At 65.3% G+C, this 84392-nt stretch carries 96 protein-coding genes and 1 pseudogene (1 of these 97 cut by a window edge); 44 read left to right on the top strand and 53 right to left on the bottom strand.

Features of this window, described 5'->3' with window-relative positions:
- A partial coding sequence (locus ACE3TQ_RS05635; RefSeq protein ID WP_374580985.1) for an RNA polymerase sigma factor region1.1 domain-containing protein occupies nucleotides 1–1921 on the bottom strand: 1921 nt, incomplete at its 3' end.
- 340 nt (nucleotides 1922–2261) lie between these two features.
- Here ACE3TQ_RS05635 and ACE3TQ_RS05630 point away from each other — a divergent pair.
- Together ACE3TQ_RS05630 and ACE3TQ_RS05625 are read left to right on the top strand one after the other, a co-directional pair.
- A complete protein-coding gene (locus ACE3TQ_RS05630; RefSeq protein ID WP_374580983.1) occupies nucleotides 2262–2741 on the top strand; it encodes a ProQ/FINO family protein in 480 nt (159 codons plus the stop codon).
- The gene (locus tag ACE3TQ_RS05625; protein ID WP_374580982.1) at nucleotides 2741–3397 is read left to right on the top strand and encodes a 3'-5' exonuclease; all 657 of its coding nucleotides are present in this window, start codon (nucleotides 2741–2743) and stop codon (nucleotides 3395–3397) included. The genes ACE3TQ_RS05630 and ACE3TQ_RS05625 overlap by 1 nt, the downstream gene beginning before the upstream one ends.
- On the opposite strand, the gene ACE3TQ_RS05620 is transcribed toward ACE3TQ_RS05625, so the two are convergent.
- Complete coding sequence (locus ACE3TQ_RS05620; RefSeq protein ID WP_374580981.1) at nucleotides 3345–4772, bottom strand: PLP-dependent aminotransferase family protein; 1428 nt, start codon at nucleotides 4770–4772, stop codon at nucleotides 3345–3347. The genes ACE3TQ_RS05625 and ACE3TQ_RS05620 overlap by 53 nt on opposite strands.
- A gap of 91 nt (nucleotides 4773–4863) precedes the next feature.
- Here ACE3TQ_RS05620 and ACE3TQ_RS05615 point away from each other — a divergent pair, with 91 nt between their 5' ends.
- Together ACE3TQ_RS05615 and ACE3TQ_RS05610 are read left to right on the top strand one after the other, a co-directional pair.
- Entirely contained in the window at nucleotides 4864–5571 is a 708-nt protein-coding gene (locus tag ACE3TQ_RS05615; RefSeq protein WP_374580980.1) for a cytochrome c, read from the top strand.
- A complete protein-coding gene (locus ACE3TQ_RS05610) occupies nucleotides 5568–6851 on the top strand; it encodes a cytochrome c (protein ID WP_374580979.1) in 1284 nt (427 codons plus the stop codon). The genes ACE3TQ_RS05615 and ACE3TQ_RS05610 overlap by 4 nt, the downstream gene beginning before the upstream one ends.
- A gap of 108 nt (nucleotides 6852–6959) precedes the next feature.
- Here the strand turns inward: ACE3TQ_RS05610 and ACE3TQ_RS05605 are convergent, their stop codons facing one another.
- Both ACE3TQ_RS05605 and ACE3TQ_RS05600 read right to left on the bottom strand, forming a co-directional pair.
- Entirely contained in the window at nucleotides 6960–8069 is a 1110-nt protein-coding gene (locus tag ACE3TQ_RS05605; RefSeq protein ID WP_374580978.1) for a type IV pilus twitching motility protein PilT, read from the bottom strand.
- Nucleotides 8070–8147: 78 nt separating this feature from the next.
- Nucleotides 8148–8783 carry an SAM-dependent methyltransferase gene (locus ACE3TQ_RS05600; protein WP_374580977.1) on the bottom strand — a complete coding sequence of 212 codons (636 nt, stop codon included), beginning with the start codon at nucleotides 8781–8783 and terminating at the stop codon, nucleotides 8148–8150.
- 147 nt (nucleotides 8784–8930) lie between these two features.
- Here ACE3TQ_RS05600 and ACE3TQ_RS05595 point away from each other — a divergent pair, with 147 nt between their 5' ends.
- Complete coding sequence (locus ACE3TQ_RS05595; protein WP_374580976.1) at nucleotides 8931–9704, top strand: head GIN domain-containing protein; 774 nt, start codon at nucleotides 8931–8933, stop codon at nucleotides 9702–9704.
- A 27-nt stretch (nucleotides 9705–9731) separates the two neighbouring features.
- Here ACE3TQ_RS05595 and ACE3TQ_RS05590 read toward each other — a convergent pair whose 3' ends face one another.
- The 5 genes from ACE3TQ_RS05590 to purU all read right to left on the bottom strand — a co-directional run bounded on the left by ACE3TQ_RS05590 (nucleotide 9732) and on the right by purU (nucleotide 13530).
- Nucleotides 9732–10790 carry an Rpn family recombination-promoting nuclease/putative transposase gene (locus ACE3TQ_RS05590; RefSeq protein ID WP_374580975.1) on the bottom strand — a complete coding sequence of 353 codons (1059 nt, stop codon included), beginning with the start codon at nucleotides 10788–10790 and terminating at the stop codon, nucleotides 9732–9734.
- Nucleotides 10791–10883: 93 nt separating this feature from the next.
- Nucleotides 10884–11333: a copper chaperone PCu(A)C gene (locus tag ACE3TQ_RS05585; RefSeq protein WP_374580974.1), complete on the bottom strand. Its 450-nt coding sequence runs from the start codon at nucleotides 11331–11333 to the stop codon at nucleotides 10884–10886.
- A 36-nt stretch (nucleotides 11334–11369) separates the two neighbouring features.
- The gene (locus ACE3TQ_RS05580) at nucleotides 11370–12116 is read right to left on the bottom strand and encodes a M48 family metalloprotease (protein WP_374580973.1); all 747 of its coding nucleotides are present in this window, start codon (nucleotides 12114–12116) and stop codon (nucleotides 11370–11372) included.
- Between the two features lies 1 nt (nucleotide 12117).
- Complete coding sequence (locus ACE3TQ_RS05575; RefSeq protein WP_374580972.1) at nucleotides 12118–12654, bottom strand: YaeQ family protein; 537 nt, start codon at nucleotides 12652–12654, stop codon at nucleotides 12118–12120.
- 6 nt (nucleotides 12655–12660) lie between these two features.
- The gene (gene purU, locus ACE3TQ_RS05570) at nucleotides 12661–13530 is read right to left on the bottom strand and encodes a formyltetrahydrofolate deformylase (RefSeq protein ID WP_374580971.1); all 870 of its coding nucleotides are present in this window, start codon (nucleotides 13528–13530) and stop codon (nucleotides 12661–12663) included.
- Between the two features lie 103 nt (nucleotides 13531–13633).
- Here purU and ACE3TQ_RS05565 point away from each other — a divergent pair, with 103 nt between their 5' ends.
- The 3 genes from ACE3TQ_RS05565 (at nucleotide 13634) to ACE3TQ_RS05555 (ending at nucleotide 15664) form a co-directional block, all read left to right on the top strand.
- Entirely contained in the window at nucleotides 13634–14644 is a 1011-nt protein-coding gene (locus tag ACE3TQ_RS05565; RefSeq protein WP_374580970.1) for an NADP-dependent oxidoreductase, read from the top strand.
- Nucleotides 14645–14696: 52 nt separating this feature from the next.
- Nucleotides 14697–15242, top strand: coding sequence for a hemerythrin domain-containing protein (locus ACE3TQ_RS05560; protein WP_374580969.1), 546 nt, complete (start codon nucleotides 14697–14699; stop codon nucleotides 15240–15242).
- A 119-nt stretch (nucleotides 15243–15361) separates the two neighbouring features.
- Nucleotides 15362–15664, top strand: a complete 303-nt coding sequence (locus ACE3TQ_RS05555; RefSeq protein WP_374580968.1) for a KGG domain-containing protein — start codon at nucleotides 15362–15364, stop codon at nucleotides 15662–15664.
- A gap of 13 nt (nucleotides 15665–15677) precedes the next feature.
- Here the strand turns inward: ACE3TQ_RS05555 and ACE3TQ_RS05550 are convergent, their stop codons facing one another.
- The 7 genes from ACE3TQ_RS05550 to ACE3TQ_RS05520 form a co-directional block, all read right to left on the bottom strand.
- Complete coding sequence (locus ACE3TQ_RS05550) at nucleotides 15678–16478, bottom strand: TOBE domain-containing protein (RefSeq protein ID WP_374580967.1); 801 nt, start codon at nucleotides 16476–16478, stop codon at nucleotides 15678–15680.
- Complete coding sequence (locus tag ACE3TQ_RS05545; protein ID WP_374580966.1) at nucleotides 16475–17152, bottom strand: ATP-binding cassette domain-containing protein; 678 nt, start codon at nucleotides 17150–17152, stop codon at nucleotides 16475–16477. The genes ACE3TQ_RS05550 and ACE3TQ_RS05545 overlap by 4 nt, the downstream gene beginning before the upstream one ends.
- Complete coding sequence (modB, locus tag ACE3TQ_RS05540; RefSeq protein WP_374580965.1) at nucleotides 17149–17823, bottom strand: molybdate ABC transporter permease subunit; 675 nt, start codon at nucleotides 17821–17823, stop codon at nucleotides 17149–17151. The genes ACE3TQ_RS05545 and modB overlap by 4 nt, the downstream gene beginning before the upstream one ends.
- 16 nt (nucleotides 17824–17839) lie before the next feature.
- A complete protein-coding gene (gene modA, locus ACE3TQ_RS05535; protein ID WP_374580964.1) occupies nucleotides 17840–18577 on the bottom strand; it encodes a molybdate ABC transporter substrate-binding protein in 738 nt (245 codons plus the stop codon).
- A gap of 77 nt (nucleotides 18578–18654) precedes the next feature.
- The gene (locus tag ACE3TQ_RS05530; protein ID WP_374580963.1) at nucleotides 18655–19731 is read right to left on the bottom strand and encodes a Kelch repeat-containing protein; all 1077 of its coding nucleotides are present in this window, start codon (nucleotides 19729–19731) and stop codon (nucleotides 18655–18657) included.
- Between the two features lies 1 nt (nucleotide 19732).
- Nucleotides 19733–19948, bottom strand: a complete 216-nt coding sequence (locus ACE3TQ_RS05525) for a hypothetical protein (protein WP_374580962.1) — start codon at nucleotides 19946–19948, stop codon at nucleotides 19733–19735.
- Nucleotides 19949–20827, bottom strand: a complete 879-nt coding sequence (locus tag ACE3TQ_RS05520; protein ID WP_374580961.1) for an endonuclease — start codon at nucleotides 20825–20827, stop codon at nucleotides 19949–19951. It abuts the gene before it with no gap.
- 26 nt (nucleotides 20828–20853) lie between these two features.
- Here ACE3TQ_RS05520 and ACE3TQ_RS05515 point away from each other — a divergent pair, with 26 nt between their 5' ends.
- Nucleotides 20854–21354, top strand: coding sequence for a YgjP-like metallopeptidase domain-containing protein (locus tag ACE3TQ_RS05515; protein ID WP_374580960.1), 501 nt, complete (start codon nucleotides 20854–20856; stop codon nucleotides 21352–21354).
- Here ACE3TQ_RS05515 and ACE3TQ_RS05510 read toward each other — a convergent pair.
- From ACE3TQ_RS05510 to ACE3TQ_RS05495, 4 genes are read right to left on the bottom strand one after another with little or no spacing between them, the layout of a single operon-like run.
- Nucleotides 21307–21684, bottom strand: coding sequence for a hypothetical protein (locus ACE3TQ_RS05510; protein ID WP_374580959.1), 378 nt, complete (start codon nucleotides 21682–21684; stop codon nucleotides 21307–21309). The genes ACE3TQ_RS05515 and ACE3TQ_RS05510 overlap by 48 nt on opposite strands.
- A complete protein-coding gene (locus ACE3TQ_RS05505; RefSeq protein WP_374580958.1) occupies nucleotides 21681–22214 on the bottom strand; it encodes a TIGR00730 family Rossman fold protein in 534 nt (177 codons plus the stop codon). The genes ACE3TQ_RS05510 and ACE3TQ_RS05505 overlap by 4 nt, the downstream gene beginning before the upstream one ends.
- On the bottom strand, nucleotides 22211–22876 hold the full coding sequence (locus ACE3TQ_RS05500) for a TetR/AcrR family transcriptional regulator (RefSeq protein ID WP_161025081.1): 666 nt from the start codon (nucleotides 22874–22876) through the stop codon (nucleotides 22211–22213). The genes ACE3TQ_RS05505 and ACE3TQ_RS05500 overlap by 4 nt, the downstream gene beginning before the upstream one ends.
- 60 nt (nucleotides 22877–22936) lie before the next feature.
- Nucleotides 22937–23284, bottom strand: a complete 348-nt coding sequence (locus ACE3TQ_RS05495) for a phasin family protein (protein WP_374580957.1) — start codon at nucleotides 23282–23284, stop codon at nucleotides 22937–22939.
- An 84-nt stretch (nucleotides 23285–23368) separates the two neighbouring features.
- Here ACE3TQ_RS05495 and ACE3TQ_RS05490 point away from each other — a divergent pair, with 84 nt between their 5' ends.
- Nucleotides 23369–25222 (top strand): SagB family peptide dehydrogenase, encoded by a 1854-nt coding sequence (locus tag ACE3TQ_RS05490; RefSeq protein ID WP_374580956.1) that lies wholly within the window; start codon nucleotides 23369–23371, stop codon nucleotides 25220–25222.
- Here ACE3TQ_RS05490 and ACE3TQ_RS05485 read toward each other — a convergent pair.
- From ACE3TQ_RS05485 to ACE3TQ_RS05460, 6 genes and pseudogenes are all read right to left on the bottom strand, one after another.
- Nucleotides 25219–28839 (bottom strand): EAL domain-containing protein, encoded by a 3621-nt coding sequence (locus ACE3TQ_RS05485; protein WP_374580955.1) that lies wholly within the window; start codon nucleotides 28837–28839, stop codon nucleotides 25219–25221. The two genes, ACE3TQ_RS05490 and ACE3TQ_RS05485, sit on opposite strands and share 4 nt — an antisense overlap.
- 35 nt (nucleotides 28840–28874) lie before the next feature.
- Nucleotides 28875–29228 carry a hypothetical protein gene (locus tag ACE3TQ_RS05480; RefSeq protein ID WP_374580954.1) on the bottom strand — a complete coding sequence of 118 codons (354 nt, stop codon included), beginning with the start codon at nucleotides 29226–29228 and terminating at the stop codon, nucleotides 28875–28877.
- Nucleotides 29229–29382: 154 nt separating this feature from the next.
- The gene (locus ACE3TQ_RS05475) at nucleotides 29383–30258 is read right to left on the bottom strand and encodes an esterase/lipase family protein (RefSeq protein WP_374580953.1); all 876 of its coding nucleotides are present in this window, start codon (nucleotides 30256–30258) and stop codon (nucleotides 29383–29385) included.
- Between the two features lie 23 nt (nucleotides 30259–30281).
- Nucleotides 30282–31889, bottom strand: a complete 1608-nt coding sequence (locus tag ACE3TQ_RS05470; RefSeq protein WP_374580952.1) for a GMC family oxidoreductase N-terminal domain-containing protein — start codon at nucleotides 31887–31889, stop codon at nucleotides 30282–30284.
- On the bottom strand, nucleotides 31886–32383 hold the full coding sequence (locus ACE3TQ_RS05465; RefSeq protein ID WP_374580951.1) for a hypothetical protein: 498 nt from the start codon (nucleotides 32381–32383) through the stop codon (nucleotides 31886–31888). The genes ACE3TQ_RS05470 and ACE3TQ_RS05465 overlap by 4 nt, the downstream gene beginning before the upstream one ends.
- A gap of 167 nt (nucleotides 32384–32550) precedes the next feature.
- A pseudogene (locus tag ACE3TQ_RS05460) lies at nucleotides 32551–33297 on the bottom strand (RNA methyltransferase); the annotation flags it as partial.
- A gap of 152 nt (nucleotides 33298–33449) precedes the next feature.
- On the opposite strand from ACE3TQ_RS05460, the gene ACE3TQ_RS05455 reads away from it, so the two are divergent.
- The 7 genes from ACE3TQ_RS05455 to ACE3TQ_RS05425 all read left to right on the top strand — a co-directional run bounded on the left by ACE3TQ_RS05455 (nucleotide 33450) and on the right by ACE3TQ_RS05425 (nucleotide 39349).
- Entirely contained in the window at nucleotides 33450–34232 is a 783-nt protein-coding gene (locus ACE3TQ_RS05455; RefSeq protein WP_374580988.1) for an inositol monophosphatase family protein, read from the top strand.
- Nucleotides 34233–34385: 153 nt separating this feature from the next.
- Nucleotides 34386–35789, top strand: coding sequence for a DEAD/DEAH box helicase (locus tag ACE3TQ_RS05450; protein ID WP_374580950.1), 1404 nt, complete (start codon nucleotides 34386–34388; stop codon nucleotides 35787–35789).
- 110 nt (nucleotides 35790–35899) lie between these two features.
- Entirely contained in the window at nucleotides 35900–36682 is a 783-nt protein-coding gene (gene otnI, locus ACE3TQ_RS05445) for a 2-oxo-tetronate isomerase (RefSeq protein WP_374580948.1), read from the top strand.
- A 71-nt stretch (nucleotides 36683–36753) separates the two neighbouring features.
- The gene (locus tag ACE3TQ_RS05440) at nucleotides 36754–37539 is read left to right on the top strand and encodes a hypothetical protein (protein ID WP_374580947.1); all 786 of its coding nucleotides are present in this window, start codon (nucleotides 36754–36756) and stop codon (nucleotides 37537–37539) included.
- Nucleotides 37536–38000 carry a hypothetical protein gene (locus ACE3TQ_RS05435; protein WP_374580945.1) on the top strand — a complete coding sequence of 155 codons (465 nt, stop codon included), beginning with the start codon at nucleotides 37536–37538 and terminating at the stop codon, nucleotides 37998–38000. The genes ACE3TQ_RS05440 and ACE3TQ_RS05435 overlap by 4 nt, the downstream gene beginning before the upstream one ends.
- A 54-nt stretch (nucleotides 38001–38054) precedes the next feature.
- Nucleotides 38055–38432 carry a TraR/DksA family transcriptional regulator gene (locus tag ACE3TQ_RS05430; RefSeq protein WP_374580944.1) on the top strand — a complete coding sequence of 126 codons (378 nt, stop codon included), beginning with the start codon at nucleotides 38055–38057 and terminating at the stop codon, nucleotides 38430–38432.
- A gap of 17 nt (nucleotides 38433–38449) precedes the next feature.
- A complete protein-coding gene (locus ACE3TQ_RS05425) occupies nucleotides 38450–39349 on the top strand; it encodes a universal stress protein (RefSeq protein WP_374580943.1) in 900 nt (299 codons plus the stop codon).
- Between the two features lie 8 nt (nucleotides 39350–39357).
- Here ACE3TQ_RS05425 and ACE3TQ_RS05420 read toward each other — a convergent pair whose 3' ends face one another.
- Both ACE3TQ_RS05420 and ACE3TQ_RS05415 read right to left on the bottom strand, forming a co-directional pair.
- A complete protein-coding gene (locus ACE3TQ_RS05420; protein ID WP_374580942.1) occupies nucleotides 39358–39717 on the bottom strand; it encodes a hypothetical protein in 360 nt (119 codons plus the stop codon).
- A gap of 179 nt (nucleotides 39718–39896) precedes the next feature.
- Nucleotides 39897–40427 carry a hypothetical protein gene (locus tag ACE3TQ_RS05415; RefSeq protein WP_374580941.1) on the bottom strand — a complete coding sequence of 177 codons (531 nt, stop codon included), beginning with the start codon at nucleotides 40425–40427 and terminating at the stop codon, nucleotides 39897–39899.
- 124 nt (nucleotides 40428–40551) lie between these two features.
- On the opposite strand from ACE3TQ_RS05415, the gene ACE3TQ_RS05410 reads away from it, so the two are divergent.
- The gene (locus tag ACE3TQ_RS05410) at nucleotides 40552–41898 is read left to right on the top strand and encodes an ATP-binding protein (RefSeq protein WP_374580940.1); all 1347 of its coding nucleotides are present in this window, start codon (nucleotides 40552–40554) and stop codon (nucleotides 41896–41898) included.
- Nucleotides 41895–43154, top strand: coding sequence for an HD domain-containing phosphohydrolase (locus ACE3TQ_RS05405; protein WP_374580939.1), 1260 nt, complete (start codon nucleotides 41895–41897; stop codon nucleotides 43152–43154). Before ACE3TQ_RS05410 ends, ACE3TQ_RS05405 begins: the two co-directional genes overlap by 4 nt.
- Here the strand turns inward: ACE3TQ_RS05405 and ACE3TQ_RS05400 are convergent.
- The 3 genes from ACE3TQ_RS05400 to ACE3TQ_RS05390 all read right to left on the bottom strand — a co-directional run bounded on the left by ACE3TQ_RS05400 (nucleotide 43117) and on the right by ACE3TQ_RS05390 (nucleotide 45944).
- Nucleotides 43117–44310, bottom strand: a complete 1194-nt coding sequence (locus ACE3TQ_RS05400; protein WP_374580938.1) for an ATP-binding protein — start codon at nucleotides 44308–44310, stop codon at nucleotides 43117–43119. The genes ACE3TQ_RS05405 and ACE3TQ_RS05400 overlap by 38 nt on opposite strands.
- 6 nt (nucleotides 44311–44316) lie before the next feature.
- Nucleotides 44317–45213, bottom strand: coding sequence for a zinc-dependent peptidase (locus ACE3TQ_RS05395; protein WP_374580937.1), 897 nt, complete (start codon nucleotides 45211–45213; stop codon nucleotides 44317–44319).
- A 95-nt stretch (nucleotides 45214–45308) separates the two neighbouring features.
- Nucleotides 45309–45944: a winged helix-turn-helix domain-containing protein gene (locus ACE3TQ_RS05390; RefSeq protein WP_374580936.1), complete on the bottom strand. Its 636-nt coding sequence runs from the start codon at nucleotides 45942–45944 to the stop codon at nucleotides 45309–45311.
- A gap of 216 nt (nucleotides 45945–46160) precedes the next feature.
- Between ACE3TQ_RS05390 and ACE3TQ_RS05385 the strand changes: the two genes are divergently transcribed.
- The 3 genes from ACE3TQ_RS05385 to ACE3TQ_RS05375 all read left to right on the top strand — a co-directional run bounded on the left by ACE3TQ_RS05385 (nucleotide 46161) and on the right by ACE3TQ_RS05375 (nucleotide 48724).
- Nucleotides 46161–46418 (top strand): hypothetical protein, encoded by a 258-nt coding sequence (locus ACE3TQ_RS05385; RefSeq protein ID WP_374580935.1) that lies wholly within the window; start codon nucleotides 46161–46163, stop codon nucleotides 46416–46418.
- Between the two features lie 241 nt (nucleotides 46419–46659).
- Nucleotides 46660–47706 (top strand): OmpA family protein, encoded by a 1047-nt coding sequence (locus ACE3TQ_RS05380; RefSeq protein WP_374580934.1) that lies wholly within the window; start codon nucleotides 46660–46662, stop codon nucleotides 47704–47706.
- 97 nt (nucleotides 47707–47803) lie between these two features.
- Nucleotides 47804–48724 carry a YihY/virulence factor BrkB family protein gene (locus tag ACE3TQ_RS05375; RefSeq protein ID WP_374580933.1) on the top strand — a complete coding sequence of 307 codons (921 nt, stop codon included), beginning with the start codon at nucleotides 47804–47806 and terminating at the stop codon, nucleotides 48722–48724.
- On the opposite strand, the gene ACE3TQ_RS05370 is transcribed toward ACE3TQ_RS05375, so the two are convergent.
- Nucleotides 48663–49733 carry an AI-2E family transporter gene (locus tag ACE3TQ_RS05370; protein ID WP_374580932.1) on the bottom strand — a complete coding sequence of 357 codons (1071 nt, stop codon included), beginning with the start codon at nucleotides 49731–49733 and terminating at the stop codon, nucleotides 48663–48665. The genes ACE3TQ_RS05375 and ACE3TQ_RS05370 overlap by 62 nt on opposite strands.
- Before the next feature lie 21 nt (nucleotides 49734–49754).
- A complete protein-coding gene (locus ACE3TQ_RS05365) occupies nucleotides 49755–50066 on the bottom strand; it encodes a BON domain-containing protein (RefSeq protein WP_374580931.1) in 312 nt (103 codons plus the stop codon).
- Nucleotides 50067–50222: 156 nt separating this feature from the next.
- Between ACE3TQ_RS05365 and ACE3TQ_RS05360 the strand changes: the two genes are divergently transcribed.
- The 4 genes from ACE3TQ_RS05360 (at nucleotide 50223) to ACE3TQ_RS05345 (ending at nucleotide 51898) form a co-directional block, all read left to right on the top strand.
- Nucleotides 50223–50672 carry a glycine zipper 2TM domain-containing protein gene (locus ACE3TQ_RS05360; protein ID WP_374580930.1) on the top strand — a complete coding sequence of 150 codons (450 nt, stop codon included), beginning with the start codon at nucleotides 50223–50225 and terminating at the stop codon, nucleotides 50670–50672.
- Between the two features lie 12 nt (nucleotides 50673–50684).
- A complete protein-coding gene (locus tag ACE3TQ_RS05355; RefSeq protein ID WP_374580929.1) occupies nucleotides 50685–50837 on the top strand; it encodes a DUF3309 family protein in 153 nt (50 codons plus the stop codon).
- Nucleotides 50838–50853: 16 nt separating this feature from the next.
- The gene (locus ACE3TQ_RS05350; protein WP_374580928.1) at nucleotides 50854–51204 is read left to right on the top strand and encodes a hypothetical protein; all 351 of its coding nucleotides are present in this window, start codon (nucleotides 50854–50856) and stop codon (nucleotides 51202–51204) included.
- Between the two features lie 193 nt (nucleotides 51205–51397).
- Nucleotides 51398–51898, top strand: coding sequence for a Crp/Fnr family transcriptional regulator (locus ACE3TQ_RS05345; protein WP_374580927.1), 501 nt, complete (start codon nucleotides 51398–51400; stop codon nucleotides 51896–51898).
- Between the two features lie 8 nt (nucleotides 51899–51906).
- Here the strand turns inward: ACE3TQ_RS05345 and ACE3TQ_RS05340 are convergent, their stop codons facing one another.
- From ACE3TQ_RS05340 to ACE3TQ_RS05315, 6 genes are read right to left on the bottom strand one after another with little or no spacing between them, the layout of a single operon-like run.
- The gene (locus ACE3TQ_RS05340; protein ID WP_374580926.1) at nucleotides 51907–52275 is read right to left on the bottom strand and encodes a hypothetical protein; all 369 of its coding nucleotides are present in this window, start codon (nucleotides 52273–52275) and stop codon (nucleotides 51907–51909) included.
- 10 nt (nucleotides 52276–52285) lie between these two features.
- Complete coding sequence (locus ACE3TQ_RS05335) at nucleotides 52286–52672, bottom strand: phage holin family protein (protein ID WP_374580925.1); 387 nt, start codon at nucleotides 52670–52672, stop codon at nucleotides 52286–52288.
- The gene (locus ACE3TQ_RS05330; RefSeq protein WP_374580924.1) at nucleotides 52672–52974 is read right to left on the bottom strand and encodes a YqjD family protein; all 303 of its coding nucleotides are present in this window, start codon (nucleotides 52972–52974) and stop codon (nucleotides 52672–52674) included. The genes ACE3TQ_RS05335 and ACE3TQ_RS05330 overlap by 1 nt, the downstream gene beginning before the upstream one ends.
- 38 nt (nucleotides 52975–53012) lie before the next feature.
- The gene (locus tag ACE3TQ_RS05325) at nucleotides 53013–53519 is read right to left on the bottom strand and encodes a bacterioferritin (protein WP_374580923.1); all 507 of its coding nucleotides are present in this window, start codon (nucleotides 53517–53519) and stop codon (nucleotides 53013–53015) included.
- A 15-nt stretch (nucleotides 53520–53534) separates the two neighbouring features.
- Nucleotides 53535–54449 carry an OmpA family protein gene (locus ACE3TQ_RS05320; RefSeq protein WP_374580922.1) on the bottom strand — a complete coding sequence of 305 codons (915 nt, stop codon included), beginning with the start codon at nucleotides 54447–54449 and terminating at the stop codon, nucleotides 53535–53537.
- A 13-nt stretch (nucleotides 54450–54462) separates the two neighbouring features.
- Nucleotides 54463–54855, bottom strand: a complete 393-nt coding sequence (locus ACE3TQ_RS05315) for a DUF4398 domain-containing protein (protein WP_374580920.1) — start codon at nucleotides 54853–54855, stop codon at nucleotides 54463–54465.
- A gap of 109 nt (nucleotides 54856–54964) precedes the next feature.
- Here ACE3TQ_RS05315 and ACE3TQ_RS05310 point away from each other — a divergent pair, with 109 nt between their 5' ends.
- Nucleotides 54965–56980, top strand: a complete 2016-nt coding sequence (locus tag ACE3TQ_RS05310; protein WP_374580919.1) for an AsmA family protein — start codon at nucleotides 54965–54967, stop codon at nucleotides 56978–56980.
- Between the two features lie 86 nt (nucleotides 56981–57066).
- On the top strand, nucleotides 57067–57288 hold the full coding sequence (locus tag ACE3TQ_RS05305) for a glycine zipper 2TM domain-containing protein (protein ID WP_374580918.1): 222 nt from the start codon (nucleotides 57067–57069) through the stop codon (nucleotides 57286–57288).
- Here the strand turns inward: ACE3TQ_RS05305 and ACE3TQ_RS05300 are convergent.
- A complete protein-coding gene (locus ACE3TQ_RS05300) occupies nucleotides 57285–58004 on the bottom strand; it encodes a Crp/Fnr family transcriptional regulator (protein WP_374580917.1) in 720 nt (239 codons plus the stop codon). The genes ACE3TQ_RS05305 and ACE3TQ_RS05300 overlap by 4 nt on opposite strands.
- 128 nt (nucleotides 58005–58132) lie before the next feature.
- On the opposite strand from ACE3TQ_RS05300, the gene ACE3TQ_RS05295 reads away from it, so the two are divergent.
- The 4 genes from ACE3TQ_RS05295 to ACE3TQ_RS05280 all read left to right on the top strand — a co-directional run bounded on the left by ACE3TQ_RS05295 (nucleotide 58133) and on the right by ACE3TQ_RS05280 (nucleotide 60416).
- The gene (locus ACE3TQ_RS05295) at nucleotides 58133–58828 is read left to right on the top strand and encodes a glycine zipper 2TM domain-containing protein (protein ID WP_374580916.1); all 696 of its coding nucleotides are present in this window, start codon (nucleotides 58133–58135) and stop codon (nucleotides 58826–58828) included.
- 78 nt (nucleotides 58829–58906) lie between these two features.
- The gene (locus tag ACE3TQ_RS05290; RefSeq protein ID WP_161025044.1) at nucleotides 58907–59053 is read left to right on the top strand and encodes a lmo0937 family membrane protein; all 147 of its coding nucleotides are present in this window, start codon (nucleotides 58907–58909) and stop codon (nucleotides 59051–59053) included.
- A gap of 94 nt (nucleotides 59054–59147) precedes the next feature.
- Nucleotides 59148–59813: an OmpA family protein gene (locus ACE3TQ_RS05285; RefSeq protein ID WP_374580914.1), complete on the top strand. Its 666-nt coding sequence runs from the start codon at nucleotides 59148–59150 to the stop codon at nucleotides 59811–59813.
- 9 nt (nucleotides 59814–59822) lie between these two features.
- The gene (locus ACE3TQ_RS05280; RefSeq protein WP_374580913.1) at nucleotides 59823–60416 is read left to right on the top strand and encodes a DUF3617 domain-containing protein; all 594 of its coding nucleotides are present in this window, start codon (nucleotides 59823–59825) and stop codon (nucleotides 60414–60416) included.
- Here the strand turns inward: ACE3TQ_RS05280 and ACE3TQ_RS05275 are convergent.
- Together ACE3TQ_RS05275 and ACE3TQ_RS05270 are read right to left on the bottom strand one after the other, a co-directional pair.
- Nucleotides 60397–61236, bottom strand: coding sequence for a branched-chain amino acid aminotransferase (locus tag ACE3TQ_RS05275; protein ID WP_374580912.1), 840 nt, complete (start codon nucleotides 61234–61236; stop codon nucleotides 60397–60399). The two genes, ACE3TQ_RS05280 and ACE3TQ_RS05275, sit on opposite strands and share 20 nt — an antisense overlap.
- A 41-nt stretch (nucleotides 61237–61277) precedes the next feature.
- Entirely contained in the window at nucleotides 61278–62039 is a 762-nt protein-coding gene (locus tag ACE3TQ_RS05270; RefSeq protein ID WP_374580911.1) for a porin, read from the bottom strand.
- 67 nt (nucleotides 62040–62106) lie between these two features.
- Here ACE3TQ_RS05270 and ACE3TQ_RS05265 point away from each other — a divergent pair, with 67 nt between their 5' ends.
- The 3 genes from ACE3TQ_RS05265 to ACE3TQ_RS05255 all read left to right on the top strand — a co-directional run bounded on the left by ACE3TQ_RS05265 (nucleotide 62107) and on the right by ACE3TQ_RS05255 (nucleotide 65521).
- Nucleotides 62107–63384: an acetyl-CoA hydrolase/transferase family protein gene (locus ACE3TQ_RS05265; protein ID WP_374580910.1), complete on the top strand. Its 1278-nt coding sequence runs from the start codon at nucleotides 62107–62109 to the stop codon at nucleotides 63382–63384.
- A gap of 65 nt (nucleotides 63385–63449) precedes the next feature.
- Nucleotides 63450–64853 carry a cardiolipin synthase gene (gene cls / locus ACE3TQ_RS05260; protein ID WP_374580909.1) on the top strand — a complete coding sequence of 468 codons (1404 nt, stop codon included), beginning with the start codon at nucleotides 63450–63452 and terminating at the stop codon, nucleotides 64851–64853.
- 53 nt (nucleotides 64854–64906) lie between these two features.
- A complete protein-coding gene (locus ACE3TQ_RS05255) occupies nucleotides 64907–65521 on the top strand; it encodes a hypothetical protein (protein WP_374580908.1) in 615 nt (204 codons plus the stop codon).
- On the opposite strand, the gene ACE3TQ_RS05250 is transcribed toward ACE3TQ_RS05255, so the two are convergent.
- Genes ACE3TQ_RS05250 through ACE3TQ_RS05240 form a run of 3 tightly spaced genes read right to left on the bottom strand, consistent with a single transcriptional unit; the run spans nucleotide 65518 to nucleotide 67894 of the window.
- On the bottom strand, nucleotides 65518–66327 hold the full coding sequence (locus ACE3TQ_RS05250; RefSeq protein WP_374580987.1) for a metallophosphoesterase: 810 nt from the start codon (nucleotides 66325–66327) through the stop codon (nucleotides 65518–65520). The two genes, ACE3TQ_RS05255 and ACE3TQ_RS05250, sit on opposite strands and share 4 nt — an antisense overlap.
- A complete protein-coding gene (locus ACE3TQ_RS05245) occupies nucleotides 66327–67229 on the bottom strand; it encodes a diacylglycerol kinase family protein (protein ID WP_374580907.1) in 903 nt (300 codons plus the stop codon). Before ACE3TQ_RS05245 ends, ACE3TQ_RS05250 begins: the two co-directional genes overlap by 1 nt.
- The gene (locus ACE3TQ_RS05240) at nucleotides 67226–67894 is read right to left on the bottom strand and encodes a phosphatase PAP2 family protein (protein ID WP_374580906.1); all 669 of its coding nucleotides are present in this window, start codon (nucleotides 67892–67894) and stop codon (nucleotides 67226–67228) included. Before ACE3TQ_RS05240 ends, ACE3TQ_RS05245 begins: the two co-directional genes overlap by 4 nt.
- A gap of 120 nt (nucleotides 67895–68014) precedes the next feature.
- Here ACE3TQ_RS05240 and ACE3TQ_RS05235 point away from each other — a divergent pair, with 120 nt between their 5' ends.
- Nucleotides 68015–68242: a hypothetical protein gene (locus tag ACE3TQ_RS05235; protein ID WP_342117486.1), complete on the top strand. Its 228-nt coding sequence runs from the start codon at nucleotides 68015–68017 to the stop codon at nucleotides 68240–68242.
- Here ACE3TQ_RS05235 and ACE3TQ_RS05230 read toward each other — a convergent pair.
- Nucleotides 68239–69135, bottom strand: a complete 897-nt coding sequence (locus ACE3TQ_RS05230) for a LysR family transcriptional regulator (RefSeq protein WP_374580905.1) — start codon at nucleotides 69133–69135, stop codon at nucleotides 68239–68241. The two genes, ACE3TQ_RS05235 and ACE3TQ_RS05230, sit on opposite strands and share 4 nt — an antisense overlap.
- Before the next feature lie 103 nt (nucleotides 69136–69238).
- On the opposite strand from ACE3TQ_RS05230, the gene ACE3TQ_RS05225 reads away from it, so the two are divergent.
- Nucleotides 69239–70255, top strand: coding sequence for a zinc-binding alcohol dehydrogenase family protein (locus ACE3TQ_RS05225; protein WP_374580903.1), 1017 nt, complete (start codon nucleotides 69239–69241; stop codon nucleotides 70253–70255).
- On the opposite strand, the gene ACE3TQ_RS05220 is transcribed toward ACE3TQ_RS05225, so the two are convergent.
- The 3 genes from ACE3TQ_RS05220 to ACE3TQ_RS05210 all read right to left on the bottom strand — a co-directional run bounded on the left by ACE3TQ_RS05220 (nucleotide 70252) and on the right by ACE3TQ_RS05210 (nucleotide 72566).
- Nucleotides 70252–70818 (bottom strand): hypothetical protein, encoded by a 567-nt coding sequence (locus tag ACE3TQ_RS05220; protein WP_374580902.1) that lies wholly within the window; start codon nucleotides 70816–70818, stop codon nucleotides 70252–70254. The genes ACE3TQ_RS05225 and ACE3TQ_RS05220 overlap by 4 nt on opposite strands.
- A 113-nt stretch (nucleotides 70819–70931) precedes the next feature.
- Nucleotides 70932–71615: a hypothetical protein gene (locus tag ACE3TQ_RS05215; protein ID WP_374580901.1), complete on the bottom strand. Its 684-nt coding sequence runs from the start codon at nucleotides 71613–71615 to the stop codon at nucleotides 70932–70934.
- Between the two features lie 54 nt (nucleotides 71616–71669).
- Nucleotides 71670–72566 carry a ribose-phosphate pyrophosphokinase gene (locus ACE3TQ_RS05210; protein WP_374580900.1) on the bottom strand — a complete coding sequence of 299 codons (897 nt, stop codon included), beginning with the start codon at nucleotides 72564–72566 and terminating at the stop codon, nucleotides 71670–71672.
- 142 nt (nucleotides 72567–72708) lie between these two features.
- On the opposite strand from ACE3TQ_RS05210, the gene ACE3TQ_RS05205 reads away from it, so the two are divergent.
- Nucleotides 72709–73509 carry an alpha/beta fold hydrolase gene (locus ACE3TQ_RS05205; RefSeq protein ID WP_374580899.1) on the top strand — a complete coding sequence of 267 codons (801 nt, stop codon included), beginning with the start codon at nucleotides 72709–72711 and terminating at the stop codon, nucleotides 73507–73509.
- Nucleotides 73510–73546: 37 nt separating this feature from the next.
- Nucleotides 73547–74098: a DUF6624 domain-containing protein gene (locus ACE3TQ_RS05200; RefSeq protein WP_374580898.1), complete on the top strand. Its 552-nt coding sequence runs from the start codon at nucleotides 73547–73549 to the stop codon at nucleotides 74096–74098.
- Here the strand turns inward: ACE3TQ_RS05200 and ACE3TQ_RS05195 are convergent.
- The 3 genes from ACE3TQ_RS05195 to ACE3TQ_RS05185 all read right to left on the bottom strand — a co-directional run bounded on the left by ACE3TQ_RS05195 (nucleotide 74067) and on the right by ACE3TQ_RS05185 (nucleotide 79114).
- Nucleotides 74067–75371, bottom strand: coding sequence for an MFS transporter (locus ACE3TQ_RS05195; protein WP_374580897.1), 1305 nt, complete (start codon nucleotides 75369–75371; stop codon nucleotides 74067–74069). The two genes, ACE3TQ_RS05200 and ACE3TQ_RS05195, sit on opposite strands and share 32 nt — an antisense overlap.
- Nucleotides 75368–76669 carry a GH1 family beta-glucosidase gene (locus ACE3TQ_RS05190; protein ID WP_374580896.1) on the bottom strand — a complete coding sequence of 434 codons (1302 nt, stop codon included), beginning with the start codon at nucleotides 76667–76669 and terminating at the stop codon, nucleotides 75368–75370. The genes ACE3TQ_RS05195 and ACE3TQ_RS05190 overlap by 4 nt, the downstream gene beginning before the upstream one ends.
- Nucleotides 76670–76744: 75 nt before the next feature.
- Nucleotides 76745–79114 carry a TonB-dependent receptor gene (locus ACE3TQ_RS05185; RefSeq protein WP_374580895.1) on the bottom strand — a complete coding sequence of 790 codons (2370 nt, stop codon included), beginning with the start codon at nucleotides 79112–79114 and terminating at the stop codon, nucleotides 76745–76747.
- Nucleotides 79115–79319: 205 nt separating this feature from the next.
- Between ACE3TQ_RS05185 and ACE3TQ_RS05180 the strand changes: the two genes are divergently transcribed.
- Complete coding sequence (locus ACE3TQ_RS05180; RefSeq protein WP_374580894.1) at nucleotides 79320–80321, top strand: LacI family DNA-binding transcriptional regulator; 1002 nt, start codon at nucleotides 79320–79322, stop codon at nucleotides 80319–80321.
- Between the two features lie 80 nt (nucleotides 80322–80401).
- Here ACE3TQ_RS05180 and ACE3TQ_RS05175 read toward each other — a convergent pair whose 3' ends face one another.
- A complete protein-coding gene (locus ACE3TQ_RS05175) occupies nucleotides 80402–81286 on the bottom strand; it encodes a LysR family transcriptional regulator (protein ID WP_374580893.1) in 885 nt (294 codons plus the stop codon).
- 115 nt (nucleotides 81287–81401) lie between these two features.
- Here ACE3TQ_RS05175 and ACE3TQ_RS05170 point away from each other — a divergent pair, with 115 nt between their 5' ends.
- The 4 genes from ACE3TQ_RS05170 to ACE3TQ_RS05155 all read left to right on the top strand — a co-directional run.
- Nucleotides 81402–83009 (top strand): methyl-accepting chemotaxis protein, encoded by a 1608-nt coding sequence (locus ACE3TQ_RS05170; protein WP_374580892.1) that lies wholly within the window; start codon nucleotides 81402–81404, stop codon nucleotides 83007–83009.
- A 102-nt stretch (nucleotides 83010–83111) separates the two neighbouring features.
- Nucleotides 83112–83615 (top strand): TspO/MBR family protein, encoded by a 504-nt coding sequence (locus tag ACE3TQ_RS05165; RefSeq protein WP_374580891.1) that lies wholly within the window; start codon nucleotides 83112–83114, stop codon nucleotides 83613–83615.
- Between the two features lie 41 nt (nucleotides 83616–83656).
- On the top strand, nucleotides 83657–84364 hold the full coding sequence (gene folE, locus ACE3TQ_RS05160) for a GTP cyclohydrolase I (protein ID WP_374580890.1): 708 nt from the start codon (nucleotides 83657–83659) through the stop codon (nucleotides 84362–84364).
- Nucleotides 84365–84387: 23 nt separating this feature from the next.
- Nucleotides 84388–84392, top strand: partial view of a BLUF domain-containing protein gene (locus ACE3TQ_RS05155; RefSeq protein WP_374580889.1) — the 5' end (the start) only. Its footprint extends 421 nt past the window's final position; the window shows 5 of its 426 coding nt (coding positions 1–5); the start codon lies at nucleotides 84388–84390; the stop codon falls past the right edge of the window.

Here is an 84392-nt window from a genome sequence, read left to right as displayed (position 1 = left end):
CGTAGGTCGAGAACTTGTAGCCGCGGCGGTATTCGAACTTGTCGACCGCCTTCAGCAGGCCGATATTGCCTTCCTGGATCAGGTCCAGGAACTGCAGGCCGCGGTTGATGTACTTCTTGGCGATCGAGATCACCAGACGCAGGTTGGCCACGGTCATTTCGCGCTTGGCGGTGCGGGCGCGCTTCTCGCCGGCTGCCATCTGCTTGTTGATCTTGCGCAGGTCGGCCAGCGGCAGCGCCACGCGCTCCTGCAGGTCGATCATCTTGTTCTGCAGCTCTTTGATGGCGGGCACGTTACGGCCCAGCACCGCGGAGTACGGGTAGCCGGCGTTGACTTCGCCATCCACCCAGTCCAGGTTGGTTTCGTTGCCCGGGAAGACCTTGATGAAGTGCGCGCGCGGCATGCCGCAGCGGTTCACGCACAGCTCCAGCACGGCGCGCTCGATCGAACGCACCTGCTCCATCTGGCCGCGCAGGGTGTCGCACAGCTTTTCCACCACCTTGGCGGTGAAGCGGATGCCCAGCAGCTCGTTGGAGATGATGTCCTGCGCCTTCTGGTAGGCGGCATTGCCGTAGGCGGCCTTGCGCATCTTGTCGAACTGCGAAGAGATCAGGGCGAACTTGGCCAGCGCGTCTTCCTTCAGCTGTGCCAGCTGTTCGGTCGAGTAGCCGGCGGCGCCGCCATTGACGTCGCCATCTTCCTCTTCTTCCTCTTCCTCCAGCTCGTCTTCCTCGTCGTCTTCGTCGGAAGCGGCGGCGGTCTTGGCTGGCGCCAGGGCCGGTGCGTCTTCGTTCAGGTCGACGAAGCCGTCCACCACGTCGTCCACCTTCATCTCGTCCTTCTCGATCTTCTCGGCCAGGGCCAGGATCTCGGAGATGGTGGTCGGGCAGGCGGAAATCGCCTGGATCATGTCGCGCAGGCCGCCTTCGATACGCTTGGCGATTTCGATCTCGCCTTCGCGCGTCAGCAGCGCCACGGCGCCCATTTCACGCATGTACATGCGGACCGGATCGGTGGTACGGCCAAAGTCGGAGTCGACGGTCGACAGCGCGGTGGCGGCTGCGGCTTCCACTTCGTCGTCGCTGGCGGCGGTCGGCACGTTATCGGACAGCAGCAGCGCTTCCGCATCCGGCGCGCGCTCGTACACGGCGATGCCCATGTCGTTGAAGGTGGCGATGATGCCTTCGATCGCTTCCGGATCGACGATGTTTTCCGGCAGGTGGTCGTTGATCTCGGCGTAGGTCAGGTAACCGCGGTCCTTGCCCAGATTAATCAGGTTCTTGAACTGGGTGCGGCGCTTTTCCAGCTCCTCCGCATTGGCGCCGTCGTTCATGCCGAAGGCGTCCAGGCCCTTGGCCTTGCGCTCACGCGCCTTGGACGCGGCCTTCAGTTCGGCGCGTTCCACGGCGTTCAGTGCCGCCACTTCGTCGTTTTCCGGTGTGAATTCGCTTGGCTTGCGGCCGCGGCGGCCCGGCACCTTCACCTGCGGCAGCAGGTAGCCGGAGGTGTCGATCGAGGCCAGCACGGCGGCGTCGCGCACCTCGGTCACGGCGGCGGGGCCGGTGGTCACGGTGACCGGCGCCACTTCGGCAGCAGCTTTCGGCTTGCGGCCGCGCTTGACCGGCGCGGCCGGCGCTTCTTCCGCCACCACGGCCAGCGATACCGGCTTGGCTTCAGCAGTCTTGCGGGCGCGGGTCTTCACCACCGGTTCGGCCGGCGCGGCTTCCACCGGGGCTTCCACCACCGGCACGGCGGCCAGGCGCGAACGGGTTTTCTTTACAACCGTGACTTTGCCTGCTTCCTCTTGAGCGTTGTCAATCACATAGGAAAGGCTGGTTTTCGGCACGGCCAGCGGTGCGCTGGTGGTGGAGGAACCAGTGGATTTCTTGGCGGACAACGTCAGGGTCTTAGGTTTCGTCATTCAATATCTCTCTGCGCGCTCCCGGTGGGGCGCTTCTCGATGGCTCGGGTTCAGGGATGATCCGGAAAAGAAAAAGCCCGCTGTAACGGGCCCGCTTCCGTGGATTCAGTGCGAGGAGAGGGCACATGCCCTGGAACTGGACTTCACAGGGCGGCATGGCCCCGGCCGAAAACTCTTTGCAAAACTGAATACGCACCGTCCTGCATTTGGTGCGTCGATCATTATACAAGCTTTTGAGCCCGGCCGCACGTGCTAAATCGATATCAAAACAACATCATGACAGGAAAGACAATGCGTCGCAGGGGCTCCTCATGGTATGCTGGCGGCTCTTGCTTAACCTATGAAGTCGATGAACACTAGCCTCACCCCACAGCAGCCGGCCGAAGAAGCGGCCGCCGCCGCGCCAGCAGCCCCGGGCTCCGCACGCGCCCTGCTCAAGCAATTGCAGCAACAGTATGCACCGTTCCGCGACAGCCTGCCGCTGTCGATCGGTATCGACAAGCAGCTGATCGCCGCCCAGCCGGAAATCAACCGCAAGCTGATGCGCGCCGCCCTGGGCATCCACACCTCCTCGCAGCGCTACCTGCGCGCCATGGAGAAGGCCACCGTGCGCTACAACCTGGACGGCAGCACCGGCGTCGAAGTGACCGACGAACACCGCAAACACGCCAAGGAAACCCTGGCCGAACGCCACAAGAAGGAAATGGAACGCCGCAAGGCTGAACGCGCCGCCGAGCGCGAAGCCGCAGCCGCCGAAGAAGCGACCCGCCGCCGCGCGGAAAAGCTGCAAGCGCTGACCGCCAAGTTCTCCAAGAAGTAATGCACGACGAGGCGCCAGGAGCCGTCCCCGAGTTGCCGCCGTACGAGGGCATCCGGCTGGCCGACGTGCGCCTCGTGAAAACCGCCGCCGAAGCGGAGGCCGCCCGCGCGGCCTTGCTGGCGGCGGATGCCATCGGCTTCGACACCGAATCCAAACCCACCTTCGTCAAGGGCGAAAGCTCGGACGGCCCGCACCTGATCCAGTTTGCGGATGACCGCCAGGCCTGGCTATTCCAGGTCGGCGCCGGCTTTGCGCATACAGAGGTAGTCAAGGCCATCCTGGAATCGGACCTGACCTTGAAGGTCGGTTTCGGCCTGTCGGACGACGTCAAGCGCGTGCGCAGCAAGCTTGGCATCGAACCGCTGAAAGTGGTCGACCTGGGCGTGGTGCTGCGCGTGCCGGGCCAGAAGAACGACCTGGGCGCCAAGAGCGCAGTCGCCAAGTATTTCGGCCAGACCCTGGCCAAGTCCAAGAAAATCTCCACCACCAACTGGGCCGCGCCGCGCCTGAACGCCAAGCAGATCCTGTACGCGGCCGACGATGCGCAGGTGGCCCTGCGCGTGTACCGCCACTGGATCGGCCTGGGCAATGTGCTGCCGCCGATCAAGCCGCCGAAGAAGCCGCGCACGCCGCGTGCGCCAGCGCCCCCAGCGTAGCGATGGCAGCGGCCAGCCGCTCGTCCCATGCATGGCCGTAGTTCAGGCGGATGCAGTTCCGGAAAGCCCGCTTGGCGCTGAACATCGGTCCCGGCGCAATGCTGATGCCGTGCGCCAGCGCCTGCCGGTGCAGCTGCAGCGCATCGACTGCTTCCGGCAGCACCACCCATAGGAAATAGCCGCCCTGCGGCTGCGTCACCCGCGTGCCAGGCGGGAAGTGCTGGCCGATGGCCGCCAGCATCTGCCGCTGCTGCCCGGCCAGCGCGCCGCGCAGCTGGCGCAGGTGGCGCTCATAGCCGCCCTGCCCCAGGTATTCGGCCAGCGCCAGCTGCGACGGCATGGCCGCCGCCAGGCTGGTGGTCAGCTTCAGCCGCTCCACCTGGCGCGCAAAGCGCCCCGCCGCCGCCCAGCCGACGCGGAAGCCCGGCGCCAGGCATTTGGAGAACGAGCTGCAGTGCATGACCAGGCCCTTGCTGTCGAAACGCTTGGCCAGCGCCGGCCGCTGCGCGCCGAAATACAGCTCGCCATATACGTCATCCTCGACCAGCGGCACCTCGTGCACCGCCAGCAGCTCCACCAGGGCCTGTTTCTTCTGCGGCGGCATCAGGCTGCCGAGCGGATTCTGGAAGCTGGTCATCAGCCAGCAGGCGCGCGGCTGGTGCTGCTCGATAGCCGCCGCCAGGGCATCGAGGTCGATGCCGTCGCGCGGATGCGTCGCCACCTCCACCGCCTTCAAACCGATGCGCTCCAGCGCCTGCAAGGCCGCGTAAAAGCTGGGCGACTCCACCAGCACCGTGTCGCCGGGCCGTGCCACGGCCTGCAGGCACAGGTTGAGCGCCTCCAGCGCGCCGTTGGTGATCACGATATCGTCGGGCGACACCTGCACCCCGTCCAGCTGGTAGCGCAGCGCGATCTGGCGCCGCAGTTCCGCATTCCCCGGCGGCAGGTCGGCCACCGTGCTCCACGGATCGATGCGGCGCATACTGGCGGTCACGGCGCGCCCCAGCTTATCGAGCGGGAACAGCAAGGGGCTGGGGAAGGCCGATCCGAACGGCACGTTGCCCGGGGCGCGGCTGGCCTCCAGCACCTGGAATACCAGCTCGCTGACATCGACCAGGGTGGACGCCGCATCCGGCCGCGACACTTCCGGCTCCGGCGCCGCCTGGCGCCGCGCAGCCACGTAGTAACCCGAACGCGGGCGCGACTCGATCAGGCCGCGCGCCTCCAGCTGGTAATAGGCCTGGAACACGGTGGACGGGCTGACGCCGCGCCGTTCCTGCTGCTGGCGCACCGACGGCAGCTTTTCGCCGGGGCGCAGCACCCCATCCGCCATCAACCCCGCCAGTTCATCGGCCAGCGCCTCATACAGCTTCAAACTGATACCCTCTTTCCGCGGCTATTCTGAGCCTGTTATTCTGCGCCTCGCAGGCGTATCCTTGATGCATCACAAGAAAAACGGATTCATCATGCGCATTCTCTCATGCATTGCAGTCCTCGCCGCCCTTGTGGCCGCCCTGCCCGCGCGCGCCGCGCCGGCCCGGCTGCCGGACACCATGGATCAGCGCGTGGCCGCCTGCCTCGCCTGCCACAAGGCCAATGAACAGGGCGACGCCTTCTTCCCGCGCATCGCCGGCAAGCCCGCCACCTACCTGTACAACCAGCTGTTGAACTTCAAGCAGGGCCGCCGCCACTACCCGATGATGACGTATATGGTGGAACAGCTGCCGGACGCCTACCTGCGCGAGATCGCCCAGTACTTCTCCGAACAGCACGCCCCCTACTCGCCGCCGGCCGCCAGCAGCGCCACGCCGCAGATGATCGAACGCGGCCGCGTGCTGGTGCACCAGGGCGACCCGGCGCGCAAAGTGCCCGCCTGCGTCGCCTGCCACGGCGACGCCATGACCGGCGTCGCCCCCGCCATTCCCGGCCTGATCGGCCTGCCGCGCGACTACATCAACGCCCAGTTCGGGGCCTGGCGCAACCAGAAGCGCAAGGCGCATGCCCCGGACTGCATGGCCGATGTCGCCAACCGCCTGAGCGAAGCCGACGTGGCCGCCGTCTCCGGCTGGCTGGCCGCGCAGCCAGCCGACCCGAATGCCCGCCCAGCGTCCGCGCTGCCCAAGCCGCTGCCCATGGAATGCGGCGGCCTCCCCACCCACAAGAACGAAAAATGAAGCGCAATACGAAAATCGCCATTGCCGTTCCCCTGCTGTTGCTGGTCGCAGCGGTCGGCTTCATCTGGCCCAAACACGATACGGGCCCGGCGCCCAGCGCCGCCGCGCAGAACCTGCCGCTCGCAGAAAAGATCGCACGCGGCGCCTACCTCGCCAAGGCGGCCGACTGCATGGCCTGCCACACCACGCGCGACGGCGCCGCCTACGCCGGCGGGCGTGCCCTGCAAACGCCGTTTGGCAGCGTGATCTCGCCCAATATCACGCCCGACCAGGAAACCGGCATCGGCAACTGGAGCGCGACCGACTTCTGGAACGCCCTGCACAACGGCAAAGCCAGGGATGGCCGCCTGCTGTACCCAGCCTTCCCGTACACGAACTACACCGCCATCACGCGCGACGACTCGGACGCGATGTATGCCTACTTCCAGACCATCACCCCGGTGCGGCAGGCCAACCGCCCGCACGAACTGCGCTTCCCGTACAACCAGCAAGCCATGCTGGCGGTCTGGCGCGCGCTCTACTTCAAGCCTGCCGTCTACACGCCCGACAACAGCAAATCCGCCGAATGGAACCGCGGCGCCTACCTGGTGCAAGGGCCCGGCCACTGCATTGCCTGCCACAGCGAACGCAATGCCCTGGGCGCCAGCGACAAGAGCCTGTCCGGCGGCCTGATACCCGTGCTGGGCTGGTACGCCCCCTCGCTCACCTCCGACCGCGAGGCCGGCCTGGGCGACTGGGAAGTGAAAGACATTACCGACCTGCTGAAAACCGGCATCTCGCAGCGCGCCACCGTTTTCGGCCCGATGGCCGAAGTGGTGCGCGAAAGCCTGCAGCACCTGAGCGATGAAGACGCGCGCGCCATGGCCGTGTACCTGAAATCGCTGCCGAACGAAGCCGGCAAGCGCGAACCATACGAGCGCTCAAAGGAACCGGAAGCGCTCGCCTTCCTCGCCGCCGGCGAAAAGATCTACCGCAAGCAATGCATGGACTGCCACGGCGCGCAAGGCGAAGGCATCCCACCGCACTACCCGCCGCTGGCCGGTAACCGCGCGTTGACGATGGATGAAGCGGTGAATCCGATCCGCATCGTGCTGAACGGCGGTTTCGCCCCCGGCACCGCCGGCAACCCGCGCCCCTACGGCATGCCGCCTTACAGCCACGCCCTGAACGACGTCGAAGTGGCCCAGGTCGTCTCCTACCTGCGTTCCGCCTGGGGCAACAACGCCCCGCCGGTCGACAGCACCGCCGTCAACCGCTACCGCAACGTCCCGCTGGAGTAGCGCGCAAAAAAAATGGGGACAAAAAAATGGGGACGTACCCTATTTTCCGCTGCGCGGAAAAATGGGGTACGTCCCCATTTTTTTGTCCCCATTTTTTTTGTCCCTGGCTTACATATCGGCGAAGCCGAGGCGGTCGGTGGTGGCGTGGCGCGCGTCTTCGAGGCTGACTTTCTTCTCGGCCAGCAGCTTGCGCAGGCATTCGTTCATGGTGTGGCAGCCAGGCGCGGCCTTGTGTTCCATCATGTTGCGCAGCTCGGCCACGCTGCCGCTTTCGATCACGGCGGCGACTTCGGGATTGACGGTCAGGCTTTCGGTGGCGAGGTAGTAGCGGTCGCCATCCAGTGCCGGCATCAGGGCCTGGCACAGCACGCCGCGCAGGGCATGCGCCAGGGCCTGGCGCTGCGGTTCGGTGTTGCCCAGCAGGCGGATCATCTTTTGCAGGCCGAGTTCGGTCGAGCGCGCATGCAGCGAGGCCAGCACCAGCGGGCCGGACTCGGCCAGAGCCAGCGCCTCATGCGCGGTTTCGGCGTCGCGGATCTCGCCGATCACGATCACGTCGGGGCGCTCGCGCAGCGCATCCTTGGCGCCGAGGTCGAACGATTCGACGTCGCCGTCATAGCCTACTTCGCGCTGGGTGATCACGCACTTGCGCTGCGGGATCAGGGTCTCCACCGGGTCTTCAATGGTGATGATGTGGCCGGAGCGGTTCTTGTTGATCTCGTCCAGCATGGAGGCGATGGTGGTCGACTTGCCCTGGCAGGTGTCGCCGATGATCAGCAGCAGGCCGCTCGACAGCTGGGCGAACTTTTCCTCGGCCGGACGCAGGCCCAGGCTCGACAGTGCTAGCGGTTCCTTCGGGAAGCGGCGGATCACGCAGCCCAGGCGCTTCTTGCCCTGGAACGAAAAGCAGTTGGCGCGGATGCGGGCGGTGTGCAGGTCGATGGCGCGGTCGAAGGCGCGGTCCTGGATGCGTTCGCGCCAGTTCGGCTCCACCACTTCAAAGAACTCTTCCAGTTCCTCGCGCGTGATCGGGGAATCGGTCACCGCCACTAGGCCCTTGGGCTGGCGCAGCAGCAAGGGGCTGTTCTGGTGGATCAGGATGTCGGAGAAAACCAGTTTGGAGTTCAGCAGGTGCAGGATTTGCTCGACGAGGGTGCCGAACACCGGGTGGTCTTCGTTCTCGATGTAGGAAAGGGTGCGAATTTGCGAGTGTTCCATGTGCCTGTGCTCTCCGGAAAGGTTCGCACGATTCTATTGCATTTGCCTTATGGAAGGTAAGTGGCTTAAGTACAACATTTATTTCGGATACTCAAAACCGGTGCGGATGTCATAGGGGAAGCTGCGGCCGCGTTCGGTCACCGTCAGGCGCTGCGGCGGCTCGTCGCCGGCCAGGGCGCGCGACTTGACGTGCAAGCCCTCGCCTTCGCGCATCAGCTTGTCGGACCGCTCATACACATTCGGACAACCCGTTTCCGCAATCAGCGCCTGCACGATAGCAATCTTCCATGCTTCCACTGCGGCCGACTGGAACTGGCACACCAGGTAGCCCTCTTTGCCGCCATAGCTGTGGACCAGCAGGCCGGACAGGCCGTCTTCATCGCCCAGCACGATCGGCACCAACGCATCCGGACGCGCCGCCTGCAGCACGTGGCTGCGGCGGGCGATAGCGGCACGCACGCGGCGTTTCACCATGGCGTGGTCGACTGGTTCGTCCTCGCGCAGGGTCCAGACGCGGGCGGCGATTTGCGATTTGGCATTGTAGGCAGCGCGCGCCAGGAATTTGCGGGAGGAGCTGACAACGGTGGCAGTGGCGCCCGGCTTGTTCTTTTCGGCGGGACGTCCGTCGACCCGTTCGATGGCGGACAGGTAAATATACGGGTCGCCGGCAAGGATGGAGGCTTCCTTGCCCTGTTTGATGATGATGGTAAGCATGGGCGAAATGATACAGGAGCGCCGCCCTGTCCCCGGGAAATGCATTCTATTCCCGGCTGCCAGCACCCTGTCGCATGGCGCAGGCGCCCGCCTGCCGGCTGGGATACGATCCAACCATCGAACAATGCATACCCGAGGAGAAACACGATGAAAATGTCTGCTGCAGTGCGCAATGCCCTGGTCGCCGCTTCCGTCTTTGCGGCCGTTGCCGCCCCGGTCACCCTGGTGTCGGCCTCGCCGCTGGGCTGGTTCGCCGGGGAACGCGTGCAGGGCAATGGCAATATTGCCAAGCAGGCGCGCGACGTGAGCAATTTCAGTGGCCTGGGCCTGGGCTTGCCGGGCAGCGTCGAGGTCCGCATGGGCAGCACCGAAAGCGTGACCATCGAGTCGGATGACAACATCCTGCCCCTGATTGAAACCGTGGTGGAGGACGGCACCCTGAAAATCCGCCCTGCCCGCCGCAACTTGCATCTCGACACGCGCAACCTGAAGGTGGTGGTCACTGCAAAGAAGATGGAGCGCATCTCGGTCGGCGGCTCGGGCTCCGTGGATGCCGAAGGGATTCGCGGCGGCAAGCTGTCGTTCGATGTCGGCGGCTCCGGCTCCATGAATTTGCGCGATATCGAAGGCGAGTCCGTGACGGTCTCCCTCGGCGGCAGCGGCAACCTGAAAGCCAGCGGCTCGACCGACAAGCTGAAGGTTTCGATCGGCGGTTCCGGCAAAGTCAGCACCGGCCAGCTGGCCACCAAGGATGTGGTGGTCAGCATCGGCGGCTCGGGCCAGGCGGTGGTGTGGGCCAAGCAGTCGCTGACTGTCAGCGTCGCCGGCTCGGGCGACGTGCGCTACTACGGCGAGCCGCAAGTGACCAAGAGCCTGATGGGTTCCGGCAGCGTCAAGCGTCTGGCGGGCGCCCCCAACTGACCGCAGGCGGCCCGTGGCAGCGACGCGTCATGGGCTTCCCTCTGCCAGCACGGCCGATATCGATTCGCCTGCGATCAGACGCGGCACCCAGCTCTCCAGTTGGGCCAGATCGGCGCTGGCAACTTTCGCTGCGAGGTGGCTTGGCAGGGCTTGCTTCTCGCACGCTTTGCCAAGTACATGGCGCAATGCTTCAAGCCGCCCCTCCTGCAGCCCTTCCTGACGCCCTTCCTGACGCCCTTCCCACCGCCCCTCCTGCCGCCCCTCCTGCCGCCCCTCCTGCCGCCCTTCTTGCCGGCCTTCCAGGTTCCCCTCTCGCTTGGCCTCAGCTCTTGCGGCCATAAACCTGATACATTCCGAGTCGCGCAAAGCCGAATCGATGATGTTGTTATAGTACTGCCACAAAGCCTCCTCGTCCTCCTCGGTCAGCTCGCGCGGCCGTGACTTCCGTTTCTGTTGCACCTTCATGATTTCCCCCTTGCCTGAGTCGAAGAGCTGCAGCCGCTCGTCTGCAACCCGGTTTATCTCGCGCCGCAATCCTTCGCTTGCCCTGGGCCATCCGAGCAGTGCCACCTGCGCCGACATCACGGCGTGAAGACTCTCGGCGCGCACCAGGCGGATCACATCAGCAATTACCGACTCGCCGGCAAACGCCTCATCGACCAGGAAGAACACTTGCTCTTCCTCCAGCGGCTTGGCCCACCAGGCCTGGCTCGCCCTGGCACGCGGCCATTTGCGGCGGCCTGAATAGACTACGACCGGCAGCAAGGTGAAAAGTTCCGTGCTTTTGTGCCGGGCATGCAAATCCTGCGACAGCAAGCCCGCATAGACCTGCACGCGTGGCAGCATTTGCCGGTCTACGGTGGATTGGAATTCGAGCAATAAATAGAACAGCGCGTCGCCACAGAAGATGCGCCACACCATATCAGCCGTGCGTTGCCGTGCCGAACTGCTGACAAAGCTGCAGTTCAGGCGCTCGAAGCCGCTGGCGCTCGCGGCCGGGCAACCCGGCACCAGCTCAAGCAGCGCGCGGACCAGCTCCGGAAAGCTGAACAGGCGCTTCAGGGCGGCGTCGTGTTGGTTGGGCATGCTTCGATTGTAGGAAGCTGCCGGGACAAGGCTTTGGGCTAGCGCAAAAGAATACGCCCCGGCTGGCGGGGCGCTTGCGCTGAAGGCGGGGGATCACTGCAATTTCGGCGGCGTGTACGACAGCGGTTTGACCGGCACCTGCACCGTCACCGTTTCGCGTTTCTTGTCCTTCTTCTCGAACACCAGGGTCATGGGTACGGTTTCCCCGGCTTTCATCTGGCGCTTCAAGTCCATCATCATGATGTGGTAGCCGCCAGAAGCCAGGGGCACAGTCTTGCCCGCCGGCAGGTCGATATAATCCACCGCCGACATCATCATGCGGTCGCCCTGCATCGACATCTGGTGGATTTCAACGATGCCCGCCGCTGGCGTGCTCACCTCAACCAGCCGCGCGTCCTGCGCCGACTGCAGCCGCATGAAGGCCCCCGTCGCCTGGCCAGCCGGCACGGTGGCCCGGATCCATGGTTCACGCACGCTGATTTGCGCCGCTGCCGATGCTGCAATGGCAAACAGCATGGCCGCCGCAAAAAACTGCTTTTTCATATTCCACCTCAATCGAATGCAGGCGGAAATTATAGCTTAGCGCCCTGCTTCCAGCGCAGCCGCCTGCTGGTTTGCCGCGCGCGTCCGCATGGCCGGCGAAGGATGGTAGAGGCTACGGAAATTCGGCGACTGGCTGTTGCGTTCCAGCTTGCGGAAAAAGCGCGCCAGTTCGGCCGGCTTCCAGCCGGCGCGCGCCGCCAGCCGCATGCCTTCGCGGTCGGCTTCTTCCTCCTGTACAAAGTTGAACTGCGCCAGCTTGCGCATCAAGCCATAGTCGTGGTCGATGGCATGCTCCAGTTCCGCATACGGGCGCGCGGCCCGATGCGGCTCCAGGCGCAGGGCTTCCTCTGCTTCGCGCAGGTTATGCAGCAGGACCACATGCGCCATTTCATGCGCCAGCAGCATGGCCAGTTCCGCATCGTTCAGCACCAGCCGCTCCACGAACGCGGCGCCGACCAGCAGCTTGCCGCCCGCCATGGCAAAAGCGTTTTCCGTCTCGTCGGACGTGGTGTGCAGCTCCCACTGCCAGCCGGCGGTCTCCGGATAGTCGCGCTTGGCCTGCTCGACCAGGGTGCGGGCAATGGCCGCCACGCGCGCCGCGAAGCGGGGATTGTCATCCAGGCGGTGGCCGGCGCGCAGTTCGGCCAGGTGTTCCTCATACAGCTTTGCGGCGCCCGCCATGACCTGGGCCTGCGTCACCTGCGGCTCCCCTTGCGCCAGCGCCGCCCCGCCCAGCATGAGCAGCAAGGCGGCAATGGCAGCGCGGGCAGCCGGGGCGCGCATATCAGGCCTTCCAGACCTCGCGCGGGATTTCCACGGTGGTTTCGCCGTCGGTCAGCCAGATCTGGCCATCCTGGATGGTGCATTGCAGCTGCATCGAGCGCTGCGCCATCTTTTCCAGCTGGGCGCTGGCTTCCGCGTCGATGTTCACCACGCTCACGTTCTTGGCGCGATCGATCTTGCTGGCCAGCTGCTTCCACCAGACATGCGAAGCGGAGCTGTAGGAGTACACCATCACTTTTTCCGAGCGGCCGGCCGCCTTCAGCAGGCGGCGCTCGTCCGGCTGGCCGACTTCGATCCAGAGCTGGATCGCGCCGGTCAGGTCCATCTGCCACAGGTCGGGTTCTTCGGTATCGGAGATGCCTTTGGCGTTCACCAGCGCCTCGTCGGCGTGGATGGCGAAGGCCACGATGCGGATCATCAGGCGTTCATCGGTCTCGGACGGATGGCGCGCCAGGGTCAGCGAATGGGTTGCGTAGTAGTTGCGGTCCATGTCCGCGATGGACAGTTCCGCCTTGTAGATCGTCGATTTAAGAGCCATTACTTATTACTTGAAAATTACAGTACGGTCGCCGTTCAGCAAAATGCGGTGTTCGACAAACCATTTGACCGCGCGCGCCAGCACCACGCATTCCACGTCGCGCCCGATCGCAGTCAGTGCGTCCGAATCCATGGCGTGGTCCACGCGTTCCACGTCCTGCTCGATGATCGGGCCTTCATCCAGGTCGCCGGTCACGAAGTGGGCGGTAGCGCCGATCAGCTTCACGCCGCGCTTGTGGGCCTGCGCATACGGCTTGGCGCCCTTGAAGCTGGGCAGGAAGGAATGGTGGATATTGATCGCCTTCCCTTTCAGGCGCTCGCACATCGAGGGCGACAGGATCTGCATGTAACGCGCCAGCACCACCAGGTCCACCTTGTGCGTTTCCATCAGCTCGGCCACGCGCGCTTCCTGCGCCAGCTTGGCCGATTCGGGCGCGCCGGTCGCCAGCGGCAGGTGGTGGAACGGAATATTATAGCTGGCCGCCAGCTGGTAGAAGTCCATGTGGTTGGAGACGATGGCCGGGATCTCGACCGGCAGCAGCCCGCTCTTGTAGCGGAACAGCAGGTCGTTCAGGCAATGGCCGATCTTGGACACCATCAGCATCACGCGCGGCTTGGCGTGCGCATCGTGCAGCGCCCACTCCATGCCGAGGGCTGCGGCCACGCCGGCGAAGTCATCGCGCAGCATGGCATCGCTGACGGCCGCGTCTTCGCGCGCAAAATGCACGCGCATGAAGAAGCGTTGCGTTTCCGCGTCACCAAACTGGGCGGAATCGATGATGTTGCACCCATGCTCGGCCAGGAATCCGGATACGCGATGGACAATGCCGCGCTGGTCGTGGCAGGAGAGCGTGAGGATGTATTCTGGGTGGATCATGGCATGGTCAGTTCATGGATGGGTCAATATTGTCGCATGAACATTGCCACCTCCGGCAAAATACGGAATAGAATGACCGTACTATTTTACAAAAGGAGACAGTATGGAGAATACCCAGTTCCGCCTGGCCGCCCGCCCGGTCGGCATGACCAAGGACAGCGACTGGCAAGTCACGCGCGAAACCGTGCGCGAACTGGCCGACGGTGAAGTGCTGGTCAAGACCCACTACCTGTCGCTCGACCCCGCCATGCGCGGCTGGATGAACGAAGGCAAGTCCTACATCCGCCCGGTGGCGATCGGCGAAGTGATGCGCGCCGGCGGCCTGGGCGAAGTGGTGGCCTCGAAATCGCCGCGCTTTGCCGTGGGCGACCAGGTGGCCGGCGGCCTGGGCGTGCAGCAGTACTGGATCGGCGCCGCCGACGACCGCAGCGCCGCCCTGGTTAAGATCGACACCCGCCTGGCGCCCGCCACCACCTGGCTCAACACCCTCGGCATGCCCGGCATGACGGCCTACTTCGGCCTGCTCGAAGTGGGCCAGCCCAAGGCCGGGGAAACCGTGGTGGTATCGGGCGCGGCCGGCGCCGTGGGCCAGACCGTGGGCCAGGTCGCCAGGCAGCTGGGCTGCCGCGTGGTCGGCATAGCCGGCGGCAAGGAGAAGTGCGACTTCGTCGTCAATGAGCTGGGCTTCGACGCCTGCATCGACTACAAGGGCGGCGACGTGCGGGCCGGCCTGAAGGAACACTGCCCAAATGGCGTTGACGTATACTTTGATAACGTTGGTGGCGACATCCTCGATATCGTGCTCACGCGCATTAACCTGAAAGCCCGCATCGTCGTGTGTGGCGCAATTTCCCAATACAACAACACGACGCCGGTCAAGGGGCCGGCCAACTACCTGGCCCTGCTGGTCAACCGCGCACGCATGGAGGGCATGGTGGTGTTTGATTACGCCGACCGCTACCACGTAGCCGTTGCCGCGCTCGGCAAATGGCTGCAGGAAGGCAAGATCAAGAGCCGGGAAGATGTGGTGCGCGGCATCGAAAACTTCCCGCAGGCGCTGAACATGCTGTTCGAAGGCAAGAACTTCGGCAAGCTGGTGCTGCAAGTGGCCTGATCCCTTCCCCTGCGGCTCCTTGGCGCGGCCTAACCGATGCAAAGGAGCCAGCATGAGCCAGCAAAGCAACAGCGCCACGGACAACGATGCCGTGGCGCTCCTCACCTCTGACCACGACAAGGTCAAAAGCCTGTTCCGCGAGTTCGAACAGTGCGACGCTTCCCACCAGGGCCTGAAACACGACCTGGCGCAGCAAATCTGCATGGACCTGACCATCCACGCCACCATCGAAGAAGAAATTTTCTATCCCGCCGTGAGCGCCGAAACGGGCATGCGCGAGGAAGTCGACGAAGCGCTGGAGGAACATGCCAGCATCAAGGAGCTGGTGGCCCTGATCCGCGGCATGGCCAGCGGCGACAGCGAACTCGATGGCACGGTGCAGAAGCTGAAGGAAAGCGTGGAACACCATGTCACCGAGGAAGAACAGGAACTCTTCCCCGCCGTGCGCGATAGCGATGCCGACCTGGTGGAACTGCGCGAACAGCTGCAGGACCGCAAGGAAGAACTCGAACACGATTTCGGCGCCGCCCCGGTGCGCGGCAATAATACCGCCGAAGCGGAAGGCGAGCGTTCCGCCACCGGCCAGGCCGGTTCCTGAAACAAACGAAAAAAAGTTTGAACTTTAGCGCCACCCTCCCCTCCAAGCCCTAGAAGCAGCCACGGCGCTGCTTCCAGCCCGGGCCTGCGCCCGGTTCATGGGCACTTTGAGGGAGGTGGATGATGGCAACGCACGACGAACAGGCAAGGACCGGCGCCAGCAAGCGCGGCTTCGCGGCGATGGATAAAGAGACCCAGCGCATGATCGCCAGCAAAGGCGGCCAGGCCGCCCACCAGAAAGGCACGGCGCACGAATTCACACCGGAAGAAGCGCGCCGCGCCGGCCAGAAAGGCGGCGAGGTCGTCAGCCGCAACCGCGAACATATGGCGGAAATCGGGCGCAAGGGCGGCGAAAGCCGGCAAACGGCGCGCAATGGCAACCGGCAAGGCGCCAAGCCGGACGGCGAGCCCAACCCCGGCTAACGGTCCGGCACGCCTAGTCAGGCACGCCGATGATCACGCTGGAGGCTTTGAACAGGGCTGTCGCTTCCATGCCCACCTCCAGCTCCAGCGCCTGTTCGCTGTCGCGCGTGACGGTGGCGGCAACGGTGCCGCCACCGGGCAGGGCAATGCTCACTTCGGAGTTGACGGCGCCCGGCTGCACGCGGCACACCGTGCCGCGCAACTGGTTGCGGGCGGACAGTTTGCTGCCCTGCCCGGTTGCCAGGATGATCGACGAAGCCTTGACCAGCGCAAACGCGGCACTGCCTTCGCGCAAGCCCAGCGCTTCGCTGCTCTCCTGCGTGATGATGGCCACGATTTCCTGCCCGCCGACAATACGCAGCAGGATTTCATCATTGACCGCACCGCGCCTGATGGCCGTCACGGTGCCGGAGAACTGGTTGCGCGCACTGGTCTTCATTTTCATCGTCTGCAACAGGAGAAAGTCGTCGGCCAGCCCCTGCGCCTGCCGGCTCAGGTGCTGCATGAACACATTGTGTTCGTATTCAATGCGGCGGAAATTCGCCACCAGCCGGGCGCCGCGCTGCGTCAGCCGGGTGCCGCCGCCGCCCTTGCCGCCGGCTGAACGCTCCAGCAGCGGCTCGCCGGCCAGGTTGTTCATGGTGTCGATCGCATCCCAGGCCGCCTTGTAGCTCATGCCGATCGCCTTGGCACCCTGCGTGATCGACCCGTGTGATGCGATGCTGGCCAGCAGCGCCACCCGCTGCTGGCCGCCAAAGTCCTGGCCATCGAGCGTGATCCGCACCTCGCCCCGCAGCCCGACTTCCTTGCTCATGGCCCGCCCTCCCCGGCCACGCGGCCGTCCGCCATCGTCAATACCTGGCCGCCGAAGGTGGCGGCATCGTCCGGGTCATGCGTGATCAGCAGCATCGGGATATCGAGCCGGCGCTGCAGCGCGTCGAGCTCGCCGCGCATGCGCACCCGCAGCGCCGGATCGAGCGCCGCGAAAGGCTCGTCCAGCAGCAGCGCCGCCGGCTCGCACACGATGGCGCGCGCCAGCGCCACCCTTTGCCGCTGGCCGCCCGACAGCTCGGCCGGGCGCTGGTGCGCCACCTCGGACAGGCCGAACGCCTCCAGCCAGTAGCGCACCGCCGCCGGCTCGCCGCGCGGCGCCGGGTTGAGCCAGCCGCGCCGCAGGCCGAAGCCGATGTTCTGCCGTACATTCAGGTGCGGGAATAAGGCATAGTCCTGGAACAGGTAGCCGACGCGCCGCTGCCGTGCCGGCACATCGATGCCGGTGCCGCTGTCGAACAGGCGCCGGCCATCGAGCTCGATCAGGCCGCTGTCCGGGCGCGACAGGCCGGCAATTGCCTTCAGCATCTGGCTCTTGCCCGCGCCGGAAGCGCCGTAGATCACCACGCGCTTGCTGGCCGTTTCGAACCGCGCATCGAGCTCGAAAGTGCGCTGGCCGGCGCGCAAGGTTTTGCGGATGGCGACGCGGATCGTCATGCCGCCCCCTGCGCACGGTTCGGCGCCAGCCGGTTGGCCGCCACCAGCACTGCGATGCAGGTGAGCGAGGTCACCAGCACCAGCAGGTTGGCCGTGTCGTCCTGCCCGGCCTGCACCGCCTCGTACACGGCGATCGACAGGGTCTGGGTCTTGCCCGGTATGCTGCCGGCCACCATCAGGGTTGCGCCGAATTCCCCCATGGAACGGGCAAAGGCCAGCAAAGTGCCGGCCAGCACGCCGCGCCAGGCCAGCGGCAGGCTGACGCGTAAAAACACCCCGAACGGCGGCACGCCCAACACGCGCGCCGCCTGCTCCAGCTGCACGTCGACCGCCTCGAAGGCCGAGCGCGCGCCTTTCAGTACCAGCGGGAAGGCCACCACCGCCGCCGCGACGACGGCGCCTTGCCAGGTGAAAATCAGGTTGATGCCGAAATTGTGCTGCAGCCAGTGCCCGATCGGCCCATTGCGCCCGATCAGCACCAGCAGGTAATAACCGAGCACGGTCGGTGGCATCACCATCGGCAGGGTCAGCAAGGCATCAAGCAGCTCGCGCCCGGGAAAGCGCTTGCGCGCCAGCAGGTAGCCCAAGCCCAGGCCCAGCACCAGGTCGATCAGCGTGGCCCACAACGCCACCTTCAGCGACAGGCCAAGCGCAACGAGCGCAGCATCCATCTACGACCGCCCTTCCTTACTGCTTGCCAAAGCCATGGCGCGCCAGGATCGCCTGGCCGCTGGCCGACAAGATGAACTCTGCGAAGCCGCGCGCCCCGGCCGCGTTGGGTGCCTCCTTCAGCACCGCCAGCGGGTAGGTGATCGGCGTTGCGGTCGGCACCGCCAGCACCGCGCGCACCTTGCCGGCCTGCGAGGCGACGTCGGTCTGGTACACCAGGCCCGCCTCCACCTCGCCGCGCGCAATGTAATCGAGCGCCTGGCGCACGTTGGTGGCGAATACGAACTTCGGCTCCAGCGCCTGCCACTGCCCCGCCTTCTCCAGCGCCGACCGGGCGTAGCGGCCAGCCGGCACGCTGGCCGGATTGCCGGTGGCCAGGCGCTGCACGCCAGGCTGGCCCAGGTCGGCCAGGGTGCGCCATTGCAGGCTGCTGGCTGCGGGCACCGCCACCACCAGGCGGTTGCTGGCGAAATCACGCCGGGTGCCCGGCGCCACATGGGCCTGGGCCTTGTCCATCGCTTCCTGGTCGGCGGAGGCAAACACGTCGACCGGGGCGCCTTTGGCGATTTGCGCCACCAGCGCATCGGACGCGCCAAAGTTCAGCAGGACCTTATGTCCCGGATGGGCCACTTCGTAGGCTGCCGCCGCCTCGCGGAAGGCATTGTTCAGGCTGGCCGCCGCCGAAACCGTAATGTCGGCGGCCGCCACCTGCCCGGCCGCGCACAGCGACAGCCATGCGGCGGTGATACGTTTCATCAGCAACCCTTTCCATTAGCGCAATATACTCGATTATATAGCGCAATGCCGGGCCGCTGTCTACGGTGGTCGAGCAGTCAGGGGGCCGCGCCCTGCCGGCGCACGATCCAGGCCTTGGCCGTGGGTGTGATGCCCTGGTCGTAGCCGCCCAGCACCAGCACCTCCCCCGACGGCAGCGCGGTGGTGGTGCCGAACTGCCAGGCCGCGCCAAGCGAACCGCTGGCGCGCTCGAAATGGCGCGCGCCGGGGCGCCATATTTCCACGTCGCCGGCGCCACCAGCGATCATCACCGCGCCGTCCGCCAGCACCACGGCCGAGGACGGGATCTTGTAGCGCGGCGATTGCAACCGCGGCCCGGGCGCAAAGCTATTGGTCCCGGGGTCGAAAATGTCGGTGCTGGCCAATAATTGCCGCTCATCGTCCCCGGCCGAACCGCCGATGACCAGCACACGGCCATCGCGCAGCGCCACCGCCGCATGCTTGTAGCGCGGGCTCGCCATCGCGCCAACCGCCGTGAATTTGCCGCTGCGCGGATCGTACACTTCGGCAGAAGCGGTAGCGCGCCCCTTGGCCTGCAAGCCGCCGGTCAGCAGCACACGGCCGTCGGCCAGGCGCACGGAGGCATGGTTGGTGCGCGGCAGCGTCATGCCGGCAGCGGGCGTAAAGCGCTGCGTCGCCACGTCGTAGAATTCCGCGCTGGCCACCGGCTGGTTCAGGCCGGACGCGCCGCCCGCCACCAGGATGCGGCCATCATCCAGCGCCAGCACGGCCGCGTCCAGGCGCGGCACCCGCATCGGCGGGCCGGCCACGAAGGCCGCTGCGCGCGCGTCGAAGATCTCGGTCGAAGCCGTGGCGCCGCGCCCGGTCCAGCCGCCCACCACCAGCAGGCCGCCGCCAGGCAAGGCCGCCGTGGCATGGCTGACGCGCGCCGTGCGCATGGGCGGCGCAGGACGGAAACGGCGTTGCGCGATATCGTAGAACTCATTCGATGACTGCAGGGCGTCGCAGCTGTTGGCCGAGCAGCCGCCGATCACCAGCAGCCGCCCATCGCCGACGAAGGCCGCCTGGTGCACGGCGCGCGCGCTCGCCATCGGCTGTATCGGCTCCACCACCCACTGCGCGGCCAGAGCGGCCAGCACCGCGGCGGCGGCCATGTCAGGCTACCCGGCTGACGTCGGGATGGCTGGGGCGCGCATCCTCGTGGAACAGGTCGCCGAGGTACAGCGCCAGGTCGCCCTCCTCGACATCGGGCGGGATCACGAAATCGGCCGCGCGGCGCTTGCCGTCCGAACCAGGGTAAAACGCGGCCCATTGGCTGCCGCGGCGTTCGATATGAACGCGCGTGCCGAACACATTGAACTTGATCGCCATTCACAGCTCCTCGATGCGTAGGGCGCCCGACGCCAGCGGGCGCACGAGAATATTGTACACATCGATATCGAAGCGGGGCTGGGCGGCCGCGCGCGCCTTTCCGCCGCGCGGCGCCTTACCCGCGGCTGCCGCCACACCAAGGTAGCACCAGCCATCGACCATGGCGCGCTGGCGCAAGCCGGCGGATTCCTCGACGATAGCCACCGGCCCGGGAAAGGGCCACGGCGTCACGCGCAAAGGCTCCAGCGCCAGCCGCACCCGCGCCGCATGGTCGGCGGCCGTTTCCTCGCCGGTGCATGCGCCCTGGCAGCGCGCCACCTGGCGTGCAAAGCATGGCCGGCCCGGCATCCCCTTCTCCAGCCCGCTGGCCACCGTGCACAGGCCGCGCGCATGCACCACGTCGCGCAGGGTTTCGATAGCGGCCTTGCGGCTGCCGAACAGGCCGAACAGCTGCAGCGCGCGCGCAAAATCCAGCTCGCGTGCGAAGACGATCTGCGGCACCTCGCCGGCCATGCTGATGGCGCACATTTCGCGCTGGCGGCGCAGCTTCTGGTTGAAGACCGGCTGGTGGCGCTTCACCAGTTCCGCCTCGCGCAGCAAGGCGCAGATCTCGCCGCCGGTGCGTTCGAAATCGATGCTGGCCGTGCGCGCCAGCATCTGCATCTCCTCCGCCGTGCGCATATGCGACAGCACCCGCGCGCGGATGTTCACGCTCTTGCCGATGTACAGCGGCGTGCCGGCGCCGTCGCGGAAGAAGTAAACGCCCGGCAGCGAAGGCAAGGCATCGATGCATTCTCGGGGGATGTGGGCGGGATAGCTGAAGTTCAATGCGGGGTCGCTGACCACCAGCAGTCCCACCGAATTGACGTGGGTGCGCATAGCCTCATGATACCATTCGCCCCGCCATGAAATACCTCAGCGCTTACTCAGAACAGACACTATCGCAAGTCCGCCAGGTGATGGAACAGGGACGCCTCGGCGAGGTGCTGGCGAAACGTTATCCAAAAGCCCACGATATCCGCACCGACCGTGCGCTGTACGACTACGTCCAGGAGTTGCGCGCCGAGCACCTGCGCAATGCGGCGCCGATCGATAAAGTGGCCTACGACAGCAAGATCCACGTGATCAACCACGCGCTCGGCCTGCATACCTCGGTCTCGCGCGTCCAGGGCGGCAAGCTGAAGGCCAAGCACGAAATCCGCGTCGCCACCATGTTCAAGGAAGTGCCGCTGGAGTTCCTGCGCATGATCGCGGTGCACGAACTGGCCCACGTCAAGGAAAAGCAGCACGACAAGGCCTTCTACAAGCTATGCACCTACATGGAACCGAACTACCACCAGTACGAGTTCGACCTGCGCCTATACCTCACCCACCTCGACACCCCAGGCGGCGAGAAGCTCTGGTAGCCGGCGCTTCAGCAGCCGGGCAGCCAGCTGCATCTGCACGCCGTACACGATCAGCGCCGCCAGTCCACCCATGCCGGGGTGCAGGCCGTAATACATCGCCACATAGAGCATGGCCGCCAAGAGCGCCACGGCGCTCAGCACGTACACGGGTTTGCGCATCGCATCGCGCATGGCCACATTGACGGCATGGTGGGCCTGCGGCAGCGGCAGCCGGTCCAGTGCCGGGAACCAGCGGCGCCAGAGCGGCATGAGCAGCGCCCGGTGCGCAAGGCGTTTGGGGCGCTGCGCGCGGGCCGCCGCCAACTGCTCGTCGGCGTTTGGCCCGCTCATTTCAGGCGCTCCACCAGCGCGGCCGGATCGGCCTCGACCCGCACCAGCGCGGCGTGCTGCGGCTTGATGAAGCCTTCGTCGCGGGCATGGTCGATGAAGCCGACCAGCTTGTCGTAGAAGCCGTCCACGTTCAGCAGGCCGACCGGCTTGTTGTGGATGCCAAGCTGCGACCAGGTCAGCATCTCGAACAGTTCTTCCAGCGTGCCCATGCCGCCCGGCATGGCGATAAAGCCGTCCGCCAGCTGCGCCATCATGGCTTTGCGCTCGTGCATGTCCTTGACGATGAACTGGCGCGTCAGGCCGGTGTGGCCCACTTCGCGCTCCACCAGTGCGGTCGGAATTACGCCGGTCACTTCGCCGCCCAGGCGCAGCACTTCGTCGGCGATCACGCCCATCAGGCCCACGTTGCCGCCGCCGTACACCAGCGACAGGTTCTGTTTCACCAGTGCCGCAGCCAGGGCGCGCGCCTGCTCGGCATAGCACGGGGAGACGCCGGCATTGGCGCCGCAATACACGCAAATCGATTTCATTTGAGTTTCTTCAGGTATTCTTCGGACAGTTTCTGGAACAGCAGGCTGGTTTCGCCGCGCAGGTAAGGGCCGACCTGGGACAGGACCTGGTAGCAGCCGCGCGCCAGCGCATCGGCCATCGACTGCTGCTCGGAGTATTTGCGCGGGTTGCGCACGTACTCATAGGACAGCCAGTAGGTCGCCACCACCACCATGTTGACCGACATGGCATCGATCGCCATGTCATGCGCTTCCAGCGAACCTTCGCTGCGCAGGTCCAGGCACAGGTTGCGCGCCACCTTGATCTTGTGCGCCAGCAGTTCCTTGAACTCCAGTTCCAGCTTGCGGTTGCGCGACAGCAGGTCGTTCAGGTCGCGGTAGAAGAAGCGGTAGCGCCAGATCAGCTCAAACATCAGGTGCAGGTACAGCCACACGTCCTCGATATTCGAGCGCCGTCCGCTCGGCACCTGCAGCATGCGCTCCGCCTCGGCCTTGAACTGGACAAAGATGGAGTTGACGATGTCGTCCTTGTTCCGGAAATGGTAATAGAGGTTCCCCGGGGAGATATTCATCTCCTCGGCAATAACAGTGGTCGTGATATTGGGCTCGCCGAACTCGTTGAACAAGCGCAGCGAGAGTTCCAGGATGCGTTCGCGGGTTCGTCTTGGCGCTTTTTGTAGCATAAAAGGGGAAGCTCTATTGATTCCCCTGCAAGGATATCACTATTAGAAGTTTTCCAGAAGTTACGCTTTTTTCGCTGTGGCCTTTTTGACGGGCTTTTTCGCCGCCGCTTGCAATTCCTCCACCTGGCGGCTCAATTGCTCGACGCGCTCGATCAGGGCGTTGATGTCCTGCCGCATCGGCACACCGATCGCGTGCAGGGCCCGCGTCACACGCTCCTCAAACACTTTTTCCAGGGTGTCGACTGTTTCGCGCACGTGGCCGGCGCGGTCGCCCTCCACCGCCCGGGCGCGCTTTTGCAGGTCGGTGAAAGCGCCCAGGCCGGCTTTCCAGATTTCCTGCGCCGAGTCGCGGACTGCCTTGGTTAGCCGTTCTTCGCTTTCCTCAAACGATTTGCTCTTCTTACCCATGGCGGCGGCTCCGGTAATTGTCTGAATAGCATTGTACGGCGCACACTCTAGAACCGGGCTTCTAATGCGTTCTACAATGGCCGCATGGGGCCGAAAATCCTGTGGGTGCTGCTGCCGTTGGCGGTGTATGCCGCCCTGCTCGCGCTGGCCTGGCGCGGCAAGGCGCCGTCACGCCTGGCCCTGAACGTGCACAGCAGCCTGCTCTTGATGGCCTACCTGCTCACCACGGCCGGCCTGGGCCTGTTCTGGGTCGCCAGCCAGCAGCTGCCGGTGTTCGACTGGCATTACCTGTTCGGCTACGCCACCTTGCTGCTGCTGTCGCTGCACCTGTTCTTCAACCTGCCCACCGCCCTGCGCTGGCTGCGCCAGCGGCGCCCCGCCGCAGCCGCGCCGCAAGGCCCAGGGCCATGGCGCCCGAGCGCCCGGCTGGCCGCCGTGGCCGGCGCCCTGGCACTGGCGTTTGCCCTCGGTGCGCACTGGGGCGGACGCGGCGCCGGGCCGGCAGGGCCCGGACCGGCGGCCGGGCCGCTGGACGGCGTGCAGACCGTACTGCAGTACCATGCCGCTTCCAGCTCCTCGCGCAGCGCCGTGTTCGGGCACGCGCCGCCGGTCGACTGGGGCAGCCAGCCGGCACCGTTCAAGTCGTATCCGGCCCTGCCCCAGATCGCCCTGCCGCGCGCGGCGCCCGCCATCGATGGCGCCCGCTCGCTGGGCGCAATGCTGCGCGCCCCGGCCGCGGCGCGCGGCCAGGCGCCGCTTGACCTGGCGGCGCTCGGCCAGCTGCTGCACCTGACAGCGGGCATCACCGCCCGGCGCGGCGGCCTGGCCTTGCGCGCCGCGCCGTCTTCGGGCGCCCTGTTCCCCGCCGAACTCTATTTGCAGGTGCGCCGCGTGGATGGCCTGCAGCCGGGCCTGTACCACTTCAATGCCGATGCGCACCGCCTGGCGCGCCTGGGCGACCTGCCCGCCAGCGCCGGCCAGGAAGCGCCTGACCTGCTGCTGGTGGTGGGCGCCGTATTCCAGCGCACCGGCTACAAATACCGCAACCGCGCCTACCGCTATGTCGCGGCCGACCTCGGCCACCTGCTGGAGAACGCCCGGCTGGCAGCGCACTACGTCGGTGCGCACGCCGCGCTGCCCCTGCTCTTCGATGAAATGGCGCTGGCGCGGATGTTCGGGCTGGATGGCAGGCAGGAGGGTGTCATCGCCGTGGTCGCAGTCAATGGCCAGGCTGGCGGCGCCGCCAGCAGCGCAGCGCCGAGCGCCGCCGCCTCGGCGCTTGACCTCGGGGTGACAGGCGCCGTCCACGAAGCCACTTCCCTGGCCCCGCAGCCCGCGCTGCAACCCGGCGCACGGCCGCCGGCCGATGCCGGCGCGATAGTGGCGCTGCCGCCCGGCGCACCGGCGGCCATGGACCTGGCGCGCGCCATCCTTGAGCGCCGCAGCCAGCGCCGTTTCACGACGCAGCCGCTGCCGCTGCCCGCGCTGGCCGCCATGCTCCAGGACATGGCGCAAGCGCCCCTGCTGTCCGGTGCGCTGCAGGCCGACCTGGTGGTCAACCGGGTGGAAGGCATCCGTCCCGGCATCTACCGCTACCTGCCCGCCCGCCACGCCCTGCAAACCGTGGCGCTGGGCGACTTCGCCGCGCAGGCCCGCAATGCGGCCCTGGACCAGGACGTGATCGGCGATGCCGCCGTCGTGCTGCTGCTATCGGCCGACAGCGGACAAGCGCTGCGCCATGGCGCGCGCGGCTACCGCATGGCCTTCCTGGAGGCCGGCCTGATGGGGGAACGCTGGCTGCTGGGCGCCGTGGCGCGCGGCCTGGGCGCCTGCCCGGTCGGCGCCTTCTACGACGAGGAGGCCGCGCAGTTGGTCAAAGCCCCGGCCGGGCGCTGGGTGCTGCATTTCGCCGCCCTGGGCCGGACCGCGCCCGATTAGTGCAGCTGCGGCGCGCGCAGCTGCGAATGCAGGCGGAAGCCCTCGCGGATATTCTCGCGCAGCACCGCACCCTTCCACGGCTTGGTGTAGAAGCGGTCAATCGCGCCATGGTTGATGGCGGCCATGATCGGCGTCAGGTCGGCGTAAGCCGAGAGCATGATGCGGAACGTATCGGGCGCCAGGTTCTTGACCCGCTCCATGAATTCGGTTCCCGTCATCATTGGCATGCACTGGTCGCACAGGATCACCTGCACCCGGTGCCGCGCCAGCACATCGAAGCCCTCCGCCGCCGTCTGCGCGGTCAGGATGCGGTAGCCGTCCTGCGCCAGGAAGTCGCTCAGCACGTCGAGCATGAACGCGTCGTCGTCGACGATCAGCAAGGTTTGCTGATCCAGGATGTTCTCATCGGTCGGGGCCTGCAGGTGCCGCCCTTCGCGCAGCATCTGCACGAAATCCGGCTCCTGCAAGGGACGGCTGAAGTAATACCCCTGCATCTCGTCGCAGTCGTGGCGCCGCAGGTAGGACAGCTGGGCATCCTTCTCCACCCCTTCCGCAATCACCTTCAGTTTCAGGCTGTGCGCCATATTGATAATGGCCAGCACAATGGCCGCATCGTCCGGGTTGCTGGTCACCTCGCGCACGAAGGCGATATCGATCTTCAGCTTGTCGATCGGGAAGCGCTTCAGGTAGGCCAGCGAGGAATAGCCGGTGCCGAAATCGTCGATCGAAATCTTCACCCCCAGCGCCTTCAGGTTCTGCAGCACCGTGATGGTTTCCTCCGCATTCGACATCAGCGAGCTTTCGGTCAGCTCCAGCTCCAGCAGCTCGGGCGCGATATCGTTCTCCTTGATGGCGCGCATCACCTCCTCTTCCAGGCCGCCGACGAAGAACTGGATGCCGGACACGTTGACCGACAAATGCACCGCCCCCACCCCGCTCTTGCCCCATTCGGCGATCTTGCGGCAAGACTCCTGCAGCACCCAGGTGCCAACGCGCACGATCAAGCCGGTTTCCTCAAGCAGCGGGATGAACAGCGCCGGCGACACCATGCCGTGCCCCGGCCGGTTCCAGCGCAGCAGCACTTCGGCGCCGCTGATGCGGCCGGTGGCGATGTGCACCTTGGGCTGGTAGAACAGCACGAATTCATTATTGTCGATGGCGCGCCGCAGCGCGTTTTCCATATCCAGGCGCGCCAGCGATTGCGCATTCATCTCCGCCGTGAAGAAGCGGAAGGCGTCGCGCCCCGCCTCCTTGGCGCGGTACATCGCCGTATCGGCGTACTGGATCAGGGTGTCCGGATCGCTGCCATCCTCCGGAAAGACCGAAATGCCGATGCTGGCGGTCACGGTCACCTCGTGCCCCTTCAGGTCGAAGGGCTGGCGCATCGCCTCGCGGATCTTGTCCACCACCGCAATGGCGTTCTGCGCCCCTTCCGGCAGCATCAGGATGGCGGCAAACTCGTCGCCGCCGAAGCGGCCGATGGTATCGCGCACGCGCAGGCATTCCACCAGGCGGCTGGAGAACTGGCGCAGCAGCTCGTCGCCAATGGTATGGCCCAGCGTATCGTTGATGTTCTTGAAGCGGTCCATGTCGAGGAACAGCACCGCCAGCGCCCAGCCATGTTCGGCCGCCTGCTTGAGCGACAGGGTCAGCGAGTCGTAGAACTGGCTGCGGTTGGGCAGCCCGGTCAGGGTGTCGAAGTGGGCCAGCTTGAGCAGGCGCCGCTCGGCCTCCTTGCGCTCCGTGATGTCGCGCGCCACCGCCACCAGGATCCAGTTCTGGCCCGAACGCAGCGTGCGGCGCTGCACCTCCACCGACAGCGGCGCGCCATCCTTGCATTCGAGCAGCAGCTCCGCCATCGCCCCGCTCTGGTCGCCCGCCAGCAGCTTGTCGTACAGATCCTGCAACGGCTGCAGGGCGGCATCCGGCGCGCGCTCCGGCCCCACTTTCAGGAAATCCTCGCGCGAGAAGCCCAGCATGCGGCAGGCGGTCACGTTGACGTCGATGAAGCAGCTGTTGGCGCGGTCGACCAGGAAGATGGCGTCCGCCGTCGCATCCATGGCGAGGCGGAAGCGGCGCAAGTCCTCGTCCAGGCGGATGCGCGCATTCATGTCCAGCTGCAGCTGGGCGTGGTGACGCCGGATCTCCTCATACAGCAGCAGGTTCTCGTAAGCGACCGAGATCTGCGCCGCCACCGTCACCGCCACCCGTTCGTCCACTTCGTTGAATTCGTCGGAACCCAGTTTATCCACCAGGTACAGCCAGCCGTGCACCCGCTCGCGCGACGCGATCGGCACGCCAAGGAAGGAGTGGATCGGCGGATGCGCGGCCGGCAGCCCGATTTCGCGCGGGTCGCCGCCCAGGCGGCTCATGCGCACCGGCTGGCGCTGTTTCAGCAGGCTGTCCAGGATGCCGGCGCGCGGCTGGGACGCTACCACCTGCGCCTGCTCGCCCACGCCGCACGAGGCGAAAAAGCTCGCTTCCTGCGCTTCCTGTTCCAGCACGCCGATGCAGGCAAAGCGCGAGACGCAAATGTTCTGCGCCACCCGCACGCCGATTTCCACCAGCGCCTGCGCATCGCGCTCGGCGCCCAGTTCAATCCCCAGCTCGATCAGCGCCGTCAGGCGCAGGCTCACGGCCTGCAGGCTGGAGAGGGAGCGCGACAGGCGCTCGGTCATCTGGTTCAGGTGTTCCGGCTCGGTCTCCTGTGCTTCGCCGTTGTTGGCGATGCGGGTGATCAGCTGGCTGCTCGACTCCACTTCGTCGATGTACTTGGCCACCTTGTGCTCGATGTCGAACAGCCTGCCCTGGCTGGGCGGCTCGGGGGCGAAGGCCGGCAGCACCTCGTCCTGGGCCTGCATGCCCAGCGCCTGGTGCACTGTTTTCAGGATCACGTCGGGATCGGACGGTTTGGGCAGCACCCAGCGCACACCGCACGCCTCGGCCACCGCCATCGCCTCGCGCTCGCGGTAGGTGGCGGTGTAAAAGATGATCGGCACCTGCGCCAGCTCGGGCTTGCTGCGGATGCGGTTGACGAATTCGTAGCCATCCATGTTCGGCATCAGGATATCCGAGATCACCAGGTCCGGCTTCTCGCTCTCCATCACCTTCAAGCCCTCGATGCCGCTGGAGGCTTCCAGCAGGCGGTGGCCGCTGTAGCCGAGAAGCGTCATCAAGAACTCCCGGTTAAGCACATGGTCGTCGACGATCAGGATCGTCGCGATGTCGTTCTCGTTACGGGGCGACATCTCCCCCGGCAAAAAAGACTCGATCTGGGCCACAAAGGTATCGGGTTCGATCGGTTTGCCGATATAGCCGTCGAAGCCGGCGGCCAGCAGCTTTTCGCGGTCGCCGACCATGGCCAGCGCGGTCACCGCCAGCGTCGGGATGTCTTTCAGGGCCGGCTCCTGCTTCAGCTGCGCCACCACGCCATAGCCATCGAGCTTGGGCAGGTGGACATCGCAGATGATCAGGTCGGGCACCTCGCGCCGCGCCGCCGCCACGCCCTCCTCGCCGTTGTGGGCGAGCAGCGGCTGGTAGCCAAACGCGCGGAGCAGGTACACCATCAGCTCCATATTGGTAGGGTTGTCTTCGATAATCAGGATGCGTGCTGACATTGGTACTCCTGTCGCTGTGTCGCCTCTAGTATCCGCTATTCCACGGGCAGTGACAGCACAAAAATGCTGCCGCCGCCAGGATTGTCGAAACAGCGTTTCAGTCCGTTCTGTACCGCGGCCACCACCGGCTGGCACGCCAGGCCAGCACGCCCCGGGGCGGTATTGATCGCGCCGCGCTCGGTGGACTTCAGCGCGCCACGCGCACGGTTCATCGGGAAGTGCCGCCGCACCGTGCCGTTCGGCCGCGCCCCTTGTGCGCCTGGCATGGTGCTGCGGCGCGCTTTAGCCTGGGGTTCGGTGCGGTCCTGGCGCCGGCCGCTATCGGCCGCGCCGCCTGGCCGCAGGCTGGCCGGCTCGTGGACATTCGCCACCAGGATTGCGTCCGGCATGGATTCGAGCAGGCTGCCGAAGCACGCTATGGCGTCCGGGGCTCCCGCGTGATCTGTCTTGCTGCAGTCTGTCGCCATCGTCCTGCTTTCTGAATGAAACTCACTGAATTTCACATCCCGTGCAGCAGCGCTTCTTGCTTAGCCTCAAGACAGTCTAAGTGATCGCCATAATCTCCGCAAGAATGTGCTTGGCGATATCGGGATGGCGGCCCAGGGCGACATGGCCGATGCCGTGCAGCGCGATGTTGCGCGCGCCGGGCAAATGGCAGGAATCCTGGGGCGCGATGATGTTGTCGTGGTAGGAGTAAATGGAAGTGAACAGGCTGCGCTGCCCGCGGTCGTCCGCATCGAGCTGCGCCAGCCATTCCGCGTCGCGCCGCATCTGGCGCGCATTGTCGCCCAGGCCCATATGCGCCAGGTCTGTGCCATGGTGCGGCGTGCCGAGCGTGATGATGCGCGCCACGCGCGCCGCCCCGAAACGGCGCAGCCAGGCGCGCGCCACCAGGCCGCCCATGCTGTGCGCCACGATCACCAGCCTGGCGCTGCCGCTGGCCGCCAGCAGCGCCTGCACCGCCTGCTCCAGCTGCAGCGCATAGTCTTCGATATCGCCAAACACCGGCTCCAGGTCCACCGTGGCGTGGCTGAAGCCCTGCGCCTCCAGCTGCCGTGCCAGGTGCACCCAGAAACCGCCATTGGCGCCATAGCCGTGCACCAGCAGCACCGGCAGGCCGCGCGGTGCACTGGCCAGGTGCAGGCGCGGCTGGTGGCGCAGCATATGCCATGAGGTCACCGCCATGGTCGACCTGAACTCGTTAAAGAACAGTTGCAAACGCTGCAGCCAGCCCAGTTGCGCCTCCGCCGGCACCGGCCGCGCCGCCATGCGGAAGTTATTGGCGGAGATGGCCATGCGTACCAACAGTACAACGCCTGCCGCCAGCAGCAGGGCCACATCGGCCGGCACCAGGCGCGCCAGCAGCCAGGCAAGCGCGCCAGCAACGGTCACTTGCAAAGCCATTACAAGTAACAGCATGCGCTTAACCACTGGTCATCCCCTCAGGTTTTGCCGCCCAGGCGTTGCGCCAGGCCGCTCGCCAGCCTGGCCGTGATGCCGTAAATCGACAGCTGCGGGTTGGCGCCGATGGAAGTCGGGAACAGCGAACCGTCGTGCACCGACAGGTTGCTGATGCCGCGATATCGCCCGTCCGGCGCCACCACGCCGGTCACCGCGTCGCCGCTCATGGCGCAGCCGCCCATCACGTGCGCCGAGACCACGCGCGTCAGCAGCTTTTGCATCGGCAGCGCGGCAATGGCTTGCTGCGCCTCGCGCCAATCCTTGTAGGGCTGGTCCACCAGCTCGTGCACCGGGCGCACGCCCTCGGCGCCGGCGGCGAACTGGATTTCGGCCATGGTCAGCAGCGCGCGCCGCGCGCCATCCCAGAAGTACGGCGTGAGCGGGTAGTCGAGGCGCGGCGAACCGTCGCCATGCACGGTCACGCGGCCGCCCTCCGATTCGGCATGGAAGCCGTCGCGCAGCAGCGCCAGCATGCCCTGGATGTGGGCAAAGCGCCCCATCAGGCTGGCGTGCGCCGGACCGAAGGCCGACACCGTGGTGCCAGCCAGGACCGGATGCAGCGGCCCCACTTCCAGCTTGTAGCCCATCGGCCCATCGACCGCCTGCGTGTGCAGGAAATGGTCCGAATACACCGTCTGCGGCGCGCCGCTGAACGCCTCCACCGGCTGCGCGTAGGCGCCGATCGACAGCACCACCGGGTGCAGGAAGGTGCGCCGGCCCAGCACCTGGTAAGGATCGGGGGCGCCGGACCGCAGCAGCAGCGCCGGCGAATTGATGGCGCCGCCCGCCACCACGAAGTGGCGCGCTTTCAGCGTCAGGCGGCGGCCGCTCGCCTCCAGGCCGTCGGTCGTCAGCGCCGCGCACTCCAGCGCCGTGGCCTGGCCGCCGGCCAAGGTAAAGCGTTCGGCGCGCGCCCGCGTCAGCAGCACGGCGCCCTTTTCCAGCGCGGCGGGGATGGTGGTGACCAGCATCGATTGCTTGGCATTGGTCGGGCAGCCCATGCCGCAGTAGCCGAGGTTCCAGCAGCCGTTGACGTTGCGCCGGATCAGGGCCGTCGAAATGCCCAGCTTCTGCGCGCCGCGCCGCAGCAAGTCGTTGTTTTCGTTGGGCGGGGTCGGCCAGTCACTGATGTGCAGGCGCTCCTCCATTTTCTGGAACCAGGGCGCCAGCGCCTCCACGCTGTAATCCTTCAAGCCGTATCGGGACTGCCACCATGCCAGCGTATCGGGCGGGGTGCGGAAGCTGGAGGTCCAGTTCACCGTGGTCGAGCCGCCGACAGTGCGGCCCTGCAGGATGTTAATGGCCTTGTCGGCCGTCTTGCGCGCTGCCGAATCCTGGTACAGGGCGGGATAGGCATCGGCCTCGCGCATCTTGAAATCCTTCGACGATTTCAGCGCGCCCTCCTCCACCATCAGCACTTTCAGGCCGGCATTGGCCAGAATTTCCGCCGTCACGCCGCCGCCCGCGCCGGTGCCGACGATCACCACGTCGGCATCGAAGCTGCGGTCCTGCTGCAGGGTGGACGCATCGATGACTTGCCAGCCGGCCGCGATGCCAGCCTGGATCGGATCTGGAATCGGGCTGCTCATGCGCTCAGCTCCTTCATCGGACCGTTATAGCCGGTTCCCACCCAGGTGGCAGGATCGGCATACCAGCCGCCCAGCACCAGGTCATGCAGGCCATGGTAAGCCGTCTGCAGCATTTCGGTGCGGTGCGTGCGCCAGTTTTGCAGGAAAGCCGCCACCTGTGCCGGCGACGCCTCCTGCCAGGCCGGCACGCCCGCCAGCAGGCGCCGCGTAGGCGCCATGGCCAGCAAGCCGAACAGGTCGCTGATTTCCTTCTGCATGGACAGCGGCAACGCCGCGATCGCCGCCGCCACCCGCTCGATCCCCGCCGCCAGCGCCGGCGGCGCCGGCTGCAGGCCGGTAATGGCCGGTATCAGCGCCGCCAGCATGAGGCGGCCCTGCTCATCCAGCCCGAAGCGCTGCAGTGGCGCCGGCCGGAAATGCCGATAAGCCGCCCCGCCCGCCGCCAGCGCCAGGCCGCCCAGCAGCCCCGCCTTCAAAAAAGTCCTGCGTTGCATCGTGTCTCCCCTCATTTGTCCACTTCGGGGTCAGGAACAAAGGTGGACATTTGTCCACCTTTGTTCCTGACCCCGAAGTGGACATTTGGTTGGTTTAAGGTGGTTTCTAAGGTTGGCGCCGGGCTGCGGCTAGAGCGAAAGCGCGAATCCTTGCGGCTGGGCGGGGCCTTGGCCGTCATCTGGCGCGCGATGCCGCGCAGGATGTTGACTTCTTCCGTCTCCAGCCCGGCACGCGCAAACATGCGCTTCAGGCGCGGCATCAGCTTGCGCGGGTTGTTGGCGTCGAGGAAGCCGATCTCGACCAGCGCCTGCTCCAGGTGCTGGTACATGCCTTCCACCGCCGCCGCACTGGCCGCCTCGCCGTGGAAGCCGACCGGGCTGGCGGCGCGCTGGCCGTCCAGCGCCGCCATGCGGCATTCGTACACCAGCACCTGCGCCGCCTGCGCCAGGTTGAGCGAGGAGTAGTCGGGGTTGGCCGGGATGTTCACCAGCACATTGCATGGCTCCACAATCTCATTGGGCAGGCCGAAGCGCTCGTTGCCAAAGATCAGCGCGGCGTGCAGTTCGCCGCCCGCCACCAGCTGCCCGGCGAATTCGCGCGGCGTCACCACCGGCGGCGAGAACTCGCGCAGGCGTGCCGACACGGCTGCCGTGAAGTTGATGCCTTCCAGTGCCTCCGCCATCGAACCGACCACGCGCGCGCCGGCCAGGATGTCCTGCGCGCCGGAGGCGAAGGCCACCGCCTCCTCGTGTTCGCAGGCGCCCTCAAAGCGCGGGTTGACCAGCACCAGGTCGGAAAAACCCATGGTTTTCATGGCGCGCGCCACCGAGCCGATATTGCCCGGGCGACTGGTCTCGACCAGCACGATGCGCAGGCGGTGGAAGGCGGAGGATGCGGATTCGGTCTGCTTCATTTATAATCGCGGGATTCTGCGTTGGGCGTGCATTTTACTCCGCCGGCACAACGCGCCGCTCTTTTTCAATCTTGTCATCATTTCCGCTGCCGGATGCGCGAAGCGTTTCCGTGGGCGGCAATGGCTATTTTACGGAAGCTAGTATGCACCCAATGCTGAATACGGCCATCAAGGCCGCGCGCCGTGGCGCCGCTGTGATCAACCGCGCCTCCTTCGACCTGGACCGCGTCAACGTAACTGAAAAGCAACATAACGATTTCGTCACCGACGTCGACCAGGCCGCGGAACAGGCCATCATCGAAGTGCTGCTGAAGGCCTACCCCGACCATGCCATCTATGCCGAAGAATCGGGCATCACCGGCACCGTAAATGACGAGAGCGAATACGTGTGGATCATCGATCCACTGGACGGCACCACCAACTTCATGCACGGCTTCCCACAGTACGCCATCTCCATCGCCCTGCAGCAAAAAGGCGTGGTGACCCAGGCCGTGGTGTACGACCCGGTACACAACGACCTGTTCACCGCCACCAAGGGCGCCGGCGCCTACCTGAACGAGAAGCGCATCCGCGTCAACAAGCTGGACCGCATCAGCGGCGCTCTGCTGGCGTCCGGCTACAAGCCAGGCTCGCCGGCTGCGATCGCCGAATTCGCCAAGATGTTCACCATCATGGCCGAGCGCTCGCACGGCATCCGCCGCGCCGGCTCCGCCGCCCTGGACCTGGCCTACGTTGCCTGCGGCCGCCTGGACGGCTACTACGAAAAAAACCTGAAGCCGTGGGACATCGCGGCCGGCGCCCTGCTGGTGACCGAAGCGGGCGGCATCGCCGGCGAATTCAACGGTGAATCGAACTACATGAACACCGGCCACATCATCGCCGGCTCGCCGAAAATCTTCGGCCAAATGGTTGGCCTGTTGGCAGAGTTTGCATAAAGTTAAGCCCAGATTCACTACAAAAGAGGCCCTGCGGGGCCTTTTTTATTGTTGCTGTGCGTCAAGGCACAAAACTTTACTGCTATACTTCCGCTAGCGCCGAGGTTTCCGTACGGCAATAATTTTCATAAAATTTACAGAATAATCACATCTATGTCTTTTTCCGATCTCGGCCTGTCTGATGCCATCGTGCGCGCGGTAGCCGAAACCGGCTATACAGCCCCTACTCCGATCCAAAGCCAGGCCATTCCCGCCGTGTTGAATGGCGGCGACCTGCTGGCCGGCGCCCAGACCGGCACCGGCAAGACGGCCGGCTTCACCCTGCCTGTGCTGCACCGCCTGTCGACCGACGCCGTGGGCAGCAAGCTGGCCAACAATACCGCCCCGCGCGCCATCCGCGCCCTGGTGCTGACCCCGACCCGCGAACTGGCGGCCCAGGTGGAAGAAAGCGTCAAGACTTACGGCAAGCACACCAAGCTCAATTCGGCCGTGATCTTTGGCGGCGTCAGCATCAACCCGCAGATCAAGCTGCTCAAGCACGGCGTCGACATCCTGGTCGCCACCCCGGGCCGACTGCTGGACCACATGCAGCAAGGCACGGTCAACCTGGACAAGATTGAAATCCTGGTGCTGGACGAAGCCGACCGCATGCTCGACATGGGCTTCATCCGCGACATCCGCAAAGTGCTGGCAGCCCTGCCGCCCAAGCGCCAGAACCTGCTGTTCTCGGCCACCTTCTCGGACGAGATCAAGGCCCTGGCCGACGGCCTGCTGGACAACCCGAAAACCATCGAAGTGGCGCGCCGCAATTCGACGGTGGAAATCATTTCGCAAAAAATCCACCCGGTCGACCGCGACAAGAAGCACCCAATGCTGTCGCACCTGATCCGCAGCAACAACTGGACCCAGGTACTGGTCTTCACCCGCACCAAGCACGGCGCCAACAAGCTGGTCGAACAGCTGGGCAAGGATGGCGTGAAAGCCATGGCCATCCACGGCAACAAGAGCCAGACCGCGCGCACCCGCGCCCTGGCCGAGTTCAAGGACGGCACCCTGCAATGCCTGGTGGCGACCGACATCGCCGCGCGCGGCATCGACATCGACCAGCTGCCGCACGTGGTCAACTACGATCTGCCCAATGTGCCGGAAGACTACGTGCACCGCATTGGCCGCACCGGCCGCGCCGGCGCCAAGGGCGAAGCCGTGTCGCTGGTATGCGTCGACGAGCACATCATGCTGCGCGATATTGAACGCCTGATCAAGCAGACCCTGCCGCGTGAAGTGATCCCCGGTTTCGAGCCGGACCCGAACGCCAAGCCGCAGCCGATCCAGCTGCGCAGCGGCGTCGGCCGCCACCAGAACCGCCCACCGCGCCAGGGCGCCGGCGGCGGCAATGGCAACGGCGGCGGCAACCGCAGCCAGAACGGCCAGGGCAAGCCACGCGTCGCCGCCAACGGCAACCGCGACGGCGCCCCGCGCGGCGCCGCCCCATCCGGCATCCGCCGCGACGCCCGCCCGGGCGGCAACGCCAACGCCCCCCGCCAGCGCACCCGCTAAGCAACCATGTCCACCCTGGGGTCAGGAACAAAAGTGGACATTTCTTGCTGCTGCGAAAAAAATGTCCACTTTCTTTCCTGACCCCGGGGTGGACATTTATACTTGGCGGCATGCCTAGATTCGCTGCCAACCTGTCGATGCTGTTTACCGAGGCGCCGTTTATCGAGCGCTTCGGCTTGGCGCGGGCGGCCGGTTTCCTGGGCGTGGAATTCCTCTTTCCTTATGCGTTTGATGCGGATGACATCCGGGAGCGCTTGCAGCGCCACCAGTTGCAACTGGTGCTGCATAACCTGCCGCCGGGCGACTGGCAGGCCGGTGAGCGCGGCATGGCCTGCGATCCGCGCCGCTTCGAGGAGTTCCAGGACAGCGTGGGCCTGGGCCTGGAGTATGCGCGCGAACTCGGTACGCCGCGCGTGCATTGCATGGCCGGCATCGTGCCGGGCGGCCTGGCGCCGGAACGGGCGCGCGAGGCCTATGTGCGCGCCCTGCAGTATGCGGCCGACCAGTTCGCCCCGCTCGGGGTCGAGGTGCTGGTGGAGCCGATCAACCATTTCGACATGCCGGGCTACTTCCTGAACCATAGCCGCCAGGCGCTGGACATCCTGGCCGAGGCGGCCCGCCCCAACCTGTTCCTGCAGTACGACATCTACCATATGCAGCGCATGGAGGGCGAACTGGCCAACACCCTGCGCGCCTGCCTGCCCCATATCCGCCACCTGCAACTGGCCGATACGCCGGGCCGGCACGAGCCGGGCACCGGGGAAATCAATTATCCCTTCCTGTTCCGCCTGCTCGACGAACTCGGGTATGAAGGCTGGATCGGCTGCGAATACCACCCGCGCACGCGCACCGACGCCAGCCTGGGCTGGCTGGCGCCCTACCTTCCCGCCTGATCTTTGCGTTGGCGCAAACGCGCCGGCCGCGCCATGGCGCAAGATGGTCCTTGCCGCCCGAGGAGACCATCATGAAACGCTACCTGTGCTTACTGTTGTGCCTGCTGCTGGCCGCCTGCGCCAGCAATCCGCGCCTGAAGGAAGTGCGCTCCCTGGCCGATGATGCGCCGAAACTGGCGGCCTTCAGCGACCTGAGCCAGCGCTTCCGCGACACTTACCAGCGCGAACAACCCTACCTGGGCAGCGCCGCGGCCCAGCGTGAAGAAGTGATCGACCGCAAGCGGCGCGATGCCTACCCCGACTTCATTGCCCTGCACAGCGCCGCCAGCATCTACCTGCGCGCGCTGGGCGCCCTGGCCGGCGGCGATGCCTTCGAGTACGGCGACCAGGTCAAGCAGCTGGCCGAGGGCATCAAGGCCTGGCCGGAAACCGGCCTGAGCGACCGCCATGTGAATGCCTATTCCGGCCTGGTGCGCCTGCTGCTGCGCGCCAGCATGGGGCGCAGCCAGGACCAGGCGGTGCAAGCCATGCTGCGCGAGGGCTATGAGCCGCTGCAGGGCACGCTGGACGCCATGCACACCTTGCTGCGCTACTTCAACAAGAACCACGATAACGAGCAGCGCATCGTGCTTGGCATGCTGGAGGTGGAAATCCCCTACGCCGATGCGCCGCGCGACCGCCTGCTGGCGGCGCTGGCGCGCGCCCACCAGCAGGAAAAGGTGCGCGAATACCGCCTGCTCGGCCTGCGCCACACCCTGGCCGCCCAGCATATCGACGCCATGCGCGAGCGCCACGCCGCCCTCTACCAGGGCCTCGATCCCCAACCGTCCGCCACCTTGCAAGGAGCCCAACCATGAGCCTGACCGCCACCCTGCCGCATGACCTGGAGCGCCTGGCCGACAGCCTGTCGGCCAGCGCCGATGAACTGCACGCACGCATCATGCGCGGCATCCGCCAGCAGCAGCGGCTGGTCGGCAACAATGGCCTGGGCGGCGCCAGCCCGCTCACGCACGGCGCGGCACAGGCCCTGTTTGAAAACGAGGTGGCGCTGCGCCAGCAAGCCAACAGCCTGTATGTGGACGCGGCCAGCCATACGCTGGAGGGCATGGGGGTCACGCTGGAGGAACTGCTGCGCCTGGCGGCCGAGGCGCGCGCCACCATCCGCCGCATCGAGCGCGTCAAGGAGCTGGCCGGCATCAGCGCCGACCTGCTGGCGGTGGCGGCGGCCATCGCGGCGGCGCGCCCGGAAAACCTGGTGGCGCCGCTGGAGAGCCTGAAAAAGCAACTGGCCGCACGCCAGCCACACGGGAGTGCGTAAATGCCGTAGCAGGCATACAATGGTCTTCCGAACAATGACTTCGTGGAGACCGTCATGGGCCTGTCGCGCGAACAGCTTGCATCTTTGCAAGCCGCACTGGAGCAACGCAAACTCACGTTGCTGCAGCAGCTGGCCGGCCGCATGGACGGCGAGCTGGCGCGCGTGCCGGCGGTGGAGGAAATCGAAACCTCGCCGGCTGACAGCGCCAGCAACCGCACCCTGAACCAGCTCGAGCTGGAGGCCGACGAGCACAAGCAGGCCCAGCTCAGCAGTGTGCGGCACGCCCTGGCCAAGATCGACGACGGCAGCTACGGCTTGTGCGATAACTGCGGCAATGAAATCCCCTTCTCCCGCCTGAATGCCCGCCCGGAAGCCCCGCTGTGCATCGCCTGCCAGACCCGGCTGGAGAAAGCGACGGCCGCCCTGCGCTGAGGCGCCAAGGAGGCACTATGGCTTACAAGACTATCCTCGTGCATGTCGATGAAGCGCCGCACAGCGCGGCGCGCATCCTGCTGGCGGGGGAACTGGCGTTGCAGGAAGGCGCGCACGTGATCGGCGTGGCCACCACCGGCATCTCGCGCTTCCTGTACCAGAACGAAACGGTGGACGAGGACGATCCCCACCTGGCGCGCCACCTCGACATCCTGCGCGCGCGCGCCGCCCGCGCCCTGGCCGAATTCGCGCCGCGCCTGCAGGCCATGGGCGTGCAATCGTTCGAGCAGCGCGTGCTGGACGATGAGGCCAGTGCCGGTCTGAGCCTGATGGCGCGGCACGCCGACCTGGTCATTCTCGGCCAGCTCGACCCGCGCCAGCGCGGCCCCGACGTGCCGGCCGACGTGCTGGCGGCCAGCGGCAAGCCGGTCATCGTGCTGCCGCTGGCGGCCCGCACCTCGGCCACCATCGCCGTCACGCGCGACGGCGTGGCCAGCAGCGGCGGGCCGGCGCCGGCGCGCCACATCCTGGCGGCCTGGAACGCCAGCCGCGAAGCCGGGCGCGCGCTGCAGGACGCCCTGCCCCTGCTGCGCCGCGCCGACAGCGTGACGCTGGCCATCATCGATGCCGCGGCGCGGCCCGGCGTCTTTGGCGATCCGCCCGGGGCCGATATCGTGGCCTGGCTGGAGCGCCATGGCGTGCATGCCACGGTGGCGCTGGGCCAGGGCGAACGCCAGGGCCTGCTCAAGCGCGGCGGCGACGTCGGCAGCCAGCTCCTGGCGCTGGCGGCCGAGCGCGATTGCGATTTGCTGGTGATGGGGGCTTACGGCCATTCGCGCCTGCGCGAGACGCTGGTGGGTGGCGTCACGCGCAGCGTGCTGGACAGCACGACGCTGCCGCTATTGATGTCGCACTAGGCGTCGCCTCAATCGTCCGACATCCAGGCCTGGTTGCGGATCTTGGCCACCTGGCGTTGCGCCAGCCACTTCCAGATCTGCAGCGCATCTTCCTGCTTGCAGCTCATATGGCGCGGCGAGGCGAGCGCGATCTCGCAGTCGCGGTCCGACCATTCCTCATAGCGCACGGCGCCGTCCTGGCCGACTTCGACCTGGTACATCAGGCCGTCGTCATAGCCGAACTTCAAGGTCGCGCTGCCCGGCAAGCCATCGGGTGCATGGATCTTGCCGCCGTAGACATCCGCCAGTGCCGCCACCAGTTGGGCTTCGGTCGGCGCCGAAATATCGCGGCGGTCTGGCCGCGAGAGTACTACCCATGCCTGTGTCATTGACGCTCTCCCCCTCAAAACAAAGCGATCGCTTCTTGTGGCAGATGATGTACTGGACGGCGCGCCGTGGTCATGATCCACGTCTAGTCGGACGCATGTTTGCTGCTTTTATTGTAGCAACTATCATAGCGGAAATTACTTTTCGCAAAAGGGGCGTTTGCATTCCGCAACAGGCAGGCTTACACGTATTGTGGCACTGACAAGGGATTGAAATCCTTCCAGTCGCCGCCCTCGATCGTCCCCTCGGCGCGCTCGACCTGCTGCGCGCCATGCCGGCGCATCAGCTCGATGGCGCGCGCGGCGTCCTCGCCGTCCGCCGCCACGGCCACCAGCATGCCGGCCTGGCGCGGCGGCGGCCCCGATTCATCCTTTTCCTTCAACTCGGAAAAACTGTACAGCGAACCGACGTGGGCCCCGACCAGGCCGCCCAGCACCGGCCCCACCGGCCCGGTCAGCGGAATGGTGGCCGCCCCCAGCGCGGCGCCGACCGCGGCACCGGTGACTTCACCCTTGGCCAGGCCTTCCGGCGTATCCTGCGCCCCGGGCGACGCGATGCGGTCGCCGCCGGTCGGGATCACGGCATGCTGCCCGGGCGGGTTGGCGTAAAAGGTGGTGACAGTGTCGGCGGCAAAGCCGGCCGCCTGCAGCGCGTCGCACATGCGCGCGCATTCGTCCTGCGTCTGGAAATGTCCGGCAATGATGTTGGCCATGGCGTTCTCCTCAAAAGCACCAGCCTGCCCAAGCTGCCGCCTGGCGACAGTTAAATGCCGCACACGCACGATTTTCCTTTCCAGCCGTATAATCGATTGGCCCGCAAACAGATGCCACTTTGACATGAGTAGCTTCTACAATGAAAGGACGGTCGAGCAAGCCGCCGTGGCCCTGTCGGAGCTGCTGGACGGGCACCCTGTCGCCACTTTCGTCATCGACTGCGGCCATGTCATCACCCACTGGAACAAGGCGTGCGAGCACCTGCTGGGCTGGAGCACGCAGGAAATGGTGGGCACGCGCCAGCACTGGCGCGCCTTTTACCCGCGCCCGCGCGCCCTGCTGGCCGACCTGATCGTGGATGCCGTCGATCCCGCCACCGACCGCCATTTCCGCGACAAGTACCAGGCCTCCACCCTGATCGACGGCGCCTACGAGGAGGAAGACTTCTTCCCCAATATCGGCGCCGCCGGCCACTGGCTGCAGTTGACGGCGGCGCCGCTGCGCGGCCGCGACGGCCGCCTGGTGGGGGCGATCCAGAGCCTGCGCGACGTGACCGAGCGGCGCGTGGCGGAGAACGCGCTGCGCCAGGCGCACGACCGGCTGGAACAGACCGTGCGCCAGCGCACGGCCCAGCTCACGCGCACCCAGCAGCAGCTGGTGCAGGCCGACAAGCTGGCCTCCATCGGCCAGCTGGCAGCCGGCGTGGCGCACGAAATCAACAACCCGATCGGCTATATCTTTTCCAACTTCGGCACCCTGCAAGGCTACCTCGACAGCCTGTTCGCCATGCTCGACGCCTACCAGCAGGCCGAAGCCGCGCTGGCCGACCCGGCGCTGGCGGCGCGCCTGCGTGCCCTGCGCGAGCAGGTGGAACTCGACTTCCTGCGGCAGGACATCCCCACCCTGATGCAGGAGTCGAAGGAAGGCATCGTGCGCGTGCGCCATATCGTGCAGGACCTGAAGGACTTCTCGCGCGTCGACAGCGCGCAGGAATGGGTCTGGGCCGACCTGCGCCAGGGCCTCGACTCCACCCTGAACATCGTCGCCAACGAAATCAAGTACAAGGCCGAGGTGGTGCGCGCCTATGCCGAGATTCCCGACATCGAATGCCTGCCGCTGCAGATCAACCAGGTGGCGATGAACCTGCTGGTCAACGCGGCGCACGCCATCGGCCCGATGCGCGGCCGCATCGAGCTGCGCACCGGCTGCGACGGCGAGCATGTCTGGTTCAGCGTGGGCGACAACGGCTGCGGCATCGCGCCGGAACACCTGGACCGCATCTTCGACCCCTTCTTCACCACCAAGGAAGTCGGCAAGGGCACCGGCCTCGGGCTCTCACTGTCCTACGGCATCGTGCAAAAGCACCAGGGCCGCATCGACGTCGAATCCGCGCTCGGCCGGGGCACGACATTCCGCGTCACGCTGCCGCGGCGCCGCCCCGCCCATGAGGAAAAGGAAGCCAAGCCATGATGACCATCCTGTGCGTCGACGACGAACCGAACATCCTGTCCGCCCTGCGCCGCCTGCTGCGCGGCAAGGGCTACCAGGTGCTGACCGCCGACAGCGGCGCCGAGGGCCTGCAACTGCTGGCGCAGCAGCCGGTGGACCTGGTGATTTCCGACATGCGCATGCCGGAAATGGATGGCGCGCGCTTCCTGGCCCAGGTGCGCGAGCGCTGGCCCGGCACCGTGCGCCTGCTGCTGACCGGCTATTCCGACGTGCAGTCGATCCAGGACGCCATCAACTGCGGCGAGATCTACCGCTACATCACCAAGCCGTGGGACGACAGCGACCTGCTGCTGATCGTGCGCCACGCGCTGGAACGGCATGCGCTGGAACAGGAGAAGCTGCGCCTGGAAGCGCTCACGCGCCAGCAGAACGAGGAACTGCGGCGCCTGAACGCCAGCCTGGAACAGAAGGTCGAGGAGCGCACGCGCCAGCTCAAGGCCAACTTCCTGACCACCATCAAGATCCTCTCCAGCATCGCGGAAATGCGCGGCAGCAGCGTGCCCGGCCATGCGCGCCAGGTGGCGGAGCTGGCGCGCCGCATCGCCGTCCAGCTCCAGCTCGAGCCGCAGGAGGTGCAGGACGTCTTCATCGCCGCCCTGCTGCACGACCTGGGCCGCATCGGCTTTTCCGACGAGGCGCTGCGCACGCCGGTCACCGCGCTGCAAGGCGAGGCGCTGGCGCAGTACCGCAAGCATCCGCTGCACGCCGAGCACCTGCTGATGCCGCTGGCCGACCTGGCCGGCACCGCCGCCATCGTGCGCCACCAGCTGGAGCGCTTCGACGGCCAGGGCTTCCCCGACCGCCAGCTGGGGTTCGCCATCCCGATCGGCGCCCGCATCCTGGCGCTGGCGGCCGACTACTACAACCTGCAGCAGGGCGCCCTGGTGCAGCGCCACCTGCGGCCGGAGGAAGCCAAGTCGCTGCTGCTGGACGGCGCCGGCAAGCGCTACGACCCGGCGGTGGTGCAAGCCTTCCGCCAGGTGGTCGATGGCGGCGTGCGCGGCGCGGCCGAGGCGCACGACCTGGAGCTGCTGTCGGGCGAACTGGTGCCGGGCATGGCGCTGTCGCGCGACGTGGTCAGCCGCGATGGCCTGATGCTGCTGGCGGCCGACCATGTGCTCGATGCGCGCATGATCCGCCAGCTGCAGGACTTCGAGAAGAAAAGCGGCAGCCGGCTGCCTATTTTTGTACAGCGTGCACGGGCAAGTGCAGCGTGAAGGCCGAGCCCTTGCCCGGCTCGGAAATCACGGCGATGCGGCCGCCGTGCCGGTGCACGATGCCGTACGCCAGGTAGAGCCCTAGCCCGGTGCCGCTGCCCACCGGCTTGGTGGTGAAGAAGGGATCGAAGATGCGCCCCAGGTGCTGCGGCGCGATGCCGGCGCCATTGTCCTGGATGCGCACCCACACGCCGTCGCGGTCGGTACCGGTAATGACGCGGATGATGCCCTGCTCCTCGATCGCCTGCGCCGCATTGAGCAGGATATGGCGCAGGGCCTGGTTCAGCTGCGCCGGCTGGCACTGCAGCGGCGGCAGCTGGCCGTAATGCTTTTCCACGCGCGCCTTGAAGCGCAGCTGGCCGGCCAGCGCATCGAGGGTGCTGTCCAGCCCCTCATGCAGGTCGGCCGCCTGCTGCCACTGGCTGTCGCCGCTGGCCGACACATCCTTCAGCGCCTGCACGATATCGCGCACGCGGCGCAAGCCGTCCATCGACTCGCGCAGCAGGGCCGCCGTGTCCTCCTTCAGGAAGGCGAGGTCGGCCTGCGCCATCTGCTCGGCGCTGGCAGTGCGCTCGACCAGTTCGAACAGGGTGTCGGCATAGCTTTTCAGGGTGCCGAGGTTGGAGGTGACGAAGCCGACCGGATTGTTGATCTCATGCGCCACGCCGGCCGCCAGCTGGCCGACCGAGGCCATGTTCTGCGCCTGCAGCAGGCGCTCTTCCATCCGCTTGCGGTCGGTGATGTCCGTCAGCGCGCCGATCACTTCCAGCGGCGCGCCCTGCCCGTCGCGGATCAGGCGCAGCTGGTCATGCATCCACAGGTAGCGCCCGTCGGCGGCGCGGAAGCGGTACTCGTAGGTGCGTTCGCCGACGCTGAAAATCTGCGCCAGGCTGGAGAAGATATGCGGGGCGTCGTCCGGATGGATGTGGTCGAACCAGAAGTTGGGATCGGCCAGCATCTCCTCCGGCCGGTAGCCCAGTACGTTGAGCGCGTTGGCGCTGACGAAGGTCATCTTGAAGTCGCCGCTCGGCACCGTGCTGTAGATGATGGCCGGCGTATTGTCGACGAGGTACTTCAGGCGCTGCAGCGGATCGGCCGGCTCGCTGGGGCGGGCCGGCGTATCGCTGGTGATGAAATCGAAGTCCTCGAATTCCATCGCCGCTTACCAGTCGGCCCAGGCGTAGGAACGCGTCGGCAGCGGCATGGCCAGGAAGGCCGGCGCCGGCGCCGGCGGGGGCGGCGCCGGCAGCCAGTCGCGCGGATCGACGCGGTAATACTTCTGCAGCTCGCCGTACAGGTCGGCATGGCGCTCGGCCAGCTGCCAGGGGCGGGTAAAGTAGGTTTCGGTGACCACGGCGAAGAACTCGGCCGGGCTGGTCGCGCCGTAATGGTCGAGCACGCTGTCCTGGCGCCCCATCCAGGCTTCGTGGCGCAGGTTGGCGTAGTCGCGCGACAGGATTTCCGACCAGCTGCGGTAGCTGTCCGGGCTGCCCAGGTACGGCGCGCCATTGGTGCTGCCCGACTCACTGTCGAGCTGGTGCGCAAACTCATGCAGCACGACGTTGTTGCCGCCCTGCCAGTCCAGCGTGCCGCGCGCCACATCGTCCCAGGACAGCACGATGCGGCCATCGCTCCACGATTCGCCCAGCATCTGCTGGCGCGCCGCGGTGATGACGCCGCCCGGCCCGACTTCGGCGCGCTCGGCAATAAAGGCGCCCGGATACAGCAGGATGGTGTGCAGGTCGCGGTAAACCTTGCTGGGCTTGTTCAACAGCAGCAGGCAAGCCTGGGCCGCAATGGTCAGGCGCATGTCGTCACTAACCTCAAGGCCTGCGCAGCCGATGAACTTCTTCTGGTGCAGGAATTGCACCACCATGCGCTGCAGCTGGCGCTGCAACTCGGGCGCCAGCGCGCGGTAGAAAGGAAGGCTGCGTTCGATGATGGCCTGCTCCGCAGGCGACAGCGCACGCGCCAGGGCGCGCTGCCGCGCCCAGCGGAAATACAACCAAGGCGCCGCAATCGCCAGCGCCGCACAAATAGGCCAAAGCCAAGCTTCCATGATGCCGTCCATAACAGAACTCGTTCCGCCACAGATGGGGCTGCTTAACGGCGTTTCAACCTGCCGTCACCCTGGGAAGCTTAGCACCGATTGCCTTATGGCTGGGCCTTTTGCATCGAGCCGGGCACGCCGAACAGGGCGGCCACCAGCGGGTCGCGCTGCACCGGGCCGCGGTTGACACGGATTGCATAATGCGTGTCGTCGGCCAGGATGTGGAAGTGGCGGCCATTGCCGGCCATGCTCTGCTCGCGCAGGCTGGGGCGTTCCTTGCGTGGCGGGGCGCCTTCACGCTTGGGCTGGGCAATGGCCGCCAGGAACGCTTGCACGCGTTCGGCGTCCGGGGTCAGCTGGTAAACAGCCTTGCCCAGGTAGGTTGCCGTGCCTTCGATATAGCGCGCCAGTTCGATCACGCCCGCTTCGCGCAGGTCGCGGATGTATTTGCGGGCGCCGGACGGCGAAAACTTCAGGAACCAGGCGATTTCGTCAGCCAGCATTTCATGGTTTTGTAGTTCCGCCACCAGTTTTTGCATGTTTTCGATCCGGCGCAAGGTTGCCGAGGTGGAACGGACGCGTTCAATCGGCGCCAGCGACAGGGCTTTGCGCTCCGTCACGGGGCCGGGGCGCTCGACCAGCGCAAGGCGGGGACGGGGCGGCACTGCCGGCAGCGGGGCGGGCAGTTCCTGGTTAGCTTCGATTTCAAGGCCGTGGGACGATTCTCTGATTGCGTGCATTTGGTCACTCCTTATAGATGCCAGGGTGGATTCGCAGGCTCCAGAGTGCCCGGCCACGGCTCATCGGTCTGTGCGGCAACGAACATACAAACGCATTAAAGTTAGTTATTTGGCATTTTCCGCGCCGGCGGGCCGGGCTGTGTGTGTTCCCGAACAGAAGTCAGGCACGGCCCACCCTATGCTGGAGCCGGCTTCATTCAAACCGGAGGAACCAAGATGAAATATCCAGTACTGCTCGCAGCCCTGGCCCTGGCCGGCCTGACAGCCTGCGAAAAGACCGTGACCAACAACCCGCCGCCAGCGGTCGAGCCAGCCCCGCCGCCGGCCGTGGTGCCGGGGCCGCCCGGGCCACCCGGCCCCCAGGGCGAGCCTGGCACCCCTGGCCCGCAGGGTGAGCCCGGCAAGGCTGGCGACACCGTGATCGTGCAGCCGCAAACCCCGCCGCCAGCGCAGCCGGAACCGACCAAGCAGTGAGGCCGGACACCGCCGTCCATGCCCGTTTGGACGGCGGTTTGCCGAACACGCAATACTAAAACTTGGTTCACGTTGTAGAAAAGCTACATACTTGCTATAATCCAAGGTGATTGTGCGCTAGCGCACTGATTCAGGCTGTTACCAACGCCTACACTGAACCCACAGCAAGTAACACAGCTGGGAAAAGGAGTCGCGTCCTTGACCCGCGACTTTTCTACTCAATAATAACGGGAGTTATCTAGTGAACAAGATTAAAAATATTGCCATCGTCGCTGCGCTGATGTCGGCTTCTTTCGCCGCCACCGCCCAGGAAACCCTGAACCAGAACTGGTATGTTGCCCCGACCGTCGGCGTGTTCCGTCCGGACAGCGCCTGGGCCGTCTCCAAAGATGACGCCGCCTACGGCCTGCGCGTCGGTAAAGCCCTGAACGACAAGTGGGACCTGCAGATCGGCACCTCCTACGGCTCCACCACCGAAGCCGGCCAGCGTTACACCCAGAAGCTGCTGGGCGTGGACGGCCTGTACCTGTTCTCCCGTAAAAACATCCGTCCATTCCTGCTGGTGGGCGCGGGCGCCGAGCGCGACAAGTCGAACCTGCTGAACGGCTCCGAGCCAGCCCGCACTTCGCCTTACCTGGCCGCTGGCCTGGGCGTGCAAGCCAACATCACCCCACGCCTGTTCTTCCAGGCTGACCTGCGCAATGTGCACGGCTTCATCCGTGGCGACCAGTTCAACAACTCGAAGTCCGACAACAAATACCTGAACTTCTCGCTGAACTACCTGCTGGGCGCGGCGCCACAGCCAGCACCTGCTCCAGCACCGGCACCGGTCGTGGCACCAGAGCCAGCACCGGCCCCGGCACCAGCCCCGGCCCCAGCACCAGCGCCAGTCGCACCGAAGTTCGAAAAAGTCACCATGGCTGCCACCGAACTGTTCGCCTTCGACAGCGCCAACCTGGCACCGAACCAGCCTAAGCTGGACGAAATGGCCAAGCTGCTGAACGACAACCCATCCATCGGCAACGTGGTCATCACCGGCCACACCGACCGCCTGGGTTCCGACAAGTACAACCAGAAGCTGTCCGAGCGCCGCGCCGAGTCCGTCAAGGCTTACCTGGTAGGCAAGGGTGTCGCCGCGTCCCGCCTGTCCGCACAAGGCAAGGGCAAGACCCAGCCAGTGGTACAGTGCAACGACAAGAAGCAAAAGCGCGCTGACCTGATCAAGTGCCTGGAGCCAAACCGCCGCGTGGAAGTGGAACAAGTGACCGTGGAACGCCGCGTGAACTAATCCATTGCTGCTGCAATGACAAAGGGGCCTGCGGGCCCCTTTGTTGTTTGTGCCCTGGCGCACGGTGCGGCGGCGCGCGCCGGCGTAAGGTTTGCCCATGAGCTGGCGACGATTCCCCCACATAGCGCGCAAGCTGCCCTCGGTCGGCTGGTGCGCCATCACCGAATGGCTGGAGCACCGCGCCAGCAGCAAAGGCGCCGCCCTCGCCTTCTACACCCTGTTCTCGCTGGCGCCCATCCTGGTACTGGTGATCGCCATTGCCGGCCTGTTCTTCGGCAAGGAAGCGGCGCAGGGCGAACTGTTCTTCCAGCTGCGCGGCCTGGTCGGCAGCCAGGGCGCGGAGGCGATCCAGCTGGTGCTGGCCGGCGCCACCAATGAAGAACAGGGCCTGCTCGCCACCATCATTGCCGGCGCCCTGCTGCTGTTCGGCGCCACCAGCGTGTTCGCCGAACTGAAAAGCAGCCTGGACGAAATCTGGCAGTTGCCGCCCGCGCCCGGCAGCGGTATCTGGGATACCGTACGCACCCGCCTGCTGTCTTTCGGCATGGTGCTGGTGCTGGGCTTCCTGCTGCTGGTCTCGCTGGTGGTCAGTGCCGCCCTCACCGTGCTGGAAAAGAAGATGGGCGCCTACTGGCGCGACGCGGCGCAGCTGCTGACGCTGCTCAACCAGGTCATCAGCTTCATCGTGATCGCCACCCTGTTCGGCGTGATCTACAAGATGCTGCCGCGCATCCGCCTGTCCTGGCGCGACGTCGTGATCGGCGCGCTCGGTACGGCGGCCCTGTTCACCCTCGGCAAATACGCGATCGGCGCCTATATCGGCAACAGCGGCGTGACCGACAGCTTCGGCGCCGCCGGCTCGCTGATCGCCCTGCTGCTGTGGGTGTATTACTCGGCCCAGATCTTCTTCCTCGGCGCCGAATTCGCGCGCCAGTACGCGCTGCAGCTGGGCAGCCTCACTCACCGAGCAGTTCGGCCACCACCTCCATCCCCTCCACCTTCTCCGCCACCACCTTGAGGATCACCACCAGGGGCACGCCCAGCAGCAAGCCCCACACGCCCCACAGCCAGCCCCAGAACAGCAGGCTGACAAAGACGGCGGCGGCGTTCATGCGCGCGATGCGGCCGGTCATCCAGGTGGCGATGCCGGTGCCGACCAGGGTGGCGATGGCGGTCGAGGCCAGCGCCACCATCAGCACCAGCTGCAGCGATTCCGTTTGCAGGTAGGCTGCCACGCCCAGGGCGCACACGATCAGCAAGGGGCCGAAGTACGGCATCAGGTGCAGCAGGCCGGCCACGATGGCCCAGGCGCCGGCATTTTCCAGGCCGAGCGCGTGCAGGGCCAGCCACATCAGCAGCGCCAGCAGCACATTGGTCACCAGCAGCATGAACATATAGCCCTGGATCGAGGAATTGATTTCGTCGAGGATGTGCACGGTGACCTTCTTGCGCGACAAGGAGGGGCCGGCCAGCTTGACCAGCTTGCGCTTGAAGGTGTCGCCCGACAGCAGCAGGAAAAAGACCAGGAACACCACCATCGTGGCCTGGCTCAGGAAGGCCAGCAAGCCGCGCGAACCGGCCCAGACCCAGTCGATGACCTTGATCTGGCTGCCCTCCTGGGTCAGCACGGCGACCGGCTTGCGCGCCGGCGCGCTGGGCTTGCCGGCCGTGGCCTGCTCGATCTGGGTCGCCACGTCCTGGATGCGGCGCAGCGTGCTGTCCTTGGCGCTGGTGGTGCTGGCCACCAGGCGCGACAGCTTGCGTCCCGCTTCGGGCAATTCTTCGATGATGTTGGAAAATTCGACGTGCACCTTTTCCGCCGTCACCGCCATGCCAAGCAGGATGGCGCAGGTGACGAGGCAGGTGCCGAGCGCGCGCCCGATATGCACGCGCTCCAGCCAGCCGACCAGCGGGTTGAGGGTATAGGCCAGCAGGATGCCCAGCAGCAGGGGCACGAGGAAGTCCCGGCCCCACTGCAAGGCATACAGGAAGGCGACAGTGGCGAGGATGGTCTGCGCCAGGCGCATGATAATCCCGGCCACCCGCGTTTATTTGACGCGGATGTCGTTCTTCACTTCTTTCACGCCCTTGACGCCGCGCGCCACTTCACCGGCCTTGGTGATGTCGGCGGGCTGGGCGACAAAGCCGCTCAGCTGCACGGTGCCCTTGAAGGTTTCGACATTGATTTCCGTCGATTTCAGGGTCGGTTCGTTAAAGATGCTGGCCTTGACCTTGGTGGTCAGGGCGGCGTCGTCGATGTACTCGCCGGCGCTTTCCTGCGTTGGCGTCGAGGCGCAACCAGCCAGGCCCAGGGTCGATGCAACAAACACGGCAGTAGCGAATTTATGTGCGATTTTCATGGCGCTTCTCCTATGTGTGGTTGGGTGTTCCGGGCACTAGTGTCCAGCTAACAAGCCCTTCCATCTGTTCGCCAGCGAACATTGTGCGGGATCGCACAGACGAGCGCGACATGCAAGCCTAGGCTGTCAGCAATCCCACCCACAGGAGGAGACGCTATGAAACCGACTGTATCCCTTACCGCATTGATGCTGGCCGTGGCCGCGCTGTCGGCCGGCTGCGCCAGCAATTCGTCCTACCCGCAGGCGACCGACTACTCCACCATGTCCGACGCTTCCACCTACGGCACCATCGACTCGATCCGTGTCGTGCGCGTCGACCCCGCCACCAGCGGCGCTGGCGCCGTGGCGGGCGGCCTGCTGGGCGCACTGGCCGGCAGCCAGGTCGGCTCCGGTTCGGGCCGTACCGCGGCCACCGCGGCCGGCGCGATTGGCGGCGCCGTGGTTGGCAACCGGGTCGAAGAGAGCCGCAACATGCCGCGCGACGTCTACCAGATCAGCATCCGCCTGGATAACGGTGACTACCGCACCGTCAACCAGGACAGCGCCTACGACCTGCGGGTCGGCAGCCGCGTGCGCGTGGTCGATGGCCGCGTCTACCGTTACTAAGGGGAGCTTGCCATGACCACCATCCTGCTGATCCTGCTGGTCCTGATCGTCATTGGCGCCCTGCCCACCTGGCCGCACAGCCGCAGCTGGGGCTATGCCCCCAGCAGCATTGCCGGCCTGATCGTTGTCGTCCTGCTCATCCTGCTGCTGACCGGCAGGCTGTAGGACAAGGAGGCCCATCATGAAAATGCTGTGCGGCGCCGCCCTGGCCCTGGCCCTGTCGGGCCTGGCCGGCGCCCAGGTCACGCCGCCGGACATCGCCCGGCAGCAGCAACAAGAAATCAAGCGCGGCGACCCGCCGCGCTGGACCCGGCCGGACCGCACCGAAGCGGCCCAGCTGGCGACGCTGCGCAAGGAAATCAATGCCGCCCTGCGCGAGGCGCTGGAAGCCTGCAAGCAGCAAGGGGCCGGCGCCAACAGCGACTGCGTGAAACAAGCGCGTGCGACCCACCATGACGATATGGCAAATTTACGCCAAATTCACGTCGCCACGCGGGATATGTCACGTATATATGAGACAAGTGGCAAATAAAATTTGGCACCAACAACCTGGAGTTATGGTCACCCCATAAAAAGTCATCCTTACCAAAGGTCAGCTCAGGTATGATGCCCGCATGCCAGATGCGTACCAATTTCAACGAGCACAACACCGGGCGAGCACCGTCAACCGGTTGGGCATCGGCACGGACCTATACGACCGCTACACGGAGTTGAGCGCGCCGCACGTGAGCCCGGTTTCCGTGCGCAAGGGGACGGTCCTGCAGGAAGCCGGGGCGCGCGCCACCCATTACTACTGGATCGCCAGCGGCGTGGCGCGGCGCGGCCACATCTCGGTGGCCGGCGAAGACCTGACCCTGGGCTTCATCACCGAAGGCGAGAACACCGGTTCGCATACCGACATGATGGGCGGCCTGCAGGGCGAGCCGGCGCGCGAGTTCTTCGTCGCCGAAACCGCGGTCGACGCCTGGCGCATCGACTGGGCCGCCATGCAGCGCCACAAAGCCGAACATGGCTTTGTGCACGAGTACTACCTGAAGATCATCGAATGCAGCATCCGGCGCTACGCGGCCAACCTGCAGATCCGCAGCCATACCTCGGCCGAGGCGCGCCTGGAAGCGTTCCGCAGCCAGTTCCCGGGCCTGGAACAGCGCATCACCCAGCGCGCCCTGGCCTCCTACCTCGGCATCACCACGCAATACATGTCGCGCCTGCGGCGCACGGCGTAAGGCGCCGCCTAGGCTTCGTCGCCCGGCTTGCGCCGGATCAGCCAGACCACGCCCGCCGCCACCAGCGCGCCCACGGCCAGCGCCGGTTTCAGCAGGCGGCGCCGGCGCCCCAGCCAGGAGGCGGCCGTGACCAGCAAGGGCAAGGCGGTCTTGAAATTGATGTTGGACAGGCCGCCGCCGGGGCCGATGAAATGGCCCAGCCGCGCCTGCACCGCGCCGATGGCCTGGTCCACCGCCCCATGCAGCAAGGCTTGCGGCTGCAAGGCGTTGATCACCTCATGCTTGGAGCGCAGGGTGCTCAGGCGGTACAGTTCGCCTTCCCGCACCAGCCGCTCCTTGGCCACCGCCAGTTCCGCCAATTCCTTTTTGGACGCCATGGTTCCCCTCTCAAAGCAGCATATCGCGGTCGGACTTGAGTTCGGCCATGGTGGCCGACAAGCCCAGTTTGCCCTGCCGTACCAGGCTGCGGCCCCACAGCACCAGGGCAACCGCCAGCACGGCAAACACCACCGCCAGCACCAGCAGGATGCGCCAGCCCATCGCTTCCCAGCACAGGTAGATCAGGGTCGCGGTACCGAACGCGATGGCGAACCAGGCAGCCAGCATGGCCACCGCGAACACCAGGGACAGTTGCAGCAAGGTGTCGCGCACCTCGGTCAGCTCGAGCGCTGCCAGTTCCAGGCGCGACAGTAAAAGGTGCAGGCAGTTTTTGGCAAGCCCGGCCAGTGAGGCGATCAGGCCGGGCGGTGGTGGGACCTGGTGTTCGGCGGCCATTATTTACGGCCGAGGATGACACCGACCAGCAGGCCGACGCCGGCTGCCACGGCAATCGAACGCCACGGGTTTTCCTTGACGTAGGCGTCGGTCGAGGCGGCCGCCTGCTTGGCGCCGGCGATGGCGCTCGCTTGCGCCTCGTGCACCTTGGCCAGGGCCGTGTCGAGCGCCTTCATGCCGCGCCCGCGCAGTTCGTCGGCCTTTTCGCCGGTCAGGGCGGTGGCGGCGGTAAACAGCGCCTGCGCATCCTTGACCAGGGTCTTCACGTCGTTGTTGACGGTACTGATGTTCTGTTCCAGCATGATAGGACTCCTCTTTGGTAAGTAAAGTACGCCAAAAATTACGCCAGTAAGTCCCGCATATCGTCGGCGTGTTCTTCCTCCACCGCCATGATTTGCGTCAAGAGTTGCTTGGTCGTCGGGTCGCTGTCACCAATCAATTCGATCATCTGGCGATAGCTTTCGATGGCCACCCGTTCTGCCACCAGGTTGGCCCGCACCATCGCTTGCACCTCCCTTGAGTCATCATACTCGGCATGGCTCCTGTCGAGCAACGTTGCTGGATTGAAATCGGGTTCACCGTTGAGCTGAACGATGCGTTCGGCCAGCCAGTCGGCATGTTCCTGTTCCTGCGTCGCGTGTTCCAGGAACTCGGCCTTGATGGCGGCGTTGGCCAGGCCGGTCACCGTGTAGTAGTGGCGCTTGTAGCGCTGGATGCAGACCAGCTCGGTGGCCAGCGCTTCGTTCAGCATTTGCAGCACCATGGCGCGGTTGCCCTTATAGCCTTCGGTCACCGGACCGTCGGCCATATTGCGGGCCGCCGCGCGGATCGCATTCTTGTCGATCATGAAGTCTCCCTGTGGTTAACGGCGGGTGGTGACGGGACGCCCGGCTTCGGACAGCACGATTTCCACGCGCCGGTTCAATTGCCGCTCGCCCGCGGTGGCATTGCTGGCGACCGGATACGCTTCGCCATAGCCGCGTGTCTCGATGCGCGAGCGGTCCACCCCCATCTGGCTCAGCGCGCTGCGGATCGCTTCCGCGCGGCGCTGCGACAGCTGCAGGTTGTAGGCGTCGCTGCCGGTGCTGTCGGTAAAGCCCTCCACCAGCACGGTGCGGTCCGGGTTGTCGCGCAAGACATCGGCCAGGCGCTGCGCGGTGGCCAGGCCCTGCGCCGTCAGGTTGGCCTGGTCGACGTTGAACAGCACGTCGCCGAAGGTGATCACAATGCCGCGTTCGGTCTGCTTGGCCTGCAGTTCGGACAAGGCGGCGGCCAGGGCGGCGGCGCGCGCCTGCGCATCGCGCGTCTGGGCTTCGGCGCTGGCGGCCTGGTTCTGCGCGGCCTGGGCCTGGCTTTGCGCGGCTTCCGCTTCCATGCGCGCCTGGTCGGCGCGGCGCTTGGCCGCTTCCGCCTCGGCGGTGCGGGCATCCAGGCGCACCTGGTCGCGCTGGGCGGCGGCATCCTTCATCTGGTCCTCGGCCGCCTTGGCGCGCGCGATTTCCTGGGCGCTGGCAATCTTCTGCTTGGCCAGGTAGGCCAGCTTGTCGATATTGGCCAGGCTTTCGTTGCGGGCGGCGGCCGAGTTGGCCTGGTCCAGCGCGCGCGTGGCGGCGCCCAGTTCGGCGCTGGCGTACTTGGCCACCAGCGGGTCGCCCTGCGCTTGCGCATAGTTGGCGCGCGCCGTTTCCAGCTCACTGGTGGTGGTCGGGGTGGTGCTGCAGGCAGCCAGCAGGATGGCGGCGGCCAGGGCGACCGGTTTCAACGATGGCTTGAACATGATGGCTCCTTTCTCAGCGAGTCATGGTGCTGTTGGCGCGGTCCAGCTCTTCGCGCAGGATACGGATGTCTTCCTGGAGCTTGTTGGCAGCTTCGGTGGCCTTCGCGCTGCTGGCTTTGCTTTGCGCCAGCTTGGCGTCGGCCTGCGCCTGCTGCGCCAGGTCCTGGGCGGTGCGGTAATCCTTCGCCGCCAGGGCCTGGTTGGCGCGCAGCATCTTGTCGCGCGCCGCCGCCATTTCCGCCGGGGCCAGCTCCGGCGCGCCGGTCGCGGCGGCGGCTTCCACCGCGGTGCGCGAGGAAGCGACTTCGGCCGTAGCAGGCGTCTTCATGCTGCTGCAGCCTGCCAGCGCAAGGGCGCACGCGGCGCAGATGGTAGGCAACAGCGGGAAGCGATTCAGCGAATCCATTGTTGTTCTCCTCAAAGCGAATGGGGTACCGCAGTTATATAAGGTGTCCCCGCTGGGTTCAGTACGGTGCCGCACATTGCAGCCGTGCGCCCGGGTGTAGCCTGTCGCCATGGCACATACTTTTTCACGCCGTACAAAGATCAGCCTGGCATTGCTGGGCATCCTGCTGGCCATTCCGGCGGTGGCCCTCGTCATCCTGCTCACCTACGACTGGAACCGCGCCCGGCCCTGGCTCGGCGCGCGCGCCAGCGAAGCCTTGCAGCGGCCGGTTGAACTGCGCGGCGACTTGTCGCTGAGCTGGCAGAAGCAGGCGCTCCCGGCGCAGGCGCGCAGCTGGCGCGACCACGTGCCCTGGCCGCATCTGCTGGCGCACGATGTCCACGTCGGCAATCCGGCCGGCCTGCCCGGCGGCGACACCGCCTCGGCGCAGAAACTGGCGTTTTCGCTCAACCCCTTTGCCCTGCTGGGGCGCCGCATCGCCATTCCGGAACTGAGCTTCGAACAGCCGCAGCTGGCCCTGCTGCGCCAGGCCGATGGCCGCAACAACTGGACCTTGCCGCAGCGCCCGCCATCGGCATGGCGGGTCGAGCTCGAGCGCGTGGTATTCACGCGCGGCACGATCCAGCTGGACGATGCACAGCAAAAGATCCACGCCACGGCCCACCTCGACACGCTTGACGGTGACGCCCGCTATGGCGTGCGCTGGACGCTGGAGGGCAAATGGAACCAGCAGGCCATCGCCGGCCGCGGCAAGGCCGGCGCCGTGCTCGCGCTGCGCGATGCCGGACGCCCGTTCCCGATCCAGGCCGATGCCAAGGTCGGCCTGGTCAGCGTGGCGGCCGAGGGCACCCTGACCAATCCGGCCCAGCTGGCGGCCATCGACCTGCAGCTCAAGGTGGCGGGCGCTTCCGCCGCACGCCTGTACCCACTGACCGGCCTGCTGCTGCCGGAAACGCCGCCCTTCAGTACCGCCGGCCACCTGCGCGGCCAGCTGGCCAAAGGCGCCAGCCAGTGGACGTATGAGAAGTTCACCGGCCGCGTGGGCGACAGCGACATCGCCGGCACCCTGTCCTACCGGCAGGGCCAGCCGCGCGGCCTGCTGACGGGCGCGCTGCATTCGCGCCTGCTGCAGTTTGCCGACCTGGGCCCGCTGATCGGCGCCGACTCCAACGCCAGCAAGGAAGAACGCGGTGTGGCTGCCGTGCAGCCGTCGGGCAAGCTGCTGCCGGTGGAAACCTTCCGCACCGAACGCTGGAAGGCGCTCGATGCCGACGTCAGCTTCCGCGCCGAGCGCATCGTGCGCACCAAGGAGCTGCCGCTCAGCAAACTGCACACCGAGTTCCACCTGAAGGACGGCGTATTGCGCCTGGCGCCGCTCGATTTCGCCTTTGCCGGCGGCCAGGTGGCGTCCAAGGCCACGCTCGATGGCAGCAGCGGCGATGCGGTGGCCGCCACGGTGGAAGCCAATGTGCGCCACGTCAAGCTGCACCAGCTGCTGCCCAAGCTGCCCGAGCTGAAGCAAGCGACCATCGGCGAAATCAATGCCACCACCAAGCTGACCGCCAAAGGCAATTCGGTGGCCACCCTGCTGGCGCACGCGAACGGCGAGCTGAAGACCCTGGTCAACGATGGCACGGTGAGCAAGCTGCTGCTGGAACAGATGGGCCTGAACATCGGCAATATCGTGCTGACCAAGCTGTTCGGCGACAAGCCGGTGCACCTGAACTGCCTGGCCGGCGACTTTGCCGTGCGCGACGGCCTGGCGCAGACGCGCTATTTCCTGGCCGATACCGAAGACGCCACCGTGCGCATCCAGGGCGCGGTCAACCTGGCCAGCGAGAAGATCGACCTGACCCTGAAACCCGACAGCAAGGGCTTGCGCATCATTTCCCTGCGCGCCCCGATCTATGTGCGCGGCACGCTCAAGCAGCCTGACGTCGACATCGACAAGGGCGTGATCGCCCTGCGCGCCGGCGGCGCCCTGGCGCTCGGCGCACTGGCCGCGCCGGCCGCGCTGGTGCCGCTGATCAGTGCCGGCGGCGACGGCGACAACCAGTGCGCCGCCCTGCTGGCCCAGGCGCGGGAGAAGCCCAAGGCGCCACCGCCCGGTAAGACTCAAAGGTAACAAACCGTTACAGCGTGAAATGGCGAACAGATCACACCGCTAGTGGCTCGTATGCTGGGAGCCGTATCCCTAACGGAGGACCCATCATGAAAACCCAACAATTGACAGCCCGTCTGGCGATCGCTACTGCCCTGCTTGGCCTGGGCGCCTGCTCCTCGATGTCGAGCCAGGACAAGAACACTGCCATTGGCGCCGGCGTGGGCGCGGTGGCCGGTTCGGTACTGACCGGCGGCTCCACCACCGGCACGGTCGGCGGTGCCGTAGTGGGCGGCGTGATCGGCAACCAGGTCAACAAACCGCGCCGTTAAGAAGGCGTGCGCACCTGCTGGTAGCAATGGCAGGACACCGCTTCCAGGCCAGCCGGGTCCAATATTTCGATATTGCCCCGGCTGTAGCTGATCAGGCCCTGGTTTTGCAGCGCGCTGGCAGCCTTGGTCACCCCGACGCGCCGCACCCCCAGGGCATGGGCCAGGAATTCATGGGTCATGTGGAAACGGTCCGATTGCAGGCGGTCGCGCGTCACCAGCAGCGAGCGCGCCAGGCGCGCTTCCAGCACGTGGAAGCGGCTGCAGACGGCGATCTGGATCGCTTGCGACAGCAGGTTGTCGGTGTAGCGGTGCAGCAGGTGCTGCAGCGACTCCATCTCCGCAAATTCGGCGCTGAAGTCGTCCGCCTCCATGCGCAAGGCGCTGCCGCTGCGCTGTACGACGGCGCGCACCTGGGCCCAGCGCTGGCCCAGCGCGACGGAGGCGCCGATCATGCCTTCATGCCCGGCCGAACCGACTTCCAGCGTCATGCGCCCTTCAGCCACCGCCAGCAGCGACACCAGGGCGTCGAGCGGGAAGTAGATGAAGTCCATGGGCTGGCCTGCCTCGAACAGGATGTCGCCGGCCTCCAGTTCGACCAGTTCACACAAGCCTTCGAGATGTTCGAGGTCGTCTTCCGGCAAGGTAGCCAGCAAACGGTTGCCAATACGGGGTGGTGGCGATTCACTGCTTGGAACGGTATGAAGATTCAAAGTCATTGCCGTCAGCCTGAGGAAGTTTAGGCGGAGCGTATCGGCAATCGCCGGGCCTGTATGTACGCTGACGCACGGAAGCCAGCTGTGCCCGCCGCCACAATGCCGTCATGCAAAAAGAAAGGAAGTGCATCATGCAAAACGAAAACAACATCATGCGTTACACCACCCATCCGATGCTGCTGATCGCCGCCATCGCGGTGGTGCTGTTCTGCGGCGTCGGCATTGCCGCCATCATGGGCTGGCTGCCGTCATCGGGCGCCACCATGGGGCCGCCGGTGGCCGAAGCACCGGTGCCGGTCGGCGCCCAGGACAATATGGGACCGCCGCCTGCCCCGGCCGCCTACGCGGCGGGCCGCGCGCCAGCGGCCGACTCGTCGGGCTATTCCGGCGCCGGCAGCTATGGCGCCGGAGCGCCGGCGGCGACGCCTGCCGCTGCGCCGCCACTGGCCGCGCATGCGCCGGCGCCGGCGCCCGCCGCGGCGCCCACGCCGGCCATCTGCCGCAGCTGCGGCGTGGTGGAGTCGGTGCGCACCATCAAACAGCGCGCCGAAGGCAGCGGCCTGGGCGCGGCGGGCGGCGCCATCCTGGGCGGCCTGCTGGGCAACCAGATCGGCAGCGGCTCCGGGCGCAAGGTGGCCACGGTGGCCGGCGCGGTCGGCGGCGCCGTGGTCGGCAACCAGGTGGAAGGCAATATGAAGGCCACCACCCATTACGAGGTGCGCGTCCGCATGGAGGATGGCAAGGTGCGCACCATCAGCAGCAGCTCCGCCAGCTGGCAGCCCGGCGAGCCGGTCAAAGTGGTGAAGGGCCGCCTGCAACGCCGCTGATGTTCGGCAACGTACAGAAGCCAGCGATAACCACCGCAATAATGCAGCCAGGACTACGGAATATGAGAGGAAAACATCATGCTCTATACCATCGCTGTCGTACTCATCGTCTTGTGGCTGCTCGGTCTGGTGACTTCCTACACCGTGGGTGGTTTCATCCATATCCTGCTGGTGGTGGCCGTCATCATGATCCTGCTGCGCCTGATCAGCGGACGCGGCATCTGACGAGCCGGCCCAGCCGGCATCCCACCGGGGCGGGGACTGCGGCGCAGCTCCCGCCCCGCTTTTTTTCGCGCTAAAATTTGCAAAGGAGAAGCCCATGCCCAATAAAACCCTGGCCGCCCTGCTGATCGCAGCCCTCGCCGCCACCGGCTGCGCCGATATGAATGCCACCCAGCGCGGTACTGCCACCGGTGCCGGCGTCGGCGCCGGCCTGGGCGCCGTGCTCGGCGCGGCAACCGGACCTGGCGGCGGCAAACGCGCCGCCGGCGGCGCCGTCCTGGGGGCGGCGGTCGGTGCCGTGGTCGGCAATGTCTGGTCGAAACGCATGGAGGCGCAAAAGCAGCAGATGGAACAGGCCACCAAGGGTACTGGCGTGCAGGTGACGCAGACCGGCGATAACCGCCTGAAGCTGGAAATCCCGAGCGATATTTCGTTCGACACCAACCGCTCCGACATCAAGCCCGACTTCCGTCCCATCCTGGACCGCTTTGCCAGCACCCTGAACGACAACCCGGCCACCACGGTCAGCATCATCGGCCATACCGACAGCACCGGCAGCACCGCCATCAACCAGCCGCTATCGGTGGACCGGGCGGCCCACACGCGCGACTACCTGGCCGCACGCGGCGTTGCCGCGAGCCGCATCGTGATCGAAGGGCGCGGCGCACAGGAACCGATCGCCTCGAATGACGATGCGGCCGGCCGCGCGCGCAACCGCCGCGTGGAAATCTATGTGGCCGAGCCACGCCCGCCACAAGGCTAAGGAGATGCAATGAAGAAGACCGCCATGACGCTGCTGTGCCTGGCCGCCCTGCCGGCCATGGCGCAATCCCTGAAACCGGGTCTATGGGAGATCAATAACCGCATTGCCTCGGCCAGCCCGGAGACCATGGCGGTCATGCAGGCAGCGCAGCAGCAACTGGGAAATATGCCGCCCGAGCAGCGCAAGTCGCTCGAGCAAATGATGGCGCGCCACGGCGTCAACATGGATCTGGGCAAGGATGGCGGGGTCAAAGTGACATACTGCCTGACCAAGGAGATGGCCGAGCGGCAGGACATCCCGACCGGCCAGCCGGGCCAGTGCAGCACCACGCGCACGCCGGTACCGGGCGGGATGAATGTCAGCTTCACCTGTGCCCGTCCGCAATCGAGCGGCAATGGGCAGGTGATCTTCAATGGCAACACGGCCTTCAGCATGCGCATGAACGTCAACAGCGCGGCGCATGGCAAACCGCAGAACATGCTGGTGGAAGGCAGTGGCCGCTGGCTCGGCGCCGACTGCGGCAGCGTGGCGCCGCCGGCGCCCATGGCCCCGCCCAGCAAGCCGGGGCCGGAAGTGAAGCCGCTTACTCGCCCCGCTCCATAAAGGCCCAGTACAGCTCGCGCGCCTTGCTGGCCACCGGGCCGACCGGCAGCGTGCGGTCGTTGTAGCGCACGCAGGGGGTGACCTTGCCAAAGTTGCCGGTGTTAAAAATCTCGGCCGCTGTTTCGAGCTCTTCCGGCTTGACCGTACGCTGCTCGACCTCGATCCCGGCTTCGGCCAGGAGCTTGATGACGCGGGCGCGGGTGATGCCGGCGAGGAAGGTGCCGTTCAGCGCCGGTGTGACCACCTTGCCTTGCGGGGTGACGAAGAACAGGTTGGCGGTCGCGAATTCCGCGACATTGCCCTGGCTGTCGCACATCACCGCATTGTCGTAGCCGCGTTCCTTCGCCTCGCGCAGCACGCGGGTGGAGTTGGCGTACAGGGCGGACGCTTTGGCGTCGGTCGGCGCCATATCGGCATCGGGGCGGCGCAGCGCCGTCAGGCAGGCGGAAAAGCCGGTGAATGGCGGCAAGGGCGCATCGAACAGGGTCAGCGCAAAAGAGGCTTTGTCGGAAACCGGGATCAGCAGGCCATCGGTGGCGAACACCAGCGGCCGGATGTACAGCTCGGCATCGGCCGGGAAGCGTGCCACGCCCTCTTTCACCAGCTTTTCCATCTCCTCGACGCTGAGCGGGCATTCCAGGCCCAGGCTGCTGGCCGAGCGCACCACGCGCTCCAGGTGCGGACGCAGGTCCGGCAGCTTGCCACGCACGGCACGCGCGCCATCAAAGACGGAAGAGCCCAGCCAGACGCTGTGGTCCTGGGCGCCGAACAGGGGCGCGTTCCCTTCGGCCCAATTTCCATTGAAGTAAGTCAGATACATTGTATTCCCCGCGAAAAGTTCCAGCGGAAGAATGTAGCACATCAGAAAGCATGGCGCAGGCCGATGCTGAGCGCGCTATTGCCTTTGCCGGCCTCGGCGCTGTGCAGGTGGCGGATGTGCGAGATCGAAGCATGCGCCGCGGTGCGTTTGCTCAGCGCGTAGGTCATGCCGATGGCCGCCTGGCGCGCGTCGCGGTTGGGCGGGCTGCGGTCGTCCTTGTGGATGACGGAGGCCATGAAGGTGGCGCGGCCGCTGCGGTAGGACACGCCGGCCAGCATATCGTGGCTGTAGAGCGAAGGCATGGGCAACACCAGCGCGCCATACGGGTTGGCCGGGTCCCATGGCGAGCTGCCGACGCCGCGGTTGATGCCATAGCCGGCATACACGCTGGCCGGGCCGAAATTGAGATTGGCGGCCAGCAGCGTGTTGCGCGCCGACAGGTCCACCGGCTGGGTGGTGCCGACCGCTTCGATCGGGTTGCGCTTGCGCTGGTGGGCGATGCGGATATTGAACATGCCATCCTTGTAGCCAAGCACCGCGCCATAGGCACGGTTGCGCGAGGTGCTGAAAGCCGATTCGTCAAAGCTGTAGATGGCGCTGGCGCTCCAGTGCCGGCTGATGGCCTGCGGCGGGTCGAGCGGCCGGGTCTCATCCTTCTCCAGCGGGAACAGGGCCGCCCGGTCCGTCGCGCGCAGCGGGTCGCGTGCCAGCAGGCCGCCCGCTTTGTCCGCAGCGCTGTAGGTCGGGATGCCCTGGCCCGCCGCCAACACGGGCAATGTGAGCAGGATGACAAGAGCTTTCATACTGTCAGCTTAGGGTAAGCAGGGTCGTGCAATCTGTGCGCACACCAACACAAATAACGGAGACCGTATGTCCAGCAAGCTTTGCAGTGCCGCCGAGGCCGTGCGCCTGGTGCGCGATGGCGATATGATCATTGTCCCGACCGGCGCGGGCGAACCGCCCACCCTGCTGCATGAGCTGTCGGCCCAACGGCGCAACTTCCACGGCGTGCAGGTGGCGCAGATCCTGGCCATGCGCAAGTACGGCTATTTCGACCCGGAGACGGCGCAGCACGTGCGCCATTGCGCGCTGTTCTTTGGCGGCGCCTCGCGCGCGGCGGGCCAGGCAGGCTGGGCGGACTTCATCCCGGCCTACTTCTCGGAAATCCCGGCCCTGATCGAGCATGGGCAGATGCCAGCCGACGTGGTGTTCGCGCTGGCCTCGGCAATGGATGAACACGGCAACTTCTCCCTCAGCCTGGGGGCCGACTACACCATGGCGGCGCTGCGCAAGGCGCGCGTGATCGTGCTGGAATCAAATCCCAACGTGCCGTTCGCGCACGGCCAGTGCCATATCCATATCTCGCAGGTCACGGCCGTGGTGGAAAGCAGCGAGCCGGTGATTGAAGTGGGCCTGCCGCAGATCGGCGCGGTGCAGGAAGCCATTGCCGCCCACGTGGCGCCGATGATCGAGGATGGCTCGACGCTGCAGATCGGCTACGGCGGCATTCCCGACGCGGTGGTGATGCAGCTGACCAGCAAGCAGGACCTGGGCATCCATACCGAAATGATTGGCGATGGCATCCTGAAGCTGGTCGAGGCCGGCGCGGTGACCAACCGCCGCAAGTCCTTCATGCCGGGGCGCATGGTGGCGACGTTTGCCCTCGGTTCGCGCAGGCTGTACGACTTCATGCACCATAACCCGATGCTGGAAATGCATCCGGTCAGCTTCACCAACGATCCCTATATCGCCGGGCAGAACGACAAGCTGGTATCGATCAATGCCAGCCTGCAGGTGGACCTGCTGGGGCAATGCGGTTCGGAAAGCCTGGCCCACCTGCCCTACTCGGGCACCGGCGGCCAGGTCGATTTCGTGCGCGCGGCCAACCGTTCGCGCGGCGGCAAGTCCTTTATCGTGCTGCCTTCGACGGCGAAAGAAGGCGCCATCTCGCGTATCGTGCCCACCCTGACGCCCGGCACGCACGTGACCACCAGCAAGAACGACATCAACTATGTGGTAACGGAATACGGCGTGGCGCAGCTGCGCGGCAAGTCGGCCAAGCAGCGTGCGGAGGCGCTGATTGGCATTGCCCACCCGGATTTCCGGGCTGAGCTGCGACGCGAGGCGGCCCGCCTGCACTACAGCTGACTATGTTCGGCAGCGAACAATCAAACTGTCGCCGCTGCCTTAGACTGCCCTTCGGAGGTGCTTCCATGAGGGCAAAACATTTGCTGGTCATCTTCCTGGCAAGCTGGTCGCTGCTGGCTTGCGCGTCTTTGCCGGAGGTCGATGCCGACCAGGCAAAGCAACAGGCGTCCACCGTGCCGCGGGTGGTAGGTTCGTCCGGCAAACTGCCGCGCCAGACGACGGAACAGCTGCTGAAGAAACGCTGGGCCAAGTCGACCCTGGACCTGAAAGCGCAGGCGGCGCTGGAGGAAGCGGCGACCGGTGTGCCGCTCATTGCCGGCAACAAGGTGCAGCTGCTGTTCGATGGCCCGCAAACCATGGCGGAAATGATGAAGGCCATCGCCTCTGCCCGCAACCATATCAACTTTGAGACCTATATCTTCGACCAGGACGAACTGGGCGAACAGTTCGCCGACCTGCTGGTGCAGAAGCAGCGCGAAGGCGTGGTGGTGAACGTGATTTACGACAGCGTGGGTACGCTGGGCGTGCCGCAGGCGTTTTTCGACCGCATGCGCGAAGGCGGCGTCAGGCTGCTGGCCTTCAATCCGGTGAATCCGGCCAAGACGCGCGGCAACGGCTGGAAGCTGAATAACCGCGACCACCGCAAAATGCTGATCGTGGATGGCAAGGTGGGCTTTACCGGTGGTATTAATATCAGCGATACCTATGCCAAAAGCTCGCCGTTCCGCTCGGGTTCCGCGTCGCGCCGCGCGCGCGATGCCGGCCCCAAGGGCGAAGACGAAGTCGGCTGGCGCGATACCCATGTGCGGATCGAGGGCCCGGCGGTGCAGGCCATGCAGTGGCTGTTCGTGCAAACCTGGATCGAACAGGATGCCGATGACTTGCGCGATGCGAACTATTTCCTGCAGGTGCCGCCGGCGGGCGACAAGGTCGTGCGCGTGCTCGGCTCGCGGCCCGAGGGGCGCTATGAAATCTACAAGGCCATGCTGCTGGCGATGCAGGAGGCGAAGAAGTCGATCCATATCACCTGTGCCTATTTCGTGCCCGACGACCAGACCCTGCAGGCACTGGTCGATGCGGCGCGGCGCGGCGTGGATGTGCAGCTGGTGCTGCCCAGCGTGTCCGACAGCGGCCTGGTGTTCCATGCCGGGCGCGCGTTCTACCAGCCGCTGCTGGAGGCGGGCGTGAAGATCCACGAACTCAAGCTCTCGGTGCTGCACGCCAAGACGGTGGTGATCGACGGCGTCTGGTCCACGGTCGGCTCCACCAATATCGACCGCCGCAGCTTCCTGCACAACAGCGAGGTCAACGTGATTGTGATGGGTGACGCGTTTGGGCTGGAAATGGAACAGGCCTTCAAGGAGGACCTGCGCAATTCAAGCGAAGTCACCCTGGCCTCATGGAACAAGCGCCCGCTGACCTTGCGCCTTAAAGAATGGCTCGCGCGCGTGTGGGATTACTGGCTCTGAACTTTGATCTGCATCAAACTGCGCCTGGCGGCACAGGCTAGGCTGAAGGGATCATGAATGATCACGAGCCGCCCACTTCGCTTGACAGGCCAGCGCCTGGCGACCACCATGCAGACATCCCCACGCGCGTAACCAGGCTGGAGGTGATGGTGGACGTGGTTATTCAACGGCTCGACAGACTCGACACGAAGGTCGATCGGCTGGACAAGAAATTGGATGATGGCCTGGAAAGGCTCAACGGTAAGATCGACAATGGCCTCGAGAAGCTCAACGATAAGATCGATGCCGGCCTGGGTGCCCTCAACGACAAGATTGATGCCGGCCTGGGTGCCCTCAACACTAAGATCGATGCCAGCACAGAGAAGCTCAACGACAAGATCGATGCCGGTCTGAACGCCCTCAACACTAAGATCGATGCCAGCACAGAGAAGCTTAACGACAAGATCGATGCCGGTCTGAACGCCCTCAACACTAAGATCGATGCCAGCACAGAGAGGCTTAACGACAAGATCGATGCCGGCCTCGAAAAGACCAATGATCGGATCGATCGGCTCAACGAGAACATGATCGCTGGTTTTAACAGGACTTTCTATTTGGTGTTCGGCGTCATGACGGCCTTGCTCACTGGCCTGCTCGGTTTGCTCGCGAAGGTACTCAATGTGATTTAGGTGGCTGGGCGCCAGACATCGCCCTGGCGCTGGAACACATCGGTAGCGGCGACAGTGAAAGCATTGCTTTCGCTCCAGGCGTAGCGCTGGACCTGGATCTCATCGTGCTCCACACGCAAGACGTTGAAAGAATTGGTTTCGCCGCGGCTGCGGGTGGACGTGGCGGTGCCGGCCTGCACCACCAGCGCGGCATAGCCATCGATTTCGTAGCGCTCGGCCGTGTTATGCGTGTGGCTGGTGTGCAAATGCCCGGCCAGCAGCAAGTCCACGCCGCAACGCGAGAAGACCTCCATCGCCATCGGCGCCCGGTCCACCAGGTCATCGCGGTCCAGGTGCTGCGGCAGGTCGAAGGGGTGATGGGTGACCACCACCCGCGTCACAGCACGCGGCAGTTGGGCGAAGCGCTGCCGCAGGAATTCCACCTGGCGCCGGTTGACGCGGCCATCCTTGAAGGTCAGCGAGCGCGCCGTATTCAGGCCCAGCACCGCGATCTCGTCATCCACAAACTCCGGCGCCAGGTCGCGCGTAATGTGGCGCCGGTACTTGACCAGTGGCTGGAAGAAGCGCGCCGCCACGTTGTACAAGGGAATGTCGTGGTTGCCCGGCACCACGATCTGCGGTTTGGGCAAGGTATCGAGGTAATGGCGCGCCTGGCGGAACTGGGCGCTGCGCGCGCGCTGGGTCAGGTCGCCCGACACCACCACCACATCCGGCCGCACATCCCCGATCAGCTGGCGCAGGGGCGCGAGCACCTGGTTGTCGACGCGGCCAAAATGCAGATCGGAGATATGGACCAGGGTTCGCATCATTCCTCCTGTGGACGAGGCACGATCACCGGCAGGGCCGCCGGCCGGATGCGATAGCGCAGCGGCGGCGCCATCACCGTTACTTCACCATCCGTCGCCACCCGCAGGCGGCGGTGGCGCGTCTCGATCGCCATCTCGCGCGCCTGGAAGATATCGAACTCGCGCGCCTGGCGCAAGCGGCCGAACAAGGCGCGCAGGGCGAGCTTGAGCAGGCCGAAGCGTGTAGGCCGCTGCGCCACATACACGCTCAGCATCCCGCCATCGATGCAGGCCCGTTCGCCGATATTGAAACCCTCCATCTGGTATTCATTATTGCCGATAAAGACAAAGGGTGTGCGGCGCGCATGGTCGGCCTCGCCCAGCGCCAGCCGCACGCTGAGGAAAGGATAGCGCCGCAGCGCAGCCAGGGTGGCCCAGCCGAAAGCCGTCCACTTGCCGCGCCCGAGCCGGCGCTGCTGCCGCTGGCGGTCGCGCACGATATCGGGATAGAGGCCCAGGCTGGAGTTGTTCAGGAAAATTCGCCCGTTCACTTCGCCCACGTCGACGCGCGCCACATGGCCGGCCGCCAGCGTGGCAATGGCAGCGTCGAGCTGGGTCGGGATGCCCAGGTCGCGCGCGAAATGGTTCAATGTGCCCATGGGCAGCACGCCGAACACCGCGCCGCTATCCAGCACCACCGAGGCAACGGCATTGATGGTGCCGTCGCCGCCGCCGGCCACCACCACCCGCACCCCGCCGTCCAGGGCGGCACGCGCCGCATCCATTAACTGATTGGCGTCGTCGGCCAGCGTTACCTCGGCCTGCAGCCCATGGCCGGCGAAGCGCCGCGCCAGCGTTTCGCGCCAGTCCGCGTCGTAGCCGGTGCCGGCGCCGGCGTTGACGATGACCGCCATGCGGCTCATGCCAGCCTGCCTTCGCGATGGCGGCGCAGGCTGGACACCGCAGTCACACACACGGCAAGCCAGCCCAGGCCTTCAGCCACTCCCGCCATCACGTCGGTGAGGAAATGCACACCGAGGTAAAGGCGGCTGAAAGCCACCAGGGCCACCATCAGCAGCGCGCCGCATGCCACGCCGATGCGCTGGGCGGCGCTGCGGCAGCGCGTCCACAGGTAGCACGCCAGTACGCCGTAGAACACGGTGGCGGCCAGCGCGTGGCCGCTGGGGAAGCTATAGGTGGGCAAGGTCAGCAAAGGCTCCGCGAAGCTGGGGCGGGCACGCTGGTAGCTGTGCTTGAGCAGCACGTTCAGCAGCATGCCGGGCGGCACCGCCAGCACCAGGGTCAGCATCCAATAGTGGGCCTGGCGCCGCCAGAAGTGCCAGGCCAGCAGCAAGGAGAGGAAGCCGATGCCGGCCATGCTGTGGATATGGCTGAACCCAAGCACGAGGCTGGTCAACGGTTCGCTGGCACGTGCATGCAGCCAGTGGGCCACCGCCACATCCAGTACCGCCAGGCGGGCGCCGGGGCCGAGCGCGGCGCCGGCAATGGCATGGAAACAGGTGGCGGACAGCAGCAGCAATACCAGGCCGGCCAGTAAATGCAGGGGAAGGCGGATCGAATCTTTCATAGTGCGCAAAAAACAACGATTAGCAAAAAAACCTGATTTTTCATCCAGTACTGTTGATTCATACAGTATTTGTGTTATTCTGATGACTCGTTAAACACATCACAGCAAAAGGAATTAGTCATGACCACGATGAACAGCACCTTCGGCTCCCGCTTTGGCCTGGAATATGCCCCTATGTCTTTCCTGGTTCGCTTCGGCAAACGCGAAGTGCTGGTGTGCCGTGACTTCCGCAAGCGCTTTTACGCTGTGAACCCGATCATCGAATGCGATACCGGCGTACAGCCAGGCCACCTGGAAGTGCTGCTGTTCAGCCGCTGGCTGCTGATCTTCTCCAAAGCCGGCCACTAAGTCTCGCACAGCTGTTCATATTGGGCGCGCAAATAGTCGCGCAAACGAATCACGACGGGCGTGACCTGCGAGCGATGCATGCACACCAGATGTAGCGGCACCTCTTCACCCATTACATCCGGTAGCAGCATCTGCAAGCGGCCGGCTTTCAGGTCGGCGGTCACGTCCAACCGTGATTTATAGGCAATCCCCTCCCCCGCTACCGCCCAGCGGCGCACCAGGTCGGCATCGTCACTACTGCGATTGCCACGCACCTGGACTATTTTGCCCTGGGCGGGGAAGAGCCAGCGGTCGTACAGCATGTCATCCAGCGCGAAACGCAGGCAATTGTGCCGCGCCAGTTCATCCAGGTTGGATGGGCTGCCATGCTGCCGCAGGTAGCCTGGCGACGCCACCAGCACGCGCCGGTTGGCCGGTGCGATCGGCATGGCCACCAGGCTGGAATCGTCGAGCTTCCCGTAACGCAGGGCCAGGTCGACGGGCTGGCGGTACATATCCGCCACACGGTCGCTGACGAAAAGCTGCAGGCTGATGGCCGGGTACGCGGCCTGGAAACCATCGAGCCAGGGCAGCAGCACATTGCGTCCCACATCCGAAGGCATGGAAATCTTCAGCAAGCCGGCCAGCTCCTGCTGGCCCTGGCGGATCGCCTCATGCCCTTCGCGCAACTGGCGCACCGCCTCGCGCGCATGGCGCAGGTACTGCTCACCGTCCGGTGTCAGGCGCAGCGAGCGCGTGGTGCGCGCGAACAGGCGCAGCTGCAAGCTTTCCTCCAGCCGTTTCAAGGCAGCGCTGGCCAGCGCCGGCGAAATATCGAGCGCGCGTGCCGCGGCCGACAGGCTGCCCTGGTCGGCCGTACAGACAAATACCTCAAGGTCATCCAGACGCAGCATTTTCCGTTTTTCATTGAAAGTATTTCCGCAATTTTAGTCTTTTTCTTGAAGCCGGGATGGCCGAAGATGCATGCATCGCCACTTTTTATGAAGGACCTGTCACATGAAAGCTGTTGCCTACCGCGCCTCCCTGCCCATCGACCACGCTGACGCCCTGCTGGACGTGGAGCTGCCGGAACCCGTGGCCACCGGCCGCGACCTGCTGGTGGAAATCAAGGCCATTTCCGTCAACCCGGTCGACACCAAGATCCGCCGCAACGTCGCCCCTGCCGCAGGCGAAGACAAGGTGCTGGGCTGGGACGCCAGCGGCATCGTGCGCGCCGTCGGCCCCGGCGTGACCCTGTTCAAACCGGGCGATGAAGTCTGGTATGCCGGCGCCCTGACCCGCGCCGGCACCAATGCCGAGCTGCACCTGGTGGACGAACGCATCGTCGGCCACAAGCCAGCCAAACTGAGTTTTGCGGAAGCGGCCGCCCTGCCCCTGACCGCCATCACTGCCTGGGAACTGCTGTTCGACCGCCTTGGCGCCAGCCGCGACACCGCGCGCGAAGCCGGCAAATCGCTGCTGGTGACCGGCGCCGCCGGCGGCGTTGGTTCCATCCTGGTCCAGCTGGCACGCCAGCTAACCGGGCTGACCGTGATCGGCACCGCATCCCGCCCGGAAACGGCGGAATGGGTGAAGTCGCTGGGCGCCCACCATGTGATCGACCACAGCAAACCGCTGGATGAGGAAATCCGCCGCCTCGGCCTGCCGCCGGTCAACTACATCGCCAGCCTGAACGAGACCGGACACCACTTCGCCGCGCTGGCCGAGCTGGTGGCGCCACAGGGCAAGCTGGCCCTGATCGACGATCCGGCCCATGTCAACGTGAGCCTGCTGAAACGCAAGAGCGTCTCCCTGCACTGGGAATTCATGTTCACGCGTTCCATGTTCGAGACCGACGACATGGCGCAGCAGCACGCCCTGCTGAACGATGTGGCGCGCCTGGTCGATAGCGGCGTACTGAAGACGACGCTGGGTGAGCGTTTCGGCAGCATCAACGCGGCCAACCTGAAGCGCGCGCAGGCCCTGTTGGAAAGCAACCGCGCACGCGGCAAGATCGTCCTGGAAGGCTTCTAAGCCTCGATGCCGGCCGCGACGCGTGCCGCATGGGCGGCGGCGCTCGCCGCACCGGCTTGCTGGATGGCGTGTTCCTGCTGGCGGATCGCCAGCGCACGCCGGTCATGCTCGTCGACCGCCGTGAGCAGCAGTTGCGAACGGCGGCAGGCTTCATTCACCGCCGCGTCAAAGCGATCGCAGCAGCGCTGCAGCATGCGCGACTCATAGCCGACCGCGCGGAACATGGTGCAAATCTCCACGCACAAGTCGCGCAGGGTGCGCATGGAATCGCAGGCGCCTTCGATGTCGCCGCGCATCTTGCGGTCCAGGTCGATGAATTCGCTGCGGCCCAGTTCATGGGCCGACAGCTCGCGCACCGTTGCCGTCCAGCCGTCGATTTTGCCGCTGATGCGGCTGATACTGGCGTTCTTATCGCGCAGCATCAGGGCGTACTGCATGGCCAGCAGGGCGAGCGGCAGGCAGGCGAGGAAGGCGGGAATGCCAACCTTCCGCATGGCCGACTCCAGTTCTTTGCAGCGGCGCAGGAGCGCCGAAATATTGCCGCTCAGGGAATGGTTGCGCATGGCCCGTCTCCCGACAATCCGCCATGCGAAGGCATGGCGCGACAGACCAAGTATAGGCAGGGCACCGCCCGTGCGACCATGCGCAAGCTTGATGCAGATTAAAGGTCGGGCGATTAGGCGCCGTTGAGCCAGGCTTGCTCGTGCTCGCGTTCGCGGCGGCGGCGCTCAGCTGGCGCATCGAAGTCGCGCAGGAACTGGATGTGGCGCCGTTCCAGCGCCAGCATGTCGCGCTCGATAGCGTCGATCTCGGCGCGGTCTGGCGAGTGGTTCAGGTAGTTGGTCTTCTCGCGGCGCAAGCCTTCCTGCTCGTCGGCGATGGCTTGCAGGCGCGCTTCGCAGCGCTGCACCGTGCGGCGCAGCTTTTCCGGCGTCAGGCCCTGGCTGCGCAAGTCGGTCTGCACCGACAGGTCGTTGCGCACGGCATTGGTGCGCTTCTGCAGCTCGGCGATCTCGGCGTTCACGGCGTCGATGGCGGCGGCATCCTTCTCCGCATAGGCCTGGCGGCGGCGCTCGCCGAGCAAGGCCATTTCCGCTTCCAGCAACTGGTACTCATCGCGGAACGGGCGCTCGAAGTTGCTTAGCTGGGCGCGGCAGGATTCGACCTGCTTTTCCAGCGCCACCACTTCCAGCTGCAGCTTGGCGATCGGCATGTCATAGCGACGCTGGGCGCGTTCTTCCAGCGCCTTGTTGGCGGCCAGCAGGCGCGCCTCGTAGCGCACGGTCGAAAACTTCCTGCGCGCCTCCTCCTCGTGGGCGGCACGCAGCGCGCGCTCGTAGGCGCGGTACGCTGCCGGCATGCGCAGCTTGCGGTACCAATTCCTGATCCAATTCCACATAGGCAGGAATATAGCTTAGGCGGCGGCGCGTGTCATGTCTGCCACCGCCGGCGCCAGCAAGGATGCGACAGCGATGGCGTTGCTGCTGTGCGGCACGGTGTCGCAGCTGGCGGTACGGGCCACGCCGGCGGCCACCAGGTCTTCGTAGGCGCTGCCGGCGAACAGCGGGTGCACGGCGACGCAGACCGGCGCCGGCAAGCCTGCCTTGCGCACATGGCCGACGGCGGCAATCATGGTGCGGGCGGTTGATGCAATATCGTCAACGATGACGGGGGTGTGGTGCTGCCAGCGTTCGGTGTCCGGCACCGAGACCTCCACATCGTGGTCGCCGCGCCGCACCTTCTCCAGCACGATGCAGGGGCAGCCGGCGCCGCGCGCCACTTCCGCCGCCCATTGCTCGCTTTCGGAATCGGGGCCGATCACCAGCGGCTGCGGCACATTGGCGGCAATCCACGCCGAGATGGCGGGCGCGGCGCGCACCACGCGGGTCGGGATCGTGTAGATCTCGGCCAGGTCGTGGTGGCGGTGCAGGTGCGGGTCGATCGTCACCATCCAGTGGAAGACGCCCGATACCAGGCGCGCAAAATGGCCGGAGGTGATGCCTTCGCCCGGGTTGAAGATGGCGTCGTGCCGCATATACGCCAGGTATGGCGCCACCAGGCCCACGCTGGCCGCGCCCAGCTCGCGCGCAATGCTGGCGGCGAAGTACATGGGCATGAAACGGTCGTCCGGGCGGTCCAGGGTGCAGACCAGGACCACTTGGCGCCCTGCCACGTCCGAGTGGTAGCGCACGTAGGATTCACCATCCGGGAAACGCCTTACCTGCAAGCTGCCCTGCTCCCAGCCTAACAAAGCCGCCAATTGGGCGGTGCAGGCTTCGTTGCCGGGCAGTGCGAACAAGATAGGCGTCATCGTCGGCTCCTTGGAGGGCAAAATCTTATTCTACCCTTCATTATTGCAATCCAGATATCGGAAATTGCAGCCTGTCGCAGCGACCCGGCGCCCGGGTCCGCGAGCAGCCAGAATCACGCCGTTACTTATTCTGGAGCCGTTCATGCCGACCACCCGATACGCCATCCCCCTGCTCGCCGCACTGCTGGCAAGCGCCAACGCACACAGCGCGGTAGAAGTGCTGAAAATCGTGAAGCCGGGGGCAGCCGCCACCGTCGTTTTTGAAAACGGCTCCCGCAGCACCATGGATAAATGGGACAAGGTGATCCCCGATGTGGCGAAAGAGGCGACGGTTTTCGCCTATAACCGTCCCGGCTACGGCAAGAGCGACAAGCCGTCCACGCCGCGCGACGGCAAGACCGTGGTGGAGGAATTGCGCCAGCTGCTGCGCGAGCAAGGCTTGCAGCCGCCTTATGTGCTGGTCGGCCATTCGCTGGGCGGCTTGTACATGCAGCTATATGCGCGCAGCTATCCGCAGGAGGTGCAGGGCGTGGTGCTGGTCGATGCGCTCTACCCCGGCATAGTCAAGAAGCCGGAAGACTTCCCGCTTACGACGCGCTGGGCGAAGTACCTGTTCATGAATGCGGCGATGGAGGCAGAAGTGGACCAGATCCACAGCACCAGCCAGGCCGTGCTCGACCTGCCGTGGAACGACGATATCCCGATGGTGCGCCTGATTAATGTGCCCAAAGGTCCAGGGGCGATTCCTGTGGACCTGGGCGTGACCAACAATGACGAAAAGACGCGCAATATGGTGAAAGCCATGTACCCCAAGGCCTGCAAGGTGATCGTGGATTCCGACCATCAGATGCAGTTGGCCACGCCCGAAGTAGTGACCAACGCGATCCGCGACGTGATCAACGCCCGCGACACCAAGCGCCCGCCTGCCCTGCGCTGCGGTTAAGGTTGCGCTATGGTTGCAAATAAAGCATCATCACGAGATGAATAAAACCATCATCGCACTGATCGCCAGCCTGCTGGCGGTCGCCACCGCCAACGCCGATATCAACCCAGTCTTGCAGCGCGAACTGCTGCAGATGGAGGAGCAGGACCAGGCGGTGCGCACCGCCAATCCAATCGACATGGAAAAATTCAGCGCGGTGGATCGCGCCAACACGCAGCGCCTGAAGGAAATCATCGCCCAGCATGGCTGGCCGTCCATTTCGAAGGTCGGCAAAACCGGTGCCCGGGCAGCCTGGCTGCTGGCGCAGCATGCGGACGAGGACCGCGACTTCCAGCGCGCGGTCCTTGCCATGCTGGAGAAGCTGCCGCCCGGCGAGGTCGAGCTGCGCAATATCGCCTACCTGCACGACCGCGTCACGACACCGCAACGCTACGGCACGCAAGGCAGTTGCAATGACGCGGGCCAGTGGGTCGCCTTCGAAGTCGAAGACCCGGCCGGCCTTGACCAGCGCCGGGCCTCAGTCGGCCTGGGTCCGCAGGCCGAGTACGTCATCAAGGTCACCCAGTACTGCTCTCGCACAGCTCCTTGACCGGTGCTGCGGGCGCGGTTTGTTCGCCGTGATGGAACGGCGCGTACCAGGTGACGATGAAGGATGGGATGGTCGCCGCCATCACCAGCCAGAAGTAATTGACGTAGCCCATGGCCTCCTGCAGGTGGCCGCTCACAATGCCGGTCAACATGCCGCACAGGCCCATCAGACCGGTGCCGAAGGCGTAGTGGGTGGTGGTGTACTTGCCCGGCGCCAGTTGCTGCATCAGGTAGATCATGAAACCGACCGAGCCGAAGCCGAAGGTGAACTTTTCGATCACCACGCCGGCGCCAATCACCCACAGGTTGCTGGGCTGGTAGATCGCCATCAGCAGGAAGGTGGCAATCGGGATGTTCAGCACGCAGCACAGCTTGAACAGCACCGGCTTCAGGCCATGCCGGGCCAGGTACCAGCCGCCGGCCAGCGAGCCGGCCAGCACGGCCAGCAAGCCGTAAGTGCCGTAGACGATGCCAAGCAGCTCATTCGACATGCCCAGGCCGCCCTTCTCAACCGGATCGACCATGAAGAAGGGGCCGATCTTCTCCAGCAGGCCAATCGACACACGGTACAACAGGGCAAACGCCATCATGGTCCAGACGCCGCGCTTTTCGAAGAAGGTCTTGAAAGCGTCGCGCAGGATGAAGGCGGCCTGGCCCAGGCTTTCCGGCGTATCGGCGGCGCGCGCGCCTTCCGGCATGACGCGCCAGTGCCATGCCGTCATCGCCAGCAGCAGCACCGCCACCGAGATGAACACCACGCGCCAGGCGCCCAGCCAATCCATGCCGTAAGAGGTGTGCAGATAGCCGCTCAGGTAGACCAGTACGCCGGACGCCACCACTGGGCCGATGTTCCAGCTCAGGCCCTGCACGCCGCAATACAGCGACTGGCTGCGCGAGTCGAGCGATGTGACATAGACGCCATCGCTCGCAATGTCCATGGTGGCGCCGATAAAGGACATGATCCAGAACAGCACCATCATCATCGCCATGGCGCCCGGCATGCCCATGACCAGGGCCACGGCGCCGAAGCCCAGACCCAGCAGCAGCTGCATGCAGATGACGAAGAACTTCTTGGTGCGGTACATCTCCACCACCGGCGCGAACAGCGGTTTGATGGTGTAGGCCAGGATCAGCATGCTGGAATACTGGGCCGCCTGGCCGTTGTCCATGCCCAGGTTCTTGAACATGATGGCGGTGACGCTGGTCAGCATGATGTAGCCCATGGCCATTGAGAAGTAGCCGGAGGGCACCCACAGCAGCGGCGAGCGGTTCATGAACGTTGGGCCTTGATGAATTCGCGGTACCAGTGCGCGCTGTCTTTCAGCGTGCGCTTCTGGGTGGTGTAGTCGACGTGGACGATGCCGAACCGCTTGGCGTAGCCGGAATCCCATTCAAAGTTGTCCAGCAGGCTCCACATGAAGTAGCCGCGCACGTCCACGCCCTGCTCCATGGCGCTGGCCATGGCGTCGAAGTGGCGTTTGACGAAGGAAATGCGCTCCTCGTCATGTTCGGGCGTGCTGCTGGCCATGCCGTTCTCGGTGATATAGATGGGCGGCAGCGCGTACTCGCCTTTCAGCTTGAGCAGCAATTCGGTCAGGCCTTGCGGGTAGATTTCCCAACCCATGTCGGTGCGGCCGTTTTCCAGCGGCGGCGTGCGCGGCGGGTCTTCGGCGCTGCAGAAGGCGCGGAAGTAGTAGTTCACGCCCAGGAAATCGATCGGCTGCTGGATCGCCGCCATGTCGCCCGGCTCAATATGCGGAGCGTTGGCGCCGTGGCCGCGCAGAGCCAGCTCGGGATAGCGTCCTTTGAAAATGGGGTCCATGAACCATTGTACCGAACGCGCATACTCCCACTCGGCCAGGTCGCGGTCGGCCGCGCTGTCGGTGGCCGGGTCGGCGGTCCACTGGTTCAGGACGATGCCCAGCTTGGCCTTCTTGCCGACAGCACGCATGGCGGCCATAGCCAGGCCGTGCGACAGCAGCAGGTGGTGCGACACCTGCACGGCGGCCTTGGCGTCGCGCACGCCGGGCGCGAACTGGCCGTTGCCGTAGCCAAGGTTTGCGGTGCACCAGGGTTCATTGTGGGTGGCGATGCTGGCGACGCGGTCGCCAAAGCGGCGCGCGACTTCGGCGGCGTAGGCGGCGAAGTGGAAGCAGGTGTCGCGATTGAGCCAGCCGCCTTCTTCCTGCAGGCCTTGCGGCAGGTCCCAATGGTAGAGGGTGACGTAGGCTTGCTTGCCCTTGGCTTCCAGCTCGTCGAGCAGGCGCTCGTAGAAGGCGAAGCCGGCTTCATTCCAGGCGCCCTTGCCCTGCGGCTGCACACGCGACCAGGCAATGGAGAAGCGGTAGGCGTCCACGCCGAGCGAGTCGATGATGCCGACATCCTCGCGGTAGCGGTGGTAATGGTCGCAGGCGACGCTGCCGTCGCTGCCGTCTTTGATCTTGCCGGGCGTGCTGCAGAATACGTCCCAGATTGAGAGGCCTTTGCCGTCTTCCTGGTTGGCGCCCTCGATCTGGAAGGCGCTGGTGGCTACGCCCCAGAGGAAGTCGGGCGGCAGGCGTTTGTCTTTCATGCTTATTTCTTTGGTAGATGCTGGGAGTGAGAGGTGGCCTGCCCCGGGGGACGAGGCAGGCCTGTTGCCACGGGCTTAGAAGTCGATGCCCGCGTTAACACCGATGGTGCGTGGTGGCAGGTACTGCGCTACCCACACATTGCTGCCATTCATGGCGCTGGTCTTGATGCGCTTGTCGCCGACATTGCGCACGAATGCGTCCACCCAGAACTGCTTCGGCCCCTGGTAGCGCAGGCCGATGTCGAACTTGGTGTAGGCCTTCTGCTGGTCTTCCGGTCCCAGGTTGAATACCGACAGCTCGGACTTGGTTTCGTAGTGCGCCGAGATGCGCGGCACCAGGGAGTTGCCGTCCGCCAGGCGGAAGGTGTGCTGGTAGTTCAGCTGCATCGAGAACTTGGGCGCGTGCGGCATGGTATTGCCGGTCACGTCCAGGCAGGTGGCGTTCAGCTCTGGGCAGAACGGCAGCGAATAGTCGTTGGAGCCGGCCACCAGATAGCCCAGTTTGGTGTTGGTGTAGGCCAGCGCCAGCGCCACTTTGTCGTCCGGCGACAGCTTGGCCTGGATTTCGGACTCCAGGCCCCAGACCTTGGCACCGTCCACATTGCTGGTGACGAAGGTGTGCGAGCCGTCCGGATTGGTGACCGGGGACGAGAACTGGAAGTCCTTGAAGTCCAGGTAGTAGGCGGCGTTATTGATGCGCAGGGCGCCGCCCAGGAAGGTGCTCTTACTGCCGAACTCGTAGTTGGTCAGGGTCTCCGCGCCGTAGGTGCGGCCGCCATCCTGCAGGCCGCCCGACTTGTAGCCGGTGGAGACGCTCGCGTACAGCATGTGGTTCTTGTCGATGTCGTAGCTCAGGCGCGCCAGGCCGGTCACCTTGCTGCCTTTATAACGGCCATCGTTCGACGGTACGCTCGGGTTGTAGCCCTGGCCCGGCTTGGTCGGGTCGATGTTCGGCGTGAGCGGCAGCTGCGGCACGTTCGGGTCGTAGTTCCAGGTGTAGCCGTTGCCGCCCTGGTTGGTGCGCTTGTCGGAGGTGTAGCGCAAGCCGCCGGTCAGGTGCCAGCCGCCCGCCATGTTCCAGGTTGCCTGGCCGAAGATGGCGCGCGAATCCACCGTTTCTTTCGGCTGGATGAAGGAACCCTGCCACACCACGCTGCCGTCCTGGGTGCCGTGCATGATCGGGATGTCGAAGCGGATGCCGTTGTCTTCCGCCGCATAGTAGGCGCCGACCTGCCAGTCCACTTCGCGGGAACCGGTCGATTGCAGCTGCAGCTCATGGCTGTTGCTGCTGTAGCGCGACCACACGGTGTTATTGGCCTGGAAGTCGCCGCCAGTGGTGAAGCTGGTCGGCAGCACGCGGCCACCATCCTGGTCGTAGGTGGACGAACCGGAGAACTTGGAATGGCCCGCGATGTAGGCCAGCGCAATGTCCGGGCTCACGGCGTAGTCGACGCGGCTGCGGAAGGTGTTCACATTGCGGTGCAGGTAAGGCGCGGTGTCGATCAGGGCCGACCATTCGTCCTGGCCCGCGCGCGGGGTCTGCATCAGGTTCATGCTCGGCGTGCCGCGGTCCTGGAAGCGCTCGTAGGAAATATTCCACTTCAGGCGCTCGCTCGGCTGGTACAGCCAGCTCACGCGTACACCGCTCTGGTTCTGCGCGTTGTAGCGCGGGCCGTTGGTGACGTAGTTGTTCGGGTTGATCGGCTTGAACTTGGCCGGATCGCCGCCGCTGGCCAGGTAGGCGGCACGCTGGTCGGCGATGGAAATGTTCGGCAAGGTCTGGTACTTCACGTAGCCGTCGTGCTCTTCGTGGATCGTTGCCACGCGCAGCGCGGAGTGCTCGCCGGTCGGCACGTTGAGCGCGGCGCGCGCAGCCAGGCGGGAGTAGTCGCCCAGGCCGCCCGACACGCTGCCCGACACCACGCCCAGCTTGGGCTTGACGGTCTGCATGTTCACCGCGCCGACGGTGGAGTTGCGGCCCCACAGCGTGCCTTGCGGGCCGCGCAGCACTTCAATCGCGTCCACGTCGAACAGCAGCGCGGTGGCGCCCTCCGGCCGCGGCGAGTAAATGCCATCCACGAAGAATGCCACTTCCGGGTCGGCGTATTCGGTCTTGGCGGAGTCGTTGCCGACGCCGCGCATGGTCATGGTGATCACGCCGTGGTCGCCCTGGCCGGTGGCCTGGAAGCTTGGCACCAGGTGGGTTACGTCCTGGATGGTCTGCACGTGGGCATCTTCCAACGCGGCTGCGTCAAGGGCGGTGACGGCCACCGGGGTCTTTTGCAGGGAGGTGGTGCGCTTGGTCGCCGTGATCAGCACTTCCGGCACGACGGTGGATTCGTTGTTGGCCGCAGGAGCGGCAGGTGCAGCGGCTTGTTGCGCATAGGCGCCATTGGTTGAGGCGAGCAGGGCCAGCACCCCGACCTGGATTGCAGAAAACTTCATTGTTGTCTCCGTTGTAGGTATGAAAACGATTTCTTTTTTCTTGAAAACGATTTCATAGTACATTTTGACAAAATAAAAAGTCAACAGAATTTTTATCATGGTAGGAACCAGGCACGGCGCGGGCAGCAGCGCCATAAGGCTGCTGTGCACGGCGTTGGTTTTCTGGTAATCTCGCGTGAAAAGCTTTTCAGGAAGAGAACAACCCTTGAACGCCCCCGCCACGCTCACCGATGTCGCCCGCCGCGCCGGCGTCTCCCCCGCCACTGTCTCGCGCATCCTGAACGGCACCGCCAAGGTGGCCGACGACAAACGCCAGGCCGTGCTGGCCGCCATCAGCGAATTGAACTTCGCGCCCAACCAGATGGCGCAAAGCCTGAAGCATGGCCGCTCGATGACGATCGGGATTGTGGTGCAAGACATTGCCTCGCCCTTCTTCGACGAGATCCTGCATGGCGTGGACGATGGACTGAAAGGCACCGGCTACGCGTCGGTGATCGTCAGCGGCCACTGGAATGCGGACGAGGAAGCAGAGCGCATCCGCCTGCTGCTGGCGCGCAAAGTGGACGGCGTCATCCTGCTAACCGGCCGCATGACCGACGACACGGTACTGCGCTTCGCCGAACAGCGCCCTATCGTCTCGCTGGGCCGCGTGCTGCAGACCGAGCGCGCCATCGGCTATAAGCTGGATAACGAGCATGGCGCCTGGCTGGCCGTGCGCCACCTGGTCGAATTGGGGCATCGCCGCATCGCCCACCTGAGCGGCCCGGCGGAAAACCGCGACTCGGTGGAGCGCCTGGCTGGCTACAAGCGTGCGCTGAAAGAAGCCGACATCCCCTTCGATCCGGCGCTGGTGGTGGAAGGCACGCTGCATGAAGGCGGCGGCCTGCTGGCCATGAACCGCCTGTACGACAGCCGCGAGCCCTTCACCGCAGTGTTCGCGGTGAACGACCAGACGGCCTACGGCGCGCGCCTTTTCCTGTACCGCAAAGGCATCCGGGTGCCGGACGACGTATCGCTGGTCGGCTTCGACGACCTGCCCGGCTCCTCCTACACCACGCCGCCGCTGACCACGGTGCGCCAGCCGCTGTACGTGATCGGCCAGACTGCGGTTCACTCCATGCTGCGCCTGATCAACGGCGAAACGGTCGAAGGCTCGATCCCGCCGGTGGAACTGGTGGTGCGAGAAACCACCCGCCGCTTCACTTAAGCGAACGCACCACGTCGCCAGGCATGGAAAAGAACATCGCCGCGCCAGCGATGCCTCGCAGTTTCAAGCAGTCCCCCTGTCTATCTTATGAGGTCAAAGATGGTCTGGCGCAGCCACATATTGCCGGGGTCGTGGTGGTAGCGTTCATGCCAGTGCTGCTTAATTGAGAATTCCGGCAATTCGAACGGCACCGGGAACGCCTTGAAGCGCCCGCGCCCCACAAACAGCTCCACCAGCAGCTCGGGCATGGTCACGATCAAGTCGGTGGTTTCAACCACGATGGGAATGCTCAGGTAGCTGGGCACGCGCAGCGCCACCTCGTGGCGGATGTCCTGGCGCGCCACTTCGCGTTCCAGGATTTGCGGCGCCAGGCTGGTGAAATTCACCACCGCGTGGCGCTCGGACTGGAATTGCTCCAGCGAGATGCTGTCGCGCACGCGCGGGTGGTCGGCGCTGGCCATGCACACATAACGCTGGCGGAATAAAGTCTGCTCATAAAAACCCGCATCCAGCTGTGGCATATAGCCAAAGGCCAGGTCGGCCTCTCCCGTTTCCAGCAATTTCGCCGTTTCTTCCATTTGCGGCAATATTTCGATTTGCACGCCGGGTGAATATTTTCGCAAATACCTGAGTAACTTTGGCAATAGAACAAGCTGGCTAATATCGGACATGCAAATCGCGAATTTGCGGTTTGATGTAGCCGGATCAAATCCGGCACGATGGGTATACACCTTGTCCAGCGCATGCAAGGCGTCCAGTACCGGCTGCTCCAGGTCGCGCGCCAGGGGCGTCGGCTCCATTACATTGCCGATCCTGACGAATAAAGGGTCGCCAAAATGTTCTCGCAATTTTGACAAAGCGACACTGACGGCCGGCTGCCCTATTCCAAGATTTTCGGCCGCGCGCGAAACGCTGCGCCCCTTGATTATCTCGTCGAAGACCTGCAATAAACGCAATTCCAGCATTGGGCCGTCTTTCCTATTCGATTTTTTAATGGAATGTATTTGCGCGGCTGACTCGCCAAAAATCTACACCAAAAGTATATTTCGGCCAATCTCAAAAACACTCCGGGGAAATATCATGAATTGGTTCAATAACCTCAAGATTGCTAACAAACTATTGTTATCCTTCGTCGCAGTGCTGCTGCTGACGGCATTCCTCGGCGTGTTCGCGGTGCTGCAGCTGGCCAAGGTGAACGCCACTGCTACAGATCTGGCGACCAACTGGATGCCCGCCATTAAATCGGCCACTGAACTGAAATACGGCGTGGCACGCGTACGCAGCGGCGCCCTGCAGCACCTGCTGTCCGACGACGCTGAAGGCAAGGCAAATTACGACAAGACCGTGGCCACCATGACGGACAAGATCCACCAGGACCAGGCCGCGTACGAAGCGCTGATCAGCGAGCCGGAGGAAAAGAAAACCTACGGCGAGTTCAAACAGCTGCTCGACACCTACCTGGCGCAGCAGGCACGCGCCCTTGCACTGTCGCGCGAGAACAAGACCGATGAAGCGCTGGCCCTGCTGCGCGGCGACGCCCTGCGCGTCTTCAACGAGATGGAAGCCCACATCGCCAAGATCGTCGCCGTCAACGAAGCCGGCGCCAATGCCGCGAATGAGCTGGGCGACGTGACCTACGCCGCCTCGCGCGGCTGGATCATTACGCTGCTGGCCGGCTCGATCGTCTTGGCTATCGGCCTGGCCTACTTCGTGGCGCGCCTGATTTCGCGCTCGCTGCAGGAGGCAGTGGTCGTGGCACAGACCGTGGCCGCCGGCGACCTGACCAGCGACATCCGCGTAAAGAGCAGCGACGAAACCGGCCAATTGCTCGGCGCGCTGAAGGACATGAACGACAGCCTGGTGAAGATCGTGGGCGAAGTCCGCAGCGGCACCGAAACCATAGCCAGCGCCTCCGGCCAGATCGCCACCGGCAATATCGACCTGTCGGCACGCACCGAAGAACAAGCCAGCTCGCTGGAAGAAACCGCATCCTCGATGGAAGAACTGACTTCCACCGTGCGCCAGAACTCCGACAATGCGCTGCAAGCCAACGCCCTGGCCAACAGCGCCAGCGATATCGCGGCACGCGGCGGCGTGGTGGTGTCGCAAGTGGTGCAGACCATGGGTTCGATCAACGAGTCCTCCACGAAAATCGTCGACATCATCGCCGTCATCGACGGCATCGCCTTCCAGACTAACATCCTGGCGCTGAACGCCGCCGTGGAAGCAGCGCGCGCCGGCGACCAGGGCCGCGGCTTTGCCGTGGTGGCCACCGAAGTACGCACGCTGGCCCAGCGCTCGGCCGCTGCCGCCAAGGAAATCAAAGCCCTGATCGACGACTCCGTCGGCAAGGTCGATACCGGCACCAAACTGGTCGACCAGGCCGGCAGCACCATGCAGGAAATCGTGCAGAGCATCCAGCGCGTGGCGGACATCATGGGCGAAATCACCACCGCCAGCGCCGAACAGACCGCTGGCATCGAGCAGATCAACGAAGCCGTGATCCAGATGGACTCCGTCACCCAGCAGAACGCCGCCCTGGTCGAGGAAGCTGCCGCCGCAGCGCAAGCCATGCAGGACCAGGCCAGCCACTTGGCGCAGGCCGTCAGCGTGTTCCGCCTGCACGGCAACGAACAGCGCCCTGCCCTGCGCGCACCGGCCAGCGCACCGCGCCTGGCCCTGGCGTAAGGCCTGGACGGCGGCGTCGAGCACGGATGCTACTAATCAGTAGCATTTATTACTCATTAGTAGTACCATGGGCGGCAGGGAAAACTCGACTCCATCAAAAAGATGACCGCCTTAACGACAAACCCCGGCCGCCCGTCCTATTTCGCCCTTGCCGTCTGGCTGGTGGTGACGTTCGCCTTCGCCGCAATCGGCGCCGCCGGCTCGGCCACCGCCCCCGCGTTTTACGCCCAACTCGTGCGGCCCGAATGGGCGCCGCCAGCCTGGCTGTTTGGGCCTGTCTGGACCATTCTTTACACCCTGATGGGCATTGCCGCCTGGCGCGCATGGCGTGAACCAGGCGCCGGCCGCCTCACGGCCGCACTGGTGTACCTGTCCCAGCTGGTGCTCAACAGCCTGTGGAGCTGGCTGTTCTTCGCCTGGCACCTCGGCGCCAAGGCCAGTTTGTGCATCGTCGTCCTGTGGCTGGCGATTGCGGCCACGATGGCGCTCTTTGCGCGGCGCGACCGCCTGGCAGCGCTGCTGCTGGTCCCCTACCTGGCCTGGGTCAGCTTCGCCGGCGTTCTTTGCTACCGCATCTGGCAGCTCAATCCCGGCCTGCTGGGCTGATGCGCCAGCCGCCCCGTCCAACGTCAGCCCAAGCACACATCATGGCCACGACCTACGTACCAGTCAGCGAAACCGAAGCGATGCCGGTATCGGCCCGCATCCGCGCCCGCCTTCTTGCAAGCAAAGAGCGCTTTCACGCCAACGACAACATCGCGCACCACATCGTCCCCGGCGAACTGGAGGAACTGCTCGATGAAGTCAGCCAGCGCATGCAAGGCGTGCTGGAAAGCCTGGTGATCGACACCAGCAGCGACCACAATACCCAGGACACGGCGCGCCGCGTCGCCAAGATGTACCTCCAAGAAGTCTTCGGCGGACGCTACACACCCGAACCGGCCGTAACCGAATTCCCCAACGTCGCCCACCTGAATGAGCTGATGATCATCGGCCCGGTCACCGTGCGCAGCGCCTGTTCGCACCACTTCTGCCCGATCATGGGCAAGGTCTGGATAGGCGTCATGCCCAACCAGCACTCCAACCTGATCGGGCTGTCGAAATATGCGCGCCTTGCCGCGTGGGTGATGAACCGCCCGCAGATCCAGGAGGAAGCCGTGAAGCAGCTGGCCGACCTGCTGCAGGAAAAAATGCAGCCGGACGGACTGGCCGTCATCATGGAGGCCGAACACTTCTGCATGCACTGGCGCGGCGTGAAAGACACCGACGCACTGATGGTCAACAGCGTCATGCTCGGCTCCTTCCTCAAGGACCCCGCATTGCGCAGAGAATTCCTGTCCCTGATCAAACGCTGACCGCCCTTCACCAGGAGCCGAATATGCT

The organism is Pseudoduganella sp., assembly GCF_041914865.1.
Taxonomy (GTDB): Bacteria; Pseudomonadota; Gammaproteobacteria; order Burkholderiales; family Burkholderiaceae_D; genus Rugamonas.
The sequence above is the reverse complement of the archived record's forward strand: the minus strand, read 5'-3'. Positions and strand labels throughout refer to the sequence as shown.

What these genes read in the sequence shown, in the direction of transcription:
- ACE3TQ_RS05390 (WP_374580936.1), bottom strand. Translation starts at nt 45,944, where the DNA reads ATGCACGCAATCAGAGAATCGTCCCACGGCCTTGAAATCGAAGCTAAC.
- ACE3TQ_RS05170 (WP_374580892.1), top strand. Translation starts at nt 81,402, where the DNA reads ATGAATTGGTTCAATAACCTCAAGATTGCTAACAAACTATTGTTATCC.
- ACE3TQ_RS05385 (WP_374580935.1), top strand. Translation starts at nt 46,161, where the DNA reads ATGAAATATCCAGTACTGCTCGCAGCCCTGGCCCTGGCCGGCCTGACA.
- ACE3TQ_RS05375 (WP_374580933.1), top strand. Translation starts at nt 47,804, where the DNA reads ATGAGCTGGCGACGATTCCCCCACATAGCGCGCAAGCTGCCCTCGGTC.
- ACE3TQ_RS05565 (WP_374580970.1), top strand. Translation starts at nt 13,634, where the DNA reads ATGGAGAATACCCAGTTCCGCCTGGCCGCCCGCCCGGTCGGCATGACC.
- ACE3TQ_RS05575 (WP_374580972.1), bottom strand. Translation starts at nt 12,654, where the DNA reads ATGGCTCTTAAATCGACGATCTACAAGGCGGAACTGTCCATCGCGGAC.
- ACE3TQ_RS05195 (WP_374580897.1), bottom strand. Translation starts at nt 75,371, where the DNA reads ATGAACCGCTCGCCGCTGCTGTGGGTGCCCTCCGGCTACTTCTCAATG.
- ACE3TQ_RS05485 (WP_374580955.1), bottom strand. Translation starts at nt 28,839, where the DNA reads ATGTCAGCACGCATCCTGATTATCGAAGACAACCCTACCAATATGGAG.
- ACE3TQ_RS05340 (WP_374580926.1), bottom strand. Translation starts at nt 52,275, where the DNA reads ATGGCGTCCAAAAAGGAATTGGCGGAACTGGCGGTGGCCAAGGAGCGG.
- ACE3TQ_RS05400 (WP_374580938.1), bottom strand. Translation starts at nt 44,310, where the DNA reads ATGGAATTCGAGGACTTCGATTTCATCACCAGCGATACGCCGGCCCGC.
- ACE3TQ_RS05500 (WP_161025081.1), bottom strand. Translation starts at nt 22,876, where the DNA reads ATGCTACAAAAAGCGCCAAGACGAACCCGCGAACGCATCCTGGAACTC.
- ACE3TQ_RS05580 (WP_374580973.1), bottom strand. Translation starts at nt 12,116, where the DNA reads ATGCGCGCCCCGGCTGCCCGCGCTGCCATTGCCGCCTTGCTGCTCATG.
- ACE3TQ_RS05320 (WP_374580922.1), bottom strand. Translation starts at nt 54,449, where the DNA reads ATGTTCAAGCCATCGTTGAAACCGGTCGCCCTGGCCGCCGCCATCCTG.
- ACE3TQ_RS05395 (WP_374580937.1), bottom strand. Translation starts at nt 45,213, where the DNA reads ATGGAAGCTTGGCTTTGGCCTATTTGTGCGGCGCTGGCGATTGCGGCG.
- ACE3TQ_RS05210 (WP_374580900.1), bottom strand. Translation starts at nt 72,566, where the DNA reads ATGACGCCTATCTTGTTCGCACTGCCCGGCAACGAAGCCTGCACCGCC.
- ACE3TQ_RS05190 (WP_374580896.1), bottom strand. Translation starts at nt 76,669, where the DNA reads ATGAAAGACAAACGCCTGCCGCCCGACTTCCTCTGGGGCGTAGCCACC.
- ACE3TQ_RS05410 (WP_374580940.1), top strand. Translation starts at nt 40,552, where the DNA reads ATGAGTAGCTTCTACAATGAAAGGACGGTCGAGCAAGCCGCCGTGGCC.
- ACE3TQ_RS05280 (WP_374580913.1), top strand. Translation starts at nt 59,823, where the DNA reads ATGAAGAAGACCGCCATGACGCTGCTGTGCCTGGCCGCCCTGCCGGCC.
- purU (WP_374580971.1), bottom strand. Translation starts at nt 13,530, where the DNA reads ATGATCCACCCAGAATACATCCTCACGCTCTCCTGCCACGACCAGCGC.
- ACE3TQ_RS05250 (WP_374580987.1), bottom strand. Translation starts at nt 66,327, where the DNA reads ATGCGAACCCTGGTCCATATCTCCGATCTGCATTTTGGCCGCGTCGAC.
- ACE3TQ_RS05510 (WP_374580959.1), bottom strand. Translation starts at nt 21,684, where the DNA reads ATGAGCGGGCCAAACGCCGACGAGCAGTTGGCGGCGGCCCGCGCGCAG.
- ACE3TQ_RS05465 (WP_374580951.1), bottom strand. Translation starts at nt 32,383, where the DNA reads ATGCAACGCAGGACTTTTTTGAAGGCGGGGCTGCTGGGCGGCCTGGCG.
- ACE3TQ_RS05405 (WP_374580939.1), top strand. Translation starts at nt 41,895, where the DNA reads ATGATGACCATCCTGTGCGTCGACGACGAACCGAACATCCTGTCCGCC.
- ACE3TQ_RS05370 (WP_374580932.1), bottom strand. Translation starts at nt 49,733, where the DNA reads ATGCGCCTGGCGCAGACCATCCTCGCCACTGTCGCCTTCCTGTATGCC.
- ACE3TQ_RS05630 (WP_374580983.1), top strand. Translation starts at nt 2,262, where the DNA reads ATGAAGTCGATGAACACTAGCCTCACCCCACAGCAGCCGGCCGAAGAA.
- ACE3TQ_RS05230 (WP_374580905.1), bottom strand. Translation starts at nt 69,135, where the DNA reads ATGCTGCGTCTGGATGACCTTGAGGTATTTGTCTGTACGGCCGACCAG.
- ACE3TQ_RS05235 (WP_342117486.1), top strand. Translation starts at nt 68,015, where the DNA reads ATGACCACGATGAACAGCACCTTCGGCTCCCGCTTTGGCCTGGAATAT.
- ACE3TQ_RS05530 (WP_374580963.1), bottom strand. Translation starts at nt 19,731, where the DNA reads ATGGCCGCCGCCGCGGTGCTGGCCGCTCTGGCCGCGCAGTGGGTGGTG.
- ACE3TQ_RS05205 (WP_374580899.1), top strand. Translation starts at nt 72,709, where the DNA reads ATGCCGACCACCCGATACGCCATCCCCCTGCTCGCCGCACTGCTGGCA.
- ACE3TQ_RS05470 (WP_374580952.1), bottom strand. Translation starts at nt 31,889, where the DNA reads ATGAGCAGCCCGATTCCAGATCCGATCCAGGCTGGCATCGCGGCCGGC.
- ACE3TQ_RS05275 (WP_374580912.1), bottom strand. Translation starts at nt 61,236, where the DNA reads ATGTATCTGACTTACTTCAATGGAAATTGGGCCGAAGGGAACGCGCCC.
- ACE3TQ_RS05165 (WP_374580891.1), top strand. Translation starts at nt 83,112, where the DNA reads ATGACCGCCTTAACGACAAACCCCGGCCGCCCGTCCTATTTCGCCCTT.
- ACE3TQ_RS05555 (WP_374580968.1), top strand. Translation starts at nt 15,362, where the DNA reads ATGATGGCAACGCACGACGAACAGGCAAGGACCGGCGCCAGCAAGCGC.
- ACE3TQ_RS05315 (WP_374580920.1), bottom strand. Translation starts at nt 54,855, where the DNA reads ATGGATTCGCTGAATCGCTTCCCGCTGTTGCCTACCATCTGCGCCGCG.
- ACE3TQ_RS05175 (WP_374580893.1), bottom strand. Translation starts at nt 81,286, where the DNA reads ATGCTGGAATTGCGTTTATTGCAGGTCTTCGACGAGATAATCAAGGGG.
- ACE3TQ_RS05330 (WP_374580924.1), bottom strand. Translation starts at nt 52,974, where the DNA reads ATGCTGGAACAGAACATCAGTACCGTCAACAACGACGTGAAGACCCTG.
- ACE3TQ_RS05335 (WP_374580925.1), bottom strand. Translation starts at nt 52,672, where the DNA reads ATGGCCGCCGAACACCAGGTCCCACCACCGCCCGGCCTGATCGCCTCA.
- modB (WP_374580965.1), bottom strand. Translation starts at nt 17,823, where the DNA reads ATGGATGCTGCGCTCGTTGCGCTTGGCCTGTCGCTGAAGGTGGCGTTG.
- ACE3TQ_RS05610 (WP_374580979.1), top strand. Translation starts at nt 5,568, where the DNA reads ATGAAGCGCAATACGAAAATCGCCATTGCCGTTCCCCTGCTGTTGCTG.
- ACE3TQ_RS05475 (WP_374580953.1), bottom strand. Translation starts at nt 30,258, where the DNA reads ATGCTGTTACTTGTAATGGCTTTGCAAGTGACCGTTGCTGGCGCGCTT.
- ACE3TQ_RS05360 (WP_374580930.1), top strand. Translation starts at nt 50,223, where the DNA reads ATGAAACCGACTGTATCCCTTACCGCATTGATGCTGGCCGTGGCCGCG.
- ACE3TQ_RS05355 (WP_374580929.1), top strand. Translation starts at nt 50,685, where the DNA reads ATGACCACCATCCTGCTGATCCTGCTGGTCCTGATCGTCATTGGCGCC.
- ACE3TQ_RS05495 (WP_374580957.1), bottom strand. Translation starts at nt 23,284, where the DNA reads ATGGGTAAGAAGAGCAAATCGTTTGAGGAAAGCGAAGAACGGCTAACC.
- ACE3TQ_RS05365 (WP_374580931.1), bottom strand. Translation starts at nt 50,066, where the DNA reads ATGAAAATCGCACATAAATTCGCTACTGCCGTGTTTGTTGCATCGACC.
- ACE3TQ_RS05255 (WP_374580908.1), top strand. Translation starts at nt 64,907, where the DNA reads ATGAATGATCACGAGCCGCCCACTTCGCTTGACAGGCCAGCGCCTGGC.
- ACE3TQ_RS05595 (WP_374580976.1), top strand. Translation starts at nt 8,931, where the DNA reads ATGAAAATGTCTGCTGCAGTGCGCAATGCCCTGGTCGCCGCTTCCGTC.
- ACE3TQ_RS05455 (WP_374580988.1), top strand. Translation starts at nt 33,450, where the DNA reads ATGCTGAATACGGCCATCAAGGCCGCGCGCCGTGGCGCCGCTGTGATC.
- ACE3TQ_RS05520 (WP_374580961.1), bottom strand. Translation starts at nt 20,827, where the DNA reads ATGCGCACCCACGTCAATTCGGTGGGACTGCTGGTGGTCAGCGACCCC.
- ACE3TQ_RS05550 (WP_374580967.1), bottom strand. Translation starts at nt 16,478, where the DNA reads ATGAGCAAGGAAGTCGGGCTGCGGGGCGAGGTGCGGATCACGCTCGAT.
- otnI (WP_374580948.1), top strand. Translation starts at nt 35,900, where the DNA reads ATGCCTAGATTCGCTGCCAACCTGTCGATGCTGTTTACCGAGGCGCCG.
- ACE3TQ_RS05245 (WP_374580907.1), bottom strand. Translation starts at nt 67,229, where the DNA reads ATGAGCCGCATGGCGGTCATCGTCAACGCCGGCGCCGGCACCGGCTAC.
- ACE3TQ_RS05200 (WP_374580898.1), top strand. Translation starts at nt 73,547, where the DNA reads ATGAATAAAACCATCATCGCACTGATCGCCAGCCTGCTGGCGGTCGCC.
- ACE3TQ_RS05215 (WP_374580901.1), bottom strand. Translation starts at nt 71,615, where the DNA reads ATGCCGGCAGCGTACCGCGCCTACGAGCGCGCGCTGCGTGCCGCCCAC.
- ACE3TQ_RS05300 (WP_374580917.1), bottom strand. Translation starts at nt 58,004, where the DNA reads ATGACTTTGAATCTTCATACCGTTCCAAGCAGTGAATCGCCACCACCC.
- ACE3TQ_RS05285 (WP_374580914.1), top strand. Translation starts at nt 59,148, where the DNA reads ATGCCCAATAAAACCCTGGCCGCCCTGCTGATCGCAGCCCTCGCCGCC.
- ACE3TQ_RS05480 (WP_374580954.1), bottom strand. Translation starts at nt 29,228, where the DNA reads ATGCCGGACGCAATCCTGGTGGCGAATGTCCACGAGCCGGCCAGCCTG.
- ACE3TQ_RS05545 (WP_374580966.1), bottom strand. Translation starts at nt 17,152, where the DNA reads ATGACGATCCGCGTCGCCATCCGCAAAACCTTGCGCGCCGGCCAGCGC.
- modA (WP_374580964.1), bottom strand. Translation starts at nt 18,577, where the DNA reads ATGAAACGTATCACCGCCGCATGGCTGTCGCTGTGCGCGGCCGGGCAG.
- ACE3TQ_RS05240 (WP_374580906.1), bottom strand. Translation starts at nt 67,894, where the DNA reads ATGAAAGATTCGATCCGCCTTCCCCTGCATTTACTGGCCGGCCTGGTA.
- ACE3TQ_RS05585 (WP_374580974.1), bottom strand. Translation starts at nt 11,333, where the DNA reads ATGAAAAAGCAGTTTTTTGCGGCGGCCATGCTGTTTGCCATTGCAGCA.
- ACE3TQ_RS05420 (WP_374580942.1), bottom strand. Translation starts at nt 39,717, where the DNA reads ATGACACAGGCATGGGTAGTACTCTCGCGGCCAGACCGCCGCGATATT.
- folE (WP_374580890.1), top strand. Translation starts at nt 83,657, where the DNA reads ATGGCCACGACCTACGTACCAGTCAGCGAAACCGAAGCGATGCCGGTA.
- ACE3TQ_RS05220 (WP_374580902.1), bottom strand. Translation starts at nt 70,818, where the DNA reads ATGCGCAACCATTCCCTGAGCGGCAATATTTCGGCGCTCCTGCGCCGC.
- ACE3TQ_RS05435 (WP_374580945.1), top strand. Translation starts at nt 37,536, where the DNA reads ATGAGCCTGACCGCCACCCTGCCGCATGACCTGGAGCGCCTGGCCGAC.
- ACE3TQ_RS05225 (WP_374580903.1), top strand. Translation starts at nt 69,239, where the DNA reads ATGAAAGCTGTTGCCTACCGCGCCTCCCTGCCCATCGACCACGCTGAC.
- ACE3TQ_RS05310 (WP_374580919.1), top strand. Translation starts at nt 54,965, where the DNA reads ATGGCACATACTTTTTCACGCCGTACAAAGATCAGCCTGGCATTGCTG.
- ACE3TQ_RS05440 (WP_374580947.1), top strand. Translation starts at nt 36,754, where the DNA reads ATGAAACGCTACCTGTGCTTACTGTTGTGCCTGCTGCTGGCCGCCTGC.
- ACE3TQ_RS05490 (WP_374580956.1), top strand. Translation starts at nt 23,369, where the DNA reads ATGGGGCCGAAAATCCTGTGGGTGCTGCTGCCGTTGGCGGTGTATGCC.
- ACE3TQ_RS05350 (WP_374580928.1), top strand. Translation starts at nt 50,854, where the DNA reads ATGAAAATGCTGTGCGGCGCCGCCCTGGCCCTGGCCCTGTCGGGCCTG.
- cls (WP_374580909.1), top strand. Translation starts at nt 63,450, where the DNA reads ATGAGGGCAAAACATTTGCTGGTCATCTTCCTGGCAAGCTGGTCGCTG.
- ACE3TQ_RS05185 (WP_374580895.1), bottom strand. Translation starts at nt 79,114, where the DNA reads ATGAAGTTTTCTGCAATCCAGGTCGGGGTGCTGGCCCTGCTCGCCTCA.
- ACE3TQ_RS05295 (WP_374580916.1), top strand. Translation starts at nt 58,133, where the DNA reads ATGCAAAACGAAAACAACATCATGCGTTACACCACCCATCCGATGCTG.
- ACE3TQ_RS05600 (WP_374580977.1), bottom strand. Translation starts at nt 8,783, where the DNA reads ATGCTTACCATCATCATCAAACAGGGCAAGGAAGCCTCCATCCTTGCC.
- ACE3TQ_RS05605 (WP_374580978.1), bottom strand. Translation starts at nt 8,069, where the DNA reads ATGGAACACTCGCAAATTCGCACCCTTTCCTACATCGAGAACGAAGAC.
- ACE3TQ_RS05450 (WP_374580950.1), top strand. Translation starts at nt 34,386, where the DNA reads ATGTCTTTTTCCGATCTCGGCCTGTCTGATGCCATCGTGCGCGCGGTA.
- ACE3TQ_RS05525 (WP_374580962.1), bottom strand. Translation starts at nt 19,948, where the DNA reads ATGGCGATCAAGTTCAATGTGTTCGGCACGCGCGTTCATATCGAACGC.
- ACE3TQ_RS05415 (WP_374580941.1), bottom strand. Translation starts at nt 40,427, where the DNA reads ATGGCCAACATCATTGCCGGACATTTCCAGACGCAGGACGAATGCGCG.
- ACE3TQ_RS05625 (WP_374580982.1), top strand. Translation starts at nt 2,741, where the DNA reads ATGCACGACGAGGCGCCAGGAGCCGTCCCCGAGTTGCCGCCGTACGAG.
- ACE3TQ_RS05590 (WP_374580975.1), bottom strand. Translation starts at nt 10,790, where the DNA reads ATGCCCAACCAACACGACGCCGCCCTGAAGCGCCTGTTCAGCTTTCCG.
- ACE3TQ_RS05515 (WP_374580960.1), top strand. Translation starts at nt 20,854, where the DNA reads ATGAAATACCTCAGCGCTTACTCAGAACAGACACTATCGCAAGTCCGC.
- ACE3TQ_RS05505 (WP_374580958.1), bottom strand. Translation starts at nt 22,214, where the DNA reads ATGAAATCGATTTGCGTGTATTGCGGCGCCAATGCCGGCGTCTCCCCG.
- ACE3TQ_RS05305 (WP_374580918.1), top strand. Translation starts at nt 57,067, where the DNA reads ATGAAAACCCAACAATTGACAGCCCGTCTGGCGATCGCTACTGCCCTG.
- ACE3TQ_RS05560 (WP_374580969.1), top strand. Translation starts at nt 14,697, where the DNA reads ATGAGCCAGCAAAGCAACAGCGCCACGGACAACGATGCCGTGGCGCTC.
- ACE3TQ_RS05270 (WP_374580911.1), bottom strand. Translation starts at nt 62,039, where the DNA reads ATGAAAGCTCTTGTCATCCTGCTCACATTGCCCGTGTTGGCGGCGGGC.
- ACE3TQ_RS05265 (WP_374580910.1), top strand. Translation starts at nt 62,107, where the DNA reads ATGTCCAGCAAGCTTTGCAGTGCCGCCGAGGCCGTGCGCCTGGTGCGC.
- ACE3TQ_RS05290 (WP_161025044.1), top strand. Translation starts at nt 58,907, where the DNA reads ATGCTCTATACCATCGCTGTCGTACTCATCGTCTTGTGGCTGCTCGGT.
- ACE3TQ_RS05430 (WP_374580944.1), top strand. Translation starts at nt 38,055, where the DNA reads ATGGGCCTGTCGCGCGAACAGCTTGCATCTTTGCAAGCCGCACTGGAG.
- ACE3TQ_RS05425 (WP_374580943.1), top strand. Translation starts at nt 38,450, where the DNA reads ATGGCTTACAAGACTATCCTCGTGCATGTCGATGAAGCGCCGCACAGC.
- ACE3TQ_RS05325 (WP_374580923.1), bottom strand. Translation starts at nt 53,519, where the DNA reads ATGATCGACAAGAATGCGATCCGCGCGGCGGCCCGCAATATGGCCGAC.
- ACE3TQ_RS05615 (WP_374580980.1), top strand. Translation starts at nt 4,864, where the DNA reads ATGCGCATTCTCTCATGCATTGCAGTCCTCGCCGCCCTTGTGGCCGCC.